The sequence below is a fragment of the Nocardia sp. NPDC050710 genome (genome assembly GCF_040654375.1).
Lineage (GTDB): Bacteria > Actinomycetota > Actinomycetes > Mycobacteriales > Mycobacteriaceae > Nocardia.
This window is the reverse complement of the sequence record NZ_JBFAHV010000030.1, coordinates 1-91,177: the sequence shown is the minus strand read 5'-3', so window position 1 is coordinate 91,177 and position 91,177 is coordinate 1. Positions and strand designations below refer to the sequence as shown.

Sequence of the window (91,177 nt, the reverse complement as noted above, 5' to 3'; positions counted from 1 at the left end):
TCGGGCCCGAGCGCTCGGGCCCGAGGCCGCGATTCCGGCGCCGCCGTCATCCCGCGTTCTGTTGCGCCGCCTGCCGTTTCCACGAGCGGCCGATCATGCGCATCAGGGCCGGGTAGACGAGGATGTAGCGGAACGGGAGGATGGCGGCCATATAGGCCTTCCCGAACACTCCGTTGGGCTTGACCAGTACGGCCATTTGGCCGTGGTAGCCGCCGGAACCGTCGGGAACCCAGGTGATGTGCATGACGCCGTGCACCGTGCTGTTGGCCATTTCGGCGGCCCATTCGGTATCTGTTTGGTAGATCGAAGTGAACGGCACGGAGTCGGGATCCGGGCCGCGCGGACCGTCGCGCAGGTCGTCGGGCAGCCGATCGCGCAGGGTCCGCACGCGGGTGCCGACGCCGGTGTCGGGTTTGTCCCAGCCGAGCAATCCGCCGAGCTTCCAGCGGATCGCGAAGAGGATGCGGTAGATACCGGGGGCTTCGCCAGCGTCCTCGTCCCGGGTCGCGAAGAGCCGCACCAGCCGTGGGAGTTCGCCGGGTCCGCCGGGGGTCGGCAGCGCCCACACATCCTCGACCGTGAAATCCGGGGCGATTTCGTGGATCCGCCAGGGCTGCGCGGTGTACACGGAATTCGGGATTCTCATTCAGGGGGCCTTTCCTGGGTCGGTGCCCGCGTACGAGGCGAGCGTCACCACGTCGCGCTGTGGAGTGGCGGCCCGCGGTGGTGCGAGCATGGACGAATGATCGAGGAGCCGCGGTCCTGGCGTCTTGAACGAAACGGCAACACCACCTTCGTGGCGGTCTGCGCCGAATTCGCCTGCATCGCCGAGGCAGCCGAAGCCGCGCCCGACCCGTACCGCCACCCGGCCTGGCAGCTGGTGCTCTCCTCGGACGAGCCGGTCGTGGCGACCGATGACCGAGGCATCGTCACCACCGCACCGGGCGTTCTTATCGCGCCGGGCATCATGCGCGGGATCTGCTACCCCGCCGGATACATCTCGCTGTGGATCGACCCCTATCGGCTCTCGGCGGCCGGTCGCCCGCGGATTCACCCGCTCGATCGCACCCAGGTCCGCCGTCTGATCGCGAGCACCGGCACCGACCTCGAGCCGCCCCGGCTGCGCGCCGCCCTGAACCGCGCGCTCGGCGCGACCGAAACCCTCGATCTCCGGCTCCAGCGTGTGCTCGACCTCCTCGACGACGGTCCATGTCTCGAACAACTGGCAGCCGACGTCGGGCTCTCGCCGCGGCGGCTGCGCCAGATCTCGACGCGGGCGCTCGGCGGCTCGCTGACGACGCTGCGCCGCTGGCATCGGCTGCGTGAAGCCGTACTGCAAATGCCGTTCTACCCCACCGCCGAAATCGCCGCCCGCACCGGATTCTCCGACCAGTCGCATCTGGTCCGCACCGCGGTCGCCATGGGTGGTGTCACACCGGGCAGGATGTCGTCACGCTGGAGCGCGACGAACAGCACTGCGTCCCTCAGTATTCAATCGGTGCGGTGACGGCAGGACGATCCATAATGGATCCTGCTACGGTCACTGTCGTGCGGTTCGAACACCAGTTCCCCGAGAGCCCCTGCGCGTATTCGGCGGCCCATCTCGCGGCGCTCGACCACACGCTCGCACTCATCGCCGGCTCGGAATGGGGCGACGGACTCGTACTTCGCGGCAGCATGACGATGCGGGCATGGATTGGCGAACAGGCAAGGCCGCCAGGCGATTTGGATTGGATTATGCCGACCGGAACCGCCTTCCCCGATCCGCTCGCACCTTTCCCGTACCTCGACGACATCGCCCGGGCACAGCAGTGGCCCGAGGCATTGGACGGTGCCGCCCGCTACCGAATGTGGACCGAGGAGGAGTTCGATACCTTCGGATCGCGTCCGAAACTTCCCCCGGAGGGGCTGCGCTGGCTACAGGCCGAGGAATACGAACCATTTTCGCTGCTGGACCAGGTGGCGGACATCATCCGCGACAACCCGAACGCGCCCGGCGGTGTAGTACTGGACGCCGACGATATCTCCCAGGACGAGAATTGGATCTACGCGCACCTCGATGAAGACACGGGCAGGAGGCTTCTCGTGCCGTGGGACTACGGCACGGAATCCGGTGCGATACAGCTGGATTTCGCCATCGGCGAATGGCTACCCGAGACGCCGGTCTGGACGGCCGTTCCGCGTTCGGACGGCGGCCCGCCGACGCCGGTCGTCACCGCGAGCCGGGAACTGTCGCTGGCGTGGAAAGTCCTGTGGTTGGACACCGACTCGACCGATGAAAGAATGGCCGCCGGGAAGGACCTCTACGACGCGGTGCTCCTGGCCGAAAGTCCGCAGACCCGAATGACGCCCGGCCTCCTTCGCAAGGTGCTCGGCAACCGATTTCCCCGTGTGAACGCCGACCGGATTCAGGGTTGGTCGGTCGACTGGTCCGGGTTTCGACGCACCCATCCCGGAGTCCACGGCGAGGTGGACGGCTGGCTCGAGCGACTCGCACGCGCCCTGCCGTGCGCCGCGATCAGCTGAAGTCGGCGCCGCGGTCGTCGGTTCTCCGATCGGCTCAGCCGTTCATCCACCAGCCGCTCATCTGACACGGGTGGATTCTGTCATCGGACTCCGCACCAGCGCATCGGTGCGGGAGTAGTCCGGCGCGCCGACGCGGCTGATGCGATCAACACGACGGAGGCGGCGACCCAGTCTGATCGGGCCCCGGTCGCAGGCCCACCTGACCTGCCGCGCTCTCGCCGAATCCTGGTCCGATCCCGACTTCGTCGCGGGGCGTGTGCGGGGTCGGGCTGACCCGCCGCATCATCCCTCGACGGCCGCGTGCCGCTCGTCCCGCGCGGGCGGATTCGGCACGGCGGGAGCGGATTCGACGAACTTCAGCCCGATCGCACAGGCCACGACGCCATCGTCGACCCGTCAGTGCAGGTATGACGCGCCGTTGATGTCGAGGACCGCGCCGGAGGTCCAAGCCGCTCCCGGGGATGCGAGATAGTGCACCGCCGAGGCGATCTCCTCCGGTGCGGCGACCCGCCCGAATGGGCTCTGGGCGCGCACCTCATCGGTAACGCGGTCCGCAACCCGTTCTGTCGCAACGAATCCCGGTGCTACCGAAGCGACGGCGATGCCGTGCGGCGCGAGGGACGCGGCCAGCGATTGGCCGAGCGCGTGCACGGCCGCCTTGGTGGCGCCGTAGGCCGGGTGATCGGGCTCACCACGGAAGGCGCCGCGCGATCCGATATTCACGATCCGTCCGGCAATCCCATGTTCGATCATGTGCCGCGCCACGCCGTAGCTGACATTCGCGGTGCCGAGCAGATTCACCCGCACCGTCTCCTCCCATATCCGCTGCCAGTCCTCGTACGAGGTCTCCGGCAGCGGGTGCGGCAGGTTCACAGCCGCATTGTTGACCAGCACCCGCACCGTGCCGAGTGCCTCGATCGCGGCGTCGACGACGGCCGCCGCACCCACCGCCGACCCGATATCGCCACCGATGAGTACATGCCCGGTCCCCGCCATTCCGGCCAGCGTCTGCTCGGCCTCCGCACGCCGCGAGGAGTAGTGCACCGCGACACGATCCCCCGATGCGGCGAATGCCGTCGCGATCGCCCGCCCGATCCCCCGCGACGCCCCCGTCACCAACACCCCACGACCCGCTGCCTCGTACACCATCCGGTCAGCCTGCCACGCCACCGCGCGCCCATGTCGACACCGTGCGGGACGATCACCCCCGAAGTGGCGTCGAACAATGATTGCTCGACGCCACTGCCGCACGTCACGCGGTCCGCAGCACCTCGCGCAGGCGGGGTGCGAACGCCACCGGATCTTCGACGAAGCCGCCGTGGCCGCCGGGGAATACGGTGGTATCCACGCCGAGTCGGTGTCCGAGCGCGTGGCAAGTACGTTCGCAGAGCTGACCTCCCGAGTCCGCCCCGAGTCCGACAATGATGCGGGCGTTCGGTTCGGCCAACGCGGCGAAATCGGGCCGCCAGGTGACGGTGCCGACGATTTCGTGGTTGAACCAGTAGTTTTCGCTGGCCACCTGGCCAGGATCGCGCTCACCGCCGAACATCTGCTCCAGCACCGGCTCCGGCATCGGAATATTGGCCTGGGCGAAGAACATTCGCCATGCGCCGACCGTATCGCCGTTGCGATAGGTGTCGACGAGGTCGGCGGTGCCGGCCAGTAGTCGCTCGTGGTCCTCGAGCAAGGCGATCAGCGGTGGTTCGTGTGCGACCACGGTGGTCACGAGGTCGGGCTCGTCCTGCAGCAGCGATAGTGCGCTCACCGCACCGCCGCTGGACCCGAAAACCACCGCGGGGCCCGCGCCGAGGTGGGTGATCAGCCTGGCGAGATCGGCGCCCCGCAGCTGCGGGGTGGAGTCCTGCTCCGGATCGTCGAGGGGGCTGCGCCGGTGTCCGCGCGGGTCGGTAGTGAGCACGGTGTGATCGGTCGCGAGCAAGTCCGCCAACGGAGCGAACGCGTCGGCCGCCATCGGGGCACCGACGAGTATCACGAGAGGTCCTTCGCCGCGCACCTCGTAATGCAGGGTGGCACCGGGGACGTCGAGGGTTTGCGCGCTGGCCGAGGTGGCCGAGCTGGGAGTCATGGTCTCTCCTTGGGTGCGGTCATAACTATCCGTGAGTACTGACGGCACGGTCTTTCCGAACTCATCGCTCGGCCCGAAATTTCGCTTGCGCGCGGTGACGAAGGTCTGGTGCGCGCGGCGCACTGCGATCAACGACGGTGAGTTCGCACGCATCCGTGCCAGGACCGTGACGGAACCCGGCTGCGGGGCTGGTACGTCACGTGGTCGCCCACGAACCGCCGTACTTCGCCATCCTCCCCGACGCCGCAGATCAACTCGCCTTCGTCGACGAGGTCTACCGCCTGTTCCGGACCGAAGGTATGGGCGCCGCATCGGCCCACTTCCTGGCCGGAATCGGTGGCACCATGAAGGGCCTCCCCGATCCCGCCACCCTCCCGCCGCGCACCGCCGCCATGATCACCCGCCTGATGGCCAATGCCCCGGTGATGATGGAACACGAACTGCGTCAATTCACCTCGCACCGCCCCGACATCACGGCCCTGGCCCCCTACGCCGACCGCATCGTGCTGGCGGCGGGTCGCGAAACTCGCGGCCACCTCCCGTATCGACCTGCCGCCCTGCTCGCCGAGCAGCTCGGGATCGCTCTCACCGAATTCCCCGGTGGCCACAGCGGTTTCACCGACGCCCCCGAGGAATTCGTCTCCCACCTTGTGGAGGCGCTCCAGGTTCCCGCGACGGTGACCTGAGCTACCCGGGGTCCGGACGAATTCGGTTCGGTCGACGAGGAACGGATGATCCGGCGGCTGTTAGGTCGATCCCGGCGACCACCGCCGCGGGCCTCCTGGGCGGAGAACTCATCGCGGTCATGCTCGACGACGCGTGACCTCGGGCGCGGTTCACCGCCCGGGCACGCCCGATTGCCGTGCGCTCACGCGAGGTCGGCGACCTCCAGATGGATCTGCCGCTCCACCGCCAGCTCGGCCAGGAAACCGTGGGTGCCGCCCACCGACGCCGTCGCACGGAACGCCGCCACCGCGATCTCCCCGGTCCGCAACCGCTGCCCGAAGAACTCACGCTGCCCGAGAATGATCGGTTGCGCCTGCTCGAATCCGAGCTGGTGCGCATCGTCGGGCAGTGGGCTGCCGAGCATGTCGGTCACCGTGCCGGGGATCAGGCGCACCGCCACGATCTGGTCGAAGCTCGGCCTGCGCGCGATCCGATGTGCCAGATACAGCTGCCCCGGCCGCCCGAAGCACAGGTGGGTCAGCAGTTCGCGGTCGACGGAAGGGTCCAGCTTCGCGTAATAGACCACCGAGCGGACGGTGACGACGATATCCTTCGCGATCGGCACCCCACCGCGCCCGACGTGCCCGCGGAACAGTCTGCCCCGCAATGTGGTTCGCGAATTCGGCCGCCCCGGATCGAGTTCGGCGATCTGGAACGGCTCGGCATCGAAGGTGTGCACACCACCGAATCCGTGGCGCCGATCGGCGCCGAGCGCGCGGCGGCCGCGCCGGTCCAGCTCCACCGAGAGCACGACCTGGAAATCGTGTGGCGGCGCGAACATCGGGAGATTCGACAGGTAACAGTCGACGCCGGTGCCGAAGACCACCATGGCATGGGTACCCGTCGAGCTCGCCATATCGCCCGGCCGATCGAGTTCGTCGGTGCGGATCCCGTTCATGGGAGGCTCCCTTCTCTCCAACCCTGATTGAAGAGTGCCACCGAAACGCGCCGAAACCACGAGTGCCGCGCTACTCGAATCCCGTCGTAGTCGGTACTCCACAGGCTCTTGGCAGGTCGCCCGACCTGCGCTGCCGAAGGCCGATCCGGTGGCCTAGTTGTAGGACTTGGTCACCCCGTCGAGCAGATGCTCGAGCGTGTCGTAGGTCGGGGTGTCGACCACGTCGATCAGGTCGGCCGCCACGGGCACACCCTGGGTGACCTTTGCGAACTCGGCGGCGTCGCCGGTGCGGAAGCCGTGTTCGGCGGCGAGCTGCCGCAGTGTCGGGTCGGCGACGAGCAGGCGTCCGAGCTTGTCACCGCCCGCGCGCAGCGGGACCAGGGTGTGCTGGGACAGGACGGTCGGCGACGGGTAGGTCAGCACCATGCCGGGTTTGATCTGTCCGCGGGTGGTGGCCTCGATGAACTGCGCCTCGTAGATCAGCACCAGCGGGGACGGGCCCATGCCCCCGGCCAGGTACTCGTGGAACGGGCCCTGGGTGGTGTTCTCGGTGTAGCCCTGGCCGACGAACAGCTTCGACACCGTCGGCAGCACCGCCTGCTCGGCGGGCTGACCCTGCACGATGGCATTGTCGTTGGCGACGAAGCTGGCGATGGCCAGGTACATGGCCGCCGAGTTCGAGGTGCGAGGGTCGGTGGTGGAGATCAGGATGTTCTTGCGGACCGGGTAGGCGGTGTTGTCGGGCAGCTGCGCCCACTCGGTGTTGGCGCGGACGAGCTCCAAGTAGCGGGCGATATCGAAGGTCGGCACCGGGCCCGGCTTGATGACGCCCGCGGGGGTCAGCAGATCCACGATGGGCTGGAACGTCGCGATCGCCATCGGCGAGGAGAACGGCGTGTATTTCACGTTCACATTGCGGGCGCGCTGGATCCGTTCGGCGGCGGGCGCACTGGACGGGAATGCGAAGTCGTATGCGCCGAGATCGATCGACGTGGCGATCTGCCGCGATCCCGCCGGGTCGACCTCCACCCGCATCCCGTGCTCGGCGAGCGCGTCGACCACCCGCTGGTCCTGGAAGAACGGCACCTTCTCCGAACCGACCACACCGCGCACCACCGAGAGCCCGACGCCGGGCACGGCCACCGGCGCCGGATCCGGTTGCCGCGCCACCATTGCCACCACGACGACGGCCACCACGGTCAGGGCACCGCCGAGCAGTCCGGCATTGCGCTTGTTCGGCGCCGACATGCCGCGCAGAGCGGCACCGAGCCGCTGCCCGGCGGATTCCGGACGCTCTTCGGCGACGGCCGCGCCCACGGCGGTGGCCGACACCGTGACAACGGATTCGGGCTCGAGCTCCCGGCGGACGATGCGCTCGACCAGGATGGGCACGAACTCGCGCACCGGACGTCCCGCGAAGCGCTGTCGCGCCGAACCGATCACGGTCTCGACTCGCTCCGCGGGATGGGTATCGCTGTAGGTTTCGAGCAGACTGTCGGTCAACCGGCGCATCGCCTGTTCTTCGCGAACGGTATCGACAGCCACCACTTCTCCTCGACGTAACACCTCGGCAAGCACCAACGACAGCATTCCGAGCTGTCCGCGCGCCGAACCATACCGGCATTCCACCCGGCCCGACACTCGATGCCAACCCGCATTCGATGCGTATCCGACTGCGCCCGTTCGCATCTCACGGATCGTTCGACCCCGGTATCCGCCCAGGTCAGGCCCTGTTGCCATGGGTGAGTCGGCATGGTCGGTCCCCGCCTGTCGCGCACACCCGACGACGACCGAGAGTTCAAGAGGGTATCCACTGCGCGTCATCGGCTGTTGCACCGACGTTCACGGTGCGACCGGAGGCCACCTGCCGCGGCGATCACGCGTCCAGCCGGTTCCCGATCCGCGCACCATTCGCGATGCGGTCGGCGGAAACCGGATCCGAGCCCGAATCGGCGTGGCGTGCAATGATGCTCATCATGTTCGCCACACGAAAGGACCATGCCGCGTAGACGGCCCGCTCAACTCCGCACCGCCACGCTGTCCTCGTTGCGGCCGCGCGGAGATACCGCACTGATTCGGATGTGGCCGAGTTCCGATGGCTATCCGGATATCTCGCATGTGCCGGGTCTTTCACCACACGGACGCGTCGTGCTGGCCGGTCTCGAGCGCACGCGACTGTCGCCCGGTCGGACCGCGTCCGCACTGCGCCATTGGCGACACTTCGTCCGCGACCCCTATCACCGCCTGTGGGATCCGCGCTACGAGGGCTGCGGAATCTGGGAGTGCTGTCCGGATATGCATGAGGTGCGACGCATACTGGAGATCGTCGCCCGCGCCCTGCCCCGCCGGGATGCTCGCCGCTTCCGTGCCGTACTCGACGCGCTCGACGCCGACTGGTGACCACGTCCAGCGCGACACGCTCGCCTCCGGCGGATACCGAGCATCCCGGTGTCCGGGTCGCCGCCGCGCTCGGCGAACTGGGGCGCACGACGGGTCAATAGTCGTAAGAGGCCACGCCGACGGGTCCGACACCGACGCAAACATGGAGTCCCGGTGTGCTGGCACCGACGCGGAGTACGGAGCCGCCTCCGACGATGCGGACGAAGACCGTGTTCGGCCCCTGTTCAACCGGGACCGCCACGGTGTCGCCGTGCTCGAGGGCGACCGTGATGCGGCCGTCGCGGCTCGCGAGATAGTTGAGCTGAGCGGTCCATTCGTGGTCGAGCATGGGGCCGTCGAGAGGTAGCCGCGCGGGCTCAGCGCCGCGGATGCGATAGCCGCAGTCCGGCTCGGGGCCCGGAAGGATGCTGCGGTTCCACCAGACCACCGCGTCCACGATCGTGCCGGAGTCGGTGATCATCCGCAGGTGCGGTGTCGAAGCGGCGAAGGTGCCGGGCGGTGCGATGGGTGCGAGGACCCGGCTGGCCAGATTCTGCGGATAGGCCAGCGGATTCAATACCGTCCACGGGACCTCCTGCTCCAGCAGGGGTACGCCGTCCCATCTGTCGAGTGCCGACTCGACGTTCGTGACATACGTTCTGGTCGATCCGGCGCGCCACGAGGATACGAAGGTGTAGGTGGAACAGAGACTGCTCACCAGGAACAGCACCGTCAGCCCGACCACCGTGCGCGGGCCGGGGTGCCGGGTGGATCGCGGGTCTCGTGGCCTTGCACCCGACAGCAGCGCCACGGCCGAAGTCAGTACCACCGCGGCGTCGGCGAAATAACGCAGGGACTGCATGAGTTCGGCGGCGGTATTCGGTCCGCTCCGGGCCAGCGCCACCGGCAGCTGGGCCACCAGCAGGTAGATCGCCGCGAGCATCCACACCGGCCCGACCCGGATCCGCGTGCGCAGCGACCACGCCACCGATCCACCCACCGCGACCCACGCCGCCACCACCGTCCAACCCGGTGGGTCCGCCCAGGGTGACGACGGCAACCACCGCTCCCAGCTCCAGGGCCCACCCAGCAGGGTGGGCAGCACACCGAAGGAGGTCGCAGTGGGCAGCAGCGCGCGCAGTTCATTCGGGCTGCGGTGCACGGCGGATATATCGACCACCGTCAGATAGGTGGCAAACCAGAACACCAGCACGAACCCCGACCCGATCCACAGCGTCGCACCGCGCCGCGCCACCGTCGCTACCGCGCCCTTGAAACCCTCGTCACGCTCGACATACCGCGCGAGCACCGCGACGGCGAAAGCGACGATCGGCACGAGCACCGACTTTTCGAAAAACAGCAACGCCACCGCCGACACGAGGATCCCCGATACGGCATAGCGGACGCGCCCGCCGCGGCTCAGCAGCACCGCATCGCCGATGACCCAGGCGAGCGCGAACTGCAGCGGCAGCGCGTTGAGTGCGGCCGCCCACCATGCGAACGCGGGCAGCGTTACCGGCGAGAACAGGAAGAAGACGAGCGGCACCAGGATCGTCGGGCGCGCGCCGCGCAGCACGATCAGCATGCGCAGCACCGCTACCGACACCGCGAGCTGTAGCACTAGCAACGAGACCATTGGTCCCGCCCATGCCAACGGCGCCACCGCGGTCACCACCCAGGCGGTGCCGAACGCCAGCGGCATGAGGTGCCCGTCGTGGTCGAACAGCAGCAAATCCTCCGACCACAATGGATACCGGGCGGCGCGACTCACGACGATCAGGTCGTCCCAATAGAAGTAACCGCTATCGGCTACCCACCAGCGGACGAGCAGCTGCGCGACGATCAGGAATACGGCCGCGACCAGCACCGGACCGCCGCCGCGCAGCCGCGGCCGCGCCATCCGGCTCGGGGCTGATCCGGGCTGTGAGAGCAGGGCCACAGCGGTGTCCATGGCATTCCACCCTAGCGACGGGCCGGACCGCTCCCCCGGACCGCGCGCGACCAAGGCAGCAAGTGCGATACTCGGCGACCGACCTCGAGGACACCGCACGGCCGGCCGCCGCGGCCCGCATGCTCACCGGGGCACGGCGAAGGCTCCGATCGGCGAAACGACGGCGCGTGTCATTCCGACGGCGACGGCGCACCGGCGAGCGCCCGGATGTCGGGCAAGTTCCCGATGCGCTGGGTGGCGGGGCGGCCGGGTGCGCCGGTTTGCGCCGAACCGGTCTCGCGCAGCCGCGCACGGATCGCAGCCGGTGCGTGCGGCCCGGCACCCCGTGCATGAATGCCCTGGGCGCACGCGATGGCGCCGACGACGATCGGGGACGCACTGGAGGTGCCGCTGAATTGGTCGGTGTACCAGTAGTCTTCGTCGCTGCCGCCCTGCAGGTCGCCGTATCCGGTGGTGGTGACCTCGCGACCCCAGCCCTGTGCATCGACGCGGGAACCGTAGTTGGAGAACGACAACCGGGAGCGGGCCGGGCCGTGGTCGCGCCCATGAGTACCCGGCGGTGGGGCGCCGGCGCCGACGACGATGGCGCCGGAGTCTTCGGCGCCGCCGCGGAAGGGGTTGCGCCAAGTGGACGGGAAGCCCGTGGCCCGAGTGTCGTAGATCGCGGTGTCCAGGTCTTCGGCCCCGTTCCCCGCGGCCTCCACCACCACGATGCCGCGCGCCACCGCGTAACGGATGGCCGCCAGATCATCGGGCCACCACTCGACGGCGATGTAACCCGCCTGGTCCGAGCGGCTCTGGAAGTTGTGGCGCGGGCCGGGCCGGTGCAGTTCGAGCAGGATGACATCACCTGGGGTGAGCGCGTCGGCAGCAGTCCGGATGGCAGTGGCCGACCCGCCACCGAAGATCGACACCGCGCGAATGGCGGCCTCGGGCGCGATGCCGGTGATACCGAAAGCGTTCACGTCGCCGCTGATCTCACCCGCGACCGCGGTGCCGTGATTGCGCCAGCCCTCATCGGTTGCGGACGTACCACCGATCACCCCGCCCTGGTTCTGGGTGAGGTCCTCGTGGGTGAAGCGCCATGCACCCTCCACATCGATCACCCGGATGCCCGCGCCACGGCCACCCGGCCGAGTCCACGCCCATCGTGCGTTCACGCCCTGTGGTGCCGCATCCAGATATCCCTGGCGCGCTTCGAAGTTCGGCGTCACCGGCGGCGCCTCAGCCAGGGCGCGACGTGCGGTGGGCAATGGCGCGATCGGCGGTTCGGCGCCCGGCTTGACATACGCGCCGTCCACCGCGGCGTCGGCTCGCAAGCGTTCGGCCAGCGCGTCCAGGTCGGCCGTGACACCGTGGACAGCGAAGAAGTCGAGGAAATACGCGGCGGCGGAGTCCTGTTGGGTGTTCGCGAGTTTGGCGGTCAAGCGGTCGGCCGGCCCGAAGATTCGGGTCAGCCGCGCGCCCGCGGGCAGCAGTGCATCCAGCCGGGTCGCGGTGGCGGCGCTGTCCCGCAAGGCGATCGGCGCGATCCCCTCGCCGAGTTCTGCTACGCCGTGGGTGATTACGATCAATTCCGCAGGCGCGTGCAGCGATCCGGGTGCCGCCGAAGGGGCCGAACTCCGACGCTGATCGGTAGGTGCCATAGCAATAAGTGAACCCGTTGCGCGGGTGCCGTGCCACCGAAATGGTCAGCCATGCCGACGCGTCCGGATGGCGAGTTCAGCCCCGCGCCACCGGCACCTGCTCCATTCCCCGAACACCGACCGCGTCGTGGCCGAGTCCGACAATGAGGATCTCCAGCGTGCCGATCACCACGAGGCAGCCGCCCACCACGAGGGAGAGCACGTCCAGCGATTCGAAGGGCACCACCACGACGACGATGCCCACCACCATGGTGAACAGCCCGAACAATTCATGGCGACCGCCGTCGGGCAACTCGTCATCCCAGACCGCGACCGTCGCGTGGACGATCCCGCGGATCGACCACCCCAGTCCGATCCACATCGCCAGAAGCAACTCGGAGTTCCCGCCGCGCAGGCACAGCATCACCAGCACCACCGAGAGCACACCGCTCCCGAATACCAGCATCCGCAACGGCATAGCAAATCGCGCTGTGATCGCGAGCCACAGTTGTAACGCAGCGCTCACGATCAGGTACGCACCGAACAGCAACTCCGCGACCGCGACCGTCTTCTCCGGCCAAACCACGACCACCACGCCGAGGATCACCGCACACGCCCCCGCGACAAGTACCGCCTGCCGCGCCCCGCGGACTCTCGGCTCGACACCTCCCGCACCGTCGTTTCCAGGCATGCAGCCATCATATGGCCGCACTATTCAGATAACCGAATGTTTGCTTCCGTGTGAAGGAGGACGTGTCGTACTCAGCTCCGCAGCGATAGGAATATCCCGCGTGCGACGCCACCGTCGGAACCGGTCCACGGTGCGGTTACGACTCCGGTGGTGGCGCCGACCACGCTGGGTACCAGGACGCGATGGATTCGCAGCATCGCGAAATCCACGGTGATCTCGGTGTGGTCGGCGCCTTCGACAGCACCCATCGCATCGAATCCCGCCGGGAGCAGCGGATAGTCGGCCGCCGTGATCTCCACCGATGGGTCCGGCGTGTCGCTTTCGCTCTGCGCCTGCGGTTCGGCGCGCCCCGTCAGCATCGCGATCGACTGTGCGAGGAGCACCGGATCCCGTGTGCCGTCATAGATCCAGCGCTGCCCGAGCACACCGTGTATCGACGTGCCGACGAGTCCGTCCGCCGCGCTGTCCAGCGGGGCCCCGCGGTAGGTCAGCGGGAGGTGGTAGGCGACTGGACCGTCGGCCACCACCATGAACTCCATACCGACCACACCGGCCGGATCATCGAGCCGGAACCCGCCGGCCTTGCGCAATCGCGGTACACCGGTGCCGCAGTACCACGGTCGCGTCGGCAGCCACTCGGTCAGCAGGTCCAATTTCCCCGGGGACATGGTTGTGCGATGAATGACGGCCATACACAACCTTATCCAGCGTCGCGGCCGTCGCCGGGTTGGCGTTGCTGCCGCGGTGTCGCCGCCCGGCCCGGATCGAATGATCCTGGGCCGGGCAGAGTTTGCCGGCCGATCAGCCGAACATGCCAGGCTCGTAGGAACCCCCTTGCTGGCGCACGATCACGCTGAGCCGGTTGGCCGCGTTGATCTGGGCGACCAAGGCGACCAGGGCGACGATCTGGTCGTCGTCGTAGTGCTTGCGCACCTGGTCCCAGGTCTCGTCGGATATGCCGTGGTTGGCGTCGGCGAGCCGGGTGCCCTCCTCGGCGAGCGCCAGCGCGGCCCGTGCACCAACCGCAGCCGTTGATCTGGCTGGCGCGCAGCGCCGCCAGTTCCCGGGTGGCCTGCGGCAGTGTCGACTGGTGGATCACCAGGCTGGCGTTGCCGAACCGCTTGGCGAACTTGGCGCCGATTTCGTTGGTGGACAGGTCGATACGGGGTTCCATGATCTTTCATCTCCTGCTCGGGGTAGCTGAACGACCACCAGATGCCGGAGACCCGATTCCTGTGACACCGTGGCTACGTGACCTACGGCACAGCGCCTGGATGTCACAGAACGGCGGTACCCGGCATCTGGTGGGTGACACAGTCGAGAGTGAACAGGAGCCACCGATGGCCGAGCCGGCGCAGATCACGCACGAAGCTCGTGGCCCGAGCAGGACCCGGGATGCCCGCATCGAGACCGCCACCGAAACGTTCGTCACCCACCGCAACCTGCTGTTCACCGTGGCCTACGAGATGCTCGGCTCAGCCGCCGACGCGGAGGATGTCCTACAGGAGACGTGGCTGCGGTGGGTGGATGTCGACCTCGGCACGGTGCGGGAGCAGCGCGCGTACCTGGTCCGGATCACCACCCGCCAGGCACTCGGCCGACTGCGTGCGCTCGGCCGGCGCAAGGAGTCCTACATCGGCCCCTGGTTGCCCGAGCCGCTGCTCACCACTCCCGACGTGGCCGAGGACGTCGAGTTGGCCGACAGCGTCTCGATGGCGATGCTGTTGGTATTGGAGACCCTCACACCGACGGAGCGGGCGGTGTTCGTACTGCGCGAGGTGTTCGATCTGGAGTACGACGAGATCGCGCGAGCCGTCGACAAGAGCCCGGCCGCGGTCCGCCAGATCGCCCACCGGGCAAGGGGACACGTCGCGACGCGCCGTCCGCGCGAGGTCGTTTCCGCGGCCGAGACCCGAGGCGCGTTCGAGGCATTCCAACAGGCGGTCGAAACGGGAGAGCTGCAACAGCTGCTCGATATCCTCGCCCCGGATATCGTCTTGCTGACCGACGGTGGCGGCATCGTGCAGGCCGCGCTGTCGCCCGTTGTGGGGGCCGACAGCGTGGCCCGTGTACTGGGCAGGGTCTCCCCCGCGGTGTCGCTGCAACCGGCGCAGGTCAATGGCTACCCGGCGCTGATTCTCCGGCGGGGCAGCGAGATCGACATCGTCATCGCGGTGCGCATCGACAACGGCTACATCACCGGGCTCTACGCCGTGCGCAATCCCGAGAAGCTGTCGCACATGCGGCGCGAGACCGCTCTGCGCCGCTGAATCCGAGCCCCTCTCAGGTGATCGGATCCGGGTTTCGGCGGGTTTCGGCCAGCAGTTCGTCGAGCTGACGTTCGGCGCGTTCGGCGCGGGCCAGGGTTTGGGTACGGGCGTCGTCGAGGGTTGCCAGGCGGTCGGCGGTTTCACGGCGGGACTGTTCCAGTGCGGCCGCCGCTTCGGCGCGCAGTGCCGCGGTCTCGGCGGCGGCGCTGCGGCGCAGATCAGTGAGTTCGGTACGGGTGCGGTCCAGTTCATCGCGCAACCGACTGAGTTCGTCGCGGGCCTCGGCGACCGCCTGATTGCGTTCGGCAGCCGATTGTTCGGCGCGTTCGATGGCGCGTTCGGCATCCGCGGCGCGTTGCACGGCCAGGTCGCGTTCGGCGCTCGCGGCCGTGATCTGCTGGGCCGCTTCCCTGCGTGCCTGCTCGATCTCGGCGGTGGACTTGCGGCGCACCAACTCCACATCCTCGGTCGCCTGCTGACGGGCGCGCTCGATATCCTCGGCTGCTTCCCGTCGTGCGGTGCGGATCTCGGCCTCCGCCTCGCTGCGCGCCGCGAACACATCATCGGCGGCTTGGCGGGTAACCCGCTCGACCTCCCGCATCGCATCGTCGCGCGCCGCATTCGCCTCGGCGACCCGGCCTTCCGCCGCCTCCGCCGCATTCACCGCATCATCGGCGACCGATTCCGCCACCTCCCGTGCCGCCTCGGCATCCCGTCGCGCCCGCTCCGCCGCCACGGTAGCGACCTCGGCCTCCGCGATGCGCCGCGCCGCATCCGCCTGCACCGCCTGGACCTGCGCCTCGGCGATCGACGGATCGGCCAGCGTCGACAACTCCGCGACAGCGGCATTCAGATTGTTCCCCAGTTGCTCGGCCAGCGAACGGAACTGACCAAGCAACTCATCGGCCCGCAGCCGAGCCACCGTCACCGGCCCCTGCGGTGTCACAGTGACGGAAGCGTCGGACACCTCCGACTCCTGTTGCTGCCGTTGACGTTCCCGCCACGCCCGCCACCGAGTGTGCTCGGGGTGATCGCAGTATTCCGACGGTCGCCCGGGACCGCCGCCGCGCGTGATGGGCCGGACGCAGCCTGGGTAGTTACATACGGTGGACATCCGCGAATCGTAACGTTTGTTTCGTCAAATCCAACGAATCAACACGAAACGGAATCTACATTGCCCCAACCGAATCCCAGCCCGCATCCCGCCGTTCTAACCTCCGATAAGTGAACATTATCGGTGGTCAGACTTCTGTCCCCCGCCCAGAATCACGCACAGCCATTGCGTTTACGTTTGGTTTGCTCATACGAAACGAAATGCCTACGAAACCCCTCGAAAACTGTGCACCCATGGACGGTCGTACCAATTTCTGTCAGTTCTCACCAGAGTGTCAGTTCTCAGGTGGTGTGGCGGTGGGGTGGCGGATTCTCAGCTGATGTGGCGAGGATGTTCCGATGGTGGGACGGAGAGATGAGACAGGCTGCGCTACTGACGAATTCGAGGCCGTGCTCGTGACCGGGGCCGGTATCGAGCGCCGGGTGTGGCGGCGGTCGCTGCCGGAGATGGTTGGCGAGATCGCTGGGCCGGTGCGGTCGTTTCCCTCGTACGGTGAGGCGCTGCAACCAGGCAGTCCGATCTCGCTGAGGCCACGTCATTCTGTTCGGGTACAGGTTGCGGTGTTCGGGGTTGGGTTGCGTAAGGTGTTGCTGAGTTCGGATGTAGTTTGCGGGTTTTGAGGACGGGTTCTGCAGCGGACTACCTGCCCGTGCGTAGCACGAGTCAGGTGCGCGGGAGCCGCGCCGACTCCGCCGGACGGCGGGGAGTTCGAGATCGCCTACGTCGATGCGGAGTTCCGGGAGCGGGCGGCGAACGGTCCGACCTTGCGCAGGCTTCCGCGCTGGCCAGATGCACCGAGACGCAGGGGGGTTCGTCGTCTCGATCAATCTGGGCAATCCGTCGGTGATGGCTTGGGATTGGCCCGATTGAGATCGGACATTCCTGGCTCGCAACGCCAAGCTGTCCGGTGGACTCTCTACGCCATCAGCCGATGCCGTGTGCGGTGGAAGCCGGACGGAGTCAGCTGCTCAGATTCGGCAGTGCCTCGTGCGGTTGCGCGGGGCGGCGGTTATCGAGCCAGAACGCGTACTCCCGCAGGGAGGTTTCGAGTCCGTTGTGCAGGTAGCTCGAGTAGGCGCGTAACCCCTGTGCGGCATCGCGCTCCTGGTCGCGGTCGTGGACAGACCATTCGCGTTCGAGCTCGCTGAGCCATTCAGCAAGCTTCGCCCGGTCGGCCCACCAGCCACGGATCAGTTCGAGGGTCCAGTGGTCGTCGCCGTCGTAGGCGTAGCCACAGTAGGGGTCGGCCCACGCAGCGGATAACAGCAGGTGAGTTTCATGAGCGTTGCGTGGTTGACGGAACACTACTTCGCTGCCGTTGCCGTCCTCGTAGACGATGTGGTCCGGGGCTATCAATCGGCCCACCCAGCAGTTATCGGTATTGGCGCCGTAGAAAGGGCCGGGTACGTTGCGCCAGTCGCGTTCTTCCACCGACCACGCAGGTAGTCGTCGGGATTGCCCAGCGTTCGGTGCTCTGGACAGATCACTGGTAGCTCTGCTGACGCGACGGCCGTCGGCACCGGATCCCAATACATCTCGTGACCATAGCTGGCCCGTTGCGGGAAGTAGCTCGGCAACTTGTCGGCGAGACCTGATCTGTCGTTTTCTCACATGATCTGTAGCAATCGTGGCGAGTTCTCACTCGAATTGGCGAGGACGCCCAGGGGCGGAAGTCCTTGACGAGGGCAGCGCGAATATTGCAGGGCGGAGTTGCTGTCCGATACGGTGTGGCCGTGATGTTCTCTCGTGGGAAGGGCGCCGCGCGCCCCTGCCGGTGACGCCCGGGAAGTGGCTGGTTTCCGATGATCAGACCACTCTTCTTGCTTACGCACTCAGTCTCAGTGCCTTGCACGGTCCAGGGCCGTGGAGTGCCGGGGGTAGTCCGCTACCGGATGGCCTACCCAACGAACGGGAATTCCCGAAATCGACTGTCCTCGTCGGTGTAGAGAGCCAATACTTCGAGGCTCCAATCAATTCAGTCTCTGCCGCTGCGGTAGTCACGGCGATCACAGAGATCATTAGGGCACCCAGTGGTGCGGCGATTGAGGTATTGCACGACCAACTCGCTGATTGCCGCGCATTCGATCTGGCTGATGACCTGGTTCGTGAGCTGTGCTCGATCGACTTGCCCGTCGAGGATGTGCGGTCGGTAGCACGGCAGCTGACAGAACGCGGCACTCGCCGCAATGCGGTGGCCCTCGGCATCGTCATGCTGGGTGTGGTCGGCGACGAACGGGATCGGGAGTTGCTGCTATTGCTGGGCGGGTTGGGTGAACTCACGCTCTACGCGGCTGTCGCACTCGCCAATTCCCAACCCGATCGTGATCGTACGGTATTTCAGCTTGCTCGCCGGGTCGACGGATGGGGACGTGTCCACGCCGTACAGCGTTTGACGGGATCCCGCGATCCCGAGATCAAGTCTTGGTTGTTGCGCACCGGCTTCCGCAACAACGTGATGACCGCATACCTCGCCCACATCGCGGCCACCACGGGCGATCTCCGCAGCGCTCTGTTGGAGTCCGCCGTCGATGACGAACTACTCGACGGCGCTGCCGACATCCTCGACACATTGATCGTCGGTGGACCGAGCGCGGATATCCGGAACTACCCCGATGCGCTACCGGTGCTGGTTCGCTTCTGTGAGTTACTCACCGTCGCTGCTCCGACCCTCCCACGTATCCGGAGCGTGCGAACCATCACCGAATTGCTGAATGATTCGCCCCCGGAACTGGATTGGCCCTCGGGCAAGGTCGCCGCTCTGGCCAGCGACTACTCGGCGCTGCTGGCCCGCTCCGACTGGTCCGACATGGTCAGGTCCGGGCTCGCCGAGCCGCAGTGGGGCGAAGTCGGTTTCAACCCAACCTTCGCCATTCATAACGCACGGACCTTCACCGGCCGATTGTCACGCTGGCCTGCCGGACCGGCCCCTCGTGCAGACCGGCCTACAATCTCGCCGCACCCGATAGGCCACCTGAACACCGCACTCGAACTCGTCCTTCTCGCCGCATTCCCCGCAGCCCTCGCCGATGACGTACGCGTCGTCGCGCAGGCCCTGCCGCCAGCGCGATATCCAGTGCTCTCTGGAGGTTTCAACGTCCTTGTCGAAGGTGAGCACCTCGCCATCCCTTACCGACTGTGCACTCCCATGCCAGCAGAGGACACCTCAGCCCGACTGTCTGCGACGCAGACCAAGATCCTGCACTGCCTCTACAGCCGCCACAGCGACGGCTTCGTCCGCCAGCACCACCTCAACCAGATCATCGACGCCACCGATCCGTGGATCGTCCCCTTCGTCATCAAGCTCGTCGGTGAATACGTGGTCGACATCGTCATCGACATCAAGCAGGGACTCACCGATGTCGTCACAGTCGACACTGCCCAGCACGAGGCTTACGGACGGTTCGCCGCCGCCAACCCCGACTTCCTCCACCTGACCAGCCAACGCGTCGCCAGCTACTGGCGCTGCTACTACCGAAACCGATACCCGCACCGCTACTACCCCGGCCGCATCGTACTGAACGAGCTGCAGGAAGCCGCCGCCGCATACCGAGTGCCCGCGATGACAACCCCGCCTGCATCGACCCGCGGCATCAGAAATCCGCCGAATCAGATGAGAAGGACTTGACGACAGGGTGACCGATACTACGACGACGGCCCTTACGTCCTGCACCAACTGCGACATTCCCGGTTGACCCACGCCGCCGAGGACGGCGCGTCCACACCGGTGTTGATGAAGTTGTCCGGTCATACCTCGGTCCGTAGCCTCGCCAAATACGCTCGGGTGTCCGACGAGGGACTACGCCGGTACCAGGCCGACAGCACCTGGCTGCACGTCGGCGACCGGGCGGCCGAGTCCTGGGCCACGGCTGTAAGGCACTCGGCCCGTTGGTCTTCGGTAGGCACGCGTCAGCCGGCTTCGAACCGCGCAGGTTGCGGCATTTCCGGATCTATCCCGAATTCCGGATGTATTCCGAAAGATTGGTGATGCTCGATACGGCCAGCGAACAGTGGTGTCGGTTAGAGGCGTGTCGCGGTGTGGACGAGGTCGGCAACGGCTTTGGATCTGCTGTGTGGTGGCCAAGCGATGACGGTCGTGACGGCCGGTGCGTCCGGCACCGGCACGACGGCATGATCATCGCGTAGCTGGGTTCGCAGCGACTCGGGCACGACCGCGCAGGCCAGTCCGAGCGCGATCAGTTGGAATAGTTGGGTATGGTCGCGCACCTGCGGGCCGCGGCCGTCCGGATAGCTGCCATCCCGTCCAGGCCAGCGCGGCAGGGGCAGGTTCGTCAGGGTGTCGACCTCGGCCAACAGCACATGCGTCCGGTTGGCGAGGGGATGACCCGCAGGCAGGACCACGACCTGCTGTTCGGTGTGCAGATCCTCGGTGTCGAATCCGGTCGTCGTGTCGTAAGGCCGGTGGAGCAGAGCAACGTCGGCACGCCCGTTGCGCAGCAGACTTTCCGGCTGGCCTGGCCCGCACAGCATCACCTCGACTGCCACGGCGCCCGGTTCGGCAGCGTAGGCGTGCAGCAGCTTCGACAACAGTTCGCGGGACGCTCCGGCCTTGGTAGCCAGCACCACACCGGGTTGGTCGGCCGCGGCACGGCGGGTTCGCCGCTCGGCGGCTTCGACCGCGTCGAGCGCGGTCCGGGCCTCCCGCAGCAGCACCGCCCCGGCCTCGGTTAAGGCGATGGCGCGAGCGGTGCGGTGCAGCAGGACGACTCCGAGCCGCCGTTCGAGCTGCTGGATGGCTCGCGATAGTGGCGGTTGCGCGATCGCGAGCCGTTGTGCCGCCCGCCCGAAGTGCAACTCCTCGGCGACGGCAACGAAGTATCGCATCTCCCGCGTCTCCACCGGGTCATGGTATCCGGCGATGACCACGACCAATACCCGTGCGGTATCGCCACCCACCCGATCGGTCTTGGACGCTGCACCCGGAGCCGCAGCAGGATCGGCGGTGTGAGTGAACACGCGATTGCGCTGGTGACCGGCGCGAACAAGGGAATCGGATACGAGATCGCCGCCGGCCTGGGCGCGCTCGGCTGGCGAATCGGTGTGGGCGCGCGCGATCGGCAACGCCGCGACACCGCGGTGGAGAAACTGCTCGCGGCCGGGACCGATGCGTTCGGTGTGCCGCTCGACGTGACCGACGACGTAAGTGTGGCCGCGGCGGCCGAATTGATCGCCGACCATGCCGGAGGGCTCGATGTTCTGGTCAACAACGCCGCGATCACCGGCGGTATGCCGCAGACACCGACCACGGTCGACCCTGCGACCGTGCGAACTGTCGTGGAAACCAACGTGATCGGGGTCATCCGGGTCACCAACGCGATGCTGCCGATGCTGCGCGCCTCGGCCTCACCGCGGATCGTCAACATGTCCAGCAGCGTCGGGTCGCTCGCCCTGCAGACCACGCCCGGCATCGACATGGGCCCGGTTCCCGCCGCCTACTTGGCCTCGAAGACCTTCCTCAACGCCGTCACCATCCAATACGTCAAGGAACTGGGTGATACCAACATCCTGATCAACTCCGGCTGTCCCGGTTTCACCGCCACCGACCTCAACGGCTTCCGCGGCGTCCGTACACCGCAACAGGGTGCGGCGATCGCGATTCGCCTCGCGACCCTGCCCGACGACGGACCGACCGGCGGATTCTTCGACGACGCCGGAACGGTGCCCTGGTGAAGGGCGCACCGGCGCCACCATTCCCGTTCTCGAGATCAGCCGCGCGTCACACATCGGAGGACAAGAAAGACCATGGCAAAGGCAGTCAGATACGACGAGTTCGGCGGAATCGAGGTCTTGCGGGTCGACGATGTCGACCGCCCCGTGCCTGACAACGGGCAGGTTCTGGTTCGGGTAAAGGCGGCAGGCATCAACCCCGGTGAGGCGGCCATTCGAACCGGCGCGATGGCCAGCGTCTTTCCCTCGACGTTTCCGTCCGGGCAAGGCAGCGATCTCGCCGGGGTTGTCGCCGAGGTCGGCGTCGGAGTCGACCGATTCTCGGTCGGCGACGAGGTGATCGGGTTCTCCGAGAAGCGGGCCGCCCAGGCCGAGTTGGTGGTTGTCGACGTCGACAACCTCACACCCAAACCGAACGGCGTCCCTTGGCCGGCGGCCGGCGGCCTGTACGTCGCCGGGGTGACCGCTTGGGGGGCAGTACATTCCGTGCAACTCGACAACGGCGAGACCGTTGTCGTCTCCGCAGCAGCCGGAGGAGTCGGCTCGCTCGCCGTTCAGCTCGCTCGCCGTGCCGGAGCCACGGTCATCGGCCTGGCGAGCCAGCACAACCACGAGTGGCTGCAAAGCCACGGCGTGATCCCGGTCGCATACGGTGACCGCGCCATCGACCGGATCAAGGCCGCCGCACCGGGCGGCATCGATGCTTTCATCGACACCCACGGTGGCGGGTACGTCGAACTGGCTCTTGCCCTTGGCGTCGCGGTCGAGCGGATCGACACCATCGCCGATTTCGCAGCGGCCGCGAAGTACGGAGTCAAGACCGAACCCGGAACCAACGCCAGGCCGGGCGCCGAGGTACTCGCCGAATTGGCCGCCCTGATCGCCGAGGGACACCTCGAAGTTCCTATCGCGAACGTCTACCCGTTGACACAGGTCCGCCGGGCCTACACCGAACTCGAACGCCGACACACCCACGGCAAAATCGTGCTCGAGCCCTAACCTGTACCAACAGGACCGCTCCAGCTCCATCCGTGACAACACCGGAAACCGGCCGAACCCCATCACACCCCTCATCACGCACAGCCGCACATGAAACCACCTGCCGCCCAACATCACTCGCTAAGCGCGACTTTTCGCCTCACTGAACCCCTTGGACCGTGCACGGCATGGCTTGCCGACTGGCCAGTGCCCGCATCGGCGCACATGGGTCCTTAGCTGTGGGTGGCGGTGACCGGGCGCTGAACTTGTCGCCGACTGCCTCACCGACCTGGTGTTGGAGAGGCCCAGCCGACACCACGGCAGCCGTCACGACGACCGGTCGCCCGCGGTGGCTCGCGTCGACATCAGGAGCATGAGAAGCCTCCAGGCCGCCGCCCACCCCAGCCTGGAGGTCCTGACCATCGGTGAGTGGGACGACGAGCCCCTCAGCCTTGCCCCTGTCACTCGGCTGCCACTCCTGCGCACCCTCACCGCTTACCCCGGTACGCTCGCCGACCCGCTCGAGATCACGAAACTGACCGGCCTGGAGTTTCTCGGGCTCGGGCCACAGGAATGGCGCGTCCTCCTCGACGCCGGAGCCGTCCCGCGCAGCCTGTCGGCTGCCGGTATCACGGTGGACGGCAACCAGGACACTTTGTCTGTTGTGGCCATCGCCAATGAACTCCTGGCCCTCTGGGACCGGCCCCAGATCAGCCGGACCGTCATCGAAGGCGACCTCGGCCCCATGACGTAGCCAGCGGGGCGAACACCTACGCTATCCGCTCGTTTGCGGCTGATGACACGATTCTTACCGGCGCACCTACCACGATTCGATCAGCGGAACATCATGCTCCTGCCGCTGCCATTCCCCGGTGAGGCGACCGAGTCGGTCCGGAGCGGCGATCCCGCGCACGCCTGCAATCTTGTCCTCACGGATCTCCAGGATCACGACGCCCACGACCCGGTCGTCGAGTGTGGCGAGCATGGCTGGGCAGCCGTTGACCACGGCGGCATGGATCGCGGGCGAGCCACCGGCGAGTCTCCGCTTGGCCGGAGACGGTTTGAAGCCGGCCCGCACCGCGCTGGCGATCCGCTCCGGGGTCGCGTACCGGATCAGCTTCGCGGCCAGCCCCAGCCCGGCGCCGTCGGAGATGCCGGTCGCGTCGTCGGTCAGCAGCGCAACCAGCCGTTCGGTCCGGCCCGAGGAGGCGGCAGCGACGAATGCCTCGACGATTCGACGCGCGGAGGCATGGTCGATCTCAGTGCTGTTGCCAGCGGCCGCGATCCGAAGCCGGGCTCGGTGAGCGTGTTGCTGACTCCCGGACTCGGTGATGCCGAGAATCTCGGCGACTTCGGCGTGGCTGTACGAAAAGGCCTCGCGCAGCACGTAAACGGCCCGTTCGACCGGCGACAGACGCTCCATGAGCGTCAGCACCGCCAGCGTCACCGATTCGCGCTGCTCGACGGTGTCGGCGGGGCCCAGCATCGGGTCGCCGTCGAGGAGCGGTTCGGGCATCCAGGCGCCGACCGCGCGTTCGTGCCGCGCCTTCGCCGAACGGAGCCGGTCGAGTGCCAGGTTGGTGACGATCTTGGTCAGCCATGCCTCGGGCACCTCGACGTACTCCCGGTCGGCCGCCTGCCACCGCAGGAACGCGTCCTGCACCGTGTCCTCGGCGTCGGCGGCCGAGCCGAGTAGACGGTAGGCGAGCGAGGCCAGCCGATTCCGGCTGGCCTCGAAACGCGCCACGGTGGCAGTGTCCATAAGCGCGACTCTATCCGGCGACCAATTCGGGCGAATGCTCTCGGGAGGTGGCCAAGCGATACTTGTGACCCGGCTTTCCGAAGGTCGGGTGGCTGATGGCCCAGCCGCTGGTTGCCACGATCGCCGACTTGACTCGCGCCGCCGACCGACCGCACAGTGCCCCGGGCTTCGAGCGAGCGTCACCGTCGACCAGCTGGAAGATCCCATCCTTGCGTCCGAGGCTGATGTGGTTGCCGAAATAGGTCAGCGTGGTCGCCTTGATCTTGCGCCCGGTCAGGTCCCCGATGATCGCGGCCGTCGCCTGCGTACCGGTGTATCCCGCGGAAGCGCAGGACATCGGCAATGGATGACCGTTCTCACCGATGACGAAGGCGCTGTCACCGGCAACGTAGACATTCGGGTGCGAGACCGACCGCATCTGACGATCGGCCGTGATCTGGCCGTTGGTTTCCACCGCGAGGCCACTGGCGGCGGCAATCGGGTGGACGGCGAAGCCGGCGGCCCACACGGTCGCGTCGGAGGCGAAAGCGGTGTCGTCGGCGGCGATCGCCGCCCTCTCCTCGACGCGCTCGATGGTGGTGTGCTCATGGACCGTGATACCGAATCGGTCGAAGGCACGCAGGAGGTGACGGCGGGCCTTCGTGCCCAGCCAGCCGCCCAGTTCGCCGCTGGTGGCGAGGCTGACCCGAAGTCCTGGACGGGCTTCGGCGATATCGGTGACGGCCTCGATCGCGGTCAGATTGCCGCCGACCACCAGCACCTTCCCGTTCTCGCCCAGCTCATCCAGGCGTGCGCGCAGGTGCAGCGCGGACGGCCGCGCGGCCACGTGGAAGGCGTGCTCGGCAACGCCAGGAACGCCGTGGTCGGCGGCGGTGCTGCCGAGCGCGTAGAGAAGGGTGTCGTATTCGAGCCGATCGATGCCCTCGTTGTCGGCGACTGTGACAGTCCGGTGCTCGACATCGACATTGGTTACCCGCGCCAGTCGTAGCCGGATGCCGGTGCCCGCGAACACCTCCGCCAGCGGCCGGTGGCGGAGATCATGCCCGGCGGCGAGCTGATGCAGGCGCAGCCGCTCGACGAAATCGGGTTCGGCGTTGACAACGGTGATCTCGAAGTCGTCGGAGTGGAGTTGGCGGGCCAGGTATCCGGCGGAGAAGGCTCCGGCGTATCCGGCCCCGAGAACGACGATTCGGTGCTGCATGGTTCGCTCCTGTCTGGTTCGCGTGCTCCCTGAACGAGACAGCCCCCGAATTCCTGACAGCATCTACCAGTGACGTGGATCACCCCCGGGCTCGCAACCGCGGGCACGCCCAGACCGCACGCCGATGACCCCGCCTACCCGGCCGAGCAGCGGTCGTCGGCGCAGCAACGCAGCCTTGACGCATCTGGGATTGATTAAGGGCCAGTATTCGAAGCCCGCAACCCGAGCTGCGGTACGGCCGCGACAGGTCGTAGCCACGCAGAGCCGGTGATGCCACCGTTCAGCGCAGGAAGAGCGAGGGGTGTGCGATGAAGAATTTCACGGCATTCTTCATGGCGTTGTTCAGTCCGGTTGCCACGAGCTGGCGGGCTGTTCTCGCCGCGAGGCCGGCGGTGGCGCGTCCGGCTTTGCCTTCGCTGCGTATGAACAGGGCGTCGCAGTCCAGCAGGTCGATGAGGTGGCTCCCGATTTCTCCCAGGGTGGCCGGATTGGTGGAGCTGCTGCCGAATTGGTTCCACAAACCCATGGCGCCTTTCGCGCAACTGGTGACATCCTCGGTCCAGCCTGCGATCGGATTCATCTTGTCCCGGAACGCTTTCATCAAGCCTTGTGCGAGGATGCCTCCGCCGGTCGGGAGGTACTCGACTTGGAACTTGACCGCGCCACCGGTAGCGGATGCGTACCCACCGGGAAGGATGCGTGTCGATCCGCGCGGCGGGCTCAGCGCGGGTGACACCGCACGGGCGATCTGGATGTCCGGGTCGGAGCTCGCGGGTGCGTAGGCCTGCGGTCGCGGATTGCCGGATACCGGTGTGATGAGCAAATATTTGTCGGTCTTGTTGACGAAATAGGTTATCGGGGAGACGAAGCAGACTGAGTAGATCGTCTCCCAACCCTGCGCTGGGCTGCGCATTTCGCCCCGTTCGCCCCTGGGGCTCGTGCACGATGCGGCGAGCCCGACCTCGCCGGTCGATGATCCCGAGTCGGCATCGTCTGCCGTTGTGCTCGCTACTCGTGGACTGTGGGAGGTGCTCGTCGCGCCACATCCGATGATGCCGAGGGTCAGGATCGGCACTGTGATGGCGGCGAACAAAACCTTGATCTTCATGATTCCTCTTTGTTTGCCCCTGTCGCGGTCATGCGGTGCCGGCCAAGATCTGGAACCGGAGGTAAACCAAGCCTGACGTGGGCCATCTGTCGGCGCCCGAGTAGTCGACTACCCGACTTGGTCGGATTTGCTGCCGACCGGTTCAGCGGCGGCCGCGATCACCATTCATCGAATGGCCACGCACGGAACACCGCCTGGTCCCGGTTTGCCGAGCAGTTGAAAGTTGATGCGGCCCAGCTTCGTTCGTACGGCAAGAGGGCGCAGACCCGCACCGACCATCTGCGGCTGGTGGCCCAGTACCTCGGGTGGCAGCCCGCCGGGGTACTGGAGATGAAGGAGCTGGACGAGTTCCTGCTGGCGCGGGCGATGGAGCACGATTCCCCGGCGCTGCTGTTCCGGCTGGCGTGCGAGTATCTGATCTCGGCGCGGGTGATCCGGCCGGGCCCGGTCACGGTGGTGGAGCGGATCGCGCACGCCCGCGAGCAGGCCCAGCGCGAAACCTATGACCGGCTGGCGCACGAGTTCACACCTGAGCGGCCCAGTGGACTGGATGCGCTGCTGGCCACGGATGCCTCGATCGGGATGTCACGGTTGCGGTGGCTCTCGACCGGGCCGGTGGAAGCGTCGGCGGTGGCGGTGCAGGCCGAGGTGGAGAAACTGGGATTCCTGCGCGGCTTGGGCGCGGATCGGGTGGATATGTCGGTGCTTCCGGCCGAGCGTCGCCGGTTCCTGGCCACTATGGGCCGCCGCCTGACCCTGCAGGCCCTCGAACGCTGGGATCCGCAAGGCGCTACCCGATCCTGCTGACGGTGCTGGCGCAGTCCGCTACCGACGTGCTCGATGAGGTGGTGCAGCTGTTCTCCCCGGCGCACAGCGAAAACATCAACTTCTTCGGCGCGATCGAGGTCGACATCGACGCCGAGCTGGCCGCGCTCGGGCCGACCGGATACCGGCCGCTGCGCATGCGCGACACCCTGTTCTGATCGGCAACTTCCGCAGGTAGGGGTGGCAACCGAATACGCCAGAAAGGAAACACGGCGGCAGGATCCACGCGGCCAGTTGATGCGGTTTGGCCTGGTGGACCTGCGAGTCGGCGATGGCGGGCCGTTTCCCTCACAGCAAACGGAAAGGTTCAGGTGCGCGGCAGCACGCCCAGAAGCGTCGAGGTGAAGGAGTCGCGCAGAGCGTCACGCAGCTCCAGGTGGAGCACGCCGAGGGCGGGCTCGTCCGCGTAGGCGGCAAGGAGGCTGGGCGGCGGCGGGACGTACGCCGACAGGGCACCCGCCGAGACCAGACTCATCAGGCAGAACAGCTGCGCGCCGTCGCCGAGCTCGGGCACGTGGCGGCGCACGAGCTCGGTCATGGCCGCGAGCCGCGCGAGGGAGGAACGCTTGTGCCGCTTGACCACATCGACCGAGACGTTGTGCTCGAGGACGCCGCCCTGCGCTCCGAAGAGGTCGCACAGGACCACCCGGCCCGCCAGTGACCGGCTGAGGATCTCGGCCAGCTGGCCCGCCCGCACTTCCGGCGCCGCCTGCTCGTCGATGCCCGCGGCCAGCTCGTCGGCCAGCTCGGCGAGCCAGCTCGCCAGGAAATCGTCCAGCAGTTCGAGCAGCACCGCCTCGCGCGACTCGAAATACCGCAGGACGTTCGACTTGGCCAGGCCCACCCGGCGGCTGAGCTCGTTGAGGCTCACTTCGGCCACGGGCATCTCGGCGAGCATCTGCGCCGCCGTGTCCAGGATCGCCCGGCGGCGGATCTCCCGCTGCTCCTCACTGCGCGCCCGCTGAAACATCACGCCGTCATCCTAACTTAAAGACCACCGGTCCCTTGACAAGAGACCGTCGGTCTCTTGCGGTTGTCCTTGTAAAAGACCGATGGTTCGTTAGGAGTAAATGCCATGAGTGACAACTGGACCGAGCAACACATCCCCGATCAGCACGGCCGGGTGGCGATCGTGACCGGCGCCAACACCGGGCTGGGCTTCGAGACCGCCCGGATGCTCGCCGCACACGGGGCGGAGGTGGTCTTGGCCGTCCGCGACGTCGAGAAGGGCAAGCAGGCAGCCGCCCAGATCACCGGCGACGTCACCGTCCAGGCCCTCGACCTGACCTCCCTGGACTCGATCCGGTCCGCGGCGGCCGACCTGCGTGCCGCCCACCCGCGCATCGACCTTCTGATCAACAACGCGGGCGTGATGTACACACCGCGACAGACCACCGCCGACGGCTTCGAGCTCCAGTTCGGCACCAACCACCTCGGCCACTTCGCCCTCACCGGCCTGCTGCTGGACCGGCTCCTGCCCGTCCCCGGCTCCCGCGTCGTGACGGTCAGCAGCACCGGCCACCGCATCCGGGCCGCCATCCACTTCGACGACCTGCAATGGGAGCGCTCATACAGCCGCGTCGCCGCCTACGGCCAGTCCAAACTCGCCAACCTGATGTTCACCTACGAACTGCAGCGCCGGCTCGCACCGCACGGCACCACCGTCGCGGTCGCTGCCCATCCCGGCGTGTCCAACACCGAACTCATGCGCAACTCACCCGCCGCGTTCCGCCTGCCCATCACCTGGCTCGCGCCGCTGCTCACCCAGAAGGCCGAGATGGGCGCCCTGCCCACCCTGCGGGCCGCCACCGACCCGGCCGTCGTCGGCGGCCAGTACTACGGCCCCGGCAACCGGGGCGAGATCCGCGGCTACCCGAAGCTGGTCACCTCCAGCCTCGACTCTCACGACCAGGCCGTCCAGCAGCGCCTCTGGACCGTCTCGGAGGAGCTCACCGGGGTGACATTCTCAGCGTGACTCCACAGCGGAGGGATTCCTGAGAGTGCCTGTCCGGCATCTGATCGGATAGGGACGGGACCGGGCGGAAGGTTGCCGGGATCGGCCAGATAGGGCGGAACCTCCTGGTAGCAACAGGAATTACCAGTTCCACTGCTGCTCAGAAGGTTCCGTTAAGTCATTCTCCCCCTCCGTCGCCGCTGCCAGCGACTACACCGCGCTGCGACTGAAGATCCGTCGCACACTTCTCACAAATGATCGGATACGAGAGTTCACGACAGCCCTGGATCTATCACCGAACCCGCAGGCCACCATTCGCAAAACTCCTCTCGAAACCTGCGTCTTGTGCGAGCAAGACCGGGAAGAACGCGGGCGAACACGATCCGCTGTCGAGTTCAGCTGGCCGTCCAGGGCCGCAGTTTCTCCGGGTTCCGTATCACCCAGATGCGAGTAATCCGGCCGTCGGCGATGTCGAAGGCGTAGACCGACACGATGGTGTCGTCGAGCTGTGCTACCAGGCCGGGCTGGCCGTTCACCGTACGCTCCAGCAAGGTCACCGCGACACCATGAGCGGCGATTTCCATCCAGGCGTGGGCGATCTGCTCGCCGCCGTTGATCGGGTCGCGGAAGGTCGGTGCCAGACCGCCCCCGTCGGCCGTCGCGATCGCCTGCGGGTCGAGCAGGCCGATCAGGGCCTCGAGATCCCCTGTCTCCCAAGCCCGTTTGAAATCCCGCACCAACTCGGCGCGCTCGCTGTTCGACGGACCACGCGAGGTATCGATGCGGCGGCGAGCGGAGGAGGCGAGCTGGCGGCAGGCCGCGGGGGTACGCCCGACGACGTCGGCGACCTCGGCGAAGGAATAGCGGAAGACGTCGTGCAGGACGAACGCCACCCGCTCGGCCGGTGTCATGGAGTCCAGCACGACGAGGAAGGCCATGCTGATCGACTCGTCGAGGGTGACGCGATCGGCGGGATCGGCGGGGACGGAACCGCCGAACCAATCGGAACGGCCGGGTACCGGCTCCGGAATCCATTCGCCCACATACCGTTCCCGCCTGGCTCGCGCCGAGCCGAGCAGATCGAGGCAGATACGGCCCGCGACCGTCGTCAACCACGCGCCGGGCGCCGCCACCTCCTCCCGCTGCCGCTCGGACAACGCGTACCAGCGCGCGTAGGTCTCCTGCACCACATCCTCGGCCTCGGCCAGGGAGCCGAGCAGCCGGTAGGCGAGGTTGATCAGCTGACGACGTTCACTGATCACCCCGGGCAGGTGCGGGTCGGTCATGGTCGGCTCCTTCGGTCTGTGCGTCCCTCACCGAAATCGACGAATCAGCGATCCGATTTGTGAGGCAGCCTGACATTCCGGACGGCTGTGTCGTCGGAAGGTCGTGACACTTTTCAGCGAGCCAGGAGTTCCTGACATGATCAGAATCGGCATTATCCTCGGCAGTACCCGGCCCAACCGCAACGGCCCGCAGGTCGCCCGGTGGGTTCTGGACTCGGCAGCGCAGCGCGGCGACGCCGAGTTCGAACTGATCGACCTGCGCGACCACCCGCTGCCGCATTTGGACGAACCCATGGCGCCGATGTTCGGCCCGTCGGTGCATGCGCACACCCGCGCGTGGGCCGAGCGGATCGCCCCATTCGACGGCTTCGTGGTGGTGACCCCGGAGTACAACGGCGGCGCCCCCGGGGTGCTGAAGAACGCCATCGACCACCTGTGCGCGGAATGGACCGACAAGGCGGTCGGATTCGTCTCCTACGGCGTGAGCGGCGGCGCCCGCGCGGTGGTGCAACTGCGGGTGGTCTGCGGCACGCTGGGCATGGCCGATGTGAGCCGTCCGGTCGAGATCTCGGTGCTCACCGACTTCGAGAACTACACCACCTTCACAGCGCGCGACCACCACACCACAGCGCTCAACACCCTGCTGGATCAGCTCATCGCGTGGAGCACCGCCCTGGCGCCACTGCGGCGGACCGCCACCGATACCCCGCAGACCAACTCCGAAGGGAACCAATCATGACGACGCCGAACGGCTTTCAGTCACGCACTGACCGTATCGAGGTGGATGAAGTCGAGATTCGCCAGCAAATCGACAAGGTAGTCGAAGGACTGCGTGCCAAGGATCTCGAGGCCCTGAAACAGCTGTACACAACCGACGTCGTGTCCTTCGATGTCGAGCCGCCGCTCCAGCATGTCGGGATAGCGGCGAAACTCGAGAACTGGGCGAAAGTCTTCATTTTCTTCGAGAGTGTGACCTATGAGGTTCGCGACCTGACGTTCGCCGTAGGCGATGAGGTGGCATTCGGGCACGCCTTCGCCCGTCTCGGCGGCACGCTGAAGAACGGGGCCGCAACGAGCGGTATGTGGGTCCGGGTCACGTACGGCATGCGGAAGATCGATGACACCTGGTTGATCGCGCACGATCAGGTGTCGGTGCCGCTCGACATCACGAGCGGTAAAGGAGTGGTCGACCTCGAGCCCTGACGGGTCGCAGGAGTGTTGCCGAGAGCCGTCCTCATCGCGCACCGGATAGTCCTGGGCACGGAGCTCGGCAAGCGCGCGGTCCAGAAACACCGAATTCCAACCGAGCGGATCGGACCGACGACCTCGGGCCGGAAAGACCGGAGGCGATGGCATGGTCAATCGGCCTGTCGCCGGACGGGATCCGGTCGGCGGCCGAGGTAGATGTCCAGTGCGGCGGCACCGGTGAGCATGGCGCGGCCGCGGGCCGAGAGGCGGGCATGCCAGTCGCGCATCATCGATTCGAGCGGTGCGACGCCTCCGGCGGAGCGGACTTGGGCGATCAGCGGGGCGATCTGCTCCAACAGGTAGCCGCCTCGTCTGAGCTGGTGGACGAGTCGGGCGTCGCGCACGTCGGCCGCGCTGTAGACGCGGTAGTCCGTCTGCGGGTCGCGCCGCGGTTGGACCAAGCCGGCACGTTCCCATTTGCGCAGGGTGGCTGGGCGAATGCCGAGCCTTCTCGCCAGGGGGCCGACAAATGTGTCGCCGCGTTCTTGCGGTTCAGGACTGAGGTCGCGAAGCGCGGCTTCGACGGCCCGGAGGGTGTGGCGGTCGTCGAGAAGCTGGGCGTGACTTTCGTCGATGAGCGTCAACGCATCTTCGGTCGCGTCACGGTTGATCGCCTGCATGATCGACGCGGCCATCTGGTGGCCGTACCCGGGCACGAGGGCGAGGAACGCGCGCAGGGCGTGCGCCTGCAGCGGCGTGTAGGTCCGGTAGCCGTGCGGGGTGCGTTCGGCGTCCGGAAGGATGCCGGCCGCCTCGTAGTTCCTGATCGCCTGTGTGGAAAGACCGTGCTCACGCGCCAGGTCAACCGGCCTGAGCTGCCTGCGGTTTTGAAGATTTTTACTCACTGTCCTGATGGTTTCGCGGTTAACTTTCAATCGTTGGTTCAACGATACGGTTAAAGGTATGACTACCGGTATCGAAGACACCGCTCATGTCGTTGACGCTGCCTCTGTGATGGGGCTGCTTTCGGCTCGGCCGCGGCTGCTCGCCTTGGGCGAGCCCACCCACGGCGAGGACGTACTGCTCGACGTGCGAAACGAGCTCTTCCGGCAACTCGTCGAGCGAGAGGGCTACCGGACGATCGCGATCGAGAGCGACTGCCTGATGGGCCTGGTCGTCGACGACTACGTCACCTCGGGCACGGGCACCCTCGACGAGGTCATGGAGCGCGGCTTCAGCCACGGGTTCGGCGTGTCCGCAGCCAACCGCGAGCTGGTGAGCTGGATGCGCGCGTATAACGACGGACGGTCCGGGTCCGAGCGGCTGCGCTTCGTTGGTTTCGACGGCCCACTGGAGATCACCGGCGCCGCGAGCCCTCGGCAGGCCCTCACCGCGCTCCACGCCTACCTCACCGCCCGGGTTGACTCCGACCTGCTTCCCTGCACCGCGGAAACGCTCGACCGCATACTCGGCGCCGACGACCGGTGGACCAATCCCGCCGCGATGATGGACCCGTCCCAGTCCGTGGGGCAGACACCCGAGGCCATACAGCTGCGACTGCTCGCCGACGACCTGGTGGCCCTGCTCGACACGCAGACACCACATCTGATCGCGCAGTCGTCGCGGGACGACTGGGTCCGGGCACGCATGTACGGTCGGACCGCCACCGGGCTGCTGCGGTATCACTTCTGGATGGCCGACACCTCACCGAGCCGCATGGCGCGGCTGCTTGGCCTGCGGGCTTCGATGATGGCCGCCAACCTGCTCGCCATCGCCGACCGGGGCCCGGGGCTGGTGTACGCCCACAACGGGCATCTCCAGCGGGACAAGAGCAGGATGCGGATGGGCGATCTGCCGTTGGAATGGTGGAGCGCCGGGGCGATAGTCAGCGCCCAGCTGGGCGAGGGGTACGCCTTCATGGCGACAGCCCTCGGCACGATCCGCCACCACGGTGTGCAGACACCACCCCCGGACACCATCGAAGGGCTCCTGTACGCGCTCCCGGAGGACCGATACGTCGTCGACGCCCACCGGCTGGCGGCCGCCCTCGGCGACGTGACGCCCGCTCCCCGCATGTCCCCCTGGTTCGGCTACTCCCCGCTCGACCCGGCCCACCTGACCAACATCGACGGGATCGTGTTCGTCAAGGACTCCCCCACGGGGCAAACGTGGTGGCCGGTGGCGACGTCGATGTAGCGGGCGTCCCGCAACACCTCGGCGTTGAGGACCGAGCCGAGCGCGTCCTCCTGGCCCTCGCGGTGGGAGTGGTGCAGCTCGCCACGCTGTCCATGTAACTGAGCAGACCGGCCGAATCCGCCCACATTGGATAAGAAGGCCCGAGCGCCGACAGCTGAGTCGGCGCGAATATTCGGGTGCTGAATGCTGTTGAGAGCCAATAGGATCCAGGGTGATGGCGCAGACCGACGGGTTCAAGGCTGTGTTGTGGCCACAGGTGCGGTCGAGCGGCGGATGACCTACCGAAGAAAAGTGAGTACCCCCGGTGAATATCGAACCTGAAGTCCGCACGACTGCCGGAGTTGTACGTGGCAGGTGGGAGAACACCGTCGCCGTCTTCCGGGGTATCCCCTACGCTCAGCCACCGGTCGGCTCACGACGGTTCGCTGCCCCCGTTCCGGCACAACCGTGGGACGGCGTCCGCGACGTGCTGGAGTTCGGGCCGTCAGTACCCCAGGCAGGCTGTGCGATGTCGTCGGTATCCGGCGGCACCGGTGAGGCTTCCGACGACTGCTTGACCCTCAATGTCTGGTCACCCGAGCTCGGTGCCGCCGGGCTGCCCGTGATGGTGTGGATCCATGGGGGCGCGTACCTGGAGGGCACCTCCGGTAACCCGGCCACGACGGTGCGACTCTCGCCGGGTCCCGTGTGGTGATGGTCAGCATGAACTATCGCGTCGGTATGGAAGGTTTCGCCCACATCGCCGGGGCCCCGAACAACCGCGGCTTTCTCGATCAGGTCGCCGCATTGCGGTGGGTACAGGACAATGTCGCCGCATTCGGCGGCGATCCGGACAAGGTCACCGTGTTCGGTCAGTCCGCAGGCGCGGGTTCCATTGCGGCACTGCTGACTATGCCGATCGCCGCTGGACTGTTTCGTCGTGCGATAGCCCAGAGCGTCCCGGGCACCTACTTCTCCTCCAGGCTCGCCGCCGCGATCTCGGCAACGATCGCCGCCGAACTCGGTGTGCGAGCCACCGTTGATGAGTTGGCCGGTATCCCTCCGCGCGCGCTGGTCGACGCAACGGACGCGATCATCCAGCGGATGCCGGAACTCGTCGAATCATGGGGACCTATGGCGCTGACCCCGACACCGTTCTCACCCGTCGTCGACGGCGACATCCTCCCGCGCGCACCGTGGCGCGCGCTCGCCGACGGCGCCGCGCGGGGCATCGACGTGCTCGTCGGGCACACGCGTGACGAATACCGGCTTTTCAATACCCGGCTCGGCAGCGAGGTGACCGATGAACAGCTGACAGCCACACTCGAGCGTCTCGCGCCCGCCAGCGGCGCCTACCGCGCGGTCTACCCCGAGGCCACCGCCGCGCAGCTGTATGAACTCGTCAACTCCGACTGGCTGTTCCGGATGCCCAGCCTGCATCTCGCGGACGCCCACCACGCCGGGGGCGGGCATGCCTGGACCTACGAACTCTGCTGGGGCTACAACCGGGAGGAAGGCGCCTCGCACAGCCTCGACTTCCTGCTCGTGCTCGGCACACTCAGTGTTGACGACGTGCGCCGCCATCCGTCCGCCTACCCGAACGCCACGGACGAGGTCATCCACGTCGCCCGCCACATGCGCACCGACTGGCTGGATTTCGCGACCACGGGCGACCCCGGCTGGGCGCCCTACGATCCGAACACACGATCCACCCGCGTCTACACCGCCGAGCCGACCATTCGGCCCTACCCCGAGGAACGCTCACGCCACATCTGGCACACGCACCGGTTCGACACCCTCGACCTCCTTCGTGCCGAGTAGCAGGCGTGTCGGTTTCATTCCGCGCGGCGGGTGGTCGGGATGTCGAGAATGGCGAGGAAGGCGGTCGCCGCGGGTGTGGGGCCGACGCGGCTCCAGACCACGTATTCGACGCGGGCGGGTGCGTCGGTGACCTCGATGGTGACGACGCCGGTCAGCTGAGGAGCGAAGGCGGAGGGGAGCATGGCCACGGCGAGGCCCGGCTCGACGAGTCGAGCGATGTAGTCCGCGGTGGTCACTTCGAAGGCGACGTCACGGCACAGACCGGCGGTCGAGAAGGCTTGGTCGGATTGGATGCGTCCGGCTGTCCCGGCCGGAAGGTCCACGAATACCTCGGAAGAAAGCCTGCGAAGGTCGACCGATGGTTCGTCGGCGAGTGGATGGTCCGGCGCGACCACGGCGACGAGTCGGTCACGAGCCAGTTCGTGGGCGGCGACACCTCGAGGTCGCGCGGTGGTCGGCAGTCCGAGGAACGCCACGTCGATGGCTCCTTGCTCGACCTGCTCGGCGAGATCCTCGCTCGCGCCGACGCGCAGGCTGATGCGCACATGCGGGTACCGGCGGCGGAAGTCACGCAGCGCATTCGGGATATCGACCGCGGCGACGGTGGGGATCAGGCCGACGGCGAGTCGTCCACGTACCTCTCCGACAGCCGCGGCGACCTCGGCGGCAGCGCGCTCGGCGGCGTCGAGACATTGACGGGCGTCGGGAAGGAACGCGGCGCCGGCCGGTGTCAGCCGCACCCGGCGGCTGGTGCGATCGAAGAGCCTCGCGCCCAGTTCTCTTTCCAGACGCGCGATTTGGTGGCTGAGCGCGGACTGGACGACCAGACATCGTTCGGCGGCCCGAGTGAAGCTGTTCGTCTCGGCGACGGCGATGACGTAGCGCATCTGCTGGAGCTCCATGGATCAATCTTGTATCGAGATCGATGAAGTGACAAACATGTGTTGGACTCATTGATCACCACGGGGCGAGACTGCGGGTGTGAAAAGTTCAGCAGCACAGGGAGTTTCAGGCGGAGCCGATAGTGGTGCTCGTTATGGAGAGCTGTCTCGCATCGCCCTGACGGCGTTGGCTCCCGCGTCGTGGGGCACGACCTATGTCGTCATCACCGAGCTTCTCCCCCACGGACACCCACTGTTCGCGGCGGTCATGCGGGCGCTGCCTGCCGGTCTGATCGCGCTGGCGATCACCCGGACCTTGCCACGCGGAACGTGGTGGGGGAAGGCCGCTGTGCTCGGCGTGCTGAATATCGGCCTGCTCAACGCACTGCTATTCATCGCGGCCGAACGCCTGCCGGGAGGCGTTGCCGCCACCCTGTCGGCGGTCCAACCACTCATCGTCGCGCTTCTGGCCGTGGCCGTCCTGCACGAGCGCCCCTCCGCCTGGCGCCTCGCCTGGGGCGTATCCGGTGTGGTCGGCGTCGGTTTGGTGGTGATCGGGCCGAACGCGGCACTCGACCTCGCCGGGATCGTGGCGGGCCTGGCCAGCGCGGCATCGATGGCACTCGGGCTGACGCTCACCAAGCGCTGGGGACGTCCCGCAGAGGCCAGTCCCACCACATTCGCCGGATGGCAGCTCGCGGCGGGCGGCCTGTTCCTGGTGCCTGTCACATTTGTGGTCGAGGGGCCGCCTCCCGCGATCGGCCCGACCGCCGCCCTCGGTTACCTGTGGCTGGGTCTGGTCGGCGGCCTGATCGCCTATGTGCTGTGGTTCCGCGGCGTAACCACATTGCCCGTCACCTCTGTCGCTGTTCTCGTCCTGCTCTCACCGCTCGTCGCCGCCGTTCTCGGGGCCCTCCTCCTCGGGCAGACACTCGGCCCGATTCAGCTCGCGGGGTTCGGGCTCTCACTCGCCGCGATCGTCGCGGGACAACTTCCCGCACCCACCCGCACACCCGACTCTGTTTCGGCACCAACCCTGGAAAGGACACAATGATGAAGATCGCCGTAGTCGGAGCCGCCGGCATGGTCGGCTCGCGCGTCGTCGACGAAGCCACGAGCCGGGGCCATGACCTCATCGCCGTATACCGGACGCAGCGGCCAACGGCCTTGCCTCCCAACGTGACCGCTGTCGAGGGTGATGCGAACGATCCCGACCGCATGAGGACACTGTTCGACGGCACCGACGCGATCGTGGCCACGACCCGTCCTGCCCCCGGGCACGAACACACCCTCGCCGCGACCACGACGACCCTGCTCGACGCGGCCACGACGACCCGGACGCGCATCCTCGTCGTCGGCGGCGCCGCGCCCTTGCACATGCCGGGGCGCCCCGACCGGCTCGTTCTCGACAGCCCGGAATACGTACCGGCACAATGGCGCACCATCGCCGCTGCCAGCGCCGCGCAACTGGAAGCCTGCCGAGCGCACCATGCCGACTGGGTCTATCTCAGCCCACCCGCCGTCCTCGAACCCGGGCGTCGCACCGGAAAGTACCGACGCGGCACCACCACACTTGTCGCCGACGCCGACGGCGCATCCCGAATCTCTGCCGAAGACCTTGCCGTTGCCGTCCTCGACGAGCTCGAGAAACCACGCGAAATCAAACACTTCACCGTCGGTTACTGAGCCCGATGGTGACGAGATCGCTGCTGTGCCGGTGGACCCGGCCGACATGACGACGGAGGGAACGACGAGATGAAGCGAGTCCTCGGTATCTCGGTCGCGCTCGCCTGCGTAGGCGTTGCGACGCTGGCGTCCGCGGACCGGGCGGCAACGCACCGCCCGGCGGCTCCCACCACGATCGACCTGCCCGCCGGGTTCCAGCCGGAGGGTATTGCGATCGGGTCGCGGCCGGTCGCTTACTTCGGTTCGCGGGCAGACGGTTCCATCTACCGGGCCGACCTGGCGACCGGGCAGGGCGCCATCCTGAGTCCCGGGCCGGGTACGCCGTCACTCGGGCTCACGCTCGATCAGCGCGGTCGCCTGTTCGTCGCGGGCGGCACCGGGGGCGACGCCCGCGTCGTGGATATCGATACGGGCGCGGTGCTGGCGAGCTACCGGCTCGGAACGCCGCCGGATACCTTCGTCAACGATGTGGTGCTCACCCCCGCGGGCGCGTGGTTCACCGACTCGCGCACGCCCGTCCTGTACCACCTGCCCATCGGTCGCGATGGTGCGCTGCCACCGCCCGAGGCGGTGGTGCGACGTCCGCTGACCGGCGACATCGCTTACGTGCCAGAAGCGATCAACGCCAACGGAATCGTGCGCACACCCGACGGTACGGGTCTGATCATCGTGCAGTCGGTGACCGGCCTGTTGTTCCACCTCGACCCGGCGACAGGCGCGACGCGGCAGGTCGATCTCCACACCGAGGCGATGCCCCACGGCGACGGACTGCTATTGCACGGCAGCACGCTGTTCGTCGTACAGAACCGGTTCAACGCGATCGCCGTAGTCGCGCTCGACCGCGCGGGCACGATGGGCACGGTCGTACAGCACGTCACCGACCCGCGCTTCGACATACCGACGACCGTCGCGGCGTTCGGAGGGCGCCTGTATCTACCGAACGCCCGATTCACCACGCCACCGGCGCCGACCACGCCGTACACCATCGTCGCGGTCGAGCCACCCCGATGAGTGGGTGCGACTCCCAGTCCACCGTCCCCGGCCAACGGCGCACCGGGCTGATGTACAACCGCTCGTTCGCGAGACACCCTCCGGCGCAGGGAGTTTCTACAAGTCCGCCGTCGGGCGCGGCTCAGGCGATTCGTCGTCGCCGTCGCGATGGTCGGGATCGGTGTCGCCCTCGAGCCATATCGGCAGTGTCGCACCGTCATCGAAGAATACGACCTCGGGGTGGTTCTCGTAGAGGACACGGAGGTCACCTCCCCACAGTAGACCGAGATCGTGGTCGATGGCCCAGTCCAAGACCGCCCACAGTTGCACCTGCATCCAGTCGGTCGTTGACAGCTCGCTGATGTCGCCCCGGGGTTTCGGCGGCATCAGGGAGGCGAGGCGTCGGGTTTCGGCGGCGTCGAGCCAGCCGTGGATACCCTCACCGCCGGTGCGGTCGATCAAGTAGGCCGCACCGTAGTCCAGTCGCGCGAGCAGTGTGTCCAGCTCGGTGACCGGTGCGTACTGTTGGCCCCGGTACTCATCGAAGACGCTCGAGACGCGCGAGCCCCGGCTGCCGAGCCGCGCGCAGGCTCGCAGCGTCTCCCGGGTGATGATCCACTCCACGAGGTCGACGAAATCGTCAGAGCACCATATCGATCCGTCGTAGTCGAAGAGGTTCGGTGGCTCTGACCGCGTGCGGATCTCGCCGTTGACGACGTGGAATCTACGTCCGAGGTCGCAGTCGGAGAACGAGTCGTCGACATGGGTCATCACCTCGGCCAGCCCCTCGAAATCACCAGGGATCTCGGCGCTGAGCGCTATGAGAGAGTGAGCTCGCCAGCGGCGAATGGCGCCCGCGACGATCGGATGGTCAGGTCCGGACCTCAGGGCCGGGACAACAGCGGTTCGGAACCTCTCCGCGTCGAACGCGCACACCACACCCCATGTACCCATGCACGCCTCCTCCGGCTGGATCGGGGTTGAGCATGACAGCCGCCAACCGGTCGAACAAAGTGTTTCAGGGCAGCAACACAATGACACGACGGCAGCACGGTCGCTCGTCAATGATTCATCCTTTTCTGAATACAGATTTTCATGTATCATCAACAGGTGGAGACCGCGATGCACTGGGACGCGCTGGCCCGCTTCGGGCACGCGCTGTCGGACCCGACACGGACCCAGATTCTGCTGAACCTGCGAATCAGCGCGAGCTATCCGTCGGATCTGGCCGAACAGATCGGCGTCTCGCGCCCGATCCTGTCCAATCACCTTGCCTGCCTGCGTGGTTGCGGTCTGGTCGTCGCGGTTCCGGAGGGGCGTCGCAGCCGCTACGAACTCGCCGACCCGCACATCGGGCGGGCGTTGCAGGATCTGCTGGGGCTGGTGCTGGCGGTCGATCCGGCCTGCTGCGCGGCCGCCGACACCCAAGGATGCTGCTGATGACCGCACCGCTGCCGATGCCATCACTGCCCGTGACACCGACCACGGCGGGCCCGAGCACGCAGCGGCGGGAGCTCCTCGCGCGACGGATCCGCTGGTTCGTCGCAGCGACGATTTCCTACAACATCATCGAAGCGATCATCGCCTTGACCGAAGGAACTCGCGTCTCGTCGACCGCGCTGATCGGGTTCGGGCTCGATTCGGTGATCGAGGTGCCCTCCGCGGCGGCGGTCGCCTGGCAGTTCGCTGGCCGCGACCCCGAGACGCGAGAGAAGATCGCGCTGCGGATCATCGCGTTCTCGTTCTTCGCCCTGGCCGCCTACATCACCGTCGACTCGATCCGCGGTCTGCTCGGCATCGGCGAAGCCCAACATTCCCCGATCGGAATCACCCTGGCCGCAGTGAGTTCGGTCGTGATGCCGGTGCTGTCGTGGGCGCAACGTCGCGCCGGGCGTGAACTCGGTTCCGTATCCGCGGTCGCCGATTCCAAACAGACCCTCCTCTGCACTTATCTGTCGGTGGTCCTGCTGGTCGGGCTGCTGCTCAACAGTCTGCTCGGCTGGTCGTGGGCCGATCCGATCGCCGCGCTCGTCATCGCCGCCATCGCGATCAAGGAAGGTATCAACGCCTGGCGCGGCGACACCTGCTGTCCCACACCCGCTGCGACCGGCACGACCGAGCACGACTGCGACTGCTGCGACTGACGACACCGTTCTCGAAGAGCCTGGGACGTCACGTATTCCGGAAGCGGCCCGCACCGGTTCATCACTGGCAACGCCCGGATCGGCCAACGGTCGTTCGGCTCGGTGCCCGCCAGAACCATGGGCGAACGCATAGTCTTGGTCGTCGAAAGTGGTGGTCGGCGGCAACCAGTTCTCCGTGCTGGATTGCGCGGCTCGGTGAGTTGGGAGCGAGCGGTGAGCGAGCGTGATGCGGTGGTCGCCGTGCCGGAGTCGGTGCGGACCGAGCTGCGGCGCGGGGTGCGCAGTGTGCTCGTGGACGCGGCCGCACTGCGGTTGGTGCGGGAACGCTTCGACGACGACCAGGCCGGATCATTGCGGCGCTACCTGGAGGCGTCGCAGTCGGCGAATACTCTGCGCGCGTACCGGACGGATTGGATCGCGTGGGCGGGCTGGTGTGCCGCGGAGGGTCGGCAGGCGATGCCCGCGGACGCATTGGATGTGGCCGTCTATCTGGCGGCCGCCGCTGATGCGCGCCGCGACAATGGTGGGTGGGCATTCAGCCCGGTGACTCTGGAGCGCAAGTCCGCCGCGATCGCGGCCGTCCACGCAGCCAACGGGTTGCCCTCCCCCACGCGCTCGGATGTGGTGCGGCTGACCCTGCGGGGCATCCGCCGCACCCGTCGCACACCGCCGACCCGCAAACGCCCGGTCCTGCTGCACACCCTCGATCAACTGCTGGCCGAGCTCCCCGAACCGGGTTGGCCGACCGAGCCCGCGCGCCGCCGCGACGCGCTCGCCCTGCTGATCGGATTCGCGGGCGCTCTCCGGCGTAGCGAACTTGCGGCACTCCGGGTCGCCGACGTGCGCGTGAATCTGGACCACACGACCGGCGAACCGGTCCTGCTCGTCCATCTGCCGACTACCAAGACCGACCCGACCGGCGTCGCCGAACAACGCGTCGCGCTGCCGCGCGGACAACGCCCGCGCACCTGCCCGGTCTGCGCCTTCGCCGACTGGGTTCGGCTGCTCGAAATCCATACCGTCGACGGCACTCTCGGCATGCGGTCCTGGCTCGCGGACGCACCCGAAACGGATCCGAGCATCCATCGCTGCCACGGCTTCACCGGAACCGCCCTCGCCGACGATTCCGGCCTGCCCTTGTTCCCCACCATCAATCGTCACGGTACGGTCGGCGCCGACCCCATATCCGGGCGTGCCGTCGCCGAACTCGTCAAACGCTATGCCGCCCGCGCCGGCCTCGACCCCGACCTCTTCTCCGGCCACTCCCTCCGCGCCGGATTCGCCACCCAAGCCGCCCTCGGCGGCGCCAGCGACCGCGAAATCATGCGCCAGGGCCGCTGGTCCAACCCCCGCACCGTGCACGGTTACATCCGCACCGCAAATCCCTTGGAAGACAACGCTGTCACCAAACTCGGCTTGTAGTGGTTGTTCTTGGAAAGATTGTCGAATTCATTCCGACGAAGGTATCGCTGTAATATATCGATAGACTGGATAACTAATTATCTAGGACGCGCCGATTGGTTGCGCTCGACAACTAGTTCGCGCGTACCCGAGGCGTGGATGTCGACATCCCGGGGTGGGCAGGTTCCCACCCTATGGGTGGTGTTAGCGAGCAGGTAACTGCGAAATTATTCATGCCAGGTGTTCGACAGGAACGCCACCGGTCCGGCAGCAAAGCTTCCGACGGGTTCGGTCTCGGCAAAGGATATTTAATGACGACTGCGTACGTGAACAAGATTTCCACAGCTGTTCCAACGAACGAAGTCCATCAACTGCTGTGCGACAACCTCCTCGAGGTGACCCAGCTGAAGCGTCACAGGCTGCTATTGGAAAAGGTCATTCCGCAGTGTCAGATCTCGAGCCGCTACTCGGTGCTGGATCAGCCGTCCGAGTTCTACGGCTCCGACCCGGACGCGGTCAGCACCGCGGCCAGAATGGCCGCGTACAAGGAGGCTGCCCCCGACCTCGCCGCCAGGGCCGTGGCCGGACTGGACATCGATGACATTGCCGCCGACATCACCCACATCGTCGTCATCACCTGTACGGGATTCTTCTCCCCGGGTCTGGACCTCGAGTTGATCAAGCGGTTCGGCATCAATCCCAACGCGGAACGCACGACCGTCGGTTTCATGGGGTGCTTCGCCGGCGTGAACGGCTTGAAATTCGCGAACCACATCGTTCGCTCCGAGCCCAACGCAAAGGTACTGGTGCTTTCCCTCGAACTCTGCTCACTCCACCTGCAGATGCCCAAGAACCTCGAAATGTCCATCTCATCGTTGCTGTTCGCCGATGGTTGCGCAGCAGCGCTGATCACCAGCGAGGAACAGGGTATCGGCCTCGATTCGTTTACCGCGTTGGTGGTGCCGGATACGCACGATCAGATGTCCTGGCATATCGGCGACACCGGGTTCGATATGGTCCTGTCCCGTCGTGTGCCGGGAGCTCTCAAGGATGCGCTGAACGCCGAGAACACCAAGATCATCCTCAATGGTGCACAGACGGATTCGATCGATCTGTGGGCAGTCCATCCCGGTGGCCGGCTCATCCTGGATTCGGTCGAAGAGGCCCTGGAGCTCGGGTCGACAGACCTCCGGTATTCACGAGACATTCTCGATCGGTTCGGGAATATGTCATCTGCAACCATTTTCTTCGTTCTCCAGCAGATGATGAATGCCAGCGACGGAGCCAATAGCGGCAAGCGCGGCTGCGGGATGGCCTTCGGCCCCGGCCTCACGGCCGAGACCCTGCTGTTCCATATCGCCTGAGAGGACCGCCGTGAATAGCGACTTACTTCAGGCACCTGGTGCCCAACTCGAGCCGAAGACGAACGGCCGTCCACTGCCTTCCCGGCCGGCCGCCGGTCGATATGACGCTGTCGTCGTCGGCGGCGGCCTCGCAGGGTCGGCGGTCGCGATCGGACTGGCGCGCAGCGGAGCGCGGGTTGCGCTGCTGGAAAAGGAGGCCCGAACCTTCGGCAAGGTGTGCGGCGAGTTCCTCAGCCGTGAGGCGCTGACGTATCTCGATCGGCTCGGCGTCGATCCAGACGGGCTCGGCGGGGTGCCGATGGATGGCGTGCGGTTGCGTAGCCGCCAGCACAACGTCGATGTACGGCTTCCGTTCCGCGCGTTGGGCCTGTCACGTCACGTCCTCGACGAGGAGTTGATCGGCCGCGCCGCGCAGGAGGGCGTCGATGTGCACCGCGGTATCCGAGCGCGCAAGCTGACAGGCGAAGTCGGCCGATGGCGCGTCGAGACCGACAAGCAGGACTTCGATGGCCGCGAGATCTTCCTCGCTACCGGAAAACACGACCTACGTGGGTGGACCCGGGAGTGCGGCAAGGGTGTGCAATCCGGGTTGGCGGGATTCAAACAACACTGGAAGCTCACACCCGCACAGTCCGGCGCACTCGGCAACCACGTCGAGCTGGTCTTCGTACCCGGGGGTTACTGCGGGATCAACCCGGTCGAGGGCGGGGAAACGAACGTCTGTCTGCTGCTCGACAAGGCGCAGGCGGGACCGGGATGGGATCGGGACTTCGGAAGTATCGACCCGGCAATCGCGGAGCGATTGGTTGGTGCTGATCCGGTTCATCCGAAGATGCACGCCGTATCGTCCATTCCGTACGGCTATATCGCGCGAACGTCCGATGGCGTCTGGCGGCTCGGCGATCAGGGTGCGGTGATCCCCTCGTTCGCGGGTGACGGGATGTCCATTGCGCTCCATAGTGCGAGCCTGGCAGTCGCGGCATGGCAACGGGGATACGACGCCGACCGGTACCAAGCACGACTGGCGCGCGACGTCCGATACCGGATCCGGCAGGCGACCTGGCTCTCTCAGGCATTGGTGTCGCCGCGCTACCAATCGAAGCTTCTCGCGATCGCCGAGAGCGCGCCCTGGGTGGTCAGCGGAATCGCCCGGATGACCCGACTGCCGAACCCCGCAATGAAACGCGCGGTGGCCCCGACCGATGGTAGAGGAGCCAATTGGTGACCCATCTCAAAGAAGAACTGCGCGAGCCGGTGGCCGATCGGCCGGCTCCGCCAGTCGTTCGGAACGCTCGAATCACCCTCGCAGCGGTATGTTTGAGCACGTTCATGCTGCTGCTCGATCTCACGATCGTGGCGACGGCGCTGGCGGAACTCCAGTCCACCTTCACCGCGACGCTCGACTCGCTGCAATGGGTGGTCGATGCATACACCCTGCCTATCGCCGGGATGGTGCTGATCGCCGCGACGCTTGGTGACCGGATCGGACGCAAGCGGCTGTATCTGGTCGGCGTCGTCGTCTTCACCACCGCCTCGGTGGCATGTGCGATGGCTCCATCGATCTTGGCGCTGAACATGGCCCGCGGTGTTCAAGGTGTCGGTGCGGCCCTGCTGTTCGGCATATCGTTGCCGATTATCGCCGCCACGTTCGTCGAGCCCCGAAGCCGGGCACGTGCGATCGCCGTATACGGGGCCGTGCTCGCCAGTGCGGCCGCCGCGGGGCCGCTGATCGGTGGAATCGTCGTGGACACGATGGGCTGGGAGGCGATCTTCCTCATCAATGTGCCACTCGGAATCCTGGCCTTCCTCGCCGCGTGGCGTTACATGGCGGAATCGCGCGATCTGCGGCCGCGTCGAGCAGATTGGGTCGGTACCGCAACAATCAGCATCGCGCTGTTCGCCGGTGTTTTCGCATTGATCGAGGGCAACAACGCGGGATGGACCTCCGCAACGATCATCACCGCGGTGATCACTTCGCTGGTCGCTCTTGTGGTGTTCGTCGGCTGGGAGTTGCGCACGCCGGAGCCGATGCTCGACCTCCGCCTGATCGCGCAGCCGACATTCGCGGCGCTGACCCTGGGCGGATTGGCAATCGGCGGCACCATTTTCGCCGGTGTCAACTACCTCGCTCTCTACTATATGAACACCCTGGAGTTCAGTCCGCTGCAAGCGGGTCTGTGTGCGCTGCCGCTGACTCTGGCTGCCTTCTTCGTCTCACCCGTTGTCGCGATCCTGCAGCGGCACATGCCGATTCGCTGGTCCTTGCCCGGTGCAGTCGTGCTGATCGCGGTCGGGCTGTTCCTGTGCACGGGAGTGTCGGTGGGCACGCATTGGACACATTTCGTACTGGGTTCGATCATCGGTGGTATCGGACTGGGAGCCGCGAGCGTGATCGTCTCGCAGGGCGCGCTGGCCTTCGTCAGTGTGGAGCGCAGCGGAATGGCGAGCGGTACGGTCCTCACCGCTCGTCAGGTCGGTACCGCGCTGGGGATCGCAGGCCTCGGCGCGCTGTTCGCCGATCGGGCGACCGCATCCACGGAGCGTTCGCTCACGGGCCTAGGGCCTTTCGTCCGCGGCATACCACCGCATGAAGTAGACCGGCTCACCGATGCCCTCGGCTCCGGGGTCGGTCGACGGGTGGTCGACTATCTGCCCGACCAGATGTCGGGATTCGCCCCGGCCGTGGACCGGATCGCTGTCCAGGCGTCCGCCTCGGGCATGGACGCGATCATGTGGGCGGGAGCGATAACCGCGGGCGTCCTCGCAGTGGCGATCTTCGTTCTGTGCCGGTTGCCGGGCGCACGCGAGATCGACCTCGATCGCTGACAACTCTGCCGTCGCGGCCACAGCATTAGCGCTGTGGCCGCGACGGCACCACTAGCGTTTGCCGCGGCACCAGTCCCAGGGCATCGGGTATCCGGGCTCGATGAGGCAGACCCTGGCCTTACCGGTCGGGACGAACGCGCAGGTGTCGCCGGAGGAGTTCGCGCCCGTGGGGCAACCCATCCACGTCAGCGGCCCAGCGTAGGACACGAATTCCCCTCGGTGGGCGGTGAGCGTCACGGTGGTACCCGGACGCAACTGGAGGTCGCAGTTCTTCTTCGATACCGGGGTGCATGTCACGCCGACCGGGGCGATGTACGCCTCGTAGCCCCCGGGTACAAGGATCTCCAACCGCACCGTGGCCGCGTTCTGTGTATTCGGCCAGTTCGGCAGTTTGTCGAAGACAGTCGGGAACAACTTGGGTCCGAGCACGACAACGAGAGCGATCAGAAACAACCCCCGGAGAACGTCGAATACCCCATCCACCACCCAATTGCGCTTCTTGGCTTTCCGATCGGTCGTGGCGCCGACCAGGACTGTGCCGGCAGCGGCGAGGTTCATACCATCGTGCTTGCCCGTACGATCTCGCTCGTCCTCTTCATCGAGAATTCGACGAATGATCTCCGGTATCTTCTCGTTCAGCTCCGGCGCAACGAGAATCGGAATCAAAACCGGGGAATAGCGCATCTTGAGCCGGGCGCGCTGCCCGTCGCACGTGCCACAGTTATCGCATTTCCGGCAGGTGCCGAGGTGGCGGAGGATGCGCTGCCGCAGGATACGCGTGAAGTTGTCGTCATTCTCGCCATTCTCGCCATCCCAACCGGCTTGATCGAGAATGCGGGCGAGTTGGACACAGTGCGACCGACCGTGCTTGGCGAGAATCAGGGCACCGAACCCCTCATCCACCCGAATCTTGTTCTCGTAAGCCCATTTATACGCATTCTTCGTGCTTGTGGAAAGGGCAGTCGCCAACGTCTTGCCATGAAGTTCTTGACGGATATTGAACTGGTAGATCCGGCGTTGATGTCGGGTGAACGTTGTGGCGACGATGTCGAGCATGCGGTTGACCTCGTCCGTCCGGCGTAGTCTGTCCGCCTCGTCATCGTCGGCCGTCAGCGTCTTCAGTGGCAGGGGGCCTTCGTTTGCACGGCTTCGACGGTCCTCGTGGCAGCGGTTGCGAACGATCCCGCACAGCCAAGCTCGCAATTTCTCGGGTTCGGCCGGGTTGTCCCCACGGATCAGCTCCCTCGTGGCGGCCTCGACGGCGATCTGGACGACATCTTTGACGCGGTCCAGATCATCGAGGTTGTATGCGCAGACAGTGGACATGACCTTGTGATACCGCTGGAAGATCTCTCCGAGCGCCGCTTCCCGCTCGGTGCGGTCGATCGGATGCCGCACGCGCTCAACCAACCCGGCGTCCGGCAACCGGGTCCATCGTTGGTCATTGGTCACCGACGGACCCCTCGCGGCCTTACTGAGAATCTCCTGAGAACTCCACCAACTTCGGGGGAGATTTCGACCTTCCCGATCCCAAGCCTCCACGACCACAAGACCGAGGAGGCAGACCATGATCGACAATATGAACCGCGTGGTGGGGCGGTCGCGACTGTGATGGCCGGCTCGAGGAGCATAGGTAGTCTGTCGTTCGCCGCTCTGGCTGTTGCAGGAAACCACACCCTCGGGTTGGTTGTCGGCGCCATTGTGCTGATCCTTACGGCGCTGGTTCCCGTTCTGCTGGAGGCGATCTCAGAGCTGTTCTGGCTCAGGGCGCTGAACAAGCCTGGACGCAGCCTCTACCGAATACTCAAGCACGCCGCCTCGATCGGCGAGGCGGAACGCTTGATGCGGCTCCTGCGCTACGCACAACGCGATGTGCTGGACGCCCGAGTCAAAACCAGGCGCGCCCCGCGACGGTGATCATGACGGGACGTACCTTCGCGACGGGATGTTCGCGGCGGGCATGAGGGGTGCCTTCACGATTCGAAAGGCGACCCATGGGTGGGCGATGTTCACCCATGGGTCGCTATCGCCAACCGCACGCATGACCGAATCTATTCAGGCAAGCCGATCAACTCTCACACGAGGAGAAGACAGCACCCAATGCAGCTGATCCCCTTCATTGTGGTCATTTCAATCATCGCCGGACTTCTGGTAGCGCGCTCGGGATATACGCGCCCTATCAGAGAGTTCGAATCGGCCGAAAAACGCACGAACCGCGAAATCGGGCGCGCATTGAAGGCCCGCAAGCTACCCGCGGACGCGACCGCCGAATCGTGGATCCCGCGCCTCGAACAGGCGCAGAATGCAGCCTCGCGTCAGCGTGTGCTCTATACCGCGTTCGCCGCGCTGTTCGCTGGGTTGCTCGCCGCCCGTCTCGCAGAAGCTGTGCACCCGGCAGACTGGTTGTCGTACGTCTATGCCGTGTTGATCGTCAGTTGGGTATGGATCGCGTACGTCGCACAACGCAACGCGCGCACCGCCGATCGACTGTTGCACCAACTCGGCAACCTCTCCGTCTGACTTGTCGCCAGCCCATCAAGTCGGCCACGGGAGGACTTCGGGTACAGGTCGGCGTGAAAACGAGCCGCCAGCTGAGCCGGTCACGAATGCTGTACGGACGCAACACCGCTCGTCAGTAGTCTGAGCACATGGCCGATGCGATCGACGATGGGTTGTTCTCCGGAACCGCGTGGCACTACGCACGGTATCGGCCGGGCTACCCGGCGGAGGTCCTCGACGGCATCGTCAGCCGATTCGGGCTCGACGGCACCGGACTGCTCCTCGACCTGGGCTGCGGCACCGGCCAACTGACCCTCCCACTGGCCGAACACGTCTCCGCGGCGATCGGCGTCGACCCCGAGCCTCGGATGCTGGCCGAGGCCCAGGTCCGAGCCGAGGCGGCCGGCATCACCAATGTGGCCTGGGTGCAGGGAAGTTCAGCGCTACTGCCCGGCGAGTTCGGCCGTTTCCGGCTGGTGACCATGGGCCGCTCGTTCCATTGGATGGACCGCGAAGCAGTCCTCGTGGCTCTCGACGACGTCGTCGAGGTCGACGGCGGTCTCGTGATCGCCAATGACAGTTGCCTCGTGCGGCCCACCACCGACTGGCAACAAGCCATCGAAGATGTCCAGCGACGCTTTCTGCCACGCGACCAGCAGGCAGGTCCGGCACCGGTGGCCGATGCCCGCCGATCGCACGAAGACGTTCTGACCCGGTCACCGTTTTCCCGCGTCCATCGACAGGTCTATGAATTCGCGCGACCGTGGACGGTGGACCAAGCCATCGGCTACCTCTACTCGACCTCGCTTCGACTTCGCCGACTGCTCGGTGACCGACAGGTCGCCTTCGAGCGGGAAGTCCGCGCGGCGCTGCTGGCGATAGATCCGAACGGACTGTTCATCGAGCCCGTCGCATTGGAGGTGCTGACAGCTTCCCGAAGATAGGCATGTCGAGATGCTGCTCGCGCCGAACCGGTGTCCTGTCGGACCGACGGCCGGACACAGGTAGCGGACCGCGGATGACACGCCGGGAAGCCACGCAATGGCGTCGCGGATTGTACGAGCAGAGTGCTGCCAAGCATCCGGAGCGCAACTCGCTGTCGCCGTGCGGATTCGAATCGAGTACCGGCCCGTCGCGGAACGAGTAGCAAACTACCCGTGATTCCTGTGGGCGCCGGTTCTACCGTCGAGTCAGCATCCCGAGAGGGGTGTGCTCGGAAGGTAGACAACGCATGGCACTCACCCCGATAACGGAGCTCGGAGACCTCATTCTCGTGGCGCTGCGGACGCTGGAACAGGCGTCACCGGAGCAGGTGATGCGGTTGATCGAGCAGAGGCCGGAGTTCGAACCCAGCGATGAGGATCTGCAACCGGATCCGGCGCGCAAGAATCTGCCGCGCTGGCAGTCCCGGCTCTACTCGGCGCGGCGTTTCCTCGGCGACGACGGCTTGGTGCTGTCCAACCGCCGCCAGTGGAGCATCACGCGGGCGGGCATCGAAGCCGCCGTGGAGGCCGAGCGGCGGCTCGCGATCCCCGAACTGCCTCCGGTCACCCAGAGCCCAGATCAGCGAAATCCGATGCAGCGCAGTGTAATCGCGAAACCACTGCTCGACCCCGACACCCGTGCGCGGGTGCTCGACCAGCCCGTGACCGAGAGCGACCCGCTCTCGGTCGTTATCGAGCTGCGCGTGGATCATCCGGGCGGCCTCAAGATGGCGGCAGTGACACTGACCGGGCTGCTCGAGCGGCTCCGGCTGGGCGATCCCGCCCAGCAGCAGCCCTACCCCACCGACCAGTTCGACGAATATGTCCGGGTCCGGCTGTCCATGGAGCAGGTGAAACAGCTGGTCCGGCTCGACTGCGAACCGAGCGCGGACTACAAGAACCCACGGGTGATCCACCGCGTGTGGCCGAACTTCCCGGTCAAAGCGCTCATCGATAAGTCGGCGCGCACCGTCAAGGCCGATGCGGCGCGTCGTTCCTTCGACGCCGACGGGCGCGGCATCCGTTGGGCCGTCGTCGATTCCGGTATCGATCGCAATCATCCGCATTTCGATGCGGGCAAGACATTGCTCGCCGACGACGTCGTCACCCTGCACCGCGATTTCACCACGTCGGTGCATCCGGGCGAAGACACTGTCGACAGTGCCCTGCAGGACGGTCTCGGGCACGGCACCCACGTCGCCGGGATCATCGCCGGTTACCTGCCCAGCGATTTCCCGGACGCGGACCTGCAGGTCATCACCGAGCAGTTCACCGAGCCCGATGACCCCCGCCCGATCCGCGGCACCCGCAAGGTCGAGACCGGCCAGATCTCCGGGATGGCGCCGCAGGCGCATCTGGTCAGCCTGAAGGTGCTCAACAGCGAGGGCACCTCCGACATGATCTCGGTGATGGCCGCGCTGCGCTATGTCCGGGAGATCAACGGCGACAACGACAAGGTCACCAGGATCCACGGTGTCAACATCAGTCTCGGTTACGAATTCGACGCCGAATGGTTCGCCTGCGGACAGAGCCCGCTCTGCAAGGAGGTCGACCGGCTGGTCCGTTCCGGGGTGGTGGTCGTGGTCGCGGCGGGCAACACCGGCTACGGCCGGTTCAGCGCTTGGGAACGGCAGACGAATGTGGGCCTGACCATGACCATCAACGATCCGGGCAACGCCGATCGCGCCATCACCGTCGGCTCCACGCACCGCGAATCCCCGCACACCTACGGTGTTTCGTACTTCTCGTCGAAGGGCCCGACCGGCGACGGTCGACTCAAGCCCGATCTGATCGCCCCCGGTGAGCGCATCACCTCCTGCATCACCGGAAAGGCCGCGGCCAAACGCGGAATCACCGATATGCGGGCCGGTCTCGCCTGCTACGGCGAGGACACCGGCACCAGTTTCGCCGCACCCCACGTCTCCGGCGCCATCGCCGCATTCCTTTCGGTGCGGCCGGAATTCATCACCCAAACCGACCGCATCAAAGACATCTTCGTGAAATCGGCGTCACCGCTGGGCCGTGAACGCTACTTCGAGGGCAACGGACTCGTCGATCTCATGCGCGCACTGCAATCGGTGTGAGCCACCCGGAAAGGACCCACCATGGCCAAGGATATCGGCGGCCTCCCGCTGATCGAGATCCGCTTCGACGACAACGGCGATATCGATCCGGACGGTGAGCGCGACCTCGTCGCCGAACTCGATGCGCACGATCCCACCGATCTGCTCGTGTTCAGTCACGGCTGGAACAACACGCCGAGCATCGCCACCCGCCTCTACGAGGCGTTCTTCGGCCAGTTCCCGCCGATGCTTGCCGCGCACGGCGTCCCGGGGCGTCGCGTCGCACTGCTCGGCGTCTTCTGGCCCTCCTCCCGGTGGTCCGACGAACCGATCCCCGATTTCGCACCGGCGGCCGATCTCGGCGGTGTTGGCGGCGGCGCGGCGGGCTTCGGCCGACCGGTCGAGTTCGAACCGCCTCCGCCGCCGGATGCCGATATGCGCGCATTGATCCGCACGGGATTCCCCGTCGACCAGCGCGCCGCCGTCGACGAACTACTGACCCTGATCGACAAGCGGCCCGATGATCTCGAATCAGTGCGGCGCGCACGAGAACTCGTACAAACGATCGCGGCGGCCACCGCGGGTGACGGCGACGGGGAACAATCGGAGCAACAGCCGTTCATGGCGCAACCCGATCCGGACGCGGAGCTGTTCACGCGCTTCGCCACCCAACTCGAGGAACTCGGCATCAACACCGGGGACGGCGGTGGCGCCGCCGGATTCGGTGACAGGTTCCGTCGGCTCTGGCATGGCGCGCAGGAAGCGGCCCGCCAGCTCACCTATTGGCAGATGAAGCGACGTGCGGGCGTCGTCGGTGAACGCGGCCTCGGTCCGCTGCTCGGGCGGCTCCTCGCACAGCGACCGGCATTGAATGTCGACCTGATCGGGCACAGCTTCGGCGCCCGCGTCGTCGCCTACGCGCTCGCCGGATTGGATCCCGCTGCGCCACAAGTGCGTTCGGTCACCCTGTTGCAGGGCGCGTTCTCGCATTTCGCCTTCGCCGCTACCCTGCCGTTCGACGCCGGCCGCCACGGCGCACTGCACGGCCGCAGTGGCCGGGTCGCGGGGCCAGTCACCGCCTGCTACTCGGTGCACGATTCCGCGGTGGGCGTGCTGTACCCGGCGGCATCCTTTCTCGGGAGGGAGGATGCGGCGGGCTTGGCCGATGTCACTTACCGCTGGGGTGGTATCGGCCACGACGGTCATCAACCCGGCGTAACCGAGTTGGCCCTCCAAGACGTCGGCGCCCGCTACGACTTCACCGACGTCGACCTGGCCAATATCGACGCCGCCCGCGTCGTGAAGAAGGGGTCACCGCCCTCCGGTGCGCACTCCGATATCGTCCACCCCGAACTCGCCTGGGTAGTTGCCTGCGCTGGGGGCCTGGTCTGATATCGGCCGTTACCGGCCCGCATCTCGACGCTCGCGTACCTGGATGACGACGCGGCCACCGAGAAACTCCCCTCGGCTGCGCTTCCCGGACCACCGATCGGCTGGGCAAGGATTTTCAGCGACCGTGCGGGTGAGTTTCACCATCATGTCCCGGGCACCACTGGTCGTGCGGTACGGCCGCGCGGACCTCGTCGATGTGGGCTCCGCAGCCGTCCCAGGTGGTCTTTCCACAGGTCCGGCAAGGGATGGGGTAGCACATCGGCGGTTGACCTCGGTCTCGTAGTTGGTGTGGCGGACTTCGAGAATACCCACCCCGAACACCGGTTTCGACGACGCCCGCACCGCGTCTGCGCGGTGGTGATGCAGTGGCCCTTCGAGCCCACCAGCGATCTGCGGCAGAAACAGTCCGCTACCGGTTTGCTGATGGGATGCTTGAACCTGCGGAAAGGTAGCCGACTTCTCGTGCCCAGGGCCGCGGGAAAGGACAGGGTCGGCTTCGGCCGCCACGGTGAACAGAACTTCGGGCATCAGTGCAATCGCCCCCTCCGACCCCGGCATGCCCGGTGGCATGCCGTGAAAGGTGAGAACCATGAAGCTCACAGTCATCGGTGGTACCGGACGGATCGGCTCGCAGGTGATTCAGAAATTGACCGCAGCCGGACACGAGGCCGTCCCCGCGGCGCCGTCCACCGGCGTCGATCTGATCACGGGCCAGGGCCTGGACCACGCGCTGGAAGGCGCCGAGGTTGTGATCAACCTGGCGAACTCGCCGACCTTCGACGAAGCGTCCCTGGACTTCTTCCGCATTTCCATGAACAACCTGCTCGCCGCAGGCGAGCGTGCCGGTGTCGGGCACCAGGTCGTCCTCTCGATCGTCGGGGTGGACCAGGTGCCCGAGCTGGACTACTACCGGGCCAAGGCCCTGCAGGAGGACCTGCTCCGGCAGGGGCCCACGCCGTACTCCATCGTGCGCGTGACCCAATTCTTCGAATTCATGGACGCGGTCATATCCTGGGCCTCCGACGGCGACACCGTCCGCCTGCCCGCGACCCGGTTGCAGCCGATCGCCGCCGCGGACGTCGCCGCCGCGGTCGTCGAGGTCTCCACCGGCACCCCGCTGCGAGGGATCCGGAACTTCGCCGGCCCGGACGTCTTCCCCCTCGACGAACTCGGCAGGGTCACCCTGGCGGCTCAGCACGACAGCCGGACCGTCATCACCGACGACAAGGCCGGTATGTTCGCCGCCGTCACCGGTGATGTCCTCATCGCAGGACCGGACGCGCATCTGGCACCCACGCATTACCGGGACTGGATCCAGAAGGCCCACTGAACCGATCAGTGCTTCGGTTGGCGATCCGAGTCGCCCAGCGGCAATCCGGTCAGGGTGTCTCGGTTCCGAACCTTCGCGAGACACCCTGTGCTGCAGCATATTCAGCGAGGTGCGTCCGGTGGCGTCGCGCGTTTCATGCGATCGATGATGATCTCGGTGAGCTGATCGGGATTCTGCTCGGGTATCCAATGCGTGGCTTCCGGCAGGACCCGCAGGGAGTAGTCACCGGTGACGTACTGCGCGGTCAGCTCCGCGCCGCTTCTCGCCAGGGCGATGTCCTGTGCTCCCCACACATGTGTCGTCGCGACGGGCACGGTCGCCGACAATGCCGAGGGCGTGCTGATGGCTATAGCCCGATACCAGTTCAATGCCCCTGTCAGCGCACCCGATTCGACGACCTCGGCTCGGACGCGCGCGATGTTCTCGGCATCCATCCCGGACCGCTCGAGCGCGGTATCCATCACCGCCGGCCGGCGTTCGACGATCAACTCCGGCAGGCGCGGGATCTGGAACAACGCCATGTAGTACGACCGCAGCGCCTGGTTGCTGCGGAGCATCGAGCGCATGAACGCGCCGCTGTGCGGCACGGACACGGTGGTCAGCGTGCGGATGAGGTGTGGATGGCGGGCGGCGGTAGCCCACGCGACGGTCGCACCCCAGTCGTGACCGACAAGATGGATCGGCCCGACGCCGAGCGTGCCGATCAGGGCAACGATATCGCCGGTCAGCGCGGCGATGCGGTATGCGTAGCGCCCCTTCGGCCGCGCATGTGGCGAGTAGCCGCGTTGGGTCGGCATGATCGTGCGATATCCGGCGGCGTTGAGCCGTTCCGCGACGCTCCGCCAGCACGACGCGGTTTGCGGGAATCCGTGCAGCAACACCACCACTTCGCCGTCGAGGGGACCCGTGTCGACCACGTCGAACTCCAGACCGTCGTTGACGAAGGACGTCATCCGCGCGCTCATGCCGTCGCCGCCATGCGCCGTGGTGCGCCGTCCCACGCTCGGGCGAAGAGCCGATTCCGGCCATAGATCACCGCGGTCGAGACTGCGGCGAGCCGCCATTCAGAATTCATCAATCCTCCAGATTTCTTGCGAGGCAAGTCATATGCCTCAGGGTTTTGAGCTCTGCTCGCAGTCGACCCACTCGAGGTAGCCGGTCCTGCCGATCGGGCGTGATCGCCATGTCCCGGTATCGGAGTAGGCACTCACGTACTCGCGGCCGTGTCCGTTTCGCCACGGAGTGTCGACCTCGGCGTCGATCCGCACGATGTCGGTCGCGCCGTCGCGGACGGTCCACCGTAACCGCCACGGCACCCGCATCGGCCGACCCTGCGCGTCGGTCAGCGGTTCGGGCCGATACGGCAGCACCTCCATCCGGCCGTCGTCGAATACCGCCGCCGAATCACCGGGGTATCGCAGGGCCGATCGACATGCCGTCGTGCCCGCGGCACGGATATCGGTGAGCAGCAGCCGCGTACGCGCAGACGCATGACCCGATGACGAACCCTCGGGTCGCCGCTCGCATGAACCGGTCACCGGGGCCCCCGGTGGTGGTCTGGCGCGATGACATGGAGCCTCCATGGGACAACCATTCGTGTGAAGTCAAGTTACATACATAATTGACCCATGGGTAAATTACGGTCGGGTAGCTTTCTTTGTCAATACTTCCCCGGCCCACTACTTTCCCCGACCACTGCGACGCTGACCGCTGGGCGGAACGGCACAGCGGTCAGCGTCGAAGGAGCGATCGCGTATCCGGTCACTGACCGTAGCCGCGGTCGGCGGACGGGATCAGCGCTCGATTGCGTGCTGTGCATCGGCACTGGCACGGTGTAGCGCTTCGTCGACCGGGATTCGGCCCAGGAACATTTCGTCGAACACGGGATCGATGGCGGTCAGGGCGACCGGAAGCCTCGGACCACCGCCCGTCGAGATCTGGGGGCCGTCCAGCACGTCGAAGAACGGGGATACGTCGACACCGCGACGCGACCAATAGTCGCGGTAGACGCGCTGTTCCGAGGTGACGGCGGGGATTGTCGCGCCGTCGGCCGCCAGATACCGGTTACCTTCGGCGCTGCCCAGCCAGGCCAGGACGCGGCGGACTTCGGCCGGATGCCGGGTGGCCGCGTTGCCCGCCACGGCGATCGCATTGTTCGCGCTCACCCGGCCCGCCGGACCGGCGGGAATCATCGCCGTGCCCCATGGGAAGGCGGCGCCCGCCGCGATCTGGGCGAGATTGAATGATCCCGACTGGAACAGCGCGAGCTTGCCCTGCAAGAAGGCGTTGCGCGCGAAATCCCCATTGCCGTTGGTATCGGCGGCCGAGGGCGACAGCTGCTCCGTATCGACCAGTCGCACCAGGTACTCGAACGCCAGTCGACCGGCCGCGCTGTCGAAATCGAAGCGGCCCGCTCGCTGGAACTGTCCGCCTGCGGATCCCAGGTAGGGCAGAGTGATCGACTGGATATCGTTGGCGGCGTTATACGCCCACGGCGCTGCGGTCGCCAGCTGTCGCAACAACGGGCGGAAGGTATCGACGCGATCATCGGGGCTCCACCGCAGGGCACCGAGCTCCTTCGGATCAATATGGGCCGCATCCAACAGATTTCGGTTGTAGAACACCGCGCTGCCGCCGTCGACGAACTGCGGAACACCCCACAGCACTCCGTTGTGCGTGAACTGCTCCACCGCCACCCGATCCCACGCCCGCTTGGCCTGCGGGCCCAGTTCGGCGTCGATATCGAGCAGCCGGCCCGCATTCGCGTAGTCCTGGTAGAGATTGATCCAGAAGATGTCGTCGGCGGTGCCACCGGCCACATCCAGGCGCAGCTTCTGCGGGTACGACGCGAAAGGAACGAGCGTGATCCGCACCTCGATATCCTGATTCGCGCGCTGGAATTCATCGAGGCTCGCCCGATACGGCGCGACGAAACTCTGGTCCCAGAGCCGTAACCAAACAATGGCGCGCCCGGAACCGTCACCGTCGCGCCCCAACCACATCGCCGCCGCGACGAGCAGCACGGTGACGAGCACCGATCCCAGCACGACCCGGGTCGAGGATTTCATCGTCATTTCAGTCCCGTCCACGCGATCGAACGCACCACCTGACGCTGAAAGACGATGAACAGCAGCAGCAATGGCACGATCGCGAGGGTGCTCGCCGCCATCACCACCGTCCATTGGGCATTGAATCGGGTCTGCACATTCGCGGTCGACACCGTGAGCACCTGCCATCGGCTACCACTACTGGCGACCAGCGGCCACATGAAGCTGTTCCATTGCGACACCACGGTGATGAGCGTGAGGGTGGCCAGAATCGGGCGGCTCATCGGCACCACCAGGTGGACGATCAGGTCGAGGGTGCTCGCGCCGTCGAGCCGCGCGGCATCGAAGTATTCGGCCGGAATCTCCCGAAAGTATTGGCGCAGAAGGAATATCGCGTACGGCGAGCCGAATACGAACGGAAGAACCAGCGCCCAGAAGGTATTCAGCAGGCCGAGGCGCGCGAACATCAGATACAGCGGAATGATGGTCACCGTCGCGGGCACCATCATCGTGGCGAGGTAGAGCCAGAACAGCGCGTCCCGGCCGGCGAATTCGGTCCGTGCGAACGCGTACGCGGCCAGGATCGAGGTGACGAGCTGCCCGACGGTGATGAACACCGTCATCAGCGCGGTGACCAGGACCGCCCTGCCGAGTCCGAGATCGAATACCGCGCGGAAGTTGGTGTCGGTGAACGGGTCCGGGACGTCCAGTGCCGAGCCGGTAGCGAACTGCGCGGGTGATTTCAGCGCGGTCAGCGCACTCAGCACCAGCGGCGCGACGGTGAGCAACGCACCCGCGATCAGCAGGACATAGATCGCGGTCAACCGGCTAGCCTTCATGGCCGGTCCTGGTTCGGAAGTAGACGTGCTGGGCGACGGTGATGGAGAACATCAGCGCGAACACCACCAGGGCCATCACCGCGGCCCGACCGGGTTCGGCGGCGTCGAACGCCTCCGAGTACATACGCATCGCGACCACATCCGTGCGGTGATCGGGCCCGCCCCTGGTCAAAGCGTAGATGGTGTCGAAGGCTTGGAATGCGGTGATCACACCGGTGACGAGGACGAACAGCAGCGTCGGGCGCAGCAGCGGTAGGACGATCCAGCGGATGCGCCCCCAGCCCGCGGCGCCGTCGATGGCGGATGCGTCGAGCACCTCCCCCGGAATCGCACGAATGCCCGCCACGAAGAACAGTGCGACATAACCGATATTGGACCAGATCGTCACCGTCGCGGCCGCCGGCAACGCCAGCGCCGGATCGCTGAGCCATTCGACCCGATGCCCGAGGATCGCGTTGATCGCCCCGTCGGTAGGGGCGAACATCCACTGCCACACCACACCGATCGCCAGCGGCGCACAGATCCACGGCAGCGCGTACACGACACGGAGCACGGCGCCGCCCCGGATATTGCGCGACAACGGCCAGGCGACAGCGAATCCGATAACGGTCTGCAGCGGGACGACGACCGCGACGAACAACACCGTAACCAGCAGCGAATGCCCGAACCGCGGGTCGCTCAGCACCGAGCGCCAATTCTTCAGGCCGACGAAATCCATGGGCGACAACAAGTCCCAGCTGTGCACGCTCAACCACAGCACGACCAGGATGGGAATCAGCAGGAATCCGACCACACCGACCAGACTGGGCGCCAGCAGCAGATAACCGGTCACCGACCGCCGAATTCGGCCGCCGTCACGCAGACCACCCGATACCACCGCCACCACCTCATCGACACAGCCCGCCGAAGCCCGACGGGAAGCCTAGCGTGCGGCAATATCAATCGGCGCGCGTGTATGCCCTCGCCCGGGTCACCCGTTTCGTCAGGGACAGATGGCGTTCGGATCGCGGGCGAGCCCTCGGCGGCTGAACCCTCGAGTCGGATCTGACCGTCGCGGCAGTGACACGGCCGGATCTGTCGGCGGTGACGAACACGATGGAGGCGACCGACGCCGCGGTGCCGAGCGCCCCGACGGCCATGCCGAACGCCGACCGCTCGCCGGACGCCACATCCATCGCGCCGTACACGAGAAGTGACGAGCCCGCCGCGATACCGGCCCATCCGACGAGGGTGTCGTTGTCGATGAACCAGGCGTACCCCACCAGCGCGACACCCAGCCCGAAGCCCATCGCGGCCATGCTGAATCCGGCGTTCACCGGACCGGATCCGGCGATGAAGACGAACAACACGACACCCCACCCGATCAGCGGCACGCCGGTGGCATACACCGACAATCCGATCCACCGTCGATCGCCGATGATCACGGTCACACCGGCGACCATCAACGCGACCCCGAATGGCGTCAACGCCGCACCTTCCGACACCGCGTAGGCACTGCCGCCGCGGCCGGGCTCGATCATCTTGACGATTCCGACGACAGCGACCGCCAGTCCCCAAACAGCCACGGCCGCACCGATATAGCGTCGGACGCGGGAGATCAATGTCGCACCGATGGCGACGATCGTCAGACCCATGAAGATCGTCGCCAGGCCGAATTCGAACCGGCCGAGTCGACTCGACTCGATACCGACCCCCAGGGCGGCGATCCCGAGACCGCTCACCGCCACCCCGACGTAGCCGGACGCGGCCGCACGCCGCGACTCGGTGTCGATCATCCGGAAGATCGACATGGCGGCGACGACCCACACCGTGGAGATGACATGAATCGCCACCGCGCGCGGGAACTGCGGCAATACGGCGAAGCCTTGATCCGAGCCATTTACCGGCATTTGTCGGCGCACGCGCTCGAGACCGAGGTCACCGGTGGGATCGGGCCGGTCCCGTCCGTGTACGCCCGGTCCTGATCTTTGCCCGCCCCTCGTGTTCCCTACGACGCCAATTCAGTCCTCTTGCGCTGCCGCTCGATCACGATCGGCGCGCGCCCGCGTCGCAGGAGCGGCGCCTGCCGCGCGGAACAGAGCCGAAACCAGACCCCACGGCGGTTCCGTTCCTGCGGTGAGAAGAACGTCACGATGTAGCAACTGCGGAGTTGATGCTACTACTTCGCCGATGATGAGGATTCAGCTACAGTCAGTCGGCGCGGACAGAGAGGAAGCGACACGGGGTGCAGGGAAGACCGGCGCTTGCACACCGCATATCTGGAAATAGGGTGCGAACCATGACGAATTTGCGGATCAGCGAAGTAGCGGCACTGATGGGTGTCAGCGATGACACGGTGCGCCGGTGGATCGATCAGGGCCGGCTGACCGCCATCCAGCTGGACAGCGGCCGCAAAGGCGTCAGCGGCCCGGAGTTGGCGGAGTTCGCGCGCGCCAACGCCGAGGCCGCCGAACCGGGGAGCATCGTCGCGGCGTCGGCACGCAACCGGATGCGCGGCATCGTCACGCGGGTGGTCAAGGACACCGTGATGGCGCAGGTGGAGATGCAGGCCGGACCGTTCCGGCTGGTGTCGCTGCTGAGTCGTGAGTCGGTCGACGAGCTCGGACTCGAGGTCGGCAGCATCGCGGTCGCGTCGGTCAAGTCAACGCACGTCGTTGTCGAAATACCAGAAAGTTGATGAGGATGAGAATGACCCGCACCCTGAGCGTCACGGCCGTCGCCGCTGTCGCCGCATTGGCGATCGCGGGCTGCGGCTCCGATGACACCTCCGAGCCCGCCGCGGGCGCGGACAAGATCACCGGCACGGTCACCGTATTCGCCGCGGCCTCGCTGACCGAAACCTTCAACGAGCTCGGCAAACAGTTCGAGGCCGCGCATCCCGGGGTCAAGGTGGTCTACAGCTACGGCGCCAGCTCGGCGCTGGCCGAGCAGATCAAGCAGGGCGCACCAGCCGATGTTTTCGCCTCCGCGGCCCCGAAGAATATGCAGCAGGTCGTCGACGCGGGCGAGATCACCGCGACCCCGGTCACTTTCGTGCGCAATCGCCTGGAAATCGCGGTGCCCAAGGGCAACCCCGGCCACATCACCGGACTGGCCGACTTCGGCAAGACCGAACCGAAGCTCGCGCTGTGCGCCGAACAGGTCCCCTGTGGTGTTGCCGCCCAGAAGGTGTTCGAGGTCGCGGGCATCACCCCGCAGCCCGACACCAGGGAACAGGACGTCAAGGCCGTGCTGACCAAGGTCACCCTCGGCGAGGTCGACGCCGCACTCGTGTACCGCACCGATGTGAAAGCGGCGGGCGACAAAGTGGAAGGCATCAACTTCCCCGAAGCCGATAAGGCGATCAACGACTATCCGGTCGCACCGCTGGCCAAGGCCCCCAATTCGGCAGCCGCGACAGCATTCGTCGATTTCATCAAGTCGGATAAGGCTCGTCCGGTATTCGACAAGGCAGGATTCGGCACTCCGTGATCGGAACGTCGACGCGACGGCGTGCGACACGGGGGCGGCGACCGCTGATCCTCATGGTGCCCGCCGTCTGCGGTCTGGCATTCCTGCTTGTCCCGCTGATCGGGCTGCTGCTGCGCGCACCGTGGGAGTCACTGCCCGAGCGACTCTTCAGCGCCGAAGTCGGGCAGGCACTACAGCTTTCCCTGCTGTGCGCCACCCTGGCCACCCTGATCTGCCTATTCCTCGGAATCCCGTTGGCCTGGTTGCTGGCCCGCGCCGAACTACCCGGGCGCGGACTGATCCGAGCATTGGTGACAGTGCCGCTGGTACTACCGCCGGTCGTCGGCGGCGTCGCACTGCTTCTGGTCCTCGGCAGGCGAGGCCTGATCGGGCGATACCTCTACGAATGGTTCGGCTTCTCACTGCCTTTCACCACCGCGGGCGTCGTCGTCGCGGAGGCATTCGTGGCGATGCCGTTCCTCGTGATCTCGGTGGAAGGCGCGTTGCGTGCCGCCGATCCACGCTTCGAGGAAGCCGCCGCCACACTGGGGGCGTCGCGCTGGCTGACCTTCCGGCGCGTCACACTGCCATCCGTGATGCCGGGTGTGATCGCCGGCGCGGTGCTGTGCTGGTCTCGGGCGCTGGGGGAATTCGGGGCCACGATCACATTCGCGGGCAACTTTCCCGGTAAGACGACCACGATGCCGTTGGCCGTCTACCTTGCGCTGGAGTCCGATCCCGACGCCGCGATCGTACTCAGCCTGGTGCTGTTGATGGTGTCGGTCGCGGTACTTGTCGCACTGCGGGAGCGGTGGATTCGAGGCGCGGTATGACGCTGGAAGCCGAATTGCGAATCACCAGGGGCGAATTCCGGCTCGATCTCGCCTTGACCACGAGTCCCGGCGAAGTCGTCGCGCTGCTCGGTCCCAATGGCGCGGGTAAGACAACCGCGCTGCGCGCACTGGCCGGACTCACGCCGCTCACCGAAGGCCGGATCCGACTCGACGAGAACATCTGGGACGCACCGCCGAACGTGTTCGTACCCGCCGAACACCGCGAGGCGGGTGTGGTGTTCCAGGACTATTTGCTGTTCGCCCATATGAACGCACTCGACAATGTCGCATTCGGGCTGCGCGCCCGCGGCCACCGTCGCGGCGCGGCCCGCGAAGTCGCCGCGCACTGGCTCGAACGCGTGGGACTCGCCGACCACTTCCATGGCAAACCACGCAACCTCTCCGGCGGCCAAGCACAGCGCGTCGCCCTCGCCCGCGCCCTCGCCACCGACCCGCGGCTACTCCTGCTGGACGAGCCGCTGGCCGCACTCGACGCCAGCACCCGCCTCCAGGTCCGCTCGGACCTCGCCCATCACCTTCGCGACTACCCCGGACACACCCTGCTGGTCACCCACGACCCGCTCGACGCCATGGTGCTCGCCGACCGTCTTATCATCCTGGAGAACGGGACCATCGTCCAAGAAGGACCGCCCGGTGAGGTCGCCCGCAAGCCGCGCTCCGACTATGTGGCAAACCTGGTGGGACTCAACCTCTACCGCGGCACAGCCCACGACACCGCGGTCGACCTCGAATGCGGCGGTTCGTTCACGGTGGCCGAACCGAGTACCGGCGCGGTGCACGTCGCGTTCCCCCCGAACGCGGTCGGTCTCCACCTCGAACAACCAACGGGCAGCCCGCGCAACGCCTGGCCGGTGACCATCATCGGCATCGAACAACACGCACACACCATTCGCGTCCGCCTGGCCGGTAGTCCCTCGGTGCTCGCCGATGTCACCCCTGCCACCGTCGCCGACCTCCGATTGGAGCCGGGAGCCGAACTCTGGGCGGCGGTCAAAGCCACCGAAATCCACGTCTACCCAGCCTGATCCATCATCGGTGAGGCGGTGGCCAGGCCACGCCTGCGGGTGATGCGGCTCTCAGTCGCGCACAACCGCGCCTCGCGGGGTGCGAGGTGAATGTAACGACCGAACCCGAATCGTGTTACCGCCAGATAACAGGGGCTTCATACGGTGGCCGTTGTCCGGGTGCAGGTTTGGGGTCGAGGAGGAATATCTGTGGCGGCAACCGATTCCGGTGCTGGGTCGGACACGGTGCGTACCGTGTGCTCGTACTGCGGTGTCGGGTGCGGGATCGTGCTCGATATCGGCCTCGGCCCGGACGGGCGGCGGCGGGTGTTGAAGGCCGCGGGCGACAAATCGCATCCGGCCAACAGCGGTCGGCTGTGCACCAAGGGCGCGACCCATGCCGACATGCTTGCCGCGGACGGCAGATTGACCACGGCGCTGGTGCGCCCGGAGCGCGGCGCCGAACCTGTCACCCGTCCGGTCGATGAGGCGATCGCCGACACCGCACGCCGGCTGCGCGCCATTGTGGACGAGCACGGTCCGGATGCGTTGGCGTTCTATGTGTCGGGGCAGATGACCCTCGAAGCCCAGTATCTGGCGAACAAGCTGGCCAAGGGGTTCGTCGGTACGAATCAGATCGAGTCCAACTCCCGACTGTGTATGGCCAGCGCGGGCACCGGTTACAAGCTGTCGCTCGGTGCCGACGGACCGCCCGGATCGTATGAGGATTTCGATCGGGCCGATGTGTTCTTCGTCATCGGCGCCAATATGGCCGATTGTCACCCGATCCTGTTCCTGCGCATGATGGATCGGGTCAAGGCGGGCGCGAAGTTGATCGTGGTCGACCCGCGCCGCACCGCCACCGCGGACAAGGCGGACCTCTTCCTTCAGATCCGGCCGGGCACAGATCTGGCGTTGTTGAACGGCCTGCTGCATCTGCTCGTCGAAAGCGGTGACACCGATCCCGCATTCATCGCCGAATACACCGAGGGCTGGGAGGCGATGCCGGAGTTCCTCCGCGACTACGACCCAGCCACCGTCGCCGAAATCACCGGGCTGGCAGCGGATGACCTGCGCCGCGCGGCCGAACTGATCGGCACAGCCGGTGAGTGGATGAGCTGCTGGACGATGGGTCTGAACCAGAGCACGCACGGCACCTGGAACACCAACGCTTTGGTGAACCTGCACCTCGCCACCGGCGCGATCTGCCGACCGGGCAGTGGACCGTTTTCCCTGACCGGTCAGCCGAATGCGATGGGTGGCCGCGAAATGGGCTATATGGGCCCCGGCCTGCCCGGACAGCGGTCGGTGCTCGTCGATGCCGACCGCGCCTTCATCGAAGATCTCTGGGGTCTACCCGCGGGAACCCTGCGTACCGAGGTCGGCACCGGCACGGTGGACATGTTCTCCCGCATGGCCGACGGCGAAATCAAGGCGTGCTGGATCATCTGCACCAATCCTGTTGCCACCGTGCCCAATCGCAAGAACGTCCTCGCCGGGCTCGAAGCCGCCGAGCTGGTGATCACCCAGGATGTGTTCACCGATACCGAAACCAACGCCTACGCCGATGTCGTTCTGCCCGCGACGCTGTGGGTAGAGGGCGAGGGCGTCATGATCAATTCCGAACGCAATCTGACCCTGATACCGCAGTCGGTGCCGCCACCGGGTGAGGCGATCCCGGACTGGCAGATCATCGCCCGCATCGCCTGCGCCATGGGGTACGCCGACGCGTTCACCTACGGCAGTGCCGAAGAGATCTTCGAAGAGATCAAACGTACCTGGAATCCCAAAACCGGATACGACCTGCGCGGAGTCACCTACGACCGGCTCCGCGAACAACCACTACAGTGGCCCGTCGCACCGGAAGGCCCGGCGCGCAACCCTATTCGCTACCGCAACGACGGCATCAGCCAGCAACCTGCCCACCGCGAAGACGGAACGACGCCGGGACTGTGGTTCCCCACCGCCTCCGGGCGCGCGGTCTTCTTCGCACGACCGCACCTGACCGCCGCCGAAATGCCCGACGACGACTACCCCTTCGTGCTCAATACGGGCCGGGTACAGCATCAGTGGCATACGCTCACCAAGACCGGCAAGGTCGCCAAGCTCAACAAGTTGAACGCCGGTCCGTTCATCGAAATTCACCCCGGCGACGCTGAAGCTCTCGGCATCGCCGACGGAGACACGGTGGAAGTGGCTTCCCGGCGTGGCCACGCCCTCCTGCCCGCCGTTGTGACAGATCGAGTACAGCCCGGCAATACCTTCGCGCCGTTCCATTGGAGCGACCTGTTCGGCGAATACCGCGCCATCAACGCGGTCACCAACGACGCGATCGACCCGATCTCGTTCCAGACCGAATTCAAGGTCTGCGCGGTCACTCTCACCAAGGTCACGGCACTGCCCGAACCCATCACGCCCGCGGCAGCGCCCACAGCCCCGTCGCCCGCACCGGCGATGGTCTCCGCGACGGCCTCGACCACAACGTCCGGCCGAGCCCTGGCCGCCGCCTCCGTTTTCGGCATCACCGATTTGGCGCCCCCGGCGCTGAGCAATCCCGAGCGCACCTACCTCGCGGGGTTCCTCGCCGGGATCGGGAACAGCGCGGTCGTGGGCAACGCCGCGCCCACCCTGCCGACGACAGCGCCGTTCGCGCCGGACACAGCGCACTGGGTCGATGGACTACTCGCGGGAATCCATGCCGCGGACAACAGCATTTCCGCACCATCCGCCGCGACCCCGTCACTCGCCGCGGACGCGGTCACCCCGGAGAAATCCGCGATACGACAGTTGGTCGTGCTGTGGGCGTCGCAAACCGGCAATGCGGAAGATTTCGCGACCGGCCCCGTGGTCTCCGCGCTGACAGCTGCCGGGCACCAGCCGAAGGTACTCGCTATGGACGAAACCGGCGCGGACGCACTGCCGGGCCATGCGGACCTACTCGTCATCAGCAGCACCTTCGGTGATGGCGACGCACCCGATAACGGCGCCGCTTTCTGGGAATCTCTTGCCGCGCTCCCGAATTCAGCGCTTGCTGGCACACGGTATGCCGTTTTGGCATTCGGCGACTCCAACTACGACGACTTCTGCGGCCATGGCAAGCGGCTCGATCGGCGGCTGGCCGAGCTCGGAGCGGAACCGCTCGCTCCGCGACTCGACTGCGAGCCCGACTTCGAGGAACCGGCACGGAGCTGGCTCGACCAGGTCCTGACCGCCCTCTCGGCCACCCCACCCACCACCGCGCCCGTCGCCACATCACCCGCGACAACCGGTGCGGTCGCGACAGTGAAGCGCACCAAACCCGAAGCGCCCGTGGGCCGCCTCGTCGGCAACCGACTGCTGAGCCTGCCCGGCGCACAGAAGGAAGTGCGGCAATTCGCCTTCGATCTCACCGGCACCGGTCTCACCTACGATGTCGGCGACGCCTTGGGTGTGCGCCCGGCCAACGATCTCGGACTGGTCTGGGAGTGGCTCGCTGTGACCGGGCTGAATCCCAGCGAGCTCGTCGAGGTCCCCAAGAGCGGTGCCCTACCGCTGGCGATCGCGCTCGAACAGCATCTGGACCTCACCAAGGTCACCCCCGAGCTACTCCGGTTCATCAGCGAACAGACAGGTGACCGGACTCTGAAGAACGTCCTGCGCCCGGACAACAAGGATGGGCTCGCGAAATGGCTGTGGGGCAGGCAACCGGTCGATATCGCCGCCGAGTTCACGGTCCGCGCCACTGCTCAGCAATGGGTCGACATGTTCAAACGCGTACAGCCACGCCTGTATTCGATCTCTTCCAGCCCACTCCACGACCCCACCGTGGTACGCACCACCGTCTCGGTGATCCGCTACGAAAGCTCGGCCGGACAGCTGCGCGGCGGCCTGTGCTCCAGCTATCTGGCCGACGCCGACCCCGATCACCCCCTGCCACTGCATATTCAGCCCGCCCCGCCCGGCCGCCTGACGATCCGGCCACCGCGGCGATCATGGTCGGCCCCGGCACCGGGGTCGCCCCGTTCGTCGGGTTCCTCGACCACCGTCGCGCTCGCGGCGATAAGGCACTCAACTGGTTGTTCTTCGGCGAACAACACGAAGCCACCGACTTCTACTACCGCGACGAGCTCGACGCCCTCCGCACCGAAGGCATCCTGACCCGCCTCGACGTCGCCTTCTCCCGCGACCAACGCACCAAGATCTACGTCCAGGACCGAATGCGCGAACACGGCGCCCAGCTCTGGGCATGGCTCGAAGACGGCGCTCACTTCTACGTGTGCGGTGACGCCTCCCGGATGGCCAAAGACGTCGACGAAGCTCTGCGGACCATCGTCGCCCATCACGGCAACCTCACCGCCGACGACGCCGACGCGTACGTCAAGAAGCTGTCCACCGACAAGCGCTACGTTCGCGACGTGTACTGATATGCGATAGACATGCGGCCGCAGATCCCGCTCCACCAGCGCGGCGCTGCGTAAGCTCGCCCCATGCGACTCAGCACCCGCAACCAACTCGATGGCACCGTCGTCTCGGTCACCAAAGGGGAGGCGATGGCCGTCGTGCGTGTCCGGCTCGCCGGAGGCGAGGAAATCACCTCCTCGATCACCCGCGACGCGGCCGACGACCTCGAACTCTCGGTCGGCGCCGCGGTCAAGGTGCTCATCAAATCGACCGAAGTGTCCCTCGGCGTCGAATAGCCCCGGACCGGGTCGCACCGCCGCAACCGGCCGAGAACTGTCGGGTCAGTGGGCGAGTCGACGATGTCGCGACCGTCGACACGAGCCAGACAAAGACGGACGGCTCGGACCGAAGCCGTTCAGGCCTACAGGCATCAATCAACCCGGTAGACCACCGCACACGCTGTGGCGTATCACGGCACGCATCCCTGCGCGCGGAGAGCGCCGAGCGCCGGACCCGCCAGGCAGGGAATCACCGGGTCTCCGGAAACCGTTGGCCGCGGAGGACCGAACCAGCTCGCGTCAGCCGGGCGGCTCGACCAACGCGGCCGCCGAAGTCGGTGGCATCCGAAGCCTGCGCGCCGCCCAGCTCTGACCGGCCTCCCAGGTGATCGCCTCGACCGCCTTCACCAATTCGACCGCCGCGTCCTCACCCGCATAGGGCGGTGCTTTCACCAGATACAGCGCAGTTTCCCGTTCGATGGCGTATTTGATCTGACTGTCCTGCACCCAGTTCTCGTGCAGCCCGAAAGTGGTTCGCACGCCAGTGGCAATGAGCACCGTCGCACCGAGCAACGCGACGACCAGTGCGGGCAGTTCAGTCGCGGCGACAACCGGAATGGCGGCGGCGCCGGCGATCGCGATCAGCTCGGTCAACGCATAGAACCGGCGGTGCCGCTTGCTGCCCTTGCGATACCACTCCCATTTGGCGGTCACCGGGATCGGCAGTTCCTGATCGTCACGACGTGCCGTGCGCATCCAATGCGCCGATCGCCAAAACGCGCGAAATCTCATACCTCATCATCGCGATCACCGGCCGGGATCGTACGCAGAACTTCTTGGGCGCCTTCGACACCGGCACGAACGCCTCGTCGCCGCGCCCGACACCGCCGGGCCCACGATCCAGCCACCCCCGACGCACATGCGGCTGATCGATGCGGGTCCGATGATGCTGCGCCGACGCCACATTCCCGATCAGCGGCATCGGCTCCGGGGTCCCCAGCCCACGCACGCACCGCGGTCAACCGCGCACCGTCACTCTCGGCCTCGAACGCTCCCCAATGCGTCAGATGCGTCGTCATCTCTCCACCGTAGCGATCGGCCACGTCCCCGCACGCTCTCAGCCGCCGCGAAATTCGGTCGAGCGGAGGCCACCGTTCGGTCAGGATTGCCGGGTGGACCGTGCATCGATCGAAGTCAGACCATTGGATGTCGAGGAGTGGGCGACATTCCGACGCATTCGCCTGCGAGCCCTCACCGACGCCCCGCACGCGTTCGCGTCCACACTGCGTTCGGCGCGCGATCGCACCGAACGGGATTGGCGTGAACTGCTCGCGGCGCGAACACAGTTCCTCGCCACGGCCGAGGGCGTCGAGCTCGGCACCGTCGGCGTGGTCACCGAATCCGACTCCCTGCACCTGATCTCCCTGTGGGTGGCGCCGCAGGCCCGTGGCATCGGGGTCGGCGACCTGCTGGTCCGTGCCGTGATCACCCGCGCGCTCGACACCGGGCACCGCAATATCCGTTTGGAGGTCGCCGATGGCAATACGGCGGCCGAACGCCTTTACCGGCGCAACGGCTTCCGACGCACCGGCGTGCACGGCCCCGTCGCCCCCGGTGACTCTCGCACCGAGTTCGAGATGCTCTTCACCCGCTCATAGAACGACCTGATCCACAGCGCCGTGCGCGGACCGCTACCGCGTCGGCCGTCACAGCACGCGCCTTCGCCCGCTACCCGCTGATCACCGCGGGCCCGCAAAATCGCTGGAACACGTGACGATCGAACCGCACGATATGACCATGGACGAAGGCACCGCGACACGGATCGACTGGACCGATCTGCCACCGACGGTGCGCGCCGCCATCGAGCATCGCCTCGGAGCCGGTGTGAGCTCCGCCGCGAGTCAGAGCGGCGGTTTCAGCCACGGGGTCGCGGCACGGTTGATGCTCGTGGACGGATCGAGGGCGTTCGTGAAAGCGATCGAATGCGAAGACGGGCTGGCCCAGGCCTATCGGAACGAAGCCGAAACGACGGCCGCACTGCCGCACGATGCTCCGGCGCCACGACTGCGAGCGGCAATGGACGCCGAGGGCTGGTTCATCGCGATCTTCGACGACGTCGCAGGGCATCATCCGCGGCTCGACCATCCGGACGAACGCGCGGCGGTGTTGGCGACGGTGACTCGGCTGGCCGAGACACTGACACCCTGCCCGCTCCCGAACGCATCCGCCTTCGCCGCCGCATACGGGCCGATGTTCGAAAACTGGGCCCATTTCGCCGAACAAGGCCCACCCGCCGATCTCGACGCCTGGGCCCGGGCGCGCCTCGACCGGCTCGCCGACCTGGAATCCGCGTGGCGCACCGCGGCCGACGGAAACACTCTGCTGCACACCGACCTACGCCCCGACAATATGATCCGTAGACCGGACGGCGCGATCTTCGTCGTCGACTGGGCTTGGCCCTGTCGCGGCGCGGCCTGGATCGACCTCGTCGCACTCGGTCCCACACTCGCGCGCGCAGGGGTCGACCCCGACCCGATCCTCGCCGACCACCCCGTCACCCGCGCCACCGACCCCGCCGCGATCGATGGGCTCATATGCGCGCTGGCAGGCTACTGGACCCGGCAGTGTCGCCGCCCCGGCCCATCGCGTTCGCCGAATCTGCGCGGTTACCAGGCGGAATCGGCCGCGACCACCCTGACATGGCTGCGCCGCCGTCTCCGAGACCGCGAGCACTCCTAGACCAGCGATCCACGGGCCACGGCGATCATCAGCGATCCGGAAACAACGACACCCCCACTAGTTAAACGCTATCGTTTCACCCTCATCTGTACCTTTGATGACAGACACCCGGACCCCCACCACTGGAAAGGATGCGGCCCCTTGGCTTTCCGAGCAGCACACCGGCCCACCCCCGCACCCCTCCGCCTGCCCGGAGCCTGCTGATGTTCACGCGATGGGGGGACCTGGTCTACCGGGTGCGATTCGCCGTCATCGGCATCGTCACGGCCGGCCTGCTCATCCTCGGCGGCTACGGATTCGGCATCGAAGACCACCTCAGCTCCGGCGGCCTCGACGATCCCGGATCGGAATCCGCCCAAGCCGCACGCCTGTCCGACCAGGCCTTCGGACGTAACCACGACTTCGACGTCGTCGTCCTCTACACCGCGCCAGAGGGCAAAACCGTCGACGACCCCGAATTCAGCCGCAAGGTCATCGACAACCTCAACAGCCTCCCCCGCGACCACCCGGACGAAGTCAGTGGGATCAACGCCGCGTACTGGCGCACCGATACCGGAAAACTGAGCGGCGCCAAGGCCGCCACCGACGATAAGAAATATGCCGTCGCCGCCCTCGCCATCCGCGGCGATACCGACACCGACATGGCCCGCAACTACCGGAAGGTCAAGGACGCCTTCTATATTCCGGGCATCGACGTCCAGGTCGGCGGACTGCAACCGGTGGCCGGCACACTCGCCGACACGATGGCCGACGACACCCATCGCATGGAACTCCTCGCGTTCCCAGTCGTCGCCCTACTCCTCCTCTTCATCTTCGGCGGCATCGTCGCCGCCGCACTCCCCCTGATCCTCGGCGTCCTGACCGTCATCGGTGCCAACGGCATCATCCGCGTCATCACCAACTTCACCGAGGTCAATTCCTTCGTCTCACCGGTGGTTTCGATGATCGGCGTCGGACTGGCCATCGACTACGGACTGTTCGTCGTCAGCCGATTCCGCGAAGAACTCGCCGCCGGCTACGACACCCGCGCCGCCGTCCGCCGCACGGTAATGACCGCAGGGCGCACCGTCGTGTTCTCCGCGACCATGATCATCGCCAGCCTCGGCGGCATGCTGCTGTTCCCGCAGGGCTTCCTCAAATCCATGGCCTACGGCGCCATCGCAACCGTCTCACTGGCCGCGCTCGCCGCCATCACCATCCTGCCCGCCATCCTCGCGATCCTCGGCCCGCGCGTAGATGCACTCGGACTCAAACGCTTCCGCAAAACCAAGACCGCGGAACAGATCGAGAACGGGCTCTGGGGCCGCTCCACCCGCTGGGTCATGCGGCACCCACTGAAGATCGCCGTGCCACTGTGCATAGTGCTGCTCCTGCTCATCCTCCCGGTCCGCAACCTCATCTTCGGCGGATTCAGCGAGCGCTACCTACCACCCGACAACCCGACACGCCTCGCGCAGGCCACCATCGACGAACACTTCGCTCAGCGCCGATCCGATCCCCTCGAACTCATATTCGTCTCCGACAATCCGATCGCCATCGGAACCGTTCTCGCCCAAGCGAACCAAGCCCCCGGTCTGACCGCCGACTTCGACATACCATCACACTCCACGGTGGCGAAAGACGTCTACCGTACGCGGGCCATCCTCGCGGACTCCGACGAGGCGGGCACCACCATCGAGTACCTCCGGTCCATGGAGATGCCGGACGATGTCACCATGCTCGTCGGCGGCGTGCCCGCCATCCAGAAGGACAGCATCGACGCGCTCCTCTACCGGATCCCGGTCATGATCGCGCTCGTCCTGCTGCTCACCACCCTGCTGATGTTCCTGACCTTCGGATCGCTGGTGCTACCGATCAAAGCCGCACTCATGAGCGCACTGGGGCTCGGCTCCACACTGGGCATCCTCACCTGGATCTTCGTCGACGGGCACGGCGCAGGCCTGCTCAACTTCACGCCCCAGCCGATCCAGTCGAATATGCTGGTCCTGATCATCGCGATCATCTACGGACTCTCGACCGACTACGAGGTCTTCCTGCTCTCACGCATGGTCGAAGCCCGCGCCAAGGGCGCCGATACCAGCGAGGCAATCCGCATCGGCACCGCGCACACCGGCAATATCATCACCGCGGCCGCGCTGATCCTGCTGGTTGTCACCGGCGCCTTCGCCTTCTCGGACCTGGTGATGATGCAGTACGTCGCCTTCGGCATGATCGCCGCGCTGTTCATCGACGCGACCATTCTCCGCATGCTGCTGGTACCGGCCACCATGAAACTGCTCGGCGACGACTGCTGGTGGGCCCCGGCCTGGATGAAGCGCATCCAACAGCGCATCGGCCTCGGCGAACCCATCCTCGACGACGAACGCACCGGTGGCGGACCTCTGGCCGACCCGGTCGTCACCACACCGGCCACCGACCCGATCACCACCCGGCTACCGGTCGTCACCGGCACCCGGCCGAAGGATTAGCGCGCCCGCTCACACACTTACCCCCGGCGAAAACGGCATCCGCGGCTGCCCGGAGGGGTACGCTCACCGCCAGAACCGGACCTGCGATGTTCGGGCGATCCGGAGTCACCACGGCCACTGGACCGAAGGACGACCACCGATGAGCAGCCGTCTCGATGCCGAATATGCCGACGCCACCCCGTTGCGCGTGCGGATCGATACCCATGAGCACTACTCCGAGAATGTGAACAACCCGACCGGCGACGTCCTGGACGCGCTCGGTCTGTCCGGGGCCGAATACCTGGCCGATATCGGCTGCGGCGACGCGCGATTCCTCGCCGACCTGGTCGCGACCGGCCACCGGGGGCCGCTGGTCGGTATCGACAGCTCACCTACCATGGCCGCCGCCGCCGACATCATCCCCGGGGTGCGCGGCGTGCTCGCGGACGCCACTCAGATTCCTTTCGACGACAACACCTTCGACGCGCTCAGCGCACGCCACATGCTGTACCACGTGCCCGACCCACGGGCGGCGCTCAGCGAGTTCCGGCGCACCGTCAAGCCCGGCGGCACCGTGGCGATCGTGGTGAACCATCCCCGGAACTGCCCGCGCACCGCCGAACTCGTCACCGCACACGCCAGAACCTACGGCGTCGAACAGACCGGTTCCTTTCGCGCATCCGTCGACTCCCAGAGCCTGCCCCCGCTCATGTCGGAGGTCTTCGGCGCAGTGCGGATCCACCGTTGCGACAACGCGCTCGTCTTCAACAGCCCCGCACCGCTCGTCCGGTTCGCCGAGGCGCTGTTCGCGTTCTACGGCGTGCCCGTTGATCATCCCAGCCGTGCCGACATCCTCGACGATCTCCGGGGCGATGTGCAGGACTGGTTCGGTGCCCATCCCGGCGAGAGCTGGCGAGATCCCAAGGGGTACATCGTCGCCGCGGCGGATGTGGATCCGAGCTGATCCGACGGCCGCGGGCTCATTTCACATCGCGCGCGTCTTGGATCGGTGCGTCTGCGCCGGTATTCGGAAGGCCCCCTCTCCTCTGTGCAGCTGTTGATACGGCGTGCGTGAGTTGTGTTGTCGACGTAGGTGGTGGTTGTGGTCGAAGAGGTGAGCAATCATGCGTAGATGCGCATATCTACGTATCTGAATGTTCATTTCCGACGCCTGCGACAGGTCGACGTTCAGATCCCTTGCCCCGCACATGGCGATTGCGCAGAGTCCGGCCTACGCGCCGCCCCGCTATCCCCGGAGGGGTCGATCCATTCCTGACCTCCCCCACTTCCCCTGTCCGACAGACACTGTCACCACGCATTTGGACGTCGCTCCCCCGCTTCAACCCACCTCCCCGCCCCCGCACCGGCAAGCGACTGGACCGAAAGCACCGGGGCGCGTGTCCAGGACGTCGTGGCGCGGTGAGTGAGCCTGTCCAACAACGGTTCCCGAGGCTTCGAGCGCGCGGTAGACGCACACATAGCCGATGGCGGCCAAGACGAAGATCGGGACGCCCGGCGAGGCAACGGCGTCACGATGAGCGCGGCGACCACCGTGCGACGGACCGACCCGAGCAGCCGCGACAGGGTCGGCAATATGGCAGACCCGGCCACCAACGCCTTCGAGGTGTTCACCATCCCGCCGCGCATTGAGCGATATGACGGAAATGATCGACAATGGTGGTATGGCGACGGTGCTACTGGCCGGCGACGTCATGTTGGGCCGCGGTGTGGATCAGATCCTTCCTCACCCCGGTGATCCGACGCTGCACGAACGAAGTGTCGACGATGCGCGGGTGTATGTGGAGTTGGCGGAGCATACACACGGTGAATTCGCGCATCCCGTGGACTTCGACCACCCGTGGGGTGACGTTCTACCGATTCTTGCCCAGGTCGACCCGGAGGTGCGGCTGATCAACCTGGAGACCGCAATCACCGCCGATGACGCGTTCGCACCCGCCAAGGGCATCCACTACCGCATGAACCCGGCCAACGTGCCGGTGTTGACCGCCATCGCACCGGTCGTCTGCGCGCTCGCCAATAATCACATTCTCGATTTCGGAATTCGAGGGCTGGCGGACACGGTGGAAACCCTCGATACCGCGGGCATCCAGCGCGCCGGGGCGGGCGCGGATTCCGACGATGCCCGGACCCCGGCGGTAACGAAAATCGATGACGGACGACGAGTGGTAATTGTCTCGGTCGGTGCGGGATCGAGTGGGGTTCCACAATATTGGTCAGCGCGCGCCGATCGGCCGGGGCTGTGGTGGATAGGGGATTCACCGAATATTCGCGCCGCCGACGAGGTGGCGGCAGAGGTGTTGGCGCACAAGCGCAATGACGATATCGCTATCGTCTCCATACACTGGGGACCCAACTGGGGCTACGGGGTCCCATACAGCGAACGGCAGTTCGCGCATCGGTTGATCGATGCCGGAATCGACGTCGTACACGGGCATTCCGCACATCATCCGCGGCCGATCGAGATCTACCATGGCAAACCGATTCTGTACGGGTGCGGTGACGCCATCGATGATTACGAGGGCATCCGCGGTTATGAGCGGTACCGCCCGGATCTTCGCCTGCTGTATCTGGTGTCCATCGATCCCGGCGCGATGGAGACGCGAATGATCCCGCTACGGATCCGGCACATGCGCCTGCAATCGGCCACGCACGACGACTCTCAATGGCTGTGCGAGACGATCGAGTACATCAGCCGCGACTTCGGTACCCGTGTCGTACCGCGACCCGACGGCCTGCCGGCGGTGTTCAAGACCGCACAACACTGAGATGGCAGCGGAACCAGTCGCGGGCCAGATCCGCCACCTGCTCGAGCGCACCGGGCTCCTCGAACAAGTGCGTCGCACCGGGGACGACGTCGATTTCGCTCGGACACGGCATCCGCAGCTGGGCCTCGCGATTGAGCTCCAACACCCGCCGGTCGTTACCGCCGACGATCAGCAGCGTCGGCGCGCGAACGTGCGCCAGCCGCGGACCGGCCAGATCGGGGCGACCGCCACGGGAGACGATGGCCGCGATCTCGGTGCCGGGTTCGGTGGCCGCCCACAGGGCGGCGCCCGCACCGGTACTCGCCCCGAAATATCCCGTCGGAAGACCGCTCAGGACCGACCGCGTGCGTAGCCCGCGGGTCACCTCGACGAGACGTTCGGCGAGCAGCTCGATATCGAAAACACGCGCACGGTCACCCTCCTCGGCCGCGGTCAGCAGGTCGACGAGCATGGTCGCGAGTCCCGCTCGGTTCAGTACATCGGCGACCAGCCGATTCCGTGGACTGTGCCGTCCGCTCCCGCTGCCGTGCGCGAAGACGATCAGGCCGGTGGAGTTCTGCGGGACAGCCAGTATCCCCGTCAGCCGGATGGACTCCGACGACAAGATGACTTCTTCTGTCCGCGTCAAGGGATCGGATGCGGAGGGCAGCATCGAACACCTCCTGGTATCCGGATTACCCGCTCAACGAGTCATGCGCAAGAGGCGGTATCAGGCCGGGGCTCCGTCGAGCACTTCGACCCGCCCGGTGTCGAGGTAGTAGTAGGCGCCGACGACCGAAAGAGCGCCACGCTCCACCAGGGGCGCGAGGTCGTTGTTGCGCCGTAGGTTTTGCGCGGTCAACTCGATCTGGATGCGGGCCATAGTCTCGACCGGGTCATCGCCCGGCGAATCCATCAGCTCGTATGCCGGGCGCAATGCCTCCACGATCGACTGCAGATTGCCCGGCAGTGCGGTGCCCTCCCGCAGGGCCTTGTATGCCGCGGCCACCGCACCGCAGCGCTGGTGCCCGAGGACCATGATCAACGGTGTGCCGCTGGTCATCGGGCCGTATTCGACGGATCCGATCACGACGGGACCCACCGCGAGGCCGCCGGTGCGCATCACGAACAAATCGCCGAGTCCGGTGTCGAACACCAGCTCCGGCGCAACGCGCGAATCGATACACGACAGTACGACCCCATATGGCTGCTTATTCTGGGCCAGCAGCTCACGTCGATCCGGATCCCGGTCGGGGTGGTCCAGGTTGCCGTCGATCCAGCGTTGGTTGCCTGCCATCAGCCTGTCGAAGGCGGCCTTCGCGGTCTGCGGCGGAGCTTGCGGCGTGTGGGTTTGCTCCGAAGATTCGTCTCCCCCGCACCCCGCCACCACCGCGGTCAGCGCGCCGACCAGAACTGTCCGACGATCGAGCACACCCATGTCGTCACCTCCGCATTCGGCGAAACTGTGCCATGGCAATTGCTGCAAGTTGCGCGCGCCCGGACCGTTTGCCCCCGCACACCGGCACCCCCTCGCACCGGATCTCGCTCGCCTGGCCTCGAGCTCGAACCGTAGGTCCCTGCGTCAGCGCATCTCTGCGTGTCGCCGCCTGTGTGGCCCGACGGCCTAGGGTGCGGCGGCGATGGCCAGACCGATCAGGGTCACGACCTTGGCCGATTCCAGGCCGACATACCAGTAGTGGGCGCCCGAGCGCGGCAATTCCTCACCTGCCAGCACTCGATCGGCGCGGCGCGTCAGCGGCGGCCGGATCACCAGGATCTGCGCGGCAAGGATAGCGACGGCGGCGCTGAGCCAGGCCCACGCCGCCCCGCCGGGAGACAAGATCAGACTTGCTCCGATCAGTAGGACGGCCAATCCGGTTTCGGCGATATTCAGCGCACGAAACACCAGTCGTCCGATGCCGAGACCGAGCGGGAGCGTGATCCCCGGCGCCCGGAACTTCAGCGGTGCCTCCAGGAATGAAATGGCCAGCACCATGCCCAGCCACAGCATCGGAAGAAACCACAAGAGATGTTGCGCGACGGTGTCCACGCCCCGGACCCTACCGACGTCACATCTCGGAAATCAGGGACGTTGGTCCCTATTCCGGCCGACTTCGGCCACGTGCTCGAACCGGGCGGATCGACGGCATCGTCGCGGCCATGGCCGGATTCGCCGATTACAGCAGAGATAGCCAATAGTCCTGAAAGCGTAGAAAAACCAGGAGCAGCACCACCGCGTAGAACAGTGCCAGCACGGTCCAGCGCCATTGCACGAGGACACCGAGTGGACCGCCCGTCCCGCCCCACAGCCGACCGCTCACCACGATCAGCAGCAAGGGCGTGGCGACCCACACCACCATGCAATACGGACACAGCGCATTGATCCGGTACAGGGTCTGGAAGATGAACCAGCACACGAATCCGACACCGACCGCGGTACCCGACCACAAACCGCCCCAGATCCAGCGCGGGAATCCTGCCCCGGCCACCACCGACGCACCGAAGGTGACCATCACCGAGAAACCCACTACGCCGAGGATGGGATTGGGGAACCCGAAGACCGCGGCCTGCTCGGTCACCATCACCGATCCACAGGACAGGATCGGATTGATACTGCACGATGGGTGGTAGCCGGGTTCGGTGAACAGCTTGAAGCGCTCGATGGTCAAGGTGATCGAGGCCAGCCAGCCGAGCAGACCACCGAGGAGCAGCAGCCACGCCGAGGCCCGGTGAAGCGTCATCGGGTCCGCGGCGATCACCGGCCGTTCAGACACGGGCCCGTTCGCGAGCCAAAGCGCGGTCGCGCTGCTCCTCGAAGCGCGGAATCTTCACCTTCTCCATATCTTCGAGAAACGCCGCCAGCTGTTCCCGCACCTGCTCACCGCGCCCGCTGAAATCGGTGCGGCCGAAGAGATTCCACTGACGCAGCACCGGCTGCAATACCTCTTCGAGGTGCTGGCGTAAGTCATAGACGCCGTGCTTGGCCATGAGCACACCGTTGCGGCGGAAGTTGGGCATTCCGGCACCGGGCATCCGGAAGTTCTGCACGACAGTGGCGATGGCCTCGATAGCCTGATCCGGCACCAGATCCAGGGCCGCACCACACATCGTGCGATAGAAGATCATGTGCAGGTTCTCGTCCGCGGCGATGCGCTGCAACATCTTGTCGGCGATCGCGTCGTTGCACACTCGGCCGGTGTTGCGATGCGTCACCCGGGTGGCCAACTCCTGAAAGCTCACGTAGGCAACCGAGTGCAGGAATCCAGCGCCGCTGTCCACATCGGCCGCGCTGACCCCGGATGAGAAGCCACTGGTCATATGTACCATCCTGGCTTCTTCGAGTGCGACCGGATCGACACCACGGGTCACCACCAGGTAGTCGCGAATTACGGTGCTGTGGCGCATTTCCTCGGCGGTCCACCGTCCCACCCAGGTGCCCCAGGCGCCGTCGCGGGAGAAGTTCTCGGCGATCTCCCGGTGATAGGAGGGCAAATTGTCTTCGGTGAGCAGATTTGTGATCATCGCCGCCTTGGCGACCTCACTGAGCCCGGATTGTTCGGCCTCCCAATCGATTCCGCCGAGAGCGGCAAAGTTGCGGCCTTCATCCCATGGCACGTAATCGTGCGGGTGCCAATCCTTGGCCATCGACAGGTGTCGGTGCACGCAGTCCTCGGCCATCGGCTCCAGCTCGGTGAGTATTTCGCGCTGGGTCAGATCACGCGTCAACGGTGTTGCCTACCTTTCCTTCTCGACGAGTACCGGTGACCCGGTTCCCTCTCGATCACGGGTGTCCATTACGTCATCGATCCACGGCCGCAGTCGGCGCTCGCATTCGGAGATGCGCTCGCATTAGGCTCGAATCCTTCGGTTCCCCATGCCACCATCGCGATCCACCGCCGCCCAGGGCCGAATGCCCTCCGATCCAAGGACCGAGTGCTCTCATCCGGGGGCCGCGGGATGAATCACATTCCGCGACACCGAATCAGCGCCGAAGGTGCCATAGTGTGAGCAGCGGAACCCCTCACCCGTAGTGCCACAGGCCATCTCTTGCGGTGACATCGGCACCCATCCGTCGGGTTCGGACGGTCGAACCGGCAGTGCCCGCATCGGCTCGTACACATTCCTTGTTGCCACACCATTGCCATCTCCCGAGAGCAATCGGTGGGATACGCTGCCGTATGGTGAATAAACATTGATTTACTGGCGATTTCACATCGCCACGTCTTGATTGCTGTATGTTCGCTGTCGTCGGCCACAACTTTCGGGAGGTTTGTCATGATCGATGAGCGCGACCGATTCGCTGATCTGTCCGAGGTCAGGATGTGCTACCGCGACGAGGGTGATCCGTCGGGGAAACCGCTGCTGATGATCATGGGGCTCAGCTCGCAGCTGATCCACTGGCCCCAGGAAATCGTCGACCGCCTCGGCGAACGCGGCTACCGGGTGATCCGTCCCGACAACCGCGACAGCGGTCTGACCGAGTGGAAGATCACGCCGAGCCAGTACTACCTGAGGGCGATCGCACGCGACGCCGTCGAGCTGCTCGATCATCTCGATATCGAGCAGGCGCACGTCGTCGGCGCGTCGATGGGCGGGATGGTCGCCCAACTCCTCGCGATCGAGTACCCCGAGCGGGTGCGGTCGCTGTGTTCGATCATGAGCACCCCGCACATCAGCATCGGCATGGCCGATGGGGACGTACTCCAAGAGCTGACCAAACCACTGTCACCGGATCGTGAGGAGGCGATCGAGCAAATCGTCGACCTCTACACCCTCATCGGCTCGAAGACCTACGCCGACAGGGAGCGCCGCCGCGCACTCGCGACCCAGGCCTACGATCGCGCACGCCACCCCGACGGCCCGGCACGACAGGTGACCGCGTCCATCATCGCTCCCGACCGCAGGAGTCGCCTCCAGCAGTTGCAGCTGCCCGCGCTGGTCATTCACGGCGCCGAGGATTCGCTCATCAAGATCGCCGGCGGCGAGGCCACCCACGCGGCAATCCCCGGATCGACCTACCTGCCGTTCGATGCGATGGGCCACGACATCCCCGCGCCGCTGTTCGACGAAATCGTCGCGGCCATTGCCGACAACGCCGCCCGGCGCCCGGCGGTCGTGTAAGGCTCTCGCCGCTCCTCCACGTTGTTGCCGGGTGGCCTCTGCCGGAGGCCACCCGGTGACGTGATTGGGCAACTCGCGCGGAGCATCGGCATCCTCGTCGCCAAACCGGCTGACCCGAGCACGGTCTCAGACGTAGTGTGTGAGCGCACGAACACCAACGCCGCGATTTCGCTGCGGTTTGCGTGTCCGAAAAAGGAGTTCGATGCGATCACAGAATCGCCGCCACGCCTTGGCCACCCTCGCGGTCGCTACCTCCGCGCTGCTCATCGGCGGCACCGCCCCCGCCCAGGCTCGACCCGCACCACCCGCGCAGATCGCGCCGCTCGGCGCGGATTTCCTCTGGGGTGTCGCCGCCTCGGGCTACCAGTCGGAAGGGCATGCGCCGGACAGCAACTGGTCGAGGTACGTCGCGGCGGGCAAAACCGAGGACCCATATGACAATTCGGTCGATTTCGCCACCCGCTACCGCTCCGACATCGAGTTGGCCGCGCAATTGGGCGTGAAGGTCTACCGCATCGGCATCGAGTGGGCACGCGTGCAGCCCAGGCCCGGCGAATGGGACGAGAACGGATTCCGCTTCTACGACAACATCATCGCCACCATCCAGGCCGCGGGCATGCGCCCCATGCTCACCCTCGATCACTGGGTCTACCCCGGCTGGGAGGTCGACCGCGGCGGCTGGGGTAACGCGGGCATCGTCGAGGACTGGCTGACCAACGCGCACAAGGTCGTCGACCGCTACACCGCCGCCGATCCACTGTGGGTCACCTTCAACGAACCAGCCATGTACGTACTCAACGAGACCCGGCACGGCGGCATCTCACCCCTCGCGGCGCCAGCCATGTTCGACCGGATCGTCCAGGCGCACAGCAGTATCTACGACTACATCCACCGAGCCCAGCCGGGCGCCATGGTCACCAGCAATGTCGCGTACATCCCCGCGGCCGAAGACGCGATCAACGGCGCGACCATCATGTCCCGCATCGCGGGCAAGCTCGACTACATCGGCATCGACTACTACTACGGCCTATCCCCCGACAACCTCGCCGGGATGACCAACTTCACCGAGCTCTGGAAGAACCCGCTCCAACCCGAGGGCATCTATTACGCGCTCGAGCACTACTCACGCGCTTTCCCCGGCAAACCCCTCTACATCGTCGAAAACGGCATGCCCACCGAAAACGGCCTCCCCCGCTTCGATGGCTACACCCGCGCCGACAATCTCCGCGACACCGTCTACTGGCTCCAGCGCGCCAAGGCCGACGGCATGAACCTGATGGGCTACAACTACTGGAGCCTTACCGACAACTACGAATGGGGCTCCTACACCCCGCGTTTCGGCCTGCACACCGTCGACGTGCTGACCGACCCGTCACTGACCCGCAAGCCCACCGACGCCGTTCCCGCCTACGTGAATATCACTCGCAACGGCGGCGTCCCCCGCGACTACCACCCGACCCGAGCACCCAAACCCTGCTCCTTCGTCGACGCCCTCGCCAGCTGCGCCGACCCTGTCACCATCCCGAACTGACAACCGCCGACATCCCACTGTCCGCGGCGTCGAACCGATGCCCGACACGCGACACGCCACGTTTCGGCGCGCCGTGACAGCCGAATGCGGAAGACAGGGATACAGTTGGCCCGTCGTGTGACGTGGCGGCGTCCATACGGCAATCGGGGAAGCGATCCGCCCGGTGATGATTCGTCATCGCCGGGCGGATCAACTTCAACCGCCGAGATTCGGAAATGCCGCTCGCAGTCGACGGCTCGGCCGGACCGCACTGGGCGTTCGGCGGTCCGCACCAGAAGCCGCGGAACACTCCATCCACGTCGACATTGGTGGAGAAGTCCTCGAAGTCCATATTCGCCGACGACAGGTTGTTCTCCAACGGCTGGCATTTCGCTGGGCACCACGCGAAAGGTCTGAAAGCCCACCACATTTGCGGGTGAGAGTTCGGCTCGTCAGGCGCTTGTGCGTGGCTGCGGCCGCTTTCCGATGACGCGATTGATGAAGGCGTCGATGTCGATGATCGCTCGGCGGTGAGTTCCTGAACCGATCAGGCCGGATTCGTCGTGGCAGGTAACGTCGAATTCAAGGGTTCGGCCGTCGATGTCGGTGAGGGTGATATCGGCGGTCACGGTCATGCCTTCCGGCGTTGCGGCGACATGACTGACGTCGACGTGGGTGCCGACCGTTCGTTGCTTGTCGGACAGATATGGCCGAAGTGCGGTGATGCAGGTCTGTTCGACGAATCCGATCATCATCGCGGTGGCGAACACCGGTGGCATGTCGACGAACCCGGGCCACGACGGTTCCACACGGGGAACGGTGTGTTGCGCACCGACGACCATATGCTCGCGGTGCGACAGGCCGAGGCGAAGGGTCGGGTGTTGTCCATCGAAGGTGTTCATACGATTCCGATTCTCATGTTGACGGGCCAGCTGACCTGTCGCGGCTTCATAGGATCACCCCACAGGTCGGTCAGTTCCTCCGCGAAGGCGTGCAGTACCTCGGGCTTGCCCGCGTCATCGACTCGTCGGACCGCCGACCAGGTCGACAGGTAACCAAGCACCTCGTTGAGGTTCCAGTCCTTCGTGATGCGCATCGGTGGTGCCGGGTATTCCTCGAACGGGAAGTCGAGGTCCGTGTAGCCGCTGTCGACGAGCTTGCGTTCCGGCGGCCAGTACGGGCCGATCTCGTCGCGGTAGAAGCGGTCGAACCGGTCGGCCAGGTCGGGTTCGAGTTGCACTACCCCGTAGCTGATCAACGCGAGCACCGCGCTTTCGACGGCGATCCGGCGGACCTCGGAATAGAACGCGGGCCGGTCGAACCAATGCACCGCCTGGGCGGCGGTGATCAGGGCAGCACTGCGATCCGGGACAGCCAGCTTCTCGGCAGGCGCCCGGACGTAACGGACCCCCTGCTGCGGTTGAGCATGCTCGATTTGCTCGGCGCTCGGATCGAGACCGATCGTGGCACGGAAGTAGGGAGCGAGCTGGGCGGTCAGTTGCCCGGTTCCGCATCCGACATCGACCGCGAGATCCGCGGCCGGCGCCAGTGCGGCGAGGAACATCGCGAGACGGTCCGGATACTCCGGACGGAAGCGCGCGTACGCCAGCCCCCCGCGATCGAACCAATTCTTGCCCTGTGTTCCGCCCTGTGCGGGCAACACAGTCGGCTGCTCCTTATGTTGCCGAGCCGCGCGGATCCTATCCGCGAACCCCGTGCGCTCCAACACGCTTGCAGTGTCTGCGAGAACTCGCCGGATCGGGAATCCGATCTCCCTTTCCAAGTCCACGACCGCCGCGAACGTGACCTCCCAATGCGGCTCGAGCTGCTCGACGAGACCGCGCCCTTTGTCGGTCAGACGCAGGCCGCTCATGCGGCCATCGTGAAGTTGCTCCCGTTCGAGCAGCTCGTCCGCCACCATCAGCCCCACGGTCTGGCTGATTGCACTCTGCGTGACGTGCGTCCGGTTGGTGATGTCCGTGACGGTTGATGCACCGTCGCTCATCGCCCGCAACACCGGGGTGTACCGAGGGCGGTACGACATACCGAGTGAGGCGTACACCTCCTCGGCGCCTCGATCGATCAGCTCGCCGACATACCGAAGAAGCTCACCGAGCCCCGGCGACGAAAGCACCTGCATGCTCCAAAATTTACATTAGTGCTAATGCAATTGCCATCGATCATCGCTCCGAGCGTGCACGGAGTCATCCATGAGTTGATGCAGTGATCCCTCGAGCCCGAGATCGTCGGCGAGCACCATGGCAAGCGCTGCAGGGCATTACGGTGTTTGCTTTCAGGTCGGTTAGCCCGCTCGGATCCTGCGTGGACCGGTCATGCTCCGTCACCCCGAAGCAGTTGATCACTGCCAGGCACGGTCCCCGATCCGGCGCGGGATACCTGATGAGGTGTCCCGGCCGGATCGGGGACGGCGATTCATCCGATGCGGACGATGCTCTTGCCGCGGGTCACTCCGTCAGCCAGATTCGCGATCGCGGTCTCGACGTCGGCGAGGGCGTATTCGGCGGTGACATCGACCCGCACCGACCCGTCAGCGATCAACGCCATCGCGCGAGAGGCACTGTCGGCGAGCCGCTGCGGGCGGGTCCGGCTGGCCAGGTTGCTGTTGTAGGTCATCAGCGACTGACCGTGCATCAGCAGGTCGTTGGCCGACACGGTGACCGGTTCGAAGGTAGCGATGTTGCCGTAAACCACGATCCGGCCGTGCGCCGCCAGCCGGGCCAGGCTCGCGACCCGGGTAGCCCCGCCGACCGGGTCGAGGATTACGTCGAACTTCTCCTCACCCAGGACATCGGGGAACTGCTCTCGCGTCAGCACGTCGTGGTAGCCGAACTGGCGCGCGTAATCGAGCTGACCGGCATTGCCGACCACCCCGACGATCCGTTCCGCGCCCGCGGCAGCGGCGAACTGCCCAGCCAGCGACCCGACACCACCGGCGGCGGCATGGATCAGCACACTGTCCCCGTCCCGGACTCCGGCGACGGTATCGACCAGGTCGTAGGCGGTCGGAGTCACCCACCCGAACGCGCCCGCGGTACGCGGGTCGACGCCCGAGGCATTGATGGCCAGCACCGCGGGCGCGGTCACGGTCTCGGCGTAACCGCCCCCGCCGACCAACGCGACCACCTGTTCACCGATCCTGCCCTCGTCCACGCCCTCGCCCACCGCGATGATCTCGCCTGCGGCTTCGAAGCCCGGCACGAACGGGCGCGGGATCGGAAAATGCCCTCCGCGCACCAGCACGTCGCCGTACTGCACTCCCGCATAGACGACACGGATCGCGACCTCACCCGGCCCGGCCACAGGCTCGTCGACCTCCGAGATCCGGAATGTGTCATAGGTGTCCAGTACAACAGCCTTCATTGCATACAACTTTCTGTGTTGACTCAGTATCCTGATACAGGAACTTAAGCAGTATCAGATACCTGAGTCAACTGAGGGAGTTGTGACATGGTCGATGTGCCCGTCGAGGAATACGTGTGCACCCGGATCCGCCGCGCCGAGCAGGCGCTCATGGCCCACCACGAGGCGGTGCTGCGCGGTTACGGGCTGACCATGACCCAATACACGGTGCTGCTGACCCTGTCCCGCGACGACGCTATGTCCGGTGCCCAACTGGCTCGCGCGTGCGGAGTCACCCAGCAGAGCATGGCCACCGTCTTGACCGGCATACAGAACAAAGGACTCATCGACCGGCAACCGTCCCCGGTGCACGCCAAAGTCATGATCGCCACCCTCACCCCGGCCGGCCGCGACCTGCTCGACCGCGCCTACCAGGAAGTCATCGTGCTCGAACGCGCCCTCACCGACCGATTCACCCCCGACGAGCACAAACTATTCTGCGAATTCCTCGACCGCGCCACCGCCACCCTGGTCGAACAGACCAGCGCCGGCCCCACCAACTGACCATCCGCGGCCCGCAGCCCGGCCGAGAAGTCGCCGGAATGTGTGACTCGCAGCGTTTGGTGGCGCTGTTCTCGCACTATCGGATGGCGCGGATTGCACCGACCACCGGTGTCTCGGAGCCCGAAGCACGGTAGTTCTTACACAGGTGGGGCCAGTTGTGGTTCGGCCGCTCTTCTTGCCGGTCGGTTTCATGGTTGAGTAGTTGCCTGACAGCAGTGGCGACTCGTCATCGAGCCGGTTAGGTTGGCTACGGTCTGTCACGGGACGAGGGGAGTTGCCTGTGCGGCGTTCGATGGGACCAGTGTCCCGGATATCTATTCTGGTTCTCGCGCTGAGTCTTTCGGGCGGGTACGCGGCCGCCGACAGCGGCACCTACAACCTCGAATTCGGTCCGACACCGCTGGCCCACACAGCCGATCCGAGTGAATCCCCACCGGTCCCCGCGGCCATCGCAGATCAGAGTCTGGCCTGGAAGCCGTGTGGCGAAACAGGGCTTCAGGACCTCCTGGATGGCGAGGTAGCAGCGGCAGCGCGTACGGCGCTGCTCGACGGGTTGCAGTGCGCGAGCGTGCAGACGCCGCTGGATTGGTCGGATCCCGCAGCAGGGCCGACCGTGAGTTTCGAGATTTCGCGGCTGCCGGGACGAGGCATGGGACGTCCCCTGCTGACGAGTCCAGGAGGCCCCGGCGCCGGCACCCTGCTCAATCCCATCCAGTGGGCCACCGCTATTCCGGAGCTACGTGACTCCTATGACCTCATCGGCTTCGACCCGCGCGGCACAAGCCTGTCGAGCACCGCGGCCGACTGTGACGTGAACAGTTCCGGCGATCCGCAGCTGCTGGCGACCGGCCGCAACGACGGCGCCGACATCCTCGATTTCTCGCCGGCGTCGGTGCACCGACAGCTGTCGCAGGCCAAAGCATGGATCCAGTCTTGCGTGCAGCGGTCGGCGCGGACGCCGACCGGCAGGACTGTTCTCGGTGCTGTCGACTACTGGCAGACGGTGCGGGACCTGGATCTGGTGCGGTCGCTGCTGGGCGCCCCGACGTGGAGCTACCTCGGCGCCTCCCAAGGGACCGCGCTCGGGTTGGAGTTGGCGCGCACGTTCCCCGGCAATATCGACCGGCTGGTGCTCGACTCGATCATCGATCCGGCCCGCTCCCTCGCCGATGCGCACCGAGACCGCGTCCTGCACCAGCAGCGGACGATCGAGGACGCGTTCGCCCCCTGGCTCGCCACCCGCGGCACACCCTTCGGGGACAGTCGTGAGGCCGTCCTCGCCGCGCTCACGCGGATGCGTGCCGACCTGACGGCCCACCCCCTCGCGCTGCCCCTCGATCGAACCTTCAGCGGAAACGACTTGAACACAGTCCTCTTCGGTGTCGGCAACGGACCGTATGAGGCATTGGAGCGGAAGCTACTCACCCTGCACGCCGCGATGTATAGCCCGTCTCCCGCCGCGCAGCTCAACGCAGCCGTGACCTTTCGCCTACCGCCACTCACCGACGAGCTCAATGGGGACCTTGTCCGGGCCGGCTCCCGAGTCGGCTGGTGGACCGCACGCAACTGCAACGACGCCGGCTGGAGCCACGACCTCGACGAGATCGTCACCACCGCACAACAAGTCGCGGCCCAAGCACCGCTGACCTACCTCGGCATGGGTTTCACCGCGGCCTGCGCCTTCTGGCCCGAACCACACCACGACCCGAACTCGGCACCTCTCGATCACATCACATCCGCCCTGCTGATCAGCAACGAGAAGGATCCGGTAACACCGATCTCCGGAGCTCGAGCTGCACACGCCGCTATCCCGAATTCCCGGCTCATCACAGTCCCCGGCACACAGCATCACCTGGTCCTGCCGCAAACCCTGCCCAACGGCCTACCCGGCTCGATCCCGACCACCAGCACCTGCGCCACCTCCGCAGTCATCGAATACCTCATGCACGGTCAACTCCCGGACACCGATACAACCTGCCGACCCGACCGATAACGACTCGTTCATCGAGCGGCGCTGGGGAACCCGCGTAGCGAATCAAGGCAGCGGCGGTGGACCTACCAACGGTGTCGTGGTAACGATCTTGGGCTCAAGGGATCACTGCATCACCGCGTGGATGATTATGTCGGCGTGGAGGTTTGGGTGCGGGATTGCGGGATGTCTGCTGCTCGTCAGGACGAGGTGTGGCGTCGGCGGCGGGCTGGTGAGTCGTTCAGCGCGATTGCTCGGTTGCTCGGGTTGCCGTTGCAGCATGTGCGGAGGTTTCTCGCTCAGACCGGAGGAGTTCACCGGCCGCCGCCACGGCGGCGCAGCCAGCACTTGACGATGGCCGAGCGCGAGGAGATGCACGCAAGGCTGGGCAGCCGGACCCGAGGGTGACCGAGCATCTGCTCGCTGCGGCTACCGGCGTTGAACACATCGTGCATCCCTCGATCGTCGGTATCGATCGCATCCCGTTCCGCTACTACCGCAACAAACTCGCCTGCGAACGTCTCATCGAAGCCAGCGGTCTGCCATACACCATCGTTCGCGCGACTCAGTTCCACGAATTGATCGCGTTCGGGCTGCATACGGCGGGGCGGTGGCCGATCGCACCGCTGCCGCTGGATTTTCAGTTCCAACCGGTCGCCTCAGCTGAAGTCGCCAACCGTGTGGCCGAGTTGAGCGAACACGCTCCCACCGGAAGGGCCCCGGACTTCGGATGCCCTGAGGTTCTCACATTGGAACAGCTGATCGATCGCCTGGCGCACAATGCATGAGCGGCCACAACGGATGCTGAGGATCCCGTTCCCCGGCAGAATCGGACGCGGCTACCGCGCCGGCCTCAACACCTGCCCCGAACATCTCGACGGAACCCAACCTGGGCTGAGTACGTCACCTCCCAGGCCGAGATCGAATACACCAACGCCTTAGGCGCCAGGGGCCGTCCTCAAAGCCATACGAGCAGGGTGGCCAGGTCGAGCATGCCTCGATAAGAGGTCGCGGTCTTGTCGTATCCGGTGGCGATGGCTCG

At 66.1% G+C, this 91,177-nt stretch carries 83 protein-coding genes and 5 pseudogenes; 48 read left to right on the top strand and 40 right to left on the bottom strand.

Features of this window, described 5'->3' with window-relative positions; genetic code table 11:
- Window positions 1-46: 46 nt before the first annotated feature.
- Entirely contained in the window at window positions 47-646 is a 600-nt protein-coding gene (locus AB0H61_RS34565) for a DUF2867 domain-containing protein (protein WP_357311962.1), read from the bottom strand.
- Window positions 647-742: 96 nt separating this feature from the next.
- Here AB0H61_RS34565 and AB0H61_RS34560 point away from each other — a divergent pair, with 96 nt between their 5' ends.
- Window positions 743-1,507, top strand: coding sequence for an AraC family transcriptional regulator (locus AB0H61_RS34560; RefSeq protein WP_357311961.1), 765 nt, complete (start codon window positions 743-745; stop codon window positions 1,505-1,507).
- A gap of 41 nt (window positions 1,508-1,548) precedes the next feature.
- Window positions 1,549-2,526, top strand: a complete 978-nt coding sequence (locus AB0H61_RS34555; protein ID WP_357311960.1) for a nucleotidyl transferase AbiEii/AbiGii toxin family protein — start codon at window positions 1,549-1,551, stop codon at window positions 2,524-2,526.
- A gap of 396 nt (window positions 2,527-2,922) precedes the next feature.
- Here the strand turns inward: AB0H61_RS34555 and AB0H61_RS34550 are convergent, their stop codons facing one another.
- Window positions 2,923-3,675 (bottom strand): SDR family oxidoreductase, encoded by a 753-nt coding sequence (locus tag AB0H61_RS34550; RefSeq protein ID WP_357311959.1) that lies wholly within the window; start codon window positions 3,673-3,675, stop codon window positions 2,923-2,925.
- A 103-nt stretch (window positions 3,676-3,778) separates the two neighbouring features.
- Window positions 3,779-4,612: an alpha/beta hydrolase gene (locus AB0H61_RS34545; protein ID WP_357311958.1), complete on the bottom strand. Its 834-nt coding sequence runs from the start codon at window positions 4,610-4,612 to the stop codon at window positions 3,779-3,781.
- Between the two features lie 200 nt (window positions 4,613-4,812).
- Here AB0H61_RS34545 and AB0H61_RS34540 point away from each other — a divergent pair, with 200 nt between their 5' ends.
- Entirely contained in the window at window positions 4,813-5,298 is a 486-nt protein-coding gene (locus tag AB0H61_RS34540; protein ID WP_357311957.1) for a hypothetical protein, read from the top strand.
- Window positions 5,299-5,480: 182 nt separating this feature from the next.
- Here the strand turns inward: AB0H61_RS34540 and AB0H61_RS34535 are convergent, their stop codons facing one another.
- The gene (locus tag AB0H61_RS34535) at window positions 5,481-6,236 is read right to left on the bottom strand and encodes a hypothetical protein (RefSeq protein WP_357311956.1); all 756 of its coding nucleotides are present in this window, start codon (window positions 6,234-6,236) and stop codon (window positions 5,481-5,483) included.
- Window positions 6,237-6,389: 153 nt separating this feature from the next.
- Complete coding sequence (locus AB0H61_RS34530) at window positions 6,390-7,781, bottom strand: three-helix bundle dimerization domain-containing protein (protein WP_357311955.1); 1,392 nt, start codon at window positions 7,779-7,781, stop codon at window positions 6,390-6,392.
- Between the two features lie 453 nt (window positions 7,782-8,234).
- Between AB0H61_RS34530 and AB0H61_RS34525 the strand changes: the two genes are divergently transcribed.
- The gene (locus tag AB0H61_RS34525) at window positions 8,235-8,636 is read left to right on the top strand and encodes a hypothetical protein (protein WP_357311954.1); all 402 of its coding nucleotides are present in this window, start codon (window positions 8,235-8,237) and stop codon (window positions 8,634-8,636) included.
- 94 nt (window positions 8,637-8,730) lie between these two features.
- Here AB0H61_RS34525 and AB0H61_RS34520 read toward each other — a convergent pair whose 3' ends face one another.
- The 5 genes and pseudogenes from AB0H61_RS34520 to AB0H61_RS34500 form a co-directional block, all read right to left on the bottom strand.
- A complete protein-coding gene (locus AB0H61_RS34520) occupies window positions 8,731-10,566 on the bottom strand; it encodes a hypothetical protein (protein WP_357311953.1) in 1,836 nt (611 codons plus the stop codon).
- A 170-nt stretch (window positions 10,567-10,736) separates the two neighbouring features.
- A complete protein-coding gene (locus tag AB0H61_RS34515) occupies window positions 10,737-12,140 on the bottom strand; it encodes a S8 family serine peptidase (RefSeq protein WP_357311952.1) in 1,404 nt (467 codons plus the stop codon).
- 148 nt (window positions 12,141-12,288) lie between these two features.
- Window positions 12,289-12,882: a DUF308 domain-containing protein gene (locus tag AB0H61_RS34510; protein ID WP_357311951.1), complete on the bottom strand. Its 594-nt coding sequence runs from the start codon at window positions 12,880-12,882 to the stop codon at window positions 12,289-12,291.
- A 71-nt stretch (window positions 12,883-12,953) separates the two neighbouring features.
- A complete protein-coding gene (locus AB0H61_RS34505; RefSeq protein ID WP_357311950.1) occupies window positions 12,954-13,574 on the bottom strand; it encodes a 1,4-alpha-glucan branching protein in 621 nt (206 codons plus the stop codon).
- A 109-nt stretch (window positions 13,575-13,683) separates the two neighbouring features.
- A pseudogene (locus tag AB0H61_RS34500) lies at window positions 13,684-14,056 on the bottom strand (carboxymuconolactone decarboxylase family protein).
- A gap of 166 nt (window positions 14,057-14,222) precedes the next feature.
- Between AB0H61_RS34500 and AB0H61_RS34495 the strand changes: the two are divergent.
- On the top strand, window positions 14,223-15,152 hold the full coding sequence (locus tag AB0H61_RS34495; protein ID WP_357311949.1) for an RNA polymerase sigma-70 factor: 930 nt from the start codon (window positions 14,223-14,225) through the stop codon (window positions 15,150-15,152).
- 13 nt (window positions 15,153-15,165) lie between these two features.
- Here AB0H61_RS34495 and AB0H61_RS34490 read toward each other — a convergent pair whose 3' ends face one another.
- Window positions 15,166-16,119 carry a hypothetical protein gene (locus AB0H61_RS34490; RefSeq protein ID WP_357311948.1) on the bottom strand — a complete coding sequence of 318 codons (954 nt, stop codon included), beginning with the start codon at window positions 16,117-16,119 and terminating at the stop codon, window positions 15,166-15,168.
- 1,107 nt (window positions 16,120-17,226) lie between these two features.
- Window positions 17,227-17,697, bottom strand: a complete 471-nt coding sequence (locus AB0H61_RS34485) for a ferredoxin (protein ID WP_357311947.1) — start codon at window positions 17,695-17,697, stop codon at window positions 17,227-17,229.
- A gap of 619 nt (window positions 17,698-18,316) precedes the next feature.
- Between AB0H61_RS34485 and AB0H61_RS34480 the strand changes: the two genes are divergently transcribed.
- Window positions 18,317-19,891: a hypothetical protein gene (locus AB0H61_RS34480; RefSeq protein ID WP_357311946.1), complete on the top strand. Its 1,575-nt coding sequence runs from the start codon at window positions 18,317-18,319 to the stop codon at window positions 19,889-19,891.
- A gap of 63 nt (window positions 19,892-19,954) precedes the next feature.
- Window positions 19,955-20,251 carry a hypothetical protein gene (locus tag AB0H61_RS34475; protein ID WP_357311945.1) on the top strand — a complete coding sequence of 99 codons (297 nt, stop codon included), beginning with the start codon at window positions 19,955-19,957 and terminating at the stop codon, window positions 20,249-20,251.
- 32 nt (window positions 20,252-20,283) lie between these two features.
- On the opposite strand, the gene AB0H61_RS34470 is transcribed toward AB0H61_RS34475, so the two are convergent.
- On the bottom strand, window positions 20,284-21,123 hold the full coding sequence (locus tag AB0H61_RS34470) for a LysR family transcriptional regulator (RefSeq protein WP_357311944.1): 840 nt from the start codon (window positions 21,121-21,123) through the stop codon (window positions 20,284-20,286).
- A gap of 105 nt (window positions 21,124-21,228) precedes the next feature.
- On the opposite strand from AB0H61_RS34470, the gene AB0H61_RS34465 reads away from it, so the two are divergent.
- From AB0H61_RS34465 to AB0H61_RS34455, 3 genes are all read left to right on the top strand, one after another.
- Window positions 21,229-21,954 carry an SDR family NAD(P)-dependent oxidoreductase gene (locus AB0H61_RS34465; protein ID WP_357311943.1) on the top strand — a complete coding sequence of 242 codons (726 nt, stop codon included), beginning with the start codon at window positions 21,229-21,231 and terminating at the stop codon, window positions 21,952-21,954.
- Between the two features lie 72 nt (window positions 21,955-22,026).
- Complete coding sequence (locus tag AB0H61_RS34460; protein WP_357311942.1) at window positions 22,027-22,950, top strand: NADP-dependent oxidoreductase; 924 nt, start codon at window positions 22,027-22,029, stop codon at window positions 22,948-22,950.
- A 352-nt stretch (window positions 22,951-23,302) separates the two neighbouring features.
- Window positions 23,303-23,683, top strand: a complete 381-nt coding sequence (locus AB0H61_RS34455) for a hypothetical protein (RefSeq protein WP_357311941.1) — start codon at window positions 23,303-23,305, stop codon at window positions 23,681-23,683.
- A gap of 66 nt (window positions 23,684-23,749) precedes the next feature.
- Here AB0H61_RS34455 and AB0H61_RS34450 read toward each other — a convergent pair whose 3' ends face one another.
- The 3 genes from AB0H61_RS34450 to AB0H61_RS34440 all read right to left on the bottom strand — a co-directional run bounded on the left by AB0H61_RS34450 (window position 23,750) and on the right by AB0H61_RS34440 (window position 27,000).
- Entirely contained in the window at window positions 23,750-24,691 is a 942-nt protein-coding gene (locus AB0H61_RS34450; protein ID WP_357311940.1) for a sigma-70 family RNA polymerase sigma factor, read from the bottom strand.
- A 10-nt stretch (window positions 24,692-24,701) separates the two neighbouring features.
- Complete coding sequence (locus tag AB0H61_RS34445) at window positions 24,702-25,892, bottom strand: FAD-dependent oxidoreductase (RefSeq protein ID WP_357311939.1); 1,191 nt, start codon at window positions 25,890-25,892, stop codon at window positions 24,702-24,704.
- A gap of 280 nt (window positions 25,893-26,172) precedes the next feature.
- Window positions 26,173-27,000, bottom strand: a complete 828-nt coding sequence (locus AB0H61_RS34440; protein ID WP_357311938.1) for a hypothetical protein — start codon at window positions 26,998-27,000, stop codon at window positions 26,173-26,175.
- Window positions 27,001-27,198: 198 nt separating this feature from the next.
- On the opposite strand from AB0H61_RS34440, the pseudogene AB0H61_RS34435 reads away from it, so the two are divergent.
- Window positions 27,199-27,860: pseudogene (locus AB0H61_RS34435) on the top strand (DUF4158 domain-containing protein); the annotation flags it as partial.
- 272 nt (window positions 27,861-28,132) lie between these two features.
- Here AB0H61_RS34435 and AB0H61_RS34430 read toward each other — a convergent pair.
- Window positions 28,133-28,795 carry a TetR family transcriptional regulator gene (locus tag AB0H61_RS34430; RefSeq protein ID WP_357311967.1) on the bottom strand — a complete coding sequence of 221 codons (663 nt, stop codon included), beginning with the start codon at window positions 28,793-28,795 and terminating at the stop codon, window positions 28,133-28,135.
- Window positions 28,796-28,900: 105 nt separating this feature from the next.
- Between AB0H61_RS34430 and AB0H61_RS34425 the strand changes: the two genes are divergently transcribed.
- A complete protein-coding gene (locus tag AB0H61_RS34425) occupies window positions 28,901-29,800 on the top strand; it encodes an SDR family NAD(P)-dependent oxidoreductase (protein WP_357311937.1) in 900 nt (299 codons plus the stop codon).
- 374 nt (window positions 29,801-30,174) lie between these two features.
- Here the strand turns inward: AB0H61_RS34425 and sigJ are convergent, their stop codons facing one another.
- A complete protein-coding gene (sigJ, locus tag AB0H61_RS34420) occupies window positions 30,175-31,065 on the bottom strand; it encodes an RNA polymerase sigma factor SigJ (protein ID WP_357311936.1) in 891 nt (296 codons plus the stop codon).
- A 136-nt stretch (window positions 31,066-31,201) separates the two neighbouring features.
- Between sigJ and AB0H61_RS34415 the strand changes: the two genes are divergently transcribed.
- Window positions 31,202-31,804 (top strand): NAD(P)H-dependent oxidoreductase, encoded by a 603-nt coding sequence (locus tag AB0H61_RS34415; RefSeq protein ID WP_357311935.1) that lies wholly within the window; start codon window positions 31,202-31,204, stop codon window positions 31,802-31,804.
- Window positions 31,801-32,268: a nuclear transport factor 2 family protein gene (locus tag AB0H61_RS34410; protein WP_357311934.1), complete on the top strand. Its 468-nt coding sequence runs from the start codon at window positions 31,801-31,803 to the stop codon at window positions 32,266-32,268. Before AB0H61_RS34415 ends, AB0H61_RS34410 begins: the two co-directional genes overlap by 4 nt.
- A 155-nt stretch (window positions 32,269-32,423) precedes the next feature.
- On the opposite strand, the gene AB0H61_RS34405 is transcribed toward AB0H61_RS34410, so the two are convergent.
- Complete coding sequence (locus AB0H61_RS34405; RefSeq protein ID WP_357311966.1) at window positions 32,424-33,158, bottom strand: TioE family transcriptional regulator; 735 nt, start codon at window positions 33,156-33,158, stop codon at window positions 32,424-32,426.
- 58 nt (window positions 33,159-33,216) lie between these two features.
- Here AB0H61_RS34405 and AB0H61_RS34400 point away from each other — a divergent pair, with 58 nt between their 5' ends.
- From AB0H61_RS34400 to AB0H61_RS34390, 3 genes are all read left to right on the top strand, one after another.
- Window positions 33,217-34,449: an erythromycin esterase family protein gene (locus AB0H61_RS34400; RefSeq protein WP_357311933.1), complete on the top strand. Its 1,233-nt coding sequence runs from the start codon at window positions 33,217-33,219 to the stop codon at window positions 34,447-34,449.
- Between the two features lie 304 nt (window positions 34,450-34,753).
- The gene (locus AB0H61_RS34395; RefSeq protein WP_357311932.1) at window positions 34,754-35,143 is read left to right on the top strand and encodes a carboxylesterase family protein; all 390 of its coding nucleotides are present in this window, start codon (window positions 34,754-34,756) and stop codon (window positions 35,141-35,143) included.
- Window positions 35,143-36,249, top strand: coding sequence for a carboxylesterase family protein (locus tag AB0H61_RS34390; RefSeq protein WP_357311931.1), 1,107 nt, complete (start codon window positions 35,143-35,145; stop codon window positions 36,247-36,249). The genes AB0H61_RS34395 and AB0H61_RS34390 overlap by 1 nt, the downstream gene beginning before the upstream one ends.
- Before the next feature lie 14 nt (window positions 36,250-36,263).
- Here the strand turns inward: AB0H61_RS34390 and AB0H61_RS34385 are convergent, their stop codons facing one another.
- Window positions 36,264-37,151 (bottom strand): LysR family transcriptional regulator, encoded by an 888-nt coding sequence (locus tag AB0H61_RS34385; RefSeq protein ID WP_357311930.1) that lies wholly within the window; start codon window positions 37,149-37,151, stop codon window positions 36,264-36,266.
- Between the two features lie 79 nt (window positions 37,152-37,230).
- On the opposite strand from AB0H61_RS34385, the gene AB0H61_RS34380 reads away from it, so the two are divergent.
- The 3 genes from AB0H61_RS34380 to AB0H61_RS34370 all read left to right on the top strand — a co-directional run bounded on the left by AB0H61_RS34380 (window position 37,231) and on the right by AB0H61_RS34370 (window position 39,827).
- Window positions 37,231-38,184 carry an EamA family transporter gene (locus tag AB0H61_RS34380; RefSeq protein WP_357311929.1) on the top strand — a complete coding sequence of 318 codons (954 nt, stop codon included), beginning with the start codon at window positions 37,231-37,233 and terminating at the stop codon, window positions 38,182-38,184.
- Window positions 38,184-38,816, top strand: a complete 633-nt coding sequence (locus AB0H61_RS34375; RefSeq protein WP_357311928.1) for an NAD(P)H-binding protein — start codon at window positions 38,184-38,186, stop codon at window positions 38,814-38,816. The genes AB0H61_RS34380 and AB0H61_RS34375 overlap by 1 nt, the downstream gene beginning before the upstream one ends.
- A 69-nt stretch (window positions 38,817-38,885) precedes the next feature.
- Complete coding sequence (locus tag AB0H61_RS34370) at window positions 38,886-39,827, top strand: superoxide dismutase (RefSeq protein ID WP_357311927.1); 942 nt, start codon at window positions 38,886-38,888, stop codon at window positions 39,825-39,827.
- A 96-nt stretch (window positions 39,828-39,923) separates the two neighbouring features.
- On the opposite strand, the gene AB0H61_RS34365 is transcribed toward AB0H61_RS34370, so the two are convergent.
- On the bottom strand, window positions 39,924-40,760 hold the full coding sequence (locus AB0H61_RS34365; protein WP_357311926.1) for a hypothetical protein: 837 nt from the start codon (window positions 40,758-40,760) through the stop codon (window positions 39,924-39,926).
- A 156-nt stretch (window positions 40,761-40,916) separates the two neighbouring features.
- Between AB0H61_RS34365 and AB0H61_RS34360 the strand changes: the two genes are divergently transcribed.
- The 6 genes from AB0H61_RS34360 to AB0H61_RS34335 all read left to right on the top strand — a co-directional run bounded on the left by AB0H61_RS34360 (window position 40,917) and on the right by AB0H61_RS34335 (window position 47,541).
- A complete protein-coding gene (locus tag AB0H61_RS34360; protein WP_357311925.1) occupies window positions 40,917-41,246 on the top strand; it encodes a metalloregulator ArsR/SmtB family transcription factor in 330 nt (109 codons plus the stop codon).
- Complete coding sequence (locus AB0H61_RS34355) at window positions 41,246-41,950, top strand: cation transporter (RefSeq protein WP_357311924.1); 705 nt, start codon at window positions 41,246-41,248, stop codon at window positions 41,948-41,950. The genes AB0H61_RS34360 and AB0H61_RS34355 overlap by 1 nt, the downstream gene beginning before the upstream one ends.
- A gap of 213 nt (window positions 41,951-42,163) precedes the next feature.
- A complete protein-coding gene (locus tag AB0H61_RS34350; protein ID WP_357311923.1) occupies window positions 42,164-43,372 on the top strand; it encodes a site-specific integrase in 1,209 nt (402 codons plus the stop codon).
- Between the two features lie 173 nt (window positions 43,373-43,545).
- On the top strand, window positions 43,546-44,715 hold the full coding sequence (locus AB0H61_RS34345) for a type III polyketide synthase (RefSeq protein WP_357311922.1): 1,170 nt from the start codon (window positions 43,546-43,548) through the stop codon (window positions 44,713-44,715).
- Between the two features lie 10 nt (window positions 44,716-44,725).
- On the top strand, window positions 44,726-45,940 hold the full coding sequence (locus AB0H61_RS34340; protein ID WP_357311921.1) for an NAD(P)/FAD-dependent oxidoreductase: 1,215 nt from the start codon (window positions 44,726-44,728) through the stop codon (window positions 45,938-45,940).
- Window positions 45,937-47,541, top strand: a complete 1,605-nt coding sequence (locus AB0H61_RS34335) for a DHA2 family efflux MFS transporter permease subunit (protein WP_357311920.1) — start codon at window positions 45,937-45,939, stop codon at window positions 47,539-47,541. The genes AB0H61_RS34340 and AB0H61_RS34335 overlap by 4 nt, the downstream gene beginning before the upstream one ends.
- 51 nt (window positions 47,542-47,592) lie before the next feature.
- Here the strand turns inward: AB0H61_RS34335 and AB0H61_RS34330 are convergent, their stop codons facing one another.
- Window positions 47,593-48,993: a hypothetical protein gene (locus tag AB0H61_RS34330; protein WP_357311919.1), complete on the bottom strand. Its 1,401-nt coding sequence runs from the start codon at window positions 48,991-48,993 to the stop codon at window positions 47,593-47,595.
- 249 nt (window positions 48,994-49,242) lie between these two features.
- Here AB0H61_RS34330 and AB0H61_RS34325 point away from each other — a divergent pair, with 249 nt between their 5' ends.
- The 5 genes from AB0H61_RS34325 (at window position 49,243) to AB0H61_RS34305 (ending at window position 54,478) form a co-directional block, all read left to right on the top strand.
- Complete coding sequence (locus AB0H61_RS34325; protein WP_357311918.1) at window positions 49,243-49,458, top strand: hypothetical protein; 216 nt, start codon at window positions 49,243-49,245, stop codon at window positions 49,456-49,458.
- 183 nt (window positions 49,459-49,641) lie between these two features.
- On the top strand, window positions 49,642-50,061 hold the full coding sequence (locus AB0H61_RS34320) for a hypothetical protein (protein ID WP_357311917.1): 420 nt from the start codon (window positions 49,642-49,644) through the stop codon (window positions 50,059-50,061).
- A gap of 128 nt (window positions 50,062-50,189) precedes the next feature.
- Window positions 50,190-50,984 (top strand): class I SAM-dependent methyltransferase, encoded by a 795-nt coding sequence (locus AB0H61_RS34315; RefSeq protein ID WP_357311916.1) that lies wholly within the window; start codon window positions 50,190-50,192, stop codon window positions 50,982-50,984.
- A gap of 287 nt (window positions 50,985-51,271) precedes the next feature.
- The gene (locus AB0H61_RS34310; RefSeq protein WP_357311915.1) at window positions 51,272-53,107 is read left to right on the top strand and encodes a S8 family peptidase; all 1,836 of its coding nucleotides are present in this window, start codon (window positions 51,272-51,274) and stop codon (window positions 53,105-53,107) included.
- 21 nt (window positions 53,108-53,128) lie between these two features.
- Window positions 53,129-54,478: a serine-threonine protein kinase gene (locus AB0H61_RS34305; protein ID WP_357311914.1), complete on the top strand. Its 1,350-nt coding sequence runs from the start codon at window positions 53,129-53,131 to the stop codon at window positions 54,476-54,478.
- A gap of 9 nt (window positions 54,479-54,487) precedes the next feature.
- On the opposite strand, the gene AB0H61_RS34300 is transcribed toward AB0H61_RS34305, so the two are convergent.
- Window positions 54,488-55,084, bottom strand: a complete 597-nt coding sequence (locus tag AB0H61_RS34300; RefSeq protein WP_357311969.1) for a hypothetical protein — start codon at window positions 55,082-55,084, stop codon at window positions 54,488-54,490.
- Here AB0H61_RS34300 and AB0H61_RS34295 point away from each other — a divergent pair.
- Window positions 55,068-55,808 (top strand): NAD(P)H-binding protein, encoded by a 741-nt coding sequence (locus tag AB0H61_RS34295; RefSeq protein WP_357311913.1) that lies wholly within the window; start codon window positions 55,068-55,070, stop codon window positions 55,806-55,808. The two genes, AB0H61_RS34300 and AB0H61_RS34295, sit on opposite strands and share 17 nt — an antisense overlap.
- Window positions 55,809-55,909: 101 nt before the next feature.
- Here AB0H61_RS34295 and AB0H61_RS34290 read toward each other — a convergent pair whose 3' ends face one another.
- The 6 genes from AB0H61_RS34290 to AB0H61_RS34265 form a co-directional block, all read right to left on the bottom strand.
- Window positions 55,910-56,773 carry an alpha/beta fold hydrolase gene (locus tag AB0H61_RS34290; protein WP_357311912.1) on the bottom strand — a complete coding sequence of 288 codons (864 nt, stop codon included), beginning with the start codon at window positions 56,771-56,773 and terminating at the stop codon, window positions 55,910-55,912.
- A 147-nt stretch (window positions 56,774-56,920) separates the two neighbouring features.
- Window positions 56,921-57,346, bottom strand: a complete 426-nt coding sequence (locus tag AB0H61_RS34285; protein WP_357311911.1) for a DUF6670 family protein — start codon at window positions 57,344-57,346, stop codon at window positions 56,921-56,923.
- 255 nt (window positions 57,347-57,601) lie between these two features.
- Entirely contained in the window at window positions 57,602-58,876 is a 1,275-nt protein-coding gene (locus AB0H61_RS34280; protein ID WP_357311910.1) for a sugar ABC transporter substrate-binding protein, read from the bottom strand.
- A 2-nt stretch (window positions 58,877-58,878) separates the two neighbouring features.
- On the bottom strand, window positions 58,879-59,694 hold the full coding sequence (locus AB0H61_RS34275; RefSeq protein WP_357311909.1) for a carbohydrate ABC transporter permease: 816 nt from the start codon (window positions 59,692-59,694) through the stop codon (window positions 58,879-58,881).
- Window positions 59,684-60,571, bottom strand: a complete 888-nt coding sequence (locus AB0H61_RS34270) for a sugar ABC transporter permease (protein WP_357311965.1) — start codon at window positions 60,569-60,571, stop codon at window positions 59,684-59,686. The genes AB0H61_RS34275 and AB0H61_RS34270 overlap by 11 nt, the downstream gene beginning before the upstream one ends.
- A gap of 61 nt (window positions 60,572-60,632) precedes the next feature.
- The gene (locus tag AB0H61_RS34265; RefSeq protein ID WP_357311908.1) at window positions 60,633-61,547 is read right to left on the bottom strand and encodes a hypothetical protein; all 915 of its coding nucleotides are present in this window, start codon (window positions 61,545-61,547) and stop codon (window positions 60,633-60,635) included.
- A gap of 425 nt (window positions 61,548-61,972) precedes the next feature.
- Here AB0H61_RS34265 and AB0H61_RS34260 point away from each other — a divergent pair, with 425 nt between their 5' ends.
- From AB0H61_RS34260 to AB0H61_RS34235, 6 genes and pseudogenes are all read left to right on the top strand, one after another.
- Window positions 61,973-62,371 carry a TOBE domain-containing protein gene (locus AB0H61_RS34260; protein WP_357311907.1) on the top strand — a complete coding sequence of 133 codons (399 nt, stop codon included), beginning with the start codon at window positions 61,973-61,975 and terminating at the stop codon, window positions 62,369-62,371.
- A gap of 11 nt (window positions 62,372-62,382) precedes the next feature.
- Window positions 62,383-63,165: a molybdate ABC transporter substrate-binding protein gene (gene modA / locus AB0H61_RS34255; protein ID WP_357311906.1), complete on the top strand. Its 783-nt coding sequence runs from the start codon at window positions 62,383-62,385 to the stop codon at window positions 63,163-63,165.
- Between the two features lie 53 nt (window positions 63,166-63,218).
- The gene (gene modB, locus AB0H61_RS34250) at window positions 63,219-63,977 is read left to right on the top strand and encodes a molybdate ABC transporter permease subunit (protein ID WP_357311964.1); all 759 of its coding nucleotides are present in this window, start codon (window positions 63,219-63,221) and stop codon (window positions 63,975-63,977) included.
- Window positions 63,974-65,023, top strand: a complete 1,050-nt coding sequence (locus AB0H61_RS34245) for an ABC transporter ATP-binding protein (protein ID WP_357311905.1) — start codon at window positions 63,974-63,976, stop codon at window positions 65,021-65,023. The genes modB and AB0H61_RS34245 overlap by 4 nt, the downstream gene beginning before the upstream one ends.
- Before the next feature lie 183 nt (window positions 65,024-65,206).
- Window positions 65,207-69,405, top strand: a pseudogene (locus tag AB0H61_RS34240) (bifunctional nitrate reductase/sulfite reductase flavoprotein subunit alpha).
- 63 nt (window positions 69,406-69,468) lie between these two features.
- The gene (locus AB0H61_RS34235; RefSeq protein ID WP_357311904.1) at window positions 69,469-69,678 is read left to right on the top strand and encodes a TOBE domain-containing protein; all 210 of its coding nucleotides are present in this window, start codon (window positions 69,469-69,471) and stop codon (window positions 69,676-69,678) included.
- Window positions 69,679-69,960: 282 nt separating this feature from the next.
- Here the strand turns inward: AB0H61_RS34235 and AB0H61_RS34230 are convergent, their stop codons facing one another.
- From AB0H61_RS34230 to AB0H61_RS34220, 3 genes and pseudogenes are all read right to left on the bottom strand, one after another.
- The gene (locus AB0H61_RS34230) at window positions 69,961-70,416 is read right to left on the bottom strand and encodes a DUF4231 domain-containing protein (RefSeq protein WP_357311903.1); all 456 of its coding nucleotides are present in this window, start codon (window positions 70,414-70,416) and stop codon (window positions 69,961-69,963) included.
- On the bottom strand, window positions 70,397-70,669 hold the full coding sequence (locus AB0H61_RS34225; protein ID WP_357311968.1) for a hypothetical protein: 273 nt from the start codon (window positions 70,667-70,669) through the stop codon (window positions 70,397-70,399). Before AB0H61_RS34225 ends, AB0H61_RS34230 begins: the two co-directional genes overlap by 20 nt.
- 16 nt (window positions 70,670-70,685) lie before the next feature.
- Window positions 70,686-70,739: pseudogene (locus AB0H61_RS34220) on the bottom strand (hypothetical protein); the annotation flags it as partial.
- A gap of 93 nt (window positions 70,740-70,832) precedes the next feature.
- Here AB0H61_RS34220 and AB0H61_RS34215 point away from each other — a divergent pair.
- From AB0H61_RS34215 to AB0H61_RS34195, 5 genes are all read left to right on the top strand, one after another.
- Entirely contained in the window at window positions 70,833-71,318 is a 486-nt protein-coding gene (locus AB0H61_RS34215; protein ID WP_357311902.1) for a GNAT family N-acetyltransferase, read from the top strand.
- A gap of 112 nt (window positions 71,319-71,430) precedes the next feature.
- Window positions 71,431-72,399, top strand: coding sequence for a phosphotransferase (locus tag AB0H61_RS34210; RefSeq protein ID WP_357311901.1), 969 nt, complete (start codon window positions 71,431-71,433; stop codon window positions 72,397-72,399).
- Window positions 72,400-72,602: 203 nt separating this feature from the next.
- Complete coding sequence (locus tag AB0H61_RS34205; RefSeq protein ID WP_357311900.1) at window positions 72,603-74,867, top strand: MMPL family transporter; 2,265 nt, start codon at window positions 72,603-72,605, stop codon at window positions 74,865-74,867.
- A 139-nt stretch (window positions 74,868-75,006) separates the two neighbouring features.
- Window positions 75,007-75,810 carry a class I SAM-dependent methyltransferase gene (locus AB0H61_RS34200; RefSeq protein ID WP_357311899.1) on the top strand — a complete coding sequence of 268 codons (804 nt, stop codon included), beginning with the start codon at window positions 75,007-75,009 and terminating at the stop codon, window positions 75,808-75,810.
- Window positions 75,811-76,510: 700 nt separating this feature from the next.
- Window positions 76,511-77,632, top strand: coding sequence for a CapA family protein (locus AB0H61_RS34195; protein WP_357311963.1), 1,122 nt, complete (start codon window positions 76,511-76,513; stop codon window positions 77,630-77,632).
- Here AB0H61_RS34195 and AB0H61_RS34190 read toward each other — a convergent pair.
- The 5 genes and pseudogenes from AB0H61_RS34190 to AB0H61_RS34170 form a co-directional block, all read right to left on the bottom strand.
- Window positions 77,613-78,182 (bottom strand): annotated as a pseudogene (locus tag AB0H61_RS34190) (phosphoribosyltransferase); the annotation flags it as partial. The gene AB0H61_RS34195 and the pseudogene AB0H61_RS34190 sit on opposite strands and share 20 nt — an antisense overlap.
- 159 nt (window positions 78,183-78,341) lie before the next feature.
- Window positions 78,342-79,049, bottom strand: coding sequence for a carbonic anhydrase (locus AB0H61_RS34185; RefSeq protein ID WP_357311898.1), 708 nt, complete (start codon window positions 79,047-79,049; stop codon window positions 78,342-78,344).
- A 186-nt stretch (window positions 79,050-79,235) separates the two neighbouring features.
- Window positions 79,236-79,661: a hypothetical protein gene (locus AB0H61_RS34180; RefSeq protein WP_357311897.1), complete on the bottom strand. Its 426-nt coding sequence runs from the start codon at window positions 79,659-79,661 to the stop codon at window positions 79,236-79,238.
- A 127-nt stretch (window positions 79,662-79,788) separates the two neighbouring features.
- Window positions 79,789-80,352 carry a vitamin K epoxide reductase family protein gene (locus AB0H61_RS34175; RefSeq protein WP_357311896.1) on the bottom strand — a complete coding sequence of 188 codons (564 nt, stop codon included), beginning with the start codon at window positions 80,350-80,352 and terminating at the stop codon, window positions 79,789-79,791.
- Between the two features lie 25 nt (window positions 80,353-80,377).
- Window positions 80,378-81,337 (bottom strand): acyl-ACP desaturase, encoded by a 960-nt coding sequence (locus AB0H61_RS34170; RefSeq protein WP_357311895.1) that lies wholly within the window; start codon window positions 81,335-81,337, stop codon window positions 80,378-80,380.
- Between the two features lie 549 nt (window positions 81,338-81,886).
- Between AB0H61_RS34170 and AB0H61_RS34165 the strand changes: the two genes are divergently transcribed.
- Window positions 81,887-82,732, top strand: coding sequence for an alpha/beta hydrolase (locus AB0H61_RS34165; RefSeq protein ID WP_357311894.1), 846 nt, complete (start codon window positions 81,887-81,889; stop codon window positions 82,730-82,732).
- A 202-nt stretch (window positions 82,733-82,934) separates the two neighbouring features.
- Window positions 82,935-84,263, top strand: a complete 1,329-nt coding sequence (locus AB0H61_RS34160) for a family 1 glycosylhydrolase (RefSeq protein ID WP_357311893.1) — start codon at window positions 82,935-82,937, stop codon at window positions 84,261-84,263.
- Between the two features lie 431 nt (window positions 84,264-84,694).
- On the opposite strand, the gene AB0H61_RS34155 is transcribed toward AB0H61_RS34160, so the two are convergent.
- The 3 genes from AB0H61_RS34155 to AB0H61_RS34145 form a co-directional block, all read right to left on the bottom strand.
- The gene (locus AB0H61_RS34155; protein WP_357311892.1) at window positions 84,695-85,144 is read right to left on the bottom strand and encodes a thioesterase family protein; all 450 of its coding nucleotides are present in this window, start codon (window positions 85,142-85,144) and stop codon (window positions 84,695-84,697) included.
- The gene (locus AB0H61_RS34150; protein WP_357311891.1) at window positions 85,141-86,382 is read right to left on the bottom strand and encodes a methyltransferase domain-containing protein; all 1,242 of its coding nucleotides are present in this window, start codon (window positions 86,380-86,382) and stop codon (window positions 85,141-85,143) included. The genes AB0H61_RS34155 and AB0H61_RS34150 overlap by 4 nt, the downstream gene beginning before the upstream one ends.
- Window positions 86,383-86,675: 293 nt before the next feature.
- Complete coding sequence (locus AB0H61_RS34145; RefSeq protein WP_357311890.1) at window positions 86,676-87,623, bottom strand: zinc-binding dehydrogenase; 948 nt, start codon at window positions 87,621-87,623, stop codon at window positions 86,676-86,678.
- An 87-nt stretch (window positions 87,624-87,710) separates the two neighbouring features.
- Here AB0H61_RS34145 and AB0H61_RS34140 point away from each other — a divergent pair, with 87 nt between their 5' ends.
- The 3 genes from AB0H61_RS34140 to AB0H61_RS34130 all read left to right on the top strand — a co-directional run bounded on the left by AB0H61_RS34140 (window position 87,711) and on the right by AB0H61_RS34130 (window position 90,923).
- Window positions 87,711-88,166, top strand: coding sequence for a MarR family transcriptional regulator (locus AB0H61_RS34140; RefSeq protein WP_357311889.1), 456 nt, complete (start codon window positions 87,711-87,713; stop codon window positions 88,164-88,166).
- 301 nt (window positions 88,167-88,467) lie between these two features.
- Complete coding sequence (locus AB0H61_RS34135; RefSeq protein ID WP_357311888.1) at window positions 88,468-90,159, top strand: alpha/beta fold hydrolase; 1,692 nt, start codon at window positions 88,468-88,470, stop codon at window positions 90,157-90,159.
- A gap of 380 nt (window positions 90,160-90,539) precedes the next feature.
- On the top strand, window positions 90,540-90,923 hold the full coding sequence (locus AB0H61_RS34130; protein ID WP_357311887.1) for a hypothetical protein: 384 nt from the start codon (window positions 90,540-90,542) through the stop codon (window positions 90,921-90,923).
- The last annotated feature ends 254 nt before the right edge of the window (window positions 90,924-91,177 follow it).

What these genes read in the sequence shown, in the direction of transcription:
- AB0H61_RS34460 (WP_357311942.1), top strand. Translation starts at nt 22,027, where the DNA reads ATGGCAAAGGCAGTCAGATACGACGAGTTCGGCGGAATCGAGGTCTTG.
- AB0H61_RS34280 (WP_357311910.1), bottom strand. Translation starts at nt 58,876, where the DNA reads ATGAAATCCTCGACCCGGGTCGTGCTGGGATCGGTGCTCGTCACCGTG.
- AB0H61_RS34400 (WP_357311933.1), top strand. Translation starts at nt 33,217, where the DNA reads ATGACTACCGGTATCGAAGACACCGCTCATGTCGTTGACGCTGCCTCT.
- AB0H61_RS34535 (WP_357311956.1), bottom strand. Translation starts at nt 6,236, where the DNA reads ATGAACGGGATCCGCACCGACGAACTCGATCGGCCGGGCGATATGGCG.
- modB (WP_357311964.1), top strand. Translation starts at nt 63,219, where the DNA reads ATGGTGCCCGCCGTCTGCGGTCTGGCATTCCTGCTTGTCCCGCTGATC.
- AB0H61_RS34205 (WP_357311900.1), top strand. Translation starts at nt 72,603, where the DNA reads ATGTTCACGCGATGGGGGGACCTGGTCTACCGGGTGCGATTCGCCGTC.
- AB0H61_RS34355 (WP_357311924.1), top strand. Translation starts at nt 41,246, where the DNA reads ATGACCGCACCGCTGCCGATGCCATCACTGCCCGTGACACCGACCACG.
- AB0H61_RS34185 (WP_357311898.1), bottom strand. Translation starts at nt 79,049, where the DNA reads ATGGGTGTGCTCGATCGTCGGACAGTTCTGGTCGGCGCGCTGACCGCG.
- AB0H61_RS34565 (WP_357311962.1), bottom strand. Translation starts at nt 646, where the DNA reads ATGAGAATCCCGAATTCCGTGTACACCGCGCAGCCCTGGCGGATCCAC.
- AB0H61_RS34410 (WP_357311934.1), top strand. Translation starts at nt 31,801, where the DNA reads ATGACGACGCCGAACGGCTTTCAGTCACGCACTGACCGTATCGAGGTG.
- AB0H61_RS34345 (WP_357311922.1), top strand. Translation starts at nt 43,546, where the DNA reads ATGGGTGGTGTTAGCGAGCAGGTAACTGCGAAATTATTCATGCCAGGT.
- AB0H61_RS34520 (WP_357311953.1), bottom strand. Translation starts at nt 10,566, where the DNA reads ATGGACACCGCTGTGGCCCTGCTCTCACAGCCCGGATCAGCCCCGAGC.
- AB0H61_RS34245 (WP_357311905.1), top strand. Translation starts at nt 63,974, where the DNA reads ATGACGCTGGAAGCCGAATTGCGAATCACCAGGGGCGAATTCCGGCTC.
- AB0H61_RS34305 (WP_357311914.1), top strand. Translation starts at nt 53,129, where the DNA reads ATGGCCAAGGATATCGGCGGCCTCCCGCTGATCGAGATCCGCTTCGAC.
- AB0H61_RS34550 (WP_357311959.1), bottom strand. Translation starts at nt 3,675, where the DNA reads ATGGTGTACGAGGCAGCGGGTCGTGGGGTGTTGGTGACGGGGGCGTCG.
- AB0H61_RS34260 (WP_357311907.1), top strand. Translation starts at nt 61,973, where the DNA reads ATGACGAATTTGCGGATCAGCGAAGTAGCGGCACTGATGGGTGTCAGC.
- AB0H61_RS34175 (WP_357311896.1), bottom strand. Translation starts at nt 80,352, where the DNA reads ATGACGCTTCACCGGGCCTCGGCGTGGCTGCTGCTCCTCGGTGGTCTG.
- AB0H61_RS34290 (WP_357311912.1), bottom strand. Translation starts at nt 56,773, where the DNA reads ATGAGCGCGCGGATGACGTCCTTCGTCAACGACGGTCTGGAGTTCGAC.
- modA (WP_357311906.1), top strand. Translation starts at nt 62,383, where the DNA reads ATGACCCGCACCCTGAGCGTCACGGCCGTCGCCGCTGTCGCCGCATTG.
- AB0H61_RS34310 (WP_357311915.1), top strand. Translation starts at nt 51,272, where the DNA reads ATGGCACTCACCCCGATAACGGAGCTCGGAGACCTCATTCTCGTGGCG.
- AB0H61_RS34165 (WP_357311894.1), top strand. Translation starts at nt 81,887, where the DNA reads ATGATCGATGAGCGCGACCGATTCGCTGATCTGTCCGAGGTCAGGATG.
- AB0H61_RS34195 (WP_357311963.1), top strand. Translation starts at nt 76,511, where the DNA reads ATGATCGACAATGGTGGTATGGCGACGGTGCTACTGGCCGGCGACGTC.
- AB0H61_RS34365 (WP_357311926.1), bottom strand. Translation starts at nt 40,760, where the DNA reads ATGGGTACATGGGGTGTGGTGTGCGCGTTCGACGCGGAGAGGTTCCGA.
- AB0H61_RS34200 (WP_357311899.1), top strand. Translation starts at nt 75,007, where the DNA reads ATGAGCAGCCGTCTCGATGCCGAATATGCCGACGCCACCCCGTTGCGC.
- AB0H61_RS34300 (WP_357311969.1), bottom strand. Translation starts at nt 55,084, where the DNA reads ATGACTGTGAGCTTCATGGTTCTCACCTTTCACGGCATGCCACCGGGC.
- AB0H61_RS34235 (WP_357311904.1), top strand. Translation starts at nt 69,469, where the DNA reads ATGCGACTCAGCACCCGCAACCAACTCGATGGCACCGTCGTCTCGGTC.
- AB0H61_RS34295 (WP_357311913.1), top strand. Translation starts at nt 55,068, where the DNA reads ATGAAGCTCACAGTCATCGGTGGTACCGGACGGATCGGCTCGCAGGTG.
- AB0H61_RS34370 (WP_357311927.1), top strand. Translation starts at nt 38,886, where the DNA reads ATGAAGCGAGTCCTCGGTATCTCGGTCGCGCTCGCCTGCGTAGGCGTT.
- AB0H61_RS34140 (WP_357311889.1), top strand. Translation starts at nt 87,711, where the DNA reads ATGGTCGATGTGCCCGTCGAGGAATACGTGTGCACCCGGATCCGCCGC.
- AB0H61_RS34155 (WP_357311892.1), bottom strand. Translation starts at nt 85,144, where the DNA reads ATGAACACCTTCGATGGACAACACCCGACCCTTCGCCTCGGCCTGTCG.
- AB0H61_RS34315 (WP_357311916.1), top strand. Translation starts at nt 50,190, where the DNA reads ATGGCCGATGCGATCGACGATGGGTTGTTCTCCGGAACCGCGTGGCAC.
- AB0H61_RS34545 (WP_357311958.1), bottom strand. Translation starts at nt 4,612, where the DNA reads ATGACTCCCAGCTCGGCCACCTCGGCCAGCGCGCAAACCCTCGACGTC.
- AB0H61_RS34230 (WP_357311903.1), bottom strand. Translation starts at nt 70,416, where the DNA reads ATGCGCACGGCACGTCGTGACGATCAGGAACTGCCGATCCCGGTGACC.
- AB0H61_RS34510 (WP_357311951.1), bottom strand. Translation starts at nt 12,882, where the DNA reads ATGCCTGGAAACGACGGTGCGGGAGGTGTCGAGCCGAGAGTCCGCGGG.
- AB0H61_RS34275 (WP_357311909.1), bottom strand. Translation starts at nt 59,694, where the DNA reads ATGAAGGCTAGCCGGTTGACCGCGATCTATGTCCTGCTGATCGCGGGT.
- sigJ (WP_357311936.1), bottom strand. Translation starts at nt 31,065, where the DNA reads ATGACCGACCCGCACCTGCCCGGGGTGATCAGTGAACGTCGTCAGCTG.
- AB0H61_RS34495 (WP_357311949.1), top strand. Translation starts at nt 14,223, where the DNA reads ATGGCCGAGCCGGCGCAGATCACGCACGAAGCTCGTGGCCCGAGCAGG.
- AB0H61_RS34160 (WP_357311893.1), top strand. Translation starts at nt 82,935, where the DNA reads ATGCGATCACAGAATCGCCGCCACGCCTTGGCCACCCTCGCGGTCGCT.
- AB0H61_RS34430 (WP_357311967.1), bottom strand. Translation starts at nt 28,795, where the DNA reads ATGTTTCAGCGGGCGCGCAGTGAGGAGCAGCGGGAGATCCGCCGCCGG.
- AB0H61_RS34450 (WP_357311940.1), bottom strand. Translation starts at nt 24,691, where the DNA reads ATGGACACTGCCACCGTGGCGCGTTTCGAGGCCAGCCGGAATCGGCTG.
- AB0H61_RS34390 (WP_357311931.1), top strand. Translation starts at nt 35,143, where the DNA reads ATGGTCAGCATGAACTATCGCGTCGGTATGGAAGGTTTCGCCCACATC.
- AB0H61_RS34415 (WP_357311935.1), top strand. Translation starts at nt 31,202, where the DNA reads ATGATCAGAATCGGCATTATCCTCGGCAGTACCCGGCCCAACCGCAAC.
- AB0H61_RS34150 (WP_357311891.1), bottom strand. Translation starts at nt 86,382, where the DNA reads ATGCAGGTGCTTTCGTCGCCGGGGCTCGGTGAGCTTCTTCGGTATGTC.
- AB0H61_RS34375 (WP_357311928.1), top strand. Translation starts at nt 38,184, where the DNA reads ATGAAGATCGCCGTAGTCGGAGCCGCCGGCATGGTCGGCTCGCGCGTC.
- AB0H61_RS34455 (WP_357311941.1), top strand. Translation starts at nt 23,303, where the DNA reads ATGAGAAGCCTCCAGGCCGCCGCCCACCCCAGCCTGGAGGTCCTGACC.
- AB0H61_RS34320 (WP_357311917.1), top strand. Translation starts at nt 49,642, where the DNA reads ATGCAGCTGATCCCCTTCATTGTGGTCATTTCAATCATCGCCGGACTT.
- AB0H61_RS34525 (WP_357311954.1), top strand. Translation starts at nt 8,235, where the DNA reads ATGCCGCGTAGACGGCCCGCTCAACTCCGCACCGCCACGCTGTCCTCG.
- AB0H61_RS34440 (WP_357311938.1), bottom strand. Translation starts at nt 27,000, where the DNA reads ATGAAGATCAAGGTTTTGTTCGCCGCCATCACAGTGCCGATCCTGACC.
- AB0H61_RS34145 (WP_357311890.1), bottom strand. Translation starts at nt 87,623, where the DNA reads ATGAAGGCTGTTGTACTGGACACCTATGACACATTCCGGATCTCGGAG.
- AB0H61_RS34505 (WP_357311950.1), bottom strand. Translation starts at nt 13,574, where the DNA reads ATGGCCGTCATTCATCGCACAACCATGTCCCCGGGGAAATTGGACCTG.
- AB0H61_RS34560 (WP_357311961.1), top strand. Translation starts at nt 743, where the DNA reads ATGATCGAGGAGCCGCGGTCCTGGCGTCTTGAACGAAACGGCAACACC.
- AB0H61_RS34445 (WP_357311939.1), bottom strand. Translation starts at nt 25,892, where the DNA reads ATGCAGCACCGAATCGTCGTTCTCGGGGCCGGATACGCCGGAGCCTTC.
- AB0H61_RS34385 (WP_357311930.1), bottom strand. Translation starts at nt 37,151, where the DNA reads ATGGAGCTCCAGCAGATGCGCTACGTCATCGCCGTCGCCGAGACGAAC.
- AB0H61_RS34425 (WP_357311937.1), top strand. Translation starts at nt 28,901, where the DNA reads ATGAGTGACAACTGGACCGAGCAACACATCCCCGATCAGCACGGCCGG.